Source organism: Lysinibacillus sp. NPDC056220, assembly GCF_049315265.1.
GTDB lineage: Bacteria > Bacillota > Bacilli > Bacillales_A > Planococcaceae > Lysinibacillus > Lysinibacillus pinottii.
In genome coordinates this window covers 922747-1014395 of record NZ_JBMOXD010000002.1, presented here as the reverse complement: position 1 = coordinate 1014395, position 91649 = coordinate 922747, and the positions used below count along the sequence as shown (strand labels likewise).

At 34.6% G+C, this 91649-nt stretch carries 106 protein-coding genes, 6 pseudogenes and 1 riboswitch; of the genes and pseudogenes, 35 read left to right on the top strand and 77 right to left on the bottom strand.

Going from position 1 to position 91649, the window contains the following annotated elements:
* Positions 1–369: 369 nt before the first annotated feature.
* A complete protein-coding gene (locus ACOZBY_RS10090) occupies positions 370–741 on the bottom strand; it encodes a winged helix-turn-helix transcriptional regulator (RefSeq protein ID WP_422762168.1) in 372 nt (123 codons plus the stop codon).
* A 126-nt stretch (positions 742–867) separates the two neighbouring features.
* Here ACOZBY_RS10090 and ACOZBY_RS10085 point away from each other — a divergent pair.
* Positions 868–1494: pseudogene (locus tag ACOZBY_RS10085) on the top strand (nitroreductase family protein).
* A 614-nt stretch (positions 1495–2108) separates the two neighbouring features.
* On the opposite strand, the gene ACOZBY_RS10080 reads toward ACOZBY_RS10085, so the two are convergent.
* The 8 genes from ACOZBY_RS10080 to ACOZBY_RS10045 all read right to left on the bottom strand — a co-directional run bounded on the left by ACOZBY_RS10080 (position 2109) and on the right by ACOZBY_RS10045 (position 10375).
* Complete coding sequence (locus ACOZBY_RS10080; protein WP_422762166.1) at positions 2109–2978, bottom strand: GNAT family N-acetyltransferase; 870 nt, start codon at positions 2976–2978, stop codon at positions 2109–2111.
* Between the two features lie 254 nt (positions 2979–3232).
* Complete coding sequence (locus tag ACOZBY_RS10075; RefSeq protein WP_031416080.1) at positions 3233–4438, bottom strand: EAL domain-containing protein; 1206 nt, start codon at positions 4436–4438, stop codon at positions 3233–3235.
* Between the two features lie 469 nt (positions 4439–4907).
* Positions 4908–6011 carry a hypothetical protein gene (locus ACOZBY_RS10070; RefSeq protein WP_036216431.1) on the bottom strand — a complete coding sequence of 368 codons (1104 nt, stop codon included), beginning with the start codon at positions 6009–6011 and terminating at the stop codon, positions 4908–4910.
* A gap of 14 nt (positions 6012–6025) precedes the next feature.
* Positions 6026–7357 carry an SPFH domain-containing protein gene (locus tag ACOZBY_RS10065; protein ID WP_031416084.1) on the bottom strand — a complete coding sequence of 444 codons (1332 nt, stop codon included), beginning with the start codon at positions 7355–7357 and terminating at the stop codon, positions 6026–6028.
* A gap of 146 nt (positions 7358–7503) precedes the next feature.
* On the bottom strand, positions 7504–7878 hold the full coding sequence (locus ACOZBY_RS10060) for a DUF423 domain-containing protein (RefSeq protein WP_012294707.1): 375 nt from the start codon (positions 7876–7878) through the stop codon (positions 7504–7506).
* 12 nt (positions 7879–7890) lie between these two features.
* Positions 7891–8316: an acyl-CoA thioesterase gene (locus ACOZBY_RS10055; RefSeq protein WP_031416085.1), complete on the bottom strand. Its 426-nt coding sequence runs from the start codon at positions 8314–8316 to the stop codon at positions 7891–7893.
* 492 nt (positions 8317–8808) lie between these two features.
* Positions 8809–9705, bottom strand: a complete 897-nt coding sequence (locus ACOZBY_RS10050; RefSeq protein ID WP_422762164.1) for a hypothetical protein — start codon at positions 9703–9705, stop codon at positions 8809–8811.
* Positions 9706–10162: 457 nt separating this feature from the next.
* A complete protein-coding gene (locus tag ACOZBY_RS10045; protein WP_422762163.1) occupies positions 10163–10375 on the bottom strand; it encodes a YolD-like family protein in 213 nt (70 codons plus the stop codon).
* A 456-nt stretch (positions 10376–10831) separates the two neighbouring features.
* Here ACOZBY_RS10045 and ACOZBY_RS10040 point away from each other — a divergent pair, with 456 nt between their 5' ends.
* The gene (locus ACOZBY_RS10040) at positions 10832–11767 is read left to right on the top strand and encodes a hypothetical protein (RefSeq protein ID WP_422762161.1); all 936 of its coding nucleotides are present in this window, start codon (positions 10832–10834) and stop codon (positions 11765–11767) included.
* Between the two features lie 355 nt (positions 11768–12122).
* Here the strand turns inward: ACOZBY_RS10040 and ACOZBY_RS10035 are convergent.
* The 8 genes and pseudogenes from ACOZBY_RS10035 to ACOZBY_RS10000 all read right to left on the bottom strand — a co-directional run.
* A pseudogene (locus ACOZBY_RS10035) lies at positions 12123–12599 on the bottom strand (peptidoglycan recognition protein family protein); the annotation flags it as partial.
* Positions 12600–12613: 14 nt separating this feature from the next.
* Positions 12614–13003 (bottom strand): annotated as a pseudogene (locus tag ACOZBY_RS10030) (phage holin family protein); the annotation flags it as partial.
* Between the two features lie 226 nt (positions 13004–13229).
* On the bottom strand, positions 13230–13973 hold the full coding sequence (locus ACOZBY_RS10025; protein ID WP_422762160.1) for a YecA family protein: 744 nt from the start codon (positions 13971–13973) through the stop codon (positions 13230–13232).
* Positions 13974–14136: 163 nt separating this feature from the next.
* A complete protein-coding gene (locus ACOZBY_RS10020; protein ID WP_422762159.1) occupies positions 14137–14607 on the bottom strand; it encodes a Gp37-like protein in 471 nt (156 codons plus the stop codon).
* Between the two features lie 25 nt (positions 14608–14632).
* A complete protein-coding gene (locus tag ACOZBY_RS10015) occupies positions 14633–14830 on the bottom strand; it encodes a Gp37-like protein (RefSeq protein WP_422762157.1) in 198 nt (65 codons plus the stop codon).
* Entirely contained in the window at positions 14808–15290 is a 483-nt protein-coding gene (locus ACOZBY_RS10010; RefSeq protein ID WP_422762156.1) for a Gp37-like protein, read from the bottom strand. Before ACOZBY_RS10010 ends, ACOZBY_RS10015 begins: the two co-directional genes overlap by 23 nt.
* A 90-nt stretch (positions 15291–15380) precedes the next feature.
* Entirely contained in the window at positions 15381–15935 is a 555-nt protein-coding gene (locus ACOZBY_RS10005; protein ID WP_422762155.1) for a hypothetical protein, read from the bottom strand.
* A 72-nt stretch (positions 15936–16007) separates the two neighbouring features.
* Positions 16008–16202 carry a hypothetical protein gene (locus tag ACOZBY_RS10000; RefSeq protein ID WP_422762154.1) on the bottom strand — a complete coding sequence of 65 codons (195 nt, stop codon included), beginning with the start codon at positions 16200–16202 and terminating at the stop codon, positions 16008–16010.
* 160 nt (positions 16203–16362) lie between these two features.
* Between ACOZBY_RS10000 and ACOZBY_RS09995 the strand changes: the two genes are divergently transcribed.
* Together ACOZBY_RS09995 and ACOZBY_RS09990 are read left to right on the top strand one after the other, a co-directional pair.
* Positions 16363–17097: a YpjP family protein gene (locus ACOZBY_RS09995; protein WP_416277628.1), complete on the top strand. Its 735-nt coding sequence runs from the start codon at positions 16363–16365 to the stop codon at positions 17095–17097.
* Positions 17094–17630: a hypothetical protein gene (locus tag ACOZBY_RS09990; protein WP_099806208.1), complete on the top strand. Its 537-nt coding sequence runs from the start codon at positions 17094–17096 to the stop codon at positions 17628–17630. Before ACOZBY_RS09995 ends, ACOZBY_RS09990 begins: the two co-directional genes overlap by 4 nt.
* 98 nt (positions 17631–17728) lie before the next feature.
* Here ACOZBY_RS09990 and ACOZBY_RS09985 read toward each other — a convergent pair whose 3' ends face one another.
* The 5 genes from ACOZBY_RS09985 to ACOZBY_RS09965 form a co-directional block, all read right to left on the bottom strand.
* Positions 17729–17968, bottom strand: a complete 240-nt coding sequence (locus ACOZBY_RS09985) for a hypothetical protein (RefSeq protein WP_422762153.1) — start codon at positions 17966–17968, stop codon at positions 17729–17731.
* A 120-nt stretch (positions 17969–18088) separates the two neighbouring features.
* Positions 18089–18442: a DUF4355 domain-containing protein gene (locus tag ACOZBY_RS09980; protein ID WP_422762195.1), complete on the bottom strand. Its 354-nt coding sequence runs from the start codon at positions 18440–18442 to the stop codon at positions 18089–18091.
* 15 nt (positions 18443–18457) lie between these two features.
* Complete coding sequence (locus tag ACOZBY_RS09975; protein ID WP_257216294.1) at positions 18458–18715, bottom strand: hypothetical protein; 258 nt, start codon at positions 18713–18715, stop codon at positions 18458–18460.
* Between the two features lie 170 nt (positions 18716–18885).
* Positions 18886–19734: a hypothetical protein gene (locus ACOZBY_RS09970; RefSeq protein WP_031417203.1), complete on the bottom strand. Its 849-nt coding sequence runs from the start codon at positions 19732–19734 to the stop codon at positions 18886–18888.
* Between the two features lie 1362 nt (positions 19735–21096).
* On the bottom strand, positions 21097–22146 hold the full coding sequence (locus ACOZBY_RS09965; protein WP_422762152.1) for a patatin-like phospholipase family protein: 1050 nt from the start codon (positions 22144–22146) through the stop codon (positions 21097–21099).
* Positions 22147–22711: 565 nt separating this feature from the next.
* On the opposite strand from ACOZBY_RS09965, the gene ACOZBY_RS09960 reads away from it, so the two are divergent.
* Both ACOZBY_RS09960 and ACOZBY_RS09955 read left to right on the top strand, forming a co-directional pair.
* Positions 22712–23221 carry a DUF3231 family protein gene (locus tag ACOZBY_RS09960; RefSeq protein ID WP_422762150.1) on the top strand — a complete coding sequence of 170 codons (510 nt, stop codon included), beginning with the start codon at positions 22712–22714 and terminating at the stop codon, positions 23219–23221.
* A 262-nt stretch (positions 23222–23483) separates the two neighbouring features.
* Positions 23484–23738: a hypothetical protein gene (locus ACOZBY_RS09955; protein WP_422762149.1), complete on the top strand. Its 255-nt coding sequence runs from the start codon at positions 23484–23486 to the stop codon at positions 23736–23738.
* A 49-nt stretch (positions 23739–23787) separates the two neighbouring features.
* Here ACOZBY_RS09955 and ACOZBY_RS09950 read toward each other — a convergent pair.
* From ACOZBY_RS09950 to ACOZBY_RS09935, 4 genes and pseudogenes are all read right to left on the bottom strand, one after another.
* Positions 23788–23859 (bottom strand): annotated as a pseudogene (locus ACOZBY_RS09950) (hypothetical protein); the annotation flags it as partial.
* A gap of 12 nt (positions 23860–23871) precedes the next feature.
* On the bottom strand, positions 23872–24039 hold the full coding sequence (locus ACOZBY_RS09945; RefSeq protein ID WP_422762147.1) for a helix-turn-helix domain-containing protein: 168 nt from the start codon (positions 24037–24039) through the stop codon (positions 23872–23874).
* 218 nt (positions 24040–24257) lie between these two features.
* The gene (locus ACOZBY_RS09940; RefSeq protein ID WP_197224587.1) at positions 24258–24977 is read right to left on the bottom strand and encodes a hypothetical protein; all 720 of its coding nucleotides are present in this window, start codon (positions 24975–24977) and stop codon (positions 24258–24260) included.
* A 249-nt stretch (positions 24978–25226) separates the two neighbouring features.
* Entirely contained in the window at positions 25227–25448 is a 222-nt protein-coding gene (locus ACOZBY_RS09935) for a hypothetical protein (protein WP_036161846.1), read from the bottom strand.
* A gap of 663 nt (positions 25449–26111) precedes the next feature.
* Here ACOZBY_RS09935 and ACOZBY_RS09930 point away from each other — a divergent pair.
* Positions 26112–26492 carry a hypothetical protein gene (locus tag ACOZBY_RS09930; RefSeq protein ID WP_422762146.1) on the top strand — a complete coding sequence of 127 codons (381 nt, stop codon included), beginning with the start codon at positions 26112–26114 and terminating at the stop codon, positions 26490–26492.
* Positions 26493–26628: 136 nt separating this feature from the next.
* Here the strand turns inward: ACOZBY_RS09930 and ACOZBY_RS09925 are convergent, their stop codons facing one another.
* Positions 26629–26910, bottom strand: coding sequence for a hypothetical protein (locus ACOZBY_RS09925; RefSeq protein WP_422762145.1), 282 nt, complete (start codon positions 26908–26910; stop codon positions 26629–26631).
* Positions 26911–27526: 616 nt separating this feature from the next.
* On the opposite strand from ACOZBY_RS09925, the gene ACOZBY_RS09920 reads away from it, so the two are divergent.
* Positions 27527–27949, top strand: coding sequence for a ferritin-like domain-containing protein (locus tag ACOZBY_RS09920; protein WP_031416121.1), 423 nt, complete (start codon positions 27527–27529; stop codon positions 27947–27949).
* Between the two features lie 528 nt (positions 27950–28477).
* The gene (locus tag ACOZBY_RS09915; protein ID WP_036216456.1) at positions 28478–28762 is read left to right on the top strand and encodes a hypothetical protein; all 285 of its coding nucleotides are present in this window, start codon (positions 28478–28480) and stop codon (positions 28760–28762) included.
* A 243-nt stretch (positions 28763–29005) separates the two neighbouring features.
* Here the strand turns inward: ACOZBY_RS09915 and ACOZBY_RS09910 are convergent, their stop codons facing one another.
* Entirely contained in the window at positions 29006–29860 is an 855-nt protein-coding gene (locus ACOZBY_RS09910) for a hypothetical protein (RefSeq protein ID WP_012294729.1), read from the bottom strand.
* Positions 29861–30509: 649 nt separating this feature from the next.
* Here ACOZBY_RS09910 and ACOZBY_RS09905 point away from each other — a divergent pair.
* Complete coding sequence (locus ACOZBY_RS09905) at positions 30510–30773, top strand: hypothetical protein (protein ID WP_012294730.1); 264 nt, start codon at positions 30510–30512, stop codon at positions 30771–30773.
* A gap of 196 nt (positions 30774–30969) precedes the next feature.
* Here ACOZBY_RS09905 and ACOZBY_RS09900 read toward each other — a convergent pair whose 3' ends face one another.
* Positions 30970–31251 carry a CPCC family cysteine-rich protein gene (locus ACOZBY_RS09900; protein ID WP_036216462.1) on the bottom strand — a complete coding sequence of 94 codons (282 nt, stop codon included), beginning with the start codon at positions 31249–31251 and terminating at the stop codon, positions 30970–30972.
* Positions 31252–31935: 684 nt separating this feature from the next.
* Here ACOZBY_RS09900 and ACOZBY_RS09895 point away from each other — a divergent pair.
* On the top strand, positions 31936–32475 hold the full coding sequence (locus ACOZBY_RS09895; protein WP_036216464.1) for a hypothetical protein: 540 nt from the start codon (positions 31936–31938) through the stop codon (positions 32473–32475).
* A gap of 250 nt (positions 32476–32725) precedes the next feature.
* Here the strand turns inward: ACOZBY_RS09895 and ACOZBY_RS09890 are convergent, their stop codons facing one another.
* The 7 genes from ACOZBY_RS09890 to ACOZBY_RS09860 form a co-directional block, all read right to left on the bottom strand.
* Positions 32726–33271 carry a GNAT family N-acetyltransferase gene (locus ACOZBY_RS09890; protein ID WP_012294735.1) on the bottom strand — a complete coding sequence of 182 codons (546 nt, stop codon included), beginning with the start codon at positions 33269–33271 and terminating at the stop codon, positions 32726–32728.
* A 92-nt stretch (positions 33272–33363) separates the two neighbouring features.
* Entirely contained in the window at positions 33364–33867 is a 504-nt protein-coding gene (locus ACOZBY_RS09885) for a GrpB family protein (RefSeq protein ID WP_036161851.1), read from the bottom strand.
* Positions 33868–33946: 79 nt separating this feature from the next.
* Positions 33947–34399 (bottom strand): GNAT family N-acetyltransferase, encoded by a 453-nt coding sequence (locus ACOZBY_RS09880; protein WP_012294737.1) that lies wholly within the window; start codon positions 34397–34399, stop codon positions 33947–33949.
* Between the two features lie 65 nt (positions 34400–34464).
* Complete coding sequence (locus tag ACOZBY_RS09875) at positions 34465–34962, bottom strand: GbsR/MarR family transcriptional regulator (RefSeq protein WP_139015336.1); 498 nt, start codon at positions 34960–34962, stop codon at positions 34465–34467.
* Positions 34963–35416: 454 nt separating this feature from the next.
* The gene (locus tag ACOZBY_RS09870; protein ID WP_012294739.1) at positions 35417–36301 is read right to left on the bottom strand and encodes a peptidase MA family metallohydrolase; all 885 of its coding nucleotides are present in this window, start codon (positions 36299–36301) and stop codon (positions 35417–35419) included.
* A 317-nt stretch (positions 36302–36618) separates the two neighbouring features.
* On the bottom strand, positions 36619–37413 hold the full coding sequence (locus ACOZBY_RS09865) for a cytochrome c oxidase assembly protein (RefSeq protein WP_422762140.1): 795 nt from the start codon (positions 37411–37413) through the stop codon (positions 36619–36621).
* Between the two features lie 13 nt (positions 37414–37426).
* Positions 37427–37891, bottom strand: a complete 465-nt coding sequence (locus ACOZBY_RS09860) for a DUF2243 domain-containing protein (RefSeq protein WP_012294741.1) — start codon at positions 37889–37891, stop codon at positions 37427–37429.
* 584 nt (positions 37892–38475) lie between these two features.
* Between ACOZBY_RS09860 and ACOZBY_RS09855 the strand changes: the two genes are divergently transcribed.
* Positions 38476–39828 carry a lytic polysaccharide monooxygenase gene (locus ACOZBY_RS09855; RefSeq protein WP_036162780.1) on the top strand — a complete coding sequence of 451 codons (1353 nt, stop codon included), beginning with the start codon at positions 38476–38478 and terminating at the stop codon, positions 39826–39828.
* A gap of 549 nt (positions 39829–40377) precedes the next feature.
* On the opposite strand, the gene ACOZBY_RS09850 is transcribed toward ACOZBY_RS09855, so the two are convergent.
* Positions 40378–40539 (bottom strand): hypothetical protein, encoded by a 162-nt coding sequence (locus tag ACOZBY_RS09850; protein ID WP_155273127.1) that lies wholly within the window; start codon positions 40537–40539, stop codon positions 40378–40380.
* Between the two features lie 323 nt (positions 40540–40862).
* Here ACOZBY_RS09850 and ACOZBY_RS09845 point away from each other — a divergent pair, with 323 nt between their 5' ends.
* Positions 40863–41408, top strand: a complete 546-nt coding sequence (locus ACOZBY_RS09845; RefSeq protein WP_422762138.1) for a DUF7010 family protein — start codon at positions 40863–40865, stop codon at positions 41406–41408.
* 269 nt (positions 41409–41677) lie between these two features.
* Here the strand turns inward: ACOZBY_RS09845 and ACOZBY_RS09840 are convergent, their stop codons facing one another.
* Positions 41678–42319, bottom strand: coding sequence for a DUF998 domain-containing protein (locus ACOZBY_RS09840; RefSeq protein ID WP_099806217.1), 642 nt, complete (start codon positions 42317–42319; stop codon positions 41678–41680).
* 230 nt (positions 42320–42549) lie between these two features.
* The gene (locus ACOZBY_RS09835; protein WP_036216491.1) at positions 42550–43464 is read right to left on the bottom strand and encodes an EamA family transporter; all 915 of its coding nucleotides are present in this window, start codon (positions 43462–43464) and stop codon (positions 42550–42552) included.
* Positions 43465–43912: 448 nt separating this feature from the next.
* Between ACOZBY_RS09835 and ACOZBY_RS09830 the strand changes: the two genes are divergently transcribed.
* Positions 43913–44848: an EamA family transporter gene (locus tag ACOZBY_RS09830; RefSeq protein WP_036162783.1), complete on the top strand. Its 936-nt coding sequence runs from the start codon at positions 43913–43915 to the stop codon at positions 44846–44848.
* Between the two features lie 166 nt (positions 44849–45014).
* Here the strand turns inward: ACOZBY_RS09830 and ACOZBY_RS09825 are convergent, their stop codons facing one another.
* The 9 genes from ACOZBY_RS09825 to ACOZBY_RS09785 form a co-directional block, all read right to left on the bottom strand.
* A complete protein-coding gene (locus ACOZBY_RS09825; RefSeq protein ID WP_243432542.1) occupies positions 45015–45401 on the bottom strand; it encodes a hypothetical protein in 387 nt (128 codons plus the stop codon).
* 93 nt (positions 45402–45494) lie between these two features.
* Positions 45495–45878 carry a hypothetical protein gene (locus ACOZBY_RS09820; protein ID WP_325881541.1) on the bottom strand — a complete coding sequence of 128 codons (384 nt, stop codon included), beginning with the start codon at positions 45876–45878 and terminating at the stop codon, positions 45495–45497.
* 229 nt (positions 45879–46107) lie between these two features.
* Entirely contained in the window at positions 46108–46692 is a 585-nt protein-coding gene (locus tag ACOZBY_RS09815; RefSeq protein WP_036161862.1) for a GNAT family N-acetyltransferase, read from the bottom strand.
* A gap of 159 nt (positions 46693–46851) precedes the next feature.
* Complete coding sequence (locus ACOZBY_RS09810) at positions 46852–47133, bottom strand: hypothetical protein (RefSeq protein ID WP_036167046.1); 282 nt, start codon at positions 47131–47133, stop codon at positions 46852–46854.
* Between the two features lie 135 nt (positions 47134–47268).
* Complete coding sequence (locus tag ACOZBY_RS09805) at positions 47269–47982, bottom strand: UDP-N-acetylmuramyl pentapeptide phosphotransferase (RefSeq protein ID WP_031417854.1); 714 nt, start codon at positions 47980–47982, stop codon at positions 47269–47271.
* Between the two features lie 47 nt (positions 47983–48029).
* Positions 48030–48302, bottom strand: coding sequence for a hypothetical protein (locus ACOZBY_RS09800; RefSeq protein WP_207889192.1), 273 nt, complete (start codon positions 48300–48302; stop codon positions 48030–48032).
* A 96-nt stretch (positions 48303–48398) separates the two neighbouring features.
* Positions 48399–48572, bottom strand: a complete 174-nt coding sequence (locus ACOZBY_RS09795; RefSeq protein WP_155273060.1) for a hypothetical protein — start codon at positions 48570–48572, stop codon at positions 48399–48401.
* Positions 48573–48847: 275 nt separating this feature from the next.
* Positions 48848–49021 (bottom strand): hypothetical protein, encoded by a 174-nt coding sequence (locus tag ACOZBY_RS09790; RefSeq protein WP_230584433.1) that lies wholly within the window; start codon positions 49019–49021, stop codon positions 48848–48850.
* A 307-nt stretch (positions 49022–49328) separates the two neighbouring features.
* Positions 49329–49808 (bottom strand): GNAT family N-acetyltransferase, encoded by a 480-nt coding sequence (locus ACOZBY_RS09785; RefSeq protein WP_031417856.1) that lies wholly within the window; start codon positions 49806–49808, stop codon positions 49329–49331.
* A gap of 414 nt (positions 49809–50222) precedes the next feature.
* Between ACOZBY_RS09785 and ACOZBY_RS09780 the strand changes: the two genes are divergently transcribed.
* Both ACOZBY_RS09780 and ACOZBY_RS09775 read left to right on the top strand, forming a co-directional pair.
* Entirely contained in the window at positions 50223–50867 is a 645-nt protein-coding gene (locus tag ACOZBY_RS09780; protein WP_012294757.1) for a pentapeptide repeat-containing protein, read from the top strand.
* Positions 50868–51044: 177 nt separating this feature from the next.
* Positions 51045–51215 (top strand): hypothetical protein, encoded by a 171-nt coding sequence (locus tag ACOZBY_RS09775; RefSeq protein WP_171821092.1) that lies wholly within the window; start codon positions 51045–51047, stop codon positions 51213–51215.
* Positions 51216–51321: 106 nt separating this feature from the next.
* On the opposite strand, the gene ACOZBY_RS09770 is transcribed toward ACOZBY_RS09775, so the two are convergent.
* Together ACOZBY_RS09770 and ACOZBY_RS09765 are read right to left on the bottom strand one after the other, a co-directional pair.
* Positions 51322–52149, bottom strand: a complete 828-nt coding sequence (locus ACOZBY_RS09770) for a DNA alkylation repair protein (protein WP_325881542.1) — start codon at positions 52147–52149, stop codon at positions 51322–51324.
* Positions 52150–52312: 163 nt separating this feature from the next.
* Positions 52313–53194, bottom strand: coding sequence for a cation diffusion facilitator family transporter (locus ACOZBY_RS09765; protein WP_031417858.1), 882 nt, complete (start codon positions 53192–53194; stop codon positions 52313–52315).
* A 282-nt stretch (positions 53195–53476) separates the two neighbouring features.
* Here ACOZBY_RS09765 and ACOZBY_RS09760 point away from each other — a divergent pair, with 282 nt between their 5' ends.
* Together ACOZBY_RS09760 and ACOZBY_RS09755 are read left to right on the top strand one after the other, a co-directional pair.
* On the top strand, positions 53477–53629 hold the full coding sequence (locus ACOZBY_RS09760; protein ID WP_012294761.1) for a hypothetical protein: 153 nt from the start codon (positions 53477–53479) through the stop codon (positions 53627–53629).
* Positions 53630–54258: 629 nt separating this feature from the next.
* Complete coding sequence (locus tag ACOZBY_RS09755; protein ID WP_080695207.1) at positions 54259–54366, top strand: YjcZ family sporulation protein; 108 nt, start codon at positions 54259–54261, stop codon at positions 54364–54366.
* Between the two features lie 441 nt (positions 54367–54807).
* On the opposite strand, the gene ACOZBY_RS09750 is transcribed toward ACOZBY_RS09755, so the two are convergent.
* From ACOZBY_RS09750 to ACOZBY_RS09725, 6 genes are all read right to left on the bottom strand, one after another.
* Positions 54808–55530 carry an SDR family NAD(P)-dependent oxidoreductase gene (locus ACOZBY_RS09750; protein ID WP_422762132.1) on the bottom strand — a complete coding sequence of 241 codons (723 nt, stop codon included), beginning with the start codon at positions 55528–55530 and terminating at the stop codon, positions 54808–54810.
* 239 nt (positions 55531–55769) lie between these two features.
* A complete protein-coding gene (locus ACOZBY_RS09745) occupies positions 55770–55928 on the bottom strand; it encodes a hypothetical protein (protein WP_008177317.1) in 159 nt (52 codons plus the stop codon).
* Positions 55929–56132: 204 nt separating this feature from the next.
* The gene (locus tag ACOZBY_RS09740; protein ID WP_031417863.1) at positions 56133–56420 is read right to left on the bottom strand and encodes a hypothetical protein; all 288 of its coding nucleotides are present in this window, start codon (positions 56418–56420) and stop codon (positions 56133–56135) included.
* The gene (locus ACOZBY_RS09735) at positions 56402–57382 is read right to left on the bottom strand and encodes an anti sigma factor C-terminal domain-containing protein (protein ID WP_422762130.1); all 981 of its coding nucleotides are present in this window, start codon (positions 57380–57382) and stop codon (positions 56402–56404) included. Before ACOZBY_RS09735 ends, ACOZBY_RS09740 begins: the two co-directional genes overlap by 19 nt.
* A 2-nt stretch (positions 57383–57384) precedes the next feature.
* On the bottom strand, positions 57385–57861 hold the full coding sequence (locus tag ACOZBY_RS09730; RefSeq protein ID WP_031417864.1) for a sigma-70 family RNA polymerase sigma factor: 477 nt from the start codon (positions 57859–57861) through the stop codon (positions 57385–57387).
* Between the two features lie 321 nt (positions 57862–58182).
* A complete protein-coding gene (locus ACOZBY_RS09725) occupies positions 58183–59028 on the bottom strand; it encodes an MBL fold metallo-hydrolase (protein ID WP_031417865.1) in 846 nt (281 codons plus the stop codon).
* 475 nt (positions 59029–59503) lie between these two features.
* On the opposite strand from ACOZBY_RS09725, the gene ACOZBY_RS09720 reads away from it, so the two are divergent.
* The 3 genes and pseudogenes from ACOZBY_RS09720 (at position 59504) to ACOZBY_RS09710 (ending at position 60881) form a co-directional block, all read left to right on the top strand.
* Positions 59504–60013: a DUF3231 family protein gene (locus tag ACOZBY_RS09720; RefSeq protein ID WP_012294768.1), complete on the top strand. Its 510-nt coding sequence runs from the start codon at positions 59504–59506 to the stop codon at positions 60011–60013.
* A 50-nt stretch (positions 60014–60063) separates the two neighbouring features.
* Positions 60064–60485, top strand: a pseudogene (locus ACOZBY_RS09715) (hypothetical protein).
* Between the two features lie 192 nt (positions 60486–60677).
* Complete coding sequence (locus ACOZBY_RS09710; RefSeq protein ID WP_031417866.1) at positions 60678–60881, top strand: hypothetical protein; 204 nt, start codon at positions 60678–60680, stop codon at positions 60879–60881.
* A gap of 314 nt (positions 60882–61195) precedes the next feature.
* Here the strand turns inward: ACOZBY_RS09710 and ACOZBY_RS09705 are convergent, their stop codons facing one another.
* Positions 61196–61564 (bottom strand): DUF6713 family protein, encoded by a 369-nt coding sequence (locus tag ACOZBY_RS09705; protein WP_036215909.1) that lies wholly within the window; start codon positions 61562–61564, stop codon positions 61196–61198.
* 178 nt (positions 61565–61742) lie between these two features.
* Here ACOZBY_RS09705 and ACOZBY_RS09700 point away from each other — a divergent pair, with 178 nt between their 5' ends.
* Complete coding sequence (locus ACOZBY_RS09700) at positions 61743–61943, top strand: hypothetical protein (RefSeq protein ID WP_012294770.1); 201 nt, start codon at positions 61743–61745, stop codon at positions 61941–61943.
* Between the two features lie 245 nt (positions 61944–62188).
* Here the strand turns inward: ACOZBY_RS09700 and ACOZBY_RS09695 are convergent, their stop codons facing one another.
* Positions 62189–63271: a DNA alkylation repair protein gene (locus ACOZBY_RS09695; RefSeq protein ID WP_422762126.1), complete on the bottom strand. Its 1083-nt coding sequence runs from the start codon at positions 63269–63271 to the stop codon at positions 62189–62191.
* 12 nt (positions 63272–63283) lie between these two features.
* A complete protein-coding gene (locus ACOZBY_RS09690; RefSeq protein ID WP_281487097.1) occupies positions 63284–63619 on the bottom strand; it encodes a hypothetical protein in 336 nt (111 codons plus the stop codon).
* Positions 63620–63773: 154 nt separating this feature from the next.
* On the opposite strand from ACOZBY_RS09690, the gene ACOZBY_RS09685 reads away from it, so the two are divergent.
* Entirely contained in the window at positions 63774–64718 is a 945-nt protein-coding gene (locus tag ACOZBY_RS09685; protein ID WP_197223635.1) for a helix-turn-helix transcriptional regulator, read from the top strand.
* Positions 64719–65102: 384 nt separating this feature from the next.
* On the opposite strand, the gene ACOZBY_RS09680 is transcribed toward ACOZBY_RS09685, so the two are convergent.
* From ACOZBY_RS09680 to ACOZBY_RS09660, 5 genes are all read right to left on the bottom strand, one after another.
* A complete protein-coding gene (locus ACOZBY_RS09680) occupies positions 65103–65444 on the bottom strand; it encodes a hypothetical protein (protein WP_012294775.1) in 342 nt (113 codons plus the stop codon).
* Positions 65437–65775, bottom strand: coding sequence for a YolD-like family protein (locus ACOZBY_RS09675; RefSeq protein ID WP_197150204.1), 339 nt, complete (start codon positions 65773–65775; stop codon positions 65437–65439). Before ACOZBY_RS09675 ends, ACOZBY_RS09680 begins: the two co-directional genes overlap by 8 nt.
* A 10-nt stretch (positions 65776–65785) precedes the next feature.
* Positions 65786–67045 carry a DNA polymerase thumb domain-containing protein gene (locus ACOZBY_RS09670; RefSeq protein ID WP_200990429.1) on the bottom strand — a complete coding sequence of 420 codons (1260 nt, stop codon included), beginning with the start codon at positions 67043–67045 and terminating at the stop codon, positions 65786–65788.
* Positions 67042–67263, bottom strand: coding sequence for a transcriptional regulator (locus ACOZBY_RS09665; protein WP_197150202.1), 222 nt, complete (start codon positions 67261–67263; stop codon positions 67042–67044). The genes ACOZBY_RS09670 and ACOZBY_RS09665 overlap by 4 nt, the downstream gene beginning before the upstream one ends.
* Positions 67264–67809: 546 nt before the next feature.
* Entirely contained in the window at positions 67810–68247 is a 438-nt protein-coding gene (locus ACOZBY_RS09660; RefSeq protein ID WP_012294779.1) for a carboxymuconolactone decarboxylase family protein, read from the bottom strand.
* A 326-nt stretch (positions 68248–68573) separates the two neighbouring features.
* Here ACOZBY_RS09660 and ACOZBY_RS09655 point away from each other — a divergent pair, with 326 nt between their 5' ends.
* Positions 68574–69074, top strand: coding sequence for an Rrf2 family transcriptional regulator (locus ACOZBY_RS09655; RefSeq protein WP_031417873.1), 501 nt, complete (start codon positions 68574–68576; stop codon positions 69072–69074).
* A gap of 67 nt (positions 69075–69141) precedes the next feature.
* On the opposite strand, the gene ACOZBY_RS09650 is transcribed toward ACOZBY_RS09655, so the two are convergent.
* Positions 69142–69768, bottom strand: a complete 627-nt coding sequence (locus tag ACOZBY_RS09650) for a nitroreductase family protein (RefSeq protein WP_422762122.1) — start codon at positions 69766–69768, stop codon at positions 69142–69144.
* A gap of 25 nt (positions 69769–69793) precedes the next feature.
* A complete protein-coding gene (locus ACOZBY_RS09645) occupies positions 69794–70198 on the bottom strand; it encodes an Ohr family peroxiredoxin (RefSeq protein WP_031417875.1) in 405 nt (134 codons plus the stop codon).
* A 150-nt stretch (positions 70199–70348) separates the two neighbouring features.
* On the opposite strand from ACOZBY_RS09645, the gene ACOZBY_RS09640 reads away from it, so the two are divergent.
* From ACOZBY_RS09640 to ACOZBY_RS09625, 4 genes are all read left to right on the top strand, one after another.
* Positions 70349–70786 (top strand): MarR family winged helix-turn-helix transcriptional regulator, encoded by a 438-nt coding sequence (locus ACOZBY_RS09640; protein ID WP_036161909.1) that lies wholly within the window; start codon positions 70349–70351, stop codon positions 70784–70786.
* A 299-nt stretch (positions 70787–71085) separates the two neighbouring features.
* On the top strand, positions 71086–71904 hold the full coding sequence (locus ACOZBY_RS09635; RefSeq protein ID WP_422762120.1) for a MerR family transcriptional regulator: 819 nt from the start codon (positions 71086–71088) through the stop codon (positions 71902–71904).
* Positions 71905–71966: 62 nt separating this feature from the next.
* Positions 71967–72638 (top strand): DUF554 domain-containing protein, encoded by a 672-nt coding sequence (locus ACOZBY_RS09630; RefSeq protein ID WP_289448893.1) that lies wholly within the window; start codon positions 71967–71969, stop codon positions 72636–72638.
* A gap of 209 nt (positions 72639–72847) precedes the next feature.
* Positions 72848–74266 carry a VanZ family protein gene (locus tag ACOZBY_RS09625; RefSeq protein WP_422762117.1) on the top strand — a complete coding sequence of 473 codons (1419 nt, stop codon included), beginning with the start codon at positions 72848–72850 and terminating at the stop codon, positions 74264–74266.
* Between the two features lie 215 nt (positions 74267–74481).
* On the opposite strand, the gene ACOZBY_RS09620 is transcribed toward ACOZBY_RS09625, so the two are convergent.
* Together ACOZBY_RS09620 and ACOZBY_RS09615 are read right to left on the bottom strand one after the other, a co-directional pair.
* Positions 74482–75762 (bottom strand): Na+/H+ antiporter NhaC family protein, encoded by a 1281-nt coding sequence (locus tag ACOZBY_RS09620; protein WP_197150200.1) that lies wholly within the window; start codon positions 75760–75762, stop codon positions 74482–74484.
* A gap of 104 nt (positions 75763–75866) precedes the next feature.
* Positions 75867–75970, bottom strand: a riboswitch (SAM riboswitch).
* Positions 75971–76095: 125 nt separating this feature from the next.
* The gene (locus tag ACOZBY_RS09615) at positions 76096–76329 is read right to left on the bottom strand and encodes a DUF3953 domain-containing protein (RefSeq protein ID WP_422762115.1); all 234 of its coding nucleotides are present in this window, start codon (positions 76327–76329) and stop codon (positions 76096–76098) included.
* Between the two features lie 1559 nt (positions 76330–77888).
* Here ACOZBY_RS09615 and ACOZBY_RS09610 point away from each other — a divergent pair.
* Positions 77889–78270, top strand: a pseudogene (locus ACOZBY_RS09610) (SAM-dependent methyltransferase); the annotation flags it as partial.
* Between the two features lie 164 nt (positions 78271–78434).
* Here ACOZBY_RS09610 and ACOZBY_RS09605 read toward each other — a convergent pair.
* Positions 78435–78812, bottom strand: a complete 378-nt coding sequence (locus tag ACOZBY_RS09605; protein ID WP_036216645.1) for a VOC family protein — start codon at positions 78810–78812, stop codon at positions 78435–78437.
* A 164-nt stretch (positions 78813–78976) separates the two neighbouring features.
* Between ACOZBY_RS09605 and ACOZBY_RS09600 the strand changes: the two genes are divergently transcribed.
* Positions 78977–80170: a Ger(x)C family spore germination protein gene (locus ACOZBY_RS09600; protein ID WP_155273062.1), complete on the top strand. Its 1194-nt coding sequence runs from the start codon at positions 78977–78979 to the stop codon at positions 80168–80170.
* A 292-nt stretch (positions 80171–80462) separates the two neighbouring features.
* Here the strand turns inward: ACOZBY_RS09600 and ACOZBY_RS09595 are convergent, their stop codons facing one another.
* Both ACOZBY_RS09595 and ACOZBY_RS09590 read right to left on the bottom strand, forming a co-directional pair.
* On the bottom strand, positions 80463–81914 hold the full coding sequence (locus ACOZBY_RS09595) for a M56 family metallopeptidase (protein WP_422762113.1): 1452 nt from the start codon (positions 81912–81914) through the stop codon (positions 80463–80465).
* Positions 81911–82273 (bottom strand): BlaI/MecI/CopY family transcriptional regulator, encoded by a 363-nt coding sequence (locus ACOZBY_RS09590; RefSeq protein WP_012294791.1) that lies wholly within the window; start codon positions 82271–82273, stop codon positions 81911–81913. Before ACOZBY_RS09590 ends, ACOZBY_RS09595 begins: the two co-directional genes overlap by 4 nt.
* Before the next feature lie 307 nt (positions 82274–82580).
* On the opposite strand from ACOZBY_RS09590, the gene ACOZBY_RS09585 reads away from it, so the two are divergent.
* The 3 genes from ACOZBY_RS09585 to ACOZBY_RS09575 all read left to right on the top strand — a co-directional run bounded on the left by ACOZBY_RS09585 (position 82581) and on the right by ACOZBY_RS09575 (position 84625).
* Positions 82581–83447 (top strand): effector binding domain-containing protein, encoded by an 867-nt coding sequence (locus ACOZBY_RS09585; RefSeq protein ID WP_198696165.1) that lies wholly within the window; start codon positions 82581–82583, stop codon positions 83445–83447.
* 16 nt (positions 83448–83463) lie between these two features.
* Positions 83464–84045: a GNAT family N-acetyltransferase gene (locus ACOZBY_RS09580; RefSeq protein WP_012294793.1), complete on the top strand. Its 582-nt coding sequence runs from the start codon at positions 83464–83466 to the stop codon at positions 84043–84045.
* Between the two features lie 142 nt (positions 84046–84187).
* Positions 84188–84625 carry a hypothetical protein gene (locus ACOZBY_RS09575; RefSeq protein WP_036163927.1) on the top strand — a complete coding sequence of 146 codons (438 nt, stop codon included), beginning with the start codon at positions 84188–84190 and terminating at the stop codon, positions 84623–84625.
* A gap of 264 nt (positions 84626–84889) precedes the next feature.
* On the opposite strand, the gene ACOZBY_RS09570 is transcribed toward ACOZBY_RS09575, so the two are convergent.
* The gene (locus ACOZBY_RS09570) at positions 84890–85735 is read right to left on the bottom strand and encodes an alpha/beta fold hydrolase (protein ID WP_422762110.1); all 846 of its coding nucleotides are present in this window, start codon (positions 85733–85735) and stop codon (positions 84890–84892) included.
* Positions 85736–85926: 191 nt separating this feature from the next.
* Between ACOZBY_RS09570 and ACOZBY_RS09565 the strand changes: the two genes are divergently transcribed.
* Positions 85927–86361, top strand: a complete 435-nt coding sequence (locus ACOZBY_RS09565; RefSeq protein WP_036161921.1) for an SMI1/KNR4 family protein — start codon at positions 85927–85929, stop codon at positions 86359–86361.
* Positions 86362–86403: 42 nt separating this feature from the next.
* Entirely contained in the window at positions 86404–86889 is a 486-nt protein-coding gene (locus tag ACOZBY_RS09560; protein WP_012294797.1) for a tetratricopeptide repeat protein, read from the top strand.
* A 38-nt stretch (positions 86890–86927) separates the two neighbouring features.
* Here the strand turns inward: ACOZBY_RS09560 and ACOZBY_RS09555 are convergent, their stop codons facing one another.
* The 5 genes from ACOZBY_RS09555 to ACOZBY_RS09535 form a co-directional block, all read right to left on the bottom strand.
* Positions 86928–87140, bottom strand: a complete 213-nt coding sequence (locus ACOZBY_RS09555) for a DUF3955 domain-containing protein (RefSeq protein ID WP_036161924.1) — start codon at positions 87138–87140, stop codon at positions 86928–86930.
* 355 nt (positions 87141–87495) lie between these two features.
* Positions 87496–88539, bottom strand: a complete 1044-nt coding sequence (locus ACOZBY_RS09550; RefSeq protein ID WP_012294799.1) for a phosphotransferase family protein — start codon at positions 88537–88539, stop codon at positions 87496–87498.
* 12 nt (positions 88540–88551) lie between these two features.
* Positions 88552–89328, bottom strand: a complete 777-nt coding sequence (locus ACOZBY_RS09545; protein WP_099806242.1) for an SDR family oxidoreductase — start codon at positions 89326–89328, stop codon at positions 88552–88554.
* Positions 89325–90560, bottom strand: coding sequence for an acyl-CoA dehydrogenase family protein (locus ACOZBY_RS09540; protein WP_012294801.1), 1236 nt, complete (start codon positions 90558–90560; stop codon positions 89325–89327). Before ACOZBY_RS09540 ends, ACOZBY_RS09545 begins: the two co-directional genes overlap by 4 nt.
* Before the next feature lie 156 nt (positions 90561–90716).
* Entirely contained in the window at positions 90717–91610 is an 894-nt protein-coding gene (locus ACOZBY_RS09535; RefSeq protein WP_012294802.1) for a LysR family transcriptional regulator, read from the bottom strand.
* Between the last annotated feature and the right edge of the window lie 39 nt (positions 91611–91649).

The following is a 91649-nucleotide window of genomic DNA, read 5'->3' as shown; positions in this document are numbered from 1 at the left end:
ATTTAAAGAAACTAGCTACTTGGACGTGGCAGACAGCTTAAGAGAGCCTCTATGCTCGAAGAGTATGTTGGATACAGCAATGATTTACCAGATATTGAAAATGAAAGAGAAAGAAACATGACAAAAGCCATCGACAATAAACTTCTCGATGACTTTTGTCTACAGTCTGAGACCACTTTTCTAGGTGGTCTGTTTTCATTATTTTGCATTTTTTTAGTATTACATTTATGAAACGGGTCATGGCCTTTTTCTCAAGTATGAATTAGTAGTTTAGCGCTTAAAATAACTCAGTGCTCAATTAAATGAGCACCGGGTTATTTATTTGTAACTTCAGAAATTTCACCCTTTAAACGATACAATTTTTAGCAATTACGACTTTACTTCGTTTGCAATGAATGTATGACAATCAATTTTTTGATCTTTATCTATACCATTCATTAATGCATACTTATTCCCCCATTCACACATTGTGTTTAAAACTGGTACAAATGACCTACCTAAATCAGTCAAGCTGTACTCTACTTTTGGTGGCACTTCTTTAAATATTTCTCGTTGTACAAGCCCATCTCTTTCTAGTTGTTTCAATTGATCTGTTAAAACTTTTTGTGTAATTCCTGGTATGAATTCATAAAATTCTTTTGTTCTTACAGATTTTTGGCTCAAAAAAAAGAGGATTAAACACTTCCATTTTCCACCTGCAATATTCATAAAAATATTGATGCCAGTATTATATTTAACCATATGCTTTCTCTCCCTAAATAGGCACAAAAAAGTAGCTATACCACTTTTTTGTGCGTTATTTTCTTATTTATTATTGCTTACTATAATTAAAGCTGCAAGAAATAATAAAAATTATGGAGTGATATCATGAGTGTAAAAAATATTTTGGAAAAAAGACGTTCAGTTAGACATTATGATCCAAGTTATAAAATTAGTTCAGAAATTATAACTTCTTTAGTTGATACTGCAAGCAAATCCCCTAATGGGAATAATATCCAAGCTACACGTTACTTAATAATTGATGAACCTGACTTAAGAAATTTAATATTGCCTATAGCTTTTAATCAGCAACAAGTAATAGAAGCTTCAACTTTAATTGTTATGTTGGGAGATTATCAGGCATTCGATAAAGAAAATATTATTAGGATACATGAAGAAGGCTTTCAAGCAGGTTATTTTGACTAATCTCTAAGAGATTATCTAGCGCATGCTGCGATAAATTATTATAAAAATAAATCAACTGAAGATTTAAAGATAGAATTAACTAGAGATGTAAGTCTTGCCTCAATGTCATTAATCTTGTTAGCAAATGAAGCGGGCTTTGACACAATTACTATGTCAGGCTATGATTCTAAAAAGTTAAAAGACGCCTTAAATATTTCTGAAAGATATTTAGATGTTATGCTAATAGCGATTGGTAAAGGGACGAAGGCTGGTCACAAAACCGTAAGACACAATGTAAATGAGATAATTTATAAAAACGAAATAATATAGTGCTTTTTAAAGCCTAAATTAGATAGTCATGAAATAGGTTATCTTAAGTAAAACCACAAATAGACCAGGCGCTTTTGTGGAAAAAATGCCCAGGCTCAAGATTTATTGAGTGCCTGGGCCCTGTAATAACATTTTTCTTTCAATAATTGCAAGAAAATCAGTCAAAAATTACTTCTCCTGTTTTCTCTATCTTAATACGTGTAGGTTTATTTTCACCTGTTGCCATTTCAATTTTGAAAATCATTCAACACATCTTTAACTAGTGCAACATCATATTCTTCATAATTATCATCATCTAGTTCTAACCCGTTATCAGAATCGTAGAAAGTGTTAGCTTCACAAACACTAGTCTTTTCATCTTCCCACAGAATTTCTAATTTTGACTTTGATGTCCTATTATCATAATTCATTGCCAACTTCGGTTATTATAAGGTGCAGTTGGACAATCCAATACTATTTTATCCCATTATAAATAGTTAAATAATGATCCGTTTTGGAATCAAAGTAATCATCAATTTTTTCCTAAGTCCACACTTTCTTTATTTTTTTTACCATATTACCTTTTCCCCTTATATTAGTTCCAAACGTTACATGAACAAAGGATATTGATATCTCTAACCAAAAATTTGTGCAGCAATAGCAAACAACTCTTTATTCCTATATGGCATTTTAATAGAATTCTTTATCATTATTGGAGGATTACTAACTTTAATAAATCCACTTTTCTCCAAGAACAACATTAACTCGTCATTACTGGATGGCACATCAATCCTTATCTTCCCTTGATGATTAATAACTAACCCATCGATTATTAAAGCAGCTGTTTGTGAATTTGGTGCTACAATAGGTCCTATTAATAGATTCTCTGGACCTAATATAGATAATCCAAATCCAATAATCTTCCCATTTTGATTTTTAACAACTAAACATTGTTTTGATTGATTTATCCTATTAAGAAGCAATTCCCCCCTCTTATCTCCAAATGCAGCAGAATCTAATTCAATAATTTTATGAATTTCTTCCTCTTTGTATCTTTCTAAAGTAATTTGAGGATGATTAAACAAATTAGTTGGAATATAATTATCACTTAAATATTTATGTACAGAATCAACCGTACTAAAACCCAATCTTTCATATAAAGGTTTTCCATCCTCGGTTGAAATTAACATGATTGAGGTATTTTGAGAAACATTGTCTATACACTTCTGAGTGGCCTTCTTGCCTAAGCCTAAACCTCTATAATCTTCATTAACAATAACCATACCTATTGAAGCTAAATTAGTATCATAAGGTATAATTGCAGCACTAGAAACAATTTTCCCCACAGTATTTTTATGTCCGTATATTTTTCCAGATGCCATAACAGTTCTTACTTCATATTCATCATAATCCCAGCCAACTGATGTAGAAAGTTCTACTAAGCCTAAGACATCATATTTATCAAATTCCACTAATTTTAATTCTATTTTATTGTCAGTATACATGAAAAATCCCCCTATTTTATTTCTATTATTATCATAATTTACCATCTACCTTTATTCAATGAAACTACTCTATCGTTGCAGAAACAATACTTTTACATATAACTAAAAAGAAGCAACCTTTCGGCTACTTCATCATTTGACTCAAAATATTATTTCTAACTGGTAATGTACAAACTCTATTATGATAAACAATCATTTTGGGGTACAATCATAAGTTATACCCCACAAACCTTGCTATATAAGCATTTCTAGGCTTACCTAAAAATACTGTGCTCATAAAGATAGTCATAGGAAAGGTCAACAAACAAGTATTCATGTTCGTTGATGGCGATTGAAAAGGTTCTTGTAATTTCTCCTGTTTCAATATCACGATAAAGCTCAGAGATTTCCCCACTTTGATCGTTTCGCATTTTAATGATCGTTTGTAAGAAGTATGGGCGCCAGCTCCAATTTTTGTTGATGGCACGTGGCTGCAACTCCCAATTTCCATCTATTCGCATGACGTTAGGCGTTAATTGGAAACCATCCTCATTACAAATGTAAAGTCTAAAAGAATAGTTATCCAGTAATTCAGCTAAATGCTCTAATTGTGAGGCATTATCACTCGTTGGTTTCACACGGTGAACAATGGCCTCCAACTCTTCTCTTAATTTCTTTAGCTGCAAAAATTGCGCCTCTAGCATTTTCTTTTCAGACGTAATAAATTGCTGGCATTCTTTTTTAAATCGTTCCTTTAATACATCTTTATCGACAAGATTTCTAGCAGGGTTGGCTAAATAAGGACCTTGATAATAGCGTCCTCCGTTTTTCCAAGCAAATTGTAGCTGATAAACCGTTTCAATATCTTCGAATAAAAGATTGGCACCTATTTTATAAGCAAGACTGCCAATAGCAGAAATCATATCGGATTGAGCAGACCAAGAATCATAATTTAAATCACGTGTGTTGACTTTTAAAATATGGGGGGCCAATAATGCAATATGCTCTAAATGACTTTCAGCTCCGACCTCTTGGACAGCGATTTTTACCCCAAATGTCGTAAAATACCGCAGTGCATGGTGCAATTTATTAATATCGCCTAAAAATCGATGCTCAGATACGACAAACACGATTCTGTGTAAATCTTCTTCTCCAATATATTGTTGGATGATATTAAAATGACTCTCACCAAAATCCTGCATCAATAAATTAGGGTTACTTGGAATGTAAATATCAATATCAGATGCAATTTCATCAATTTGGGCGAGTGCTGCATGCAAAATTTTATGTTCCATATCTATTCGGTATTCTTCTGGAATGTCCTCATTATTGACAAAATCCTTTAAATTAATTTGCTGACCTTCAATTTGTAGATGTCCGGAAATTTCGTAGGCTATCACCGTATGCGCATCTGCGCTAAATATCGGCTGATAATACCCATGTATTTGATCTAAATTCGTTAACACTTCAATTGCGTCCATCTTCGAAACCTCCATTATGAATAACCTTTTATTTGTTATTCAAAAATAACAATATATAGTCTATAAATAGCTTAAAAAATGCTCTCTGACTGTATAATAAGTTGTTTATTGTAAAATCGCAACTTCACTTCTTAACATTTATAGCTTATCTAATAGAAATTTTCAGATCAACTTAGGTGTCATACTCATAATTTCCCATCATTTCCGACGACTTATTAACAGAAAAGGTTATTTTTTTACGCCATCTTGTCATGTTATGCTTTTGTTCTCATGAACATGTTATTGGTTCAAGGCTGTTCGCTCATTTTCCCTATTCATATTAATTTATGCTACGAGTGTCACTAGTGGTTGGGATAATAGATGATAATAATTCATAAAGTAGTCATTTACCCAGCACGGATGGACAATTTTATGAAAAAAGCAGTATTCCAAATGGTCAATTACGCCCCTGATGGAATACTGCTCGTCATTATTCAGACATGAAGAAATACCAAATGATCGCTATTACCATTAATGATAAGATAACAGCTATCGTTACACGAAGTGGTGATACAGGAGCATCCCCACCCACTCGACCCGTTTGCCCATTGACCATAAAGCGATAAATTTTCTCTTTATAACGGAAAGAGGATAACCAAATCGGTAACATTAAATATTTGTATGTAATATCATCATGATTGGTCGAAAAACGTAAATTCGATACTACATCCGCGCTATTTTCCCAACGAATTTTTGAAGTGATTTGCGCATGAAGATGATCATGGATATTCCTTTTGGCTTGATTCCAGCCATCCTGTAAGCCGATGCTATATCGTTCAGACAAAAAGCCAGATACATACTCTGGTTTATAAGCCTTATTGTTTAAAAGATTAAAAGGCTCGATTTTTCGCATCATATTCTGATCATAGCGAGTAGTTGCACTTATTAAATGATCGTCGATAAATTCCTGATAAAAGCCGCTTGTGGAATACCAATCTGTTTCCGTATGTGTTTTCCCATCTTTATCTGTAACGGTGCGATGTCGTCCATATCGGGCAGAATATCTGGAGCTTGTTTTCGTATCAAACGTCCAGTATGGAAGATAGACCCCTTTAAAGGCATCAGGCCTAGCACTATTTTTGGCGGCTTTCGGTGTAAACCATCTACCTTTTATCCACTTTTGAAAATGTTCCCCAGCTTGCTTATCCGTTACTTCAAAAGCACATACACCATTTGGTGCTAGTGTGTTTTCAGCACTCGCTTCCATGACCTGATGGGAACCACAGTAAGGACAACTGTCGGCCACTTGCAACGCATCGTATATCGTTTCCGCGGCACAGGCTTCACATATGACTGTTTTTTTCTCTACACCCCAATTGAAATTGCCACGTTCCTCGGCTGTTAAAAAGTCCATTTCTCGAGCAGCTTTTTCTTCCTCTTGCTCAGGAGTTGCAATTTCTGTCTCAAAGCCACAATATGGGCAAGCTAGCTTACCTGTGGCAGGATTAAATTCAATTGTTGCGCTGCATGATGGACATTCTGCATCAAAATCAAGCTTTACTTGTTTGACATTCTCAACTTCTTGCGTTGACATGAATCATCCTCTCCTTACTTCACGTCATTTTCATCAAACACATCGCCACATTCAGGGCAGAACTTAGGTGGATTTGCAGGATCTACTGGTGTCCATCCACATTTATCACATGCGTATAATAACGCTCCTGTAGGTTTTTTTGTCCCACATTCACTGCAGAACTTCCCTTTATTCACCGCTCCACATGCACATGACCAACCTTCTTCAACCGGTTTTGCCGTCCCACAATTCGAACAGAACTTCCCAGTATTTTCATGACCACATGTACATGTCCATGAATTATCTTCTTTTGCTGATTGATTTTGCCTATCCGCTTGAGCCATTTGTGCTTGCTTATTTTGTTCATTCATTTGATAAAGCTGACTAGCATTAATGCCACCTGCTTGTGCCGCCATGTTCATGCCCATAAATCCTGTCATTGCACCCGCCTCATTGTTGGCAGCTGCAATCATCGCTTCTGCCTGTGCCCCTGTTAAATGAGCCGCAGCCATTCCAGGGTCACGCATTACAGCACTGCGTTGAAGTTGCTTAATCATAGCCTCATCTTCTTCTGATGCTTTTAGTGTACTAATACCAAAAGACACAACAGCTAATCCGCGTGTTGCAAGCCATTTCTCCGATAATACTTTGTTAAGAGCCTCTGCTAATGCAGCAGTATGGGCAGGTATTTCACTATAGCGAACGCCGCTAGCAGAAATCTGTGCGAACGCCGGTTGTAGAGCTGTCATTAATTCTGACTTCAACTGGCTATCAATAGCAGCCCTTGTATATTCACGCTCTACATTGCCACAAACATTTGTATAGAATAGTAGTGGATCTATAATTTTATATGAATATTCGCCATGACAACGAATAGCAATATCAATATCTAAACCAATATTGCGATCAATCACACGGAAAGGGACAGGTGCAGGTGTTCCGTATTTATTCCCCACTATTTCTTTCTTATTAAAATAGTAAACTCGCTGATCTTTCGCAGGTTCTCCTCCAAATGTAAAACGTTTGCCAATTTGCTTAAAAGTCTCCATAATCCCCTGAGACAGGTCTGAGCCATACATGATTGAAGGTTCAGTTGACGTATCATAAACATACTCGCCTGATTCCGAAGAAAACTCTACGACTTTCCCCTGCTCAACGACCATCATACACTGCCCTTCGTTTATCGCAATAATAGAACCATTACTAATTATATTGTCATTCCCTTTATTGGACCCTCGTTTGGACGTGCGCTTCACACCTTTTGTCACAAGCACATCCGCCGATAATGCCTCACAATAGAAATATTCACGCCATTGATCCTCTAAAACGCCAGATAACGCGCCAATTCCCGCTTTTAATAAACCCATTTGATTTCCCACCTTCACATTGATATTTAGCTTATTTTATCATCTATAAACAATATGTAATACGCATAATCAGACAAATTGTTTCACTTTTCTTTATTCGCACATAAAAAAACGAGCAGCTCCTATGAGAACTGTCTCGTTTTCTTTTAAGAGAATGCCGCAATTGCTACAAGTACCCAAGCGATAATAAATAACATTCCACCTATGGGCGTAATCGCGCCTAGTTTTTTCACACCTGTCACGGCAAGGACATACAGGCTACCAGAAAAGAAAACAATCCCAGTAAACATTAGATATACCGCCCATGAAAGCAGACTAGAACTTCCTAGAAGCGTCTCATTTGAAAGAATACCTAAGCCGATAATCCCTAATGCATGGTACATCTGATATTGAACTGCTGTTTCCCAAATAGCTGCATAATGGGGGGATGCAAACTTATCCTTTAAAGCATGGGCCCCAAAAGCACCTAAAATAACACCAAGGCAGGCCAAAATCGCACCGAACGCTAAAAACATTTCCATTTAGGCTCTCTCCTATTTTGCCACAACGGCAATTTCTTTATATTTTGCATCCCAAGCAGGATCCACCTTACTTAAAGATACCGGACGCAATGTATCCTTACGTGCTAAAATATGTACAGACTGTGCAGTGGCCGCCACTGTACCATCCTCATGTAAAATTTCATAGCCATAGGTTGTTCGTAAGCGGTCATGCTTTTCTACCCAAGTACGAACCGTTGCCACCTGTCCGTAGTGCATCGCAGCCTTATAGGAAATCGATAAATCCATAACCGGTGATACATAACCATCTTCTTCTAACGCCGCATACTTAAAGCCCACATCACTTACAAGCTGCGTACGCCCAATCTCCATCCAAATGATATAGTTGGCATGATAGACAACACCCATTTGGTCTGTCTCTGCATATCGAATCTCAATCTGTTTTTCACTCACAAACATTTTCTTCACCTCGTCCTACATTATAGCGTAAAAGTATTGGTTTGGTGGGGTTTTTGCTCTATTGATTAGAAAAAGTTAATAAATTCATTTTTACAAAAATTAGAAATTAGAATCAGAATAATATTTGGTAATAAATGTTAGTTTCCGTTTTTACCCGTTGTACCCCACTCAATTGGGGTACACTGGGGTACAAAAATTTAAAAATAAAAGATACTGGGCAGGTGCTGGAAATCAAAAATGATACCTATTTTTTAAACGAGAAAAATTTGATGTAAATGATTAAAACCAGGCACTCATCCGAGCGCCTGGTTATTATATATTGCTTCTGGTACTTTATTTAAATGAGACAATTCTTAAAGAACCTTTACTCGTTTTTGATACTGTACCTTGCAATTTAAACTTGGTTTCTACCAAGTTATAAAAGATGCGGTTGCTAAGTATTTTGCTACAATCAAATAAAAACCGCAGGGCAGTGTGCCTTGCGGTTTATTATTACAGTTTGAATGGAAACATGTTTTTAACGTCTGATTTCCATTGATTATTTTGATTGAAGAAAATTCGACGTGTTGCTTTGTTAATTTTAATTGAATACTGTTGATTGTGATTATCTGTACATTCAAAGTGCTGTGATGACTCGAAGTTTTTTGTAAGTACACATGTCTTGAATCCATAAATGTTACAAAGCGTTTCTTGTACCTCAATTTGTATTTCACCCGCAAGATAGTTACATAAATTCTTTAAATTGTTACTATCAATACTTGATTGGTATCGGTATAGCCAGTCCAATAACTGTTTGTTAGTTAAACCTACGCTGTTATAGTATGGAATTTCGTACTGCCGATTGTAACCCATTAATTCCGCAGTAGGGATTGGACGCACTGAAAGTAACTCCCTAAAATGCTGCTCAGTGATAGGAAGAACTGATCCCCCACTCTTCAAAACTTCTAACATTCCTTTAAATGTAGAATCTAATTCTATTCGGTACTCATCAGATTCTGAGCTTCGATTGACCATCACCAGACAGTCTGAAAAACGAGTTTGACTAACTAACAAAATATCTTTACCATTGTCTAGCTTTTCTTTATAACTAGCTGGTGTTAAATGATACTGAGTCTTGTCGATTGAATGTTTTAACGTATTATCGTTTGCTAATTGATTAAATCGCATATCCATTGCCTCCTCTTTTAAGTAAATTCCTTTTTTTAATTCCGTTAGTTTTCCAGCTTTTTTAAGGCCAGAGATCCGAGGTTGCGCTACCCCAAGGTCTTCTGCTAATTCTTGTGAAGTTAGCGTGTTCTGCTCTATTAATAGCTTTAAAAATTCAACTTCTGATACGCCGAATTTTGCTGCGACTTCTTTTAAGTCGGAGAGCTTAACAATTAAGTTCATAATAATATCTCCTTTCTCTCAACTATTAATTTTATAATAGTTAATTAATTAATTAATGGTTGTCAACAATAAATAAAAAAATGACCAAGACACTTTTTTCAAGAAGTACTTAGTCATTTCTTCTTTTGCTTACTTATCAACCTGATTAGCATATCTTAGTACTACATCATCACCAGCAGTAGCAACCTGTACATCACTAAAATACTCGTCTATAGTCGTCCATCCGACGACTCGTATCTTTTGCTAAGACAATTGTCTTTTGAGGTCAAAATACTCCTGACGAAGTTCCTTTAATAATGAATCCATAAGAGGAAGAAAAACTTTCTTCTTTAAATTGCTCTACTTTTAAGTAATCAACCTGTAGCGACTTTATTGTTAGTTCTATTAACAAATATTTGTGTACCATCTTTCGTTGCTCTGGATTAATCATCCTCGTCAACCAATGCTGCTTCTTGTATTAGATCAAATGAAATTCGTTTAATCGCGTTAATTTAACCAATTTCCTCAATTTAAACGCTCGCTGTATAGTTTGCTCTATTTCCTCTAGTTCCCACTCGGTTAAATCACGCTTTTTATCATGGTATTGTTCTTTTTCCCATTCCTTCAACTGAACTAAGTGCTCAGGTAGCATTAATGATGTCCATTTCATATTTCCACGATCATGTAACATACAAATCACTCTCCATTATTAATCGATATCTGAAATTTTTAGGATATATAAGAAATGTACTTTGTGAATATTCATGTACTTATCTTTAATATGGATTAATTTAGTGTTTGCATCCATTTTTGTAACTGTCCCTGTTAGCGGATCTTCCTGTTTGTGAATAGTTAATGCTTTTGTTTTTTTGCCTTCTATTACATCTACTAATTTTTAGGTCATTTCTTCAAGGTCAAATTCATCTCGCTCTAGATGTTTGGGTTCTTTTTTCTTTGAAAGTGTTTTTGATTTTACCATTTAACTTCTCCTTAAAACAGAACGTTTGTTTGTGCATATTATAGAACTAACGTTCTTTTTAGCAACAAAAGATAAATACCATTTTTAATATTTTTTTTATTTTTTTACCATAAATAATATAATCAGTTAAGCAAAGGCTATTATTAAACTTTAAGGAGGTTTTATAATATGTCAGAAACATGCTCTAACTTAGTTAACGAATTGGGTATTTTTGGTGAAACCATCAAAAATACAATAGACAATAAAACTGAGGCAATAAAAAATGAAGCAATTGCTGAAGCAAATAAATTGAATGACGAAAACCCTCAAGGTAATACAGGTTTAACTTTTAACTTTGATGTTACTTGGACAGACAAGCCAATTAAGTTTCACCTACCAACAATTACTATTGTTGATAAACAAATTTCTTTAGATTTACCAACAGTAAAAATGGTTGATAAAGACATTAAGTTCAATTTGCCTGTGTGTAATATGGAAGATCAGGTGGTTGGGAGATATCCTGAGTTTCACGGTTTGAGAGTGGAATGGCATGATATAATTACCACAGTTCCTGTTTGTGAGAATAATGAACAACGTATTGTCATTGGGATACCTGAAATTTCAATGCAAAGGCAAGATATGATTATCGGAATACCAAATATTGAAATGCGAGAAGTTGAAATAGCTATTAAGTATCCAGAATTTAAGCTGGTTAATGTTGCAGTAGAAATGAAAGAGAAATCTGAAAAGTTAGAATCGGGTACTAAAGAAAAATTACGCTCCAGTTTTAATGAAATAAAGTCAAACCTACTTGAAGAATTTAGAGCTAAACATACTAGTTTATTTGACTGTTTAAGATCTGAACTACTTTCTAAAAAAAATGAAACTTTAGTTAGTATTGATGGAATAATCACAGGTCTGAATACCGCAACAGCTCAAATGAAAGAAAAAAATGTACCTTCGGATAATGATTCTTTAAAACAGACAGAAGCAACTTTACAGGATTTAGTTTCCAAAAGAAGTACTATTGATTCTCAATTTGAACAGAATCTAAATGAGCTAAATGCACAACAGCAAACTTCACTTGAGAAATTTGTACAACAGTTTGATTTAAATATTGAATGATTATTTAAATAATAGGTCCACTTTTAATTGTTAAAACGTATTATCTTTAAAGACTTATCTAAATGATAAAAGGCCTAAAAGTTATAATAACTTTTCTGGCCTTTATTTATTATTAGTTATGAATTACATTTTATCGTTGAGCAATAATGATTTTCAAACCTTCGAAATCACCTGTAGTTAGTTCACCTTTATCAAACAATTCTAACTAAGATTTACCGATTAAATTTTTATCTACTGCTTGTTGTAAGAAGTCTCGTACTGCAGATTTAGTTTCTTTGATTGTAAATAGCATTATATCATCATCCTTTACTATTTGTTGGCTTGGTTCCATAGCTTTATTAATACGGTTCAAAAAACTACCCCAACGATCTTCACTTAATATTCGATGAGGGCAATATTTACCGTTCCAGTCCTGATGTTTTTTCACTCTATCAATACTCCAACCATATTGCTTTAAGAGCTTTGCGATGTACTGAACAGCATTTTCTTCAGCCACTCCATAACGAACGCCACCATTTTTGCTGTAGCAAATCTCTACTCCAATAGAAATACGGTTGCCTTTTTTATGTGCATTAGAATCTGTACTACCTCCACCATCTCCACAATGCCAAGCGTTACGGTTAAAAGGAATTGCTTGAATAACCTCTTTATCATCCACGGCCACATGGTAAGACACCTGATTGTTATTGCCAATCATGTACGAAATTTCGTTTGCAGCAGGTGCGTCATTGGCTGTGTTGTGAACCGTGATGTATTGAGGCAGCATTGCGTATGGCGCCTTGTTTGAATATTTACTAGAGGATAAAAGAACTTGTTTGAACGTATATGTAATTTAGCTTTTTCCTCCTTGGCATTGAAGATTTCTAAAGCTTTTTTTACTGGTGCAGGCATGTCCACTCCAAGTTTAGCTGAGTTTTCCCCTAAACTAACCAATTCGTTTAAGATGAACATCAATACCACAGCATCAGGAATAATTTGCCCAATTGAAAAGCCTTGGTCTTGAAGTACTAAATAAATTAAATTAGCTACTACAATCCAAACCCACATCATGCCTTTTTTAATGATGCCTTGATAGCCACGTTTGCTACTGATAGTTCCCCAGTTAGCGGCCATACCTGATAGAAAATCGATTGCATTAAGAATTAAAAGTACCGTCATTAATAGCCCCCAACCGCCTACAAGCCACGACACTACTCCGCCTACTGTGCTAAGTAAAAATTTAAATGATTGTTCCATTTAACCACGTCCTTTGCCCTTTTTAGTGAAAATAAAAAGCCATGAGAGTAATCGAGATTCAGTACAATGTACCGTTGCCCATCTCAATTGGTCTCATAGCGCATAATAAAAGCCCATCACAAACACCGTGAAAGGCTGAAAACTTCATAATTTAATACGAAGCAGTGTAAAATGTTTAATTTAATTTTTATGGTCCATTCCATATTTATTTGTAGAATATTATAGTTTAATTCCCTTTTAATAATTCTGTTGCTTTTTTATCACATTCACTGATTAACTTAGTAAGTATATTCTCATTTTTCTTATCAGCACTAGCGTATATCAAAGTAAAATTTTCAGGAAGAAATAATTCTGTTCCTTCTATCAACGGCAGTTCCCTTGAGTTATATTTATCATGATTACCCAAATCATGGTCAGTAACTATACCTACAATTTTATCTGCTCCAATTTTCAATTCGAATAGGATATATTGAATTAACTCTACTAAAGCATGTTTTTCACCTGGTATATTGTTTTGATGGTAAAATACTTTTCCCATTCCATTAACATAATCTAAATTAGTTGCCACTTTCTGATAATAGATAACAGCGCAAGCAGACTTTACTTTTTCTCCATTATTATTTTCCAAGGGGGTATTAGTATCAATTATAAATAGAAAATCTAACGGCGCTAATGCTTTGAATGTGTCACTTGTTAGCTTATCTACTTCTTTTAAAGGGATATTTGAAGTGACCTTATCTTTATTGTTAGATATTAAATGGGTTAAAAGAGCACTTTGTGGAATAATTGTTTGTCCATCTTTTTGAAAACAAATATTTCCGTTACTATCTATTTGCAAAGCGTTGATAACTGTAGGCTCACCCATATCTACTGTAACAGTAGATACCCTATCATTTTTTTCTTTTCCCATACAACATTTTTTGTGTTTCTTCCCACTACCACAATAGCAAAGATGATTTTTACCAATCATTCCTAACGCTTCCTCTCATAAGTATTTTTACCCTAATTTCTTTATACGTATGATAATAGCAAAGGTTTCAATCAAAGTAAGAAGTGGGTTAAAGATTTAATAGCACAGAAGGCATCCCTCCCTTTTTCACAAGTCATAAAAATAACGCTAGCCTATGCTGCGTCTACTTCTTTAATTCATATTTGAATGCATCAATCTCTCGTCTCATCTTACTTATGAAGGTAGGCTTATCATTATCAAAAACTACCGCAACCTTTCGTTTGCCATATTCGCAAATCACTGTTGCTGCCGTAATTCTTGTATCCATAGTAACGCCCCAACCTTTATCATGGGCCGTCACCATATCGCCTACACTGTAATCTTTTTCGAATATCAAACGTGATGTAGTCAGTATCTGGCCACTTAAGTAAATTTCTGGAGAATGCTCTGATAGCTTTTCATTCCCACGCTTGTTTAAATCAGCTACAACCTTTTCTACTGGACGAAGGTTTCCCTCATCGTCTTCCTCTGATACATCTCTGGCGTCCACAAACATTTCATAACGGTCAGCACCTATAGCATCGCCAATGGAGAAAATTCTGCGCTCTATGCCCTCTCCCTGTCCTGCAACAACAGCGAAATTCTTATAATCCAAATCACTTTCTGTGTATTCGAGGGATTCAATTGTTTTCAAACTCAGTCGAGAAAATAGCTTGTGGCTGCCCCATTTGATTGGCTATTAAGTTCCTTACTTCTTTAACAACGAATACAAAACGTTTATTTTTCAGGTCAACCTCAATGTTCCAACCTAGTCCATGAAGCTCTGATAGTTCGGTGAGCTTTTCGCTTAATGAGTCATACCTTGAATTTTTCTTCAATCACAGGACCTTTATTTTGGTTAGCGCCTAGCACTAATCTTGGAAAGATACGAGCTGGATCACTTGGATTAATCATTTGCATGCTTACAAAATGACGCATTACTGTTTCAATATTGCCTGTCAAACTTTCATGTGTCTTGCCTGCTGCCGGATAGATAAGGCGCTGTGATGTGAAAGTTTTTAGAGACAAGGCTTTTATGCTCCAGTTCTCTGTTTGCTTGCCGGTTTCGTTCAGCTCAATTTCTCGATGCCTGATGATGTAAACTTGATCTAATCGATTGTAAGGGAAGATGATATTACCTTTAATCAATTTGTCAGCATGTTGTAGGTAACGATTGATTTGAAGCTCTAGCTCTCCAATACCTGACCATGAAATACCTATTTGAGCTGAAGAATATCGATCTACCTCTCCTAATAAATTAAATTCATCATCTATGATTCTTAGAGGGATATTTTGCATGTGTTCACCTTCTTTTGCATAATAAAAGCCCTCTACAAATGATTGAAGAAGACTGTATATTACTATTAAGCATGTTATATAGTAATTCTTTTAAATATTAATCTTGATCCGCCCACTAGTTCTTTCTTCATTAAAAGTTACTTCGAAACTATTTTTCATATAGAATTTTTCTAACTTCCCGAACTTATCTTTATCTACAGAAGATAAGTCACCGTATATATACCTTATACCTATTGATTTTAAATATTTTTTAGCATAATCCAATAAAATGCTTCCATTCCCTTCATTTTCATTAACAGCATTCATATCATCAATCTTACACTTACCAATATTATTCATTGAACTACGAGGGTGAATTGTTCCAAATAAACGCGGGACTGGGTGACGTCTGGTGAATGCGCTTTTTAAATATAAATCGAATGTGTCTTCGCTAATAGATAAACATACATAATATTCCACGTCTAGTTTGTTTTTTTCAACCCCAAGAATTGTATATTGTTTTAATAATCCTTTCAAAAAATTCAGTTCCTTCTCTTTATCCCTTAATTCCCTTATTTCCTTTCTTTGCACCATCTCTTTTTCTCGAACTTCTTGATATTGTTTCTTAAGCACTTTTAATTCGTTTTTCTGTCTATTAAAAAACATTTATTTCTCTCCCGACTAATTTTAATTATTATATCGGGTTATGAATAAATACATTTAAACATAAAAATAACGCTAGCTTATGCTGCGTTTACTTGGTTTCGTTATTTTGTTCAGTTGCTTTAATTTTTTCTGCTGTAATTGCCACGCTTCCATATCATCCTCAAGCGTCTGTTTTTTAAGATTAAACCAATAATCCCATTGTTGTTGAAACACGCTTGTAGGTACGTTAATAAGCGAATAAACGATACCACATAAATCTTCTTTCATACGTTCATCTATTAGATAAGAAGATAATTATCCAAAAAGAATATTGTAAATATTAGGAATTATCCTTCTTTAAGGAAATTATTGAAAAATATTAATTAAAATGAGATAATTTCCTTAATATTCCGGAATATTAATAAAATTGAAATACAAGGAGTCAAAAATGAAAAAAATATTTAACAAATTATCTATAATAATAATATTTACATTAATTCTTCAATTAACTTTACCTTTAACTAGCTCTGCCAACACTCAAAATGGGTTAGATTTAATTAGACAAGAAACAAGTTTAACAGAAGATGATATACAATTAAGTTTAGATATTATTTCTGAAAATAGCAGTTTATTTCTTGAAAATGCTGATATTACTGTCCTTAATTCATATGGTCTTGAAGATCAAAATATTGCATTACTAAAATATTTTTATGATATTAATTATCCATCGGTAACTTTAAATGCCTTTGCTGTTTCACAGAATGTAACTAACAATGATAACATTCAACCCCGTTTAGCAAATGTATTAATCAGAGTATTGATTAAAGATGCACTTAAAAAGAAAATGGGTGATAAAATAAAAAAAGAAATTGGTAAGGAAGTAAAAGATAAAATTGAGGATAAATGGATAGCTGCAGCTGAAAAAGAAATTGATAAACATGGCTATTCTAAATTCGTAGGACCAGAAGGTTCTGGGGCAAATGGAATTAGACAAGGCGACCATGTTTTTGAAATTTACGGAAAAAATGGTAATTCTATCATGAGAGGTCATGTAGGCCTTGAACAAAATAAAACTGTAACCAACTGGCACTACCACCTTAAATATGATGGTTTTGAATATCATCATGAACAAACACTTTTAAGACATAATAGCTTACCTGCATGGGGGACTCCGATTAAGTGAATGAACATGAAGAAGTTTTTATATTAAGCTACGGGTGTGATTTAGATCATAGTAATATTGATTATTTAGTAAAAGAACGGCTGTTACCTTTTTCTCATTGGACTAATAAGAAACGACCTAAGGAAACAGATATTTGTGTTAGATATGAGGTATTTGATATTAACCCAAAGAAACACAAACAGCTCTATTACGGCCACAAATTTTATATTAATAAAATGAGATTAGAGGCTTTCATGTATTCACTCTCTAAACTTAAAGGAAATCATGTTTATGTTCACCCTAAGGTTAGAGGGCATGTTAATGTTTATATTGATGACCTAGAGTATTCTGGCCGAGTATACCAAACATTAGTGAATGACCAAAAATTAATTTTTATAGACGAGGAATCTGAAAATAATTTCACTTTAAGAGAAAAGTTGCCCAAACTACAAAAAGATTTACACTGTCTTAAGATGCAAAGTAATATAACTTTCGAAGAGAGAGATCTGTTAGTTACTAATTGGATAAATCGCATAATTAACGAAATTAATTAAAAAAGCAATAAAATTGTTCAAAGTCTAAACTTTAAAAGTTTACTGTAAATTGGACACATTAAGCCCAGGCTCAAAATTGAGTACCTGGGCCTTTACAATTATTTTACTTCATAGAATTTTGTTATCTTGCTTTCGTTGTTATAAACGATCTTCAATCCTAGCAAATCTGCAAGCTCACGTACTTGTACATGCGTCCTACCATTTGTAATCACAGCAGGGATAGTCTTAGCATCATTAAGCATTACTTTTGCTTCTTGTGTCTCTTTTACTTCCTCTAAACCGTTCTTTATATGTAGTTTGAATTGTTGCTCTGTAATCCCCATACTCGCTAAATACAAATATGGATCTCTATGTGTCGTGCCTTTTAAATTGTCCGTAATCCAGCGGCGATACGATGAAATCCAACCATACGAGCCATGTTGTCGTAATTGTCAACAACCTGTAACATGGAACCTTGCTTAAAAGCTTTGTACATTAGGCGTCCACGACATAATGAGATCTATATCGTAAATCTTCATATGTTGTGCGACGTCTGTAAGTACTTCCAGCCATTCTAGTCCGTCGACTCGGTTGTTTCGCCCAATAGCTGCCCCTTCTCGTCCATAAGCATTTGGATTAGTAGTTGTCTTTTCTGCATCATCGCCTACAAAGAACCCTACTAATTTACTCGGTAAGCTCTTTTCGGTAGCAGTGGACAGTGCTGGATTCACTAGCTTTTCTCGTGCAGCTTCTTTTTGAGACTGTTCAAATTGTGCTTTTAAATCACATAACTGTTTTGCTTCCTCCAATTCAGGTGGATAGCGTTTAGAAATCTCTTCTTCCAGTTTCTATGGAAGTGTTTTAGTTTCATAGGTTTTGATTGCTTCTGTCACACGAGTGTCTGCAAAGGACTGTAAATAGCTCTTACCTTCCGCATTTTCGTTCAGGAAAGTTTGAACCGATTTAAGTGTCAATGTAGACTCTTGACCGTTTATGTCATCTCCTGATGGTGGGTTTTCCGTTGGGGGAGTTCCTTCGCCACCGTCTGCAAGCATTTGAATATCTAAAGGTAATAAAGTTTTAAGATTGAATAGATTGCGTGCCATGTTTTCCTCCTTGCCCAATTTAGTTACTCTCATGAATCCCTAAACTGTTGGAAAGTTTATTTGTTCTCGTTCTTTATAGCGTCTGCGAGAATAAAGACAAAATAAAAAACCACTCAAAATGAATGGCTTTTGTAGAATTTTTTTACCCCAAAAAACTATATGAAGTTAACCTATATATCAAAAATATCACTTCTTTGATATTCTACCTTAAGGACTTTACCAATTTGATTTTCTATTTTTATACTTAACCAACTGTTGATTAAATTTCTCAAATTGAAATCAAGCTCCTTTAGATCTATAGGATTTTTATTATAAACTTTTTCAGATTCTCCGTGACGCGAGAATATACCAGTCACCTCTGTTCCATCAGAACTTGCTGTAGTGTTTGCATAGTGAGTAAAATCTCCTAAGATAAAATAATCCAAATAAGGCAAAATCTCTTTTGATAAGGTAGTACGAATTTTTTTATATTCCTTTGCATTTCTCTGAATACTTAAATCAGCAAGAATAATTTCATAGATTTTATAGGCATTTACTAAAAGATATAAATTGTCTCTGTGATATAGATATAATAGGCCAATTACTCTTCTAACTTTTTGATTATGTTTAACCATAGTTAAACAGTTAGCTAGGTATGAGTTGCTTTCCAAATCCTCTATTTGTATATTTTCGAACGGATTTACAATCTGCTCATATTCGATAAGACTTCTGCCATATACCTCTTTTCCCCTACGTAAAGCAGTATATGAATCATCAAAATTAGTCAAATAATTATCCGCTTGCAGTAAGTAATCACCCGTTAAAAGTAAACACCCATTTATTAAACGAACAAAAGACAGTGCCTTGTAGTATGCTTTTTCATAATCTTCTTCTGGCAAGTCACTAAAATGAGGCGATATTAAATAGTATGTTTCATGTTCACTATTGTCTGTAAGATACATTATATCTATATCACTCGAGAACCTTTGTCTTGCTAAACTATATGTTTTATTGTTGTTTGTTAACCCCAGATGCCACATACAACCCTCTCCTTTATTGTTACATTAATGCTATATAAATTTTAGCATAAATACCCAATAATAAAATCACTTCCAAAAAAATTAACCACGAAGAAAGGATGCAGTTTAATCAACTCTTATGATGAAAATCAACATTTTAACTAATACGTTACTTGAGGATTTAAATTTTAAGCAATATCTCTTTGAAATTATCACTAATCAAAACTCAACATATTTAGAATCACCAAACGACTAGAAGCTTCTACCTTTCCATACCTACCCTCCTCCACTAAATTTCTTTTTCCAATCTTCATAACTCATAAATGGCACTACCGGCTTAACTTCTTTGTACGCCTTATTAAAAGCTTTCCTGTAAGTTAACCCTAAATCAGATATGTAAGCTTTAATACGAGCAGCTAAAAAATAAAGAACCAGGTAAGGGTCGTGTTGGCGCAGTTAAAGACCGACATCAAGTATATAATCCTAAAACAGACCAATGGGTAAAAGTAGATTCAGCTACTGGTAAGTTTATGGATGTAAAACAAGACGGTACGTCATTTAAAGGTGTAACTAAAAAATAAAGCAAATTCCGTTAAATAAACCTTTTCTCATTTATTTATTCAACGGATACTTCAAGAATCTTTAATTCCAACCACTCTTCGTTCTCTGTGCTTTTGCATTTGCTTTCTCATAACTTGAAAAATAGCCAAGAACTTCTCCTCCGTATTTTCCTACTTCTTCCATCCTAAGATGAAAGCTTAAATATTGCGGTAATCCTAAAGTCGAATTCTCACTTTTGACACCGTGGTAGAGCAACACACGTAAGATTTTATTCCGAATTTGATTTATTGTTCTTTAATACACTTAAAAGATATAACTGAATTAAAACCACATTTCTCATAGATACAATAAAGCCTTCTAAAATTAAATAACTCCAACCTGTAAAATAAAGTCATTTAGATATTAGGAAAAAGTAATAATTTATATCCATACCAATATTCGTCTTAAATATCGGTTCAATCACAGAAAGATGTAAAAATCCCCAAACTAGAAGCAATATATAGATAGAAATATTGTAAACATATGTTGATATGCATTTGATACATTTAATAAGGCGGATTCTAAAAAATTGTTGCCAAGCTTTCAAAACAAAATAAAACCAAAGTGAATCTACAAAAAGTAGGAAACAACTTTGGTTTTTTATTTTTATATTTCGTAAATCGAATATTTAACAAATGTCCCCTTTAGATGATAAAAAGAGACGCTTGTTAAACAATACACCCTTTAATCGAGTAATTGAGTAGTTTATATTAGCTACAGTTACTTTTTAAAAAAAGTCAAAATGGATCTTATCTAGCTGAACTGGGCTTTCAATCTTAGATTTCACTCTGAATAATTAGGAACATTAATCTCGAATTTCTCCAAGTAAGTTTTCGTACTATTATAAGCGTTAGCTATTATTTTCTCCATTTTCTCAGGTGAAATGTTCCAATCAGTTGTATTAACTCCGGTTACATCTAAAAAAATTGTTCTAGACATATCAATATCATTTAGATATGTATAGTTTTTAAATTCCCTTAGGGTTTTTATGAGGTGTTTTGTGAAATCATAGATGTTGTTAATTTCATTTACAACTGCTTCTTTTGTATGATAAAAAAGAATTTTATCTTCTGATTCTAATCGAAATCCAATAGTTTCAAGATTAGGTTTATATTCAGTTTCAGTAATATTGTTAATGACTAGTTCTGTCTTTTTCTCATTTGCCAATTTATAGCTTTTTGGAACTTCAACATCTTGTACAGACCATAATTCGGTGTCTTCAATAAAACCCTTTTCATCAAAAAGTCTAATTGGGTAGTTCATTAAAACTCCCCCATCAACATAATAATTTCTTTCTTCATCCGTTTTTGCTGTGAAATAGAGTGGTATTGACGTCGAAATTTCAACAGCATCAATTAAACGAGTTTTGGGTGTGAGTTCGTGGCAATAAATTTTGTAAGAATGTGTTGATAAATTAGTACCTACAAAGTACATATCCTTAAAATTTTTTTCTTTTTGAACTTGTTTTATATCTTCAAAGGTTGAATTAACATTACCAGTTGCAAATTCTATTGCATCCCCAATCCATTTTCTTACTACTTCACCTTTATTCCATCCATATTTGGTTAATAATCTGGCGACGTCAAGTACATCTAGCACCTCATTATCTTCTATGGTCTGAAGGTCTTTGCCTTTAATAAATTCTAGCATATCTTTAGATTTAATCCCTAATCCTACAATTAATGCTGTAATAGCTCCTGCCGATGTCCCACCTACTCTTTGAATACTACTGATTACCTCTGATTTTTCTAATGCTTCTAATGCCCCAATATAAGCAATCCCTTTAACCCCACCACCTTCAAAGACAATATTCTTAAATCTATTTTTCGACATACAATCACTCCTAAAATGTTTAGATAAGTGAAGTATGGTTTCATTCTAAAAATTAATACATGCAGAGTAGGTGCCTTAGGCCCCATCAACATTTGTTTAACTATACATTCTCTTATGCGTATAATCGTTGTACTTGATAGTTTCATGTGATTGCCAATAGCTCTCATGCTGTCTCCATCTAGTAGTCTATTATACTGGATCACTTGTACCTCCACTAGCCTTGTGGTGACGCTGCGGCTTTTTTAATGTATAAATAGTTAAAATTCGAACAAATTATAATGTGTAGTGGCGAACTACTTAAGGAGCTGCAGAGATTTCACTTGCTGTGGCTTTTTTATTTATAAAGCAACGCCTATCTTGGTCAGTATTGGATACATAAAATAATCCTAGGCATTGTAGCTCCTAACATTTTTTCATTCTTGATCACCTTCTTAAAAGAAAGTGGTCCTTTTTTATTTCACTTAATAACTCAATCCTTAAATATTTAATTAATAAGTGAATGTTTTTTCTTTTTTCACCCATACTAACCATGCTTTAGCCACAAATAAGAAAAGGATGTGTAAATATGGGTATTCTTGGTGGGAATCCACTAGATGAACCGTTACATTACGGTGAAGTATTTGCTGTTTGGACAAATTTAATCACAGATTATGGTATAATTTCTGGCTACCAAACGTTTTATAATCATGCTGGTGACGAAGATCTTAAAAAAATTATTGAAGATATAATTGAACTTTGTAGAGATGAAGTAAAGCAATTAGAAAAGATTCTAAAAACAAATGGAATTGCTTTACCCCCTGCTTCACCAGAAAGACCAGTAGCAAGAATGGAAGATATCCCTGCAGGCGCTAAATTTAATGATCCAGAAATTAGTGCTGCTCTTAGTGCAGATTTAGCTGCTGGGTTAGTTGCATGCAGTCAAGCAATGGGAACTTCTACTCGAGAAGATATCGCACTAATGTATGGCCAATTCCATACAGCAAAAGCTCAAATAGGTGCCAAACTACTTCGTCTTAATAAAAATAAAGGTTGGTTAGTTCCACCACCATTACATGTAGATTATCCTGAAAAATAATTTTTATTATATCTGACAAAACGTCTCCCCAGTATTAAACTGGGGCTTTTATTTTGTATAAGAAATTTTAATCTGCACACATTATTATTAAGTGTATCGCACGCACTTGCTGTGGCGCTGGTTGACCGTCACAGCCTCCCTCAGTTAGGATAATAGTGTTATCGGCAAAGATCAGTACCTTCATGAGTATTACATAATAATTCCTAGTGATAATAAAACCTCTTCTGAACAGACAACAGACTAATTTGAGGAGGTGAAATCCATGTCAAAAAATCGAAATAAGAACCAAACTGCTGACCAAATTAGACAAAAAATCCAGCAAGCTGAAGCTAACAAAAATCAAGCTTCTGGTCGTTTTTCAAATCAAAATTTTGTGAGATCAACGAACAACGTAGAATTCGGAACTGAGACTGATGCGAACCAAGTAAGACAACAAATTAAAATTGCTGAAACAGAGTACCTTCAAGGAGCTTCTGGCCCTAAAGCAAATTATGGTTTTGGAAATAACTTAAATTAATTTTTTCCGGCAGATTTAATCTGCCGGTTTTTGATTTAATCCTTCCAAATTACCATTCAATCGTCACCTCTGCCCTCGGATTATCCGAATACCACTTGCGAGCAACTAACTCTGTTACTTGGCTGTCATCACGCTATATAACCTTTTTTAACTCTTTTGAATAGAACTTACATGAAGTAGTTTCTTGTAATCCTTCACGTCCACCTGCCTCAAATTTCATTTTCCATCTATGAAAAGTTTGATTATCTATTGAAAACCTTTCACACAATTCATTGATAGAATAGTGACCTTCTTCGAACAATTGAAGGGATATATAGTTTCAACTCGAGTGGATGTTTGCTTCGCCCATAAAAAATACTCCCCTTAGATAAACAGATTTTATTTTTTTATCTGTCTACCTAATAGGGAGCATATCATGTAGCTGTCTTGGTTTTTGTTGTTCTGTAGCCGCATTTACAATTCTTTTCTATACTATTCAAAACTAATTTCAAATACAAAAAAGAGCACCAATTTGGCACTCTATAGACTCGTAAATCTTCTTTCGTTATGGGAGAGATTGTAATAATTTGAATTAAATAAGTTTGCATTAGGTTCTTTAGTGACTTCAAAAGATATATATTTTTGCCCACCATTCTTTTCATAAGCAAAAATTAAATACTTTTCTATGACAGTACTTGTTTTTTCTTTTTCTAGTCCTCCAATTATAGCACCTAACGAACCAAAAATATTATCCCCCGCTATAGCTCTTCCAGCATTACTTACCCAGCTTTTTTGAATCTCAACATCTGTTTTTATTAGAATATCGGTAACTTTATTTATATCTAACTCGATTGTGTCTTGACCCCTCTCAAAAATGACCTTATCTGTGCATCTGTAAACAAAGGTTTCAGCACCTTCAGCAATTGGTAAACCAGCTGTATGTTTTACTTTAATACATAAATCTGCATTGAATAGTTGTTGTCGAGCTCTTGAACCAAGTACTTTACTCTCTGCATCGAATTGTTCTCTCTTTCTATTAGCTTCTCTTTCTTTGCGTGCTTTTATAGCTTTAGCACTATATTTTCTTCTATAAAGTTGAATTAAAAATCCCTCAAATAGAGCAACTAGTACTAATAAAATAGCTAAAATTATAAAGTCCGCAGCTGTATTTCCTTGGGTGTTTAAAAATATACTAGACAAACCATACACGAAATATATTCCAACCAACGAAATGATTATTAGGTGAATAACTCTTTGCATCTAATCCCTCCTCATACACAAATATACATAATTTGGGGAGAATTCACCAGAGCTGTAATAATAGTTATCATAGCTAGTTTTATTTCTTTGATATTTCAGCCGACGGAAATTGGACAATGACATTTGAATAAGTAGATAAATTGTCGTTATCTTCTAAAAAGATAGAGTTAACATATGTTCATTAAAAATGCCCAGGCTCAAATTTATGAGTACCTGGGCTTTGATAATGATGATTTTCAATCCTGCCAATTACCATTTCTCATTATTTTTAAAATTTTTCAAATGGATGTACTCATCATTTTTCATTTTCTGCCAACTACTAATAGCATTCAAAATCAGCATAAAAATTACAAATAAAATAGAACCCACCATGTAATGACCTAAGAAAAAAATTACAAACGCCGCAACCAATAACGATATCATCAATAATATCGCTAAAATATGTATTTTATTATTCTTTTCTTCATTCATACACTCAACCTCCTATTAAATATCTTTTCTGTTATTTCAATACTTTATTGTGGTTTATTTTACCACATTGATAAATTTCGCATATAATTTTTCTTACTTAAATACAAAACAAATTTGATTACTTTAAAATAATAACGATACTAATCAAACTTTATTTTGCACTAAATTGCTTTCTCCAATCCTCTAAGCTTATGAATGGTACTGTTACACTCGGACTCGGCGGCTTTTTGATTTACTAGAATTACTTAATCTCTTAAAAAAATGGGCTGGCGTTGTATGGGATGCTTCGAACAAGTTTGTTCAGCACTGGCCGCTCGTAAGTATGTCTTTCCCTAATAGTTAGGTTTTTTATAAATACCAAGAGAGGAAACATTTTTCTGTCTCCAACCTCCCCTCCAGTTTACAAGAAAAGATTTTAAATACCTAATGTGTAACGAATGTAACATTTATACATCTATTACATTTGTACATGAACAAATTATAGTGTAGTCATGAATGCTATAATATTTGTATATCAGCAAACTGATGTTAAAAGCACTGAATGAATTTTCAAAAACCTCCAATTTTTAACTATATAAGGTATAATAACGTATAAAAAATACTAAATTAAACCTATTTCAAAGTGTTTAATTTAAAATATTTTGTAATTAAGGAGAATTATTGATGAAAATCCAAACCAATAATACATTAAATTATTTGAAAACTGAGGTAAATAAAAATATAAAAAATGAAAGCCTCTTAGATTTATTTGGAATTAAAAACAAAGATGAAGACGAAAATGAAAAAAATATCAAACCTAAATTCGAAACCAGATATGAAGATGGATATATACGTACATATCTTGTGAAATCGAATGGACAAAAATTAGTTAGAGTACTTGTTAAGGAGGTAAAACAAACCAAAGAAAACATGAAAGAGTCTATAGATATAGAGTATATGTTGATACAAGAGCTTGAAAAGGTATCTAATCCCCAAAAATATGAACAGAATACTTCTATTTTTGAAAAGGAAAAAAATATCTCTAAATATAAAACAGGTATTTGAGGACGAATAATATATACCATGATTAGTATTGATTATTAATTTGCGTGAAGGTTATAACTGATACCTAAATATAAATCTTATTAATTGCCACACTCTTTAATTGTGGCAATTAATTCGTAGGAGCCAAGGCCCCAATTCATGCAATCATCTTAACGATGCTATCCTTAATACGTTTATTGCTTGTTGCTGATAGAGCCATGTGTAGCCCTATCCATCGCTGGGACTTGCCGTCTAACATCCAGTTCAACACTTGGACCTCTCTATCACCAGCAACTCCTTCGTTTAAACTTTGAACCTCAAAAAGCTTCTTTTCATACTCAGTAACACGTTTCCTATTTTTCGAACGTCTAATTGCATCCTGCATAATTGGATCGCCTAAGCCGATTGCTGCCTTTGGTAGTGTTCTTTCTTTTAGCATAGGTTTGCCTTCAAGCTGAGTTATCATGACTTATCTGACAAGCCATCAAAGGGCATAAACCAATTCGAGCAGAAGCGTGAACACGCTACAGCCTTTCTATATGGGCACCCTTATACCCAATTGTTGTTAAATAGTCTTTTCAAGAAAGCCAATGAGTTATATGAGCAAATTATTGAATCGGCAAAGGCGCTTTCGATTTAGATTTCTTCGATTTTTACTAATATGAATGGTTCTCCCCCTCATTATTTGTTCATCTGTATGCTGTATCGTCTGTAACCCGATTGTGAGCTGTCACCTTTATGTAACGCAATACATAGAATACGGTTGTGGTAATTCATCACTATGTAAGTAAAGAGGTTATTGATTGAAATGACCAAAAATAATTCACTTTGGGTGATGGCCTATCTGCTGTTGCAGCAGGTTTAGCATCAAATGCTTTAAAAAAAACAAATAACCAAAATCCTCAAATCCAGTGATCAATCTAAGGTAGTAAAGGCTCTTCAAAAGCAAATAGACTATTTAATAAATGAATTAATGCAAGTTAAAAAGTCGATTACTAGAGCTTCTCCTAAACCTTAAAAGGTGACATTAAAATATAAAAAAGGAGGGTAAACCTTTGCAATACACTGTACAACCAACTTCAAACAATAGATTAATTCTCGACCTTAATAAAGCCATTAACGGCGAATATAATGCTATTCGATATTATGAACAATTGGCAAAGCTTGCTCCAAATGAGGAAGTTAAAAATCGTATACTAGAAATACAAAAAGATGAAATAAGACATTACCAAGGTTTTGTTTATACCTATACTTACCTTACAGCTCAACAACCAACTCTACAAATAAACGAAACATTGCCACAGAACTTTAAGAGTGGTATTTTAACGGCATTTAAAGATGAACAAGAAGCCGTGGAATTTTATCATCGTGTTGCTAGAGAATATAATATTCCTTATATTAGTAATCAATTCAGTTCCAATGCTTCAGATGAACAGAATCACGCAGTTTGGTTTTTATTCTTTATTAACCAATATTGATAATGAAATATTACCGACTAAATGGTCGGTTTTTTTATTGATTATCAGGAATTACTTACAACCGCCAATCAAGATAGTTCTGTCCCTTCAACTCAGAATGCTCTTGCCTGATGTGCTTGTCCCATTTTACTTTGTTTTCAAATAGTTTGGTTAAGGTTCATTTTTACGCCACTTCGCTAGCCATTTCATAAGCTGCATGTTCTTGAAACTTATTTTGCTTCTGTAATTCTCTAAGTGTTATGACATACAAATTTTTGAGTATTTGTGTATTTGACATATAAATGACTCACTAAAATGGTAAATCCGATTCATCAACCCAAATGGGTCCCTTGCTGTACACAAACGGATCTTCATATACCATTTTATAACTCAACTAGTTTTTTACCCCCATATTGCAGGAAATCTTCCCTTGATAAAAATGGTTATTATTATTTTAAAAGTTAAAATTATACATATATAAGCACCCTTTTATAGGAATTAATGATAAAATATAAAGTGTTAAATTATCATAATTGGAGTGGTGTTTCAATGGAAAAATTCCGTGTAAGAAAATGGGTTAAATTGCACCCTCAAAAAGAGATACTAATCACAAGTGAGCACTACAAAACATTTGGGGATATTGGATTCATAAAAATAATAATTATTGCTACATATAAAGGAAAAACCTTATCTTTTGACCCTCAACTTTTTGAAATTATGCCTTCACTTCCTTCTGTAGATACTGACACACTTTCTAAAATAGTAAAGGACTACGCACAATTAGTAAGAGAACAGTATTTAAATAATAAAAAAAAGCCATCTCATTATTTTTAATACAAACCAGTTAGTATCAAAAAATTAAAGGACACTCAATATGAGCGTCCCTTGAATAATTTATTTCTTTGTCATGCTCAATGAAGTAGCTTTCCACGAATCACCAGAAACGAATGTAACTGCACCTAAACCATTTACGTATGATGCCATTGCTACAATACTGTTTGAACATGCCTTATCTAATTTCAAAACCACTCTATCAAGAGTGGTTTTTAGTCATCCTCATAATATTTGGGTTAATGTCTAAATACGCATTAATGCACCATCTGGTTTTGGTAATTCTTGAGCTGATATCTGATTCATTTTACAAAAATGTTTGAAAAATTGTTGTGCCAGCTCCCGTTCATTTGAATCACTTTTCAACGAAACTATATCAAGCAAAATTTGTGCCATCCACAAATTTTCAAAATAACGATATTTACCTGTTTTCCATATTATTTTTTCAGGGGATTTTTCGTTTATATAATATTTCCAGAAAAGTAACTGATTCGATTCTTGTTCTGTAAGCTGAATTCTGTATAAGGAATGAGCTGGAATGTATCCATCTTCACAAATTTTACCAACAAAATCTTCTTTCACCATATAGACACCTAAAATACGTCTGTCTTTTTCAGGCATTTTGGGATCTATTGCTGTTAAGACGACAGCACTATTTGGGTGCAATCGGCTCGGCTTGTTTGGCTTTCCTATGTTATTACCACTTTTCAATATTCCTGAAAAAACTTTCCACTCTGAAAAAGCACTATTCTGTTCATTTGTGTCACACCAAAAAACCATTTGAGAGGATGGATGTAGTTTATGGTTTTTCATAAGTTTTTCATGTTCCAAGCGAAGTGCCAATTTTTTTCGTTGTTGTTTTTTTTCCTCCTCCTTTTTTAGTTCCTCTTCTTTTCGTTCTTTTTCCTTTTTTTGTATAATTTCTTCAAGTAATTTAGCATCACTTTTATCATGTAATATTAGATGGTTTCCAAATACATCCGGATAAACAAACTTTTTATTTTCCGATGCGAAATGGATTTCAATACTAGAATCGTTATGCTTCACTATACTACCTATACCAAAACGCTTGTGTGTAACTTTCTTATTGATTAGATTCATTATTTTAGTCCTCCTTAAGGAATAAAAAACTTAATTACAATTAGATAGTAAATTAATAAATTTATTTTCAACTAACTTCCTTAAAAGCTCACATAATTGTTTTGATTTTTTCTTTGGCTTATAAAAGGATATTAAAAAAACGTACCCAAACTCTATCAGCAAAAAGGACTTCAGAATTCAAAAATACGATTTTAAAAATAATTGTAACATTATTATAACATTTTTTTAGTAATTCCACAAATTTATTATTGACAACTCATTTTATCATAGGTTAAAATGAAAAATTATTCTCTGAAATAGTTTAGATTTTATCTATAACTGAAGAACTGTTAGTCAGAAAAAGCCCCGGCTCAAAATTAATTGAGTACCTGGGCTTTTAAAATTTCATCGTATACCTTTAGTAATTCACTATTTGAAAGCCACCAAAATATCTCGCTGAAATCAGGTGTATCTCTATCGCAATATTTTTAAAGCTTTTATCCGTTCGTGTCAAACATACTTCATGAGTCAAAAATAAATCTGATATTTGCATTATTAATGATATTAAATACTCTTCCATAAATTTGATGACTTATTTTATTTATATATACAATTCATGTCAAATTTCCTAAAATGGTAAATAGAAGATAGATAAATCGAGGTGGAATGTATGAATAATTGTCCTAATTGTTTAGCCAATACTCCTTTTAAAAAAGTATATCGAGATGGTTTAGTATTTGTGAAATGTGAGTATTGTAATACAATTTTTGAAGATAAAACAACAACGAAAAAAACGAGAGAAGTGTCAGAGAGAATACGTAACGAAATTCAAAATGATGTGCAAAATGAAAAATCTTCAGGTAAGGTTTTCGTAATTGTAATTGGACTTATGATCCTGATTTTCATTATAGATACTTTATCTAAATTAAATTAAATGATAGCAATTTGAAAAAGAATAAAAACCCAGATACACAAGTACCTGGGTTTTCTTATGGAACTATATGGATCAATTTTCCCATGGTGGGTATTACATGAAGCTCATTTTTCATAATAAATTGCATGTAGATCATCATTTATCGCTTCTGAATTTTGTGCAAGTTCTTCATCCGTCATATAACGGTAAATTTTTTCTATTTCAAAACTTGGAAATCTATACGTTTCCAATTAGGGTCTTTTTCGTCTTTTTCATTAGGTTTTCTTACAAATTCAATACATCTTTCTTCACAAGCTCCAAATACAATAAAATTTTTTTGTGCTTGCCTTAAGGATGGAATATTAGCTCCTCCTATACAATCAGGGTCAGAAAATTGAATTCCATCATCTTCCCAAAAACAAATTTCACAAATATCATAAGTTCCGGGTGGTTCTTCGCCTAATGTTCTATATCCACAACAAGGACAAGTATATTTCATATAATTTCTCCAATACTTTTATAAGTAAATAACATCATACTTCTTTTTACTTGGCCTACCCAAATACATTTTTTCACCAAATGGACTTTTGTTCTACTGATACAAGCCCTCTCAATCTTCTAAATATGAAATGGGATATGGAGAGTAAACTACTGTATCTCCATCTTCCTCGCTTTAAAATTATGATAAAATCTGCCCCATTACTAGTTCTCTAGAATTACATTATAGCTTATTTTCTCGGCTTTTTTAAGCCTACTCGTATAATGATTTACTAGGAAGTTATACAGCCTAATGGTTAAATTTATATTTTATACATAATACACAACAAATAACCAGTAACTCATTTGAGCTTCTGGTCTTTACTTTGCTACCTGTATTCGTTTCTTCATCTGCGCCTTTAGCACACTTTTCCTCAAAAATAATCACTTGATTCTCACCAGCTGTGACAACAATAATTTTTTTATTCTCAATTTGTCTCTATACAATTCATACTAAGTTTCCTAAAATAGTAATTAGAAGAAGAGATTGAGAGATGTATGTCGTTGAATAACTGTCCTAATAGTTTAGCCAGTAATGTTTAAGAACGTTTATAAAGAGGGTTTAGTGTTAATAAAATGAGAATATTGTCATACGATTGTTGAAGACACAACCCGAAAGAAGTGACAAAGGTAAGGAGAAGGATTTATGAAAAATTGCCCTAACTGTTTAGCTACAAATTCATATAAAAAATCTCACAAAGAATATAAAGATATATATGTATGTGAATATTGTGGTGCCGTTTCAGAAGATTATACGATTATAGAAAAAGAAACTCATTTTGAATATAATCACCCAGAAATAGTCAGAGAGTCAGCAAATAGAACTTATTATTATAGAGAGGTCACTCCACCAAAATGGCCTAAAAAAATCGCTTTAATTTTGATTAGTATAATTGGATTATTGATAGTTGGCCAATCGATAGAAATGATCTTCTCAGAGGAGGAAAAACCGACAAAACAAATTTCAACCATAACGCCTGAAATGTTTCGAAAGCTCAAAATTGGTATGAGTGAAGAAACCGTAAAAGAAATCGTAGGATACGGAGCTTTGCACACAGATGAAAATAAACTTAATTATAAAGGAAAGAACGGTGTAGAAGAAAATTCTATGGTAAGTTTAGAATTTAATAATGGCAAGCTAGAAGCTATTTATGAATTCGGATTGATTACAAAAAGGAAATATTAATATGATTATCCAGCAAATCATTTTTTACAATACATTATAGACCACGACGGTATTTAGCTGTCTTGGTCTTATACAGATCTACTTGCATGAAGATGTCTAATCACAATTATAAGCTATTATCTAACCCATATACTCATTTTAGAGAATATGGGTTACTTGTTTTTAAAAAAAATCAACGTTTTGTGCATCAAGTGTCAATCCGATTATTTTAGTTTTTGTTTACAACGTACATCATCTAAACTATATTTTATTAACTCATATCATTTTTCAGGATAGAGTACATAAATAAATCATCAAACTTACCACAAGTATATTCATAATGTCTTAACAAACCTTCTTTTATAAAGCCCTGTCTTTCTACTAGTTTTTGCGAAGATACATTTGCTGGTTCAATCAAAGCCTGTATTCTTTCTAATTGGAGATTTTGAAAGCCATACTTAACAACTGCTTCTAGAGCTTCACTTGCAATCCCTTGTCCCCAGTAAATTTTGCTTAATTCATATCCGACCTCAGCTCGATAATGTTTTGTAAGCATATTGAGAAAACCACAACTACCTATAACCGTGCCAGTATCTCTCATTGTTATTCCCCATCTTATTCCTGAAGCTTCTACATATATTGATTTATACCACCCAATTTCTTCTTCTACATCTTTTATGTTTTGACAAGGTGATATCCCCATAAATTTAACAACATCTTTATCCGATAAATATTTAAATACATCATTAGTATCTTCTGTAGTTATTTCTCTTAAAATTAATCTTTTTGTTTCAAGTATAGGGAAATTCCTTTCCATTTAACTTTCATCCTCTCTAATATGAAACAATAATTTCTTTCGTTACAGTAGTATTTAGGCTTTGGTCTTTAATCTGTAAGTAGTAGTGAATTTTATCTACCGTATTTTTTAAACTCGGGAGTTTCCATTAATCCTTGAAAAAATTCATCTTTTGCTTCTCTATATTCATCCATGGATTTACCTTCATACTCCTTCTTTAAATTATCATATTCTTCGCGATAATTTTTATTTGCCAATAAGACTTCTCTAAATTTCCATAGAAAATCAAAATCAGCATCAATAACAGTTAATTGCACCCCTAAAGGTGGACTAGTTGTATCATCTTTAAATGCTCTAAAAGTATCCGTTTTAATACTCTCCTCATTTATTTCATATAAATTTGAAAGAAGTTCCACAGCTTTCGCAAATTCATTAGCATAAACGCGTACCTGTATGTCTAGATCACCCTTAGTTATACTATTTGGAATTGCTGTGCTACCGACGTGCTGTATATCTACATCAGGTAAAAGCATTTTTATTTTATTTTTTTGTATCAAGAAAATTCTCTCAGCATTTTTATTAAATAGTTTACTATTATAAAAATTTACTTTTTCCATAATAATCCCCATTCTGTAATTGTTGTGCTTCCCTTATATTAAAGTTAACTCCAAAACACCTTTGGAGTTTAAACATTCTTTAATTAACTTTAACCTTCAAAAGAGGGAGGCTACGTTGAGGAAATACAGTAGATGGCGTAGAACCTATATTTTTTGCCCCCATTTTTAAATAAAAACCTTCTGCGTTGGGATCGCTATCTATTGTAAATTCGCTTAATTCTAACTCCTTAGCTTTATTTAATAAATGATTCCATATTATTTTCCCAAGCCCCTTACCAATATAGTCGGGGTCTAAGAATAGTGCATCTAATTTTTGTTCATTAATGGCAAAACTATAAAATGCAATTACTTTGTTATCATTTTCAATTAAATAAACGGTATTTTTTTCTAAATAGTCTTTTGTTACAGTTAAAGCATCTTTATCTTTACATTGTTGAATAAAATCTTCTGTATATCCCCAGTAAGCTTTTGATTTATAGGCTAAATTGCTTAATATAGTACTATCTGCAATCTGAGCTCTTCGAAAGAACATATAATTACCTCCTATTAATGTTTTTCTATAATGGCTATGGCTGATTGTTTTAAATGTCTTTTTTCCTAATTAGTACTGTTTCTTTTGGATCTCCATTCCTCTTCAATTCCCTCAATTCGCTGAAAAACAAGCTGATAAATCAAATGAAAATCCTGTATTCTTTTTTTAGCTATCAGGTAGTCATCCAAATGGTCTTCTTGAATTTCTGCCTCTCCTGGCCAGTTTTCTAATATATTTTCAGTACCTAATAAAAATTGCTTCATTTTCGCCAAAAGTGTTTCAGCCATAACTAGGCTATTATCCTCCGCTATATAGTAATAATCTTTTCGATCACTTATTTTCGACTTTTTCACAGATAACCCACTTGCTTCTAAATCACGAATTCGGATGCTGACTGCAGCTTTTGTGACTTCTAATTGATTGGCCATTTCTTGTAAACTTAAAGGTTTAGATGAAAACAATAAAAGAGTAAAAAGTCGTGCAGCTAATAAATTTCCTCCGTCCGCACTTAGTTTCACTAATTCATAACTAAATTGGTCTTGTAATTTTTGTAAAACCAACATTTTATCCCCTTTCGTTAATGTAGTTGTTAACGTTATTAACAATAATGTAATTATATATCGTTGTCAACTTATTCTCTTACTTAATTAGGCATCCCCCTCTCCATAGAACACTATTTTTATTTTTGTAAGCGATGATTTGTAAAAATAAAAAAAGCCCTGTACCAATTAAGGTTACACGGGCTAAATTTATAAATCGATGGCGACTTCCAAATGATATTGATGATTGTGTGAGTATTGGATTAAAGCATTTTAAGAGATTACCATACTGTATGGGTACCCTAGAGGTGATACATAAGGTCTTTCGCCTAGATTGACACTTGCTCACTATTTCCGTTAACACACAAGCAACATTATAAGCTGATTCAACCATTTCCACTGTTAGCATTATAGTTTAGACAGCTATTTTTTAGTAGGAATAGCTGTTTTTTTCTTTCTCTCATATAACAGAACGTCCTTAGTCATTTGTAGTATCTCTAGAAAAATACTTGGCATCAATTTGATTAATAAGTGAAGAAGTTAATTCAGAATAATTTCTCATTTTTATTTTTTCTTCTTTTGTTGGTTCTGGACTACGTTTAATAAAAGCTACCCATTCTTTCTCTATTTCACTAACATTCTTCCCGTATACTTCCTCTATTTTATTTGCTACATTTTTTTCGTTGTATATCTTTTCAAACTTTTCTAATCCATAAGTTTCAATTAAGTAATTAATAAATGAAGCTGAATGAATATAGCTCATCCTCATTAGGGTGAACCTTGTTTCACTTGTAATATCTGGTCGAAAATAAGAATCGTCTTGAGTTGGGTCTATTAAATTACTAATAGGTAATAATGTATTTGAATCGATAAAAGACTTCACAAACTGATTGGTATATGAGCTTTTTCCATACTTATCTTCCATGTAAGTAGCAAACCCTTCTTGCGTAAAATAGCCATTACTTGCATCAAAATTGTTGCCATAGCCTAGTATAGAATGTGTCAATTCATGAACAAGTGGATAGAAATTTGATTTAACACCATATAAATAGATTTCCGACCTCAGGCCCCAAGATAAGTCATTACCTGCATTAAGATATACTTTTATTCTCTCGGATGGAACATAATCCGTTTGAATTGAGTTTTGAATATCATGATAGGCAATTAGAAGTTCATCTTTTAATGATTCTACTTTGCTTTGTGAAATCTCGATATTTTTAATAATCTCAAAGGTTATTTTTCCATCTGGTGTCACCACGATATTATCATCATTTTTTTCTTGTTCTTTTGGAATGACTGCCTCCTGAGTACAGGCCGTTAGTAAGAGGACTAATATAAGATAGCAGCTTCTCAACTTAAACATTTTTACCTCCTGAAAAAAATAGTATTACCCATTTATACGAACTGAAAATACAGAAGTTTCAATTATTGGCATTTATTCGAACTTTAATATAAGGCAACTAGATTAATTACACTTGAGTTTCATTTTTACAAAGAATAAAATACAAAAATGCCCAGGCTCTCATATGATGAGTACCTGAGCTTTGTCTTTTACTATAAAATTTCAAGATGGAGCATCGTTATTCTCATAGCTCAATCTAATTGGGCTATGAGAAAATAGTTGGAAATCACTCGATTTCATACTCATCATGATTGTTTATAAGTGTATACGATGAGTTGTTAAGAAATAATAGGCTTTGCAAAAACAGGATTTCTTGTCTTTTTAAACCACTGATAAAATAGTATATAGACCAGTGCAATTTCAATTAAATCTCCACCGTAGTACATAATCATAGCACCTTGCTCTGCTTGTTCAGTAGCTACATGATTAGGGGGATTCGCATAAATATGTTTGGACAATATCGAATGAGCTGCTAAAGCTATCAATAAAACGATTGAACGAAAAACATAAGATAATCGATGTGGCGTTGGATCAATATAGATAAATGCACTAGTAAACAAATAACCTGCTAGAAAAATATGCATGTGAATCAGTATATATAAAATCGAGCTTTCGTGCATCATGCTAAAAAGCGGCGTAGTATAGAGAAGCCATAAACCACCTACATTCAGAATCGTTGCTATGATCGGGTTGGACACAAATTTAAAGTAAGAGTTACGGAGTATTCGTGAAATAAAACGGGCCTTTTTCACAGGAATAGTTCTTAAGAATAAGGTAATAGGTGCCGATAATGCTATAAGTAGTGGTGCTAGCATTCCAAGCAATAAATGACCCACCATATGGGCTGAAAAATTAACATGTGCAAGCTCTGCTAATGGACCCATTAATGTTAATATGGCACATACATGTCCAAGAATCCCACATAATGTACGAATATAAGGCCACTGTTTTTTATGTTGATTTGAGAGCTTGACTGCCACGATATAAGAAATCAAAGAAATGAAAAATGGGATAACTACTATTAGCTGTACAATGACAGAAAGATTTGGGATGTGAGTTTCATGTGATTGCAAACATGGTACCTCCTTATTGATTAGTTTTAAATAATAAGGCCATACCAATAATAATTAAAATAGCCGCTAGCACATTCCAAACTATATCATAGGGGACAATATCGACATCATATCGTATTTGATGTAGCCTCATGAATTTATGTTGAATGATACCATCGTATAGTTGAAATGTTCCTGAACCTAGAAAAATACCTCCAAGCCACCTTTTTAACCAAAACCCATGTTTTCGATGAAGATCTGCCAGTAAAAAAGCAGAGCCAATTGTGGCGAAAAAGCTAAAGGCATGAAACAATCCATCAGAGACTAATCCAATATTAGCCGTAGATTTATCATAGAAATGATGCCAATGTAATAATTGATGAAAAATTACTTCGTCTATAAATGCTACTGCACCAAAGCCGAATAATATGCCGGTCCACATATTACGTTTCCCATACTGAAAACGATTTTCGTGTGTATGATGGTTAACCTCATTCATTTTTGATATATCCAACCCATTCACCTCCATCTAGATTTTTATTAGTTTAACCATGAAACAAAAGAATCTAAACCATTTTATGTAATCAACTCCTTTGTTTATGGTGTGTAGAAAACCACCAAAAGGATTTGCATGCATGTGCAAGAGCAAAGCATCTTTAGGTTATTTTTTTCTTAGCTGCATTCTATCGCAACAGACATTTACCTACATAGTGTCTAAAAACATTGGATTCATCCCTTAACTCACCACTTACTGTTGCTTCGCGGTGAAACTTAGTTTGTCCTTTAAAAGACATCTCCAATAGCCCTTACACGCTTAATCAGTTGGATATTTTGGAATAATATCAATTAGTACGAAAATAGACAAATTTAAATATTTTATTAGAATTTATAGCTTTTTTTAATAGAAATTAGCTTTTGAAAATAACAATTTCCACTAAACCAGGTCTTTATATCTACATTTTTATAAAAATGTTTTTTTGCAAAATAAAACTATTGTATTATTTCTCCGTAGTTTGAATAATTATTAATCTATTGCTATCATACTAGTCGCAATACAAATTCAAATTAAGGAGACGATGGATGATGAACACTAAATTCTCAAAATTAAGCAAAAAAGGACTGAGTGCTGCCCTATTAGCAGCCGGAATCATAGGGATTTCGACAGCTCCAAATGCATATGCTCATGGATTTGTTGAAAAACCAGCTAGCCGAGCAGCGTTATGTACTCAAAATTATGGAGCACTTAACTTAATGTGTGGAAGCATCATGTATGAGCCTCAGAGTCTAGAGGCGCCTAAAGGATTTCCGCAAAGTGGACCTCTAGATGGAAAAATTGCATCTGCGGGTGGTCTTTTTGGTGGTATCCTTGATCAACAAACTGCAGATCGCTGGTATAAGAATACGATTACGGGAGGTCCCAATACTTTTACATGGAAATATACTGCGCCACATTTAACAAGCAAATGGCACTATTATATTACAAAACGTGATTGGAATCCTAACAAACCTTTAACCCGCGCTGACCTTGAGCCAATTGGTACTGTAGCACATAATGGCACTGCTGCATCGACTAATTTAACTCATACCATTAACGTGCCGACGGACCGTAATGGCTACCACGTTATTCTAGCCGTTTGGGATGTCGCAGACACTTCAAATGCATTCTATAATGTGATTGATATAAATTTGGTTAATAATGGTGGCAATGTGGATATGGAAGCCCCATCTCAACCAAATGGTTTACATACAACAAAAGTTACTTCTACTAGCGCCGAGCTAAAATGGAACCCTTCTACTGATAATGTAGGTGTAAAAGAATATCAAGTATTACGTGATGGCAAAGTAGTTGCCACTATCCCAGGAACGACATTTATAGATAAACATTTAAATTCCAATACAACCTATACTTACTCTGTAAAGGCTGTAGACGCAGCTGGGAATGTTTCTACAGTAAGTGAGTCTCTAGTTGTAAAAACATTGAATGCTGCTCCAGATACAGAATCCCCTACGCAACCAACTTCACTACATACAATGGGAATTACTTCTTCAAGTGTAGACTTAATGTGGGGTGCTTCAGAGGATAATGTAGCCGTTGACCATTATGTTATATATAGAGGGTCAACAAAAGAACAAATGTCTGCAGTTGGGACTTCCACAATCCCATCATTTATGGACATGAATCTTCAATCAAGCACTTCATATATGTATGCAGTAACTGCCGTAGATGCAGCTGGAAATGAGTCCATTAAAAGTTCTATTTTAACTGTAACGACTAAGGAGCAAGGTGCTTCTTATGAGCAATGGAGTCCATTTAAGGCGTACAAAAAAGGAGATAAGGTAGAGTATCAAGGTAAAAATTATGAAGCGGTTCAAAGCTATCAAGGATATGGAGATCCAAATTGGATAAACGCACTGTCTTTATGGAAAGAAATTTAATAAAAAGACAGTATTCTAGTAAGAGGATTCAGTATCTTTTTATTCCAAAAGAATGATTCAAGTAAAAGCAGCTTACTTACAAGCTGCTTTTACATTTGTAAAACATGCTACTATTCTTCGAGATTATACAACAGGTTAGTACAACAGATAATCTAAATGAAGAATCCGTTCGATGGTGGAAATAGAGTTTTCTCCACAACGTTATTATTATTTGATTTCACTTTTAGTTTAGACTATTTTTATAAGAAAAAGCCCCACCATCAGGTGAGGTTCAATCTTACTGCCCTTTAACTCGGTTGAATTTGCAAGGATATCATAGTCATTTTAATACTTGATTCAAATTGCAGAAGTAATGAGAGATTGAGAGTCACCATCAAAATGGCTAAACAAATGAGCTCCATCGTTAACTTTACTTAGACTATGAGTAAGATAAATATGTTCTCCTCATGTAACTGACTTAGTATTGTTCCACTTATAGAAGTTTTATCTAGTCCTACTAAAACGCTATTCTCGTCTCTTCTATCGCAAATCTTCCTAGATGGAAGGAAGTTACTGTCTCTTTTCAACAAATAATAAAATTAATGTGGCAAATGGACCTAATAAAAGAGAAAGTAAAAACCAATTTAACCCTGTTCTATTTTTCCCTTGTGCCAGGCCTGCATTAATTAACGCTAATGTACCCCAACCTACGAAATACTGATTATCCATCATCTGTCCCCCTATTTCATTAGACCACACTGACTGTTTGTGAATATTTTCCACAAATTTGATCATAACATATCCAAATGCCTCATACTGTAATTATTAACGTTTAGTTTTCAAAAGAGAGGGATGGAAGAATAACCGACGAATCATCAATGCCTGCTACTCCTTCAATTGAATGATTTTTTCCATTTCTTCCCCATTGCCATTTCCCTATATCTTCCGCCAAAACATCTGAAAAAGATACCATTTTTAGGATATTTACGGCAAATTTGATTATGAACTGTTATACTATATTATCCTCTCCCCATTTTATGAAAGGTGGTACGTTTATGAGTAAAACTCTTGTAAATTTGCAAAATGAACTTATAGCTGAAACACAAAAAGGATTCCCAATTCTACTTTCTGGCGTTATTGTCTTTTTAGTTTTCACCCTAATGTACTTTGTTCTTCCAATAGAAGCTGTCCGTTTAATTTGGATCTTTGGATTGGGCACTATTTTTCCTATTGGCATTTTCATTAGTAAAATTCTTGGTGTCAGTTTAAACTCTACAGACAATCCTTTAGGGTTTTTAGGAGGAATTGTCGCGGCTCCTCAAGCTTTTTATATACCTGTATTTATCATTGTGTATATGAAAATACCTGAATACCTTCCCTTCACAATTGGTTTACTTGCAGGCTCTCATTTTCTTCCATACATATGGATTTATAAAAGTAAAGCCTATTTATTCGTTACTTTAGGAACCTGTTTTTCTGCTCTCATCTTAGGTGGTTTCTTTGTTGATTATGCTTTCACTGTTGTCCCTTTAGCTATTTCGATTGTGTATGGAATTGGAGTTGTTTTAATCCAAAGAGAACTTAAAGTCAAACCTGTATAATTAATGGAAGATAGTATATAGGGTACATGCCGAAATTATGCTTGGCACTTTATCCACTAAAAATTTGTTGACTTTTTCCTTTTTATGTTTTATATTGACAATATCCATGTGCTGTTTAATCTCTAGTCAGATTAAGCAGCTTTTTTTATTGCTATGTACCTTTCTTACATCCTTCTCCCAGTGAAATGGTCATCATGAGTCGTCCTCTTCTTTGTGATGATCCTCTGTATGTTTACTTTTCCGTTTATATAAAAAATACCAGGCTCAAGTCAGTGAGTACCTGGTTTTATTTCTGATGAACCTAATAGAATAGTTAGTCCCATACCCCACACGAAAATTACACCATAAAAAAGCCTTTGTAATAAACCTGCAGGCAAAGGAAGGAAAAACAATAGACCAATAAGGATTAGTAAAACTATCAGTACAATTAAGTTTAAATAGGTCCAATGTTTACCTCTATCTAATGATTTTGCATATATCCCCAGCCCAATTAAAAAAGTAATCATGCCTATTTGAGCTAAAATCGAATGCCAAAATAAATGAACATTTGCCGGTATAATACCAGACACAATATTTCCTACTGCAAAAATAAGAATACATACTGTTCCTATTTTATTGATCAAATTCTTTTCTAAATATTGATATATATATATAACGCCAACTGAAAATGATAAACCATTTACGATAAACAATATATTCATCCAAAAATGATATGGCGAACAAATTTCATGCGGCGCGATTGTATACGTATACTTACCACATGTTGTCACTCCTAAATCACTCATAGCTTGTTGCATTATATTATAAGGTACAAGTGAAGTCATAATAAAAATCGGCTCTATCACGCAATATAAAATGGTAACTATCCAGCTTACTATTCCTATTTTTTTAGATAAATAGATAACATTCATCCCCCTTTTTTATAATTATATAGTTAATTCCAAAATAAATTACCAATTTATAACCAAAAATGAGGATAAAATATAGTTATCATAGCTGTCTAGACTACAATTATTAAAACAACTCTTCCTTCTTGACTCATAAAAAAGCCTCCATTCAAAGATGAAAGCTTCTATGATAGATAGGCAAACCAAGCTTTATAAAATGTCTAGATTGATCGGTGATCCCCGTAGATAGCATTCTAAAATTCTGTGGCTTCATTACTAAAACGGGCTAGCTGCCTCTCTTTTCGTACATTTAGCATTTGAGGGATGAAAATACCTAGTAAAATACAGACAATTCCCAGCCATTGCAAAAGAGACACGACCTCATGAACAAGCGTAATTGAAGCGATCACGGCTGTTGGTAGCTCGACAGCTCCTAAAATGGTTCCTAAACCCGTCCCTACTTTTGGGATACCAATAGAAAAACAAATAACTGGTATAACGACACCAAAGAAACCTAGGATTAGCGCATATTTCCATAATCCAGCCTGCAATGTACCATCCATCAAGTATGTTGGGGGGAACATTATGCAAACAAAGAGTGTTGCACTCGTTGTCATCAGAAAGCTTTTTGAATAGATCGGTACTTCGGTAGAAACACGGCCACTAGCAAATATATAGAAGGAAAAAGTTATCGCTGCTAGTAGTCCAAAGAGTATTCCTTTCAAAGATAATTGTTGTCCTAACCCTTCAAACACACCCCCAGCGAGCATCGTTCCTACAAATAAGATAATGATCGACAAAACCTTTTCGCGACTTGGGAAACTTTTATTAATAATCGCTTCAATGAGAACACCCATCCATGTGAATTGAAATAACAGCACAATCGCAATAGATGCCGGAAGTTCTTTTACAGAAAAGCCGTAAAAAATACTCGTTAAACTCATCGTTGTCCCAACCGCTAATAGTGATACTATATTTTTCAAGGATACTTTATAACGAGAAAAAGTAAGAACGAGTATTAAAAGTCCAAACCAACCGAATACATATTGTCCCCCTAAAAGTTGAGGAAAAGTATAGCCATTTGAAAATCCAACTTTCAGAATGGATGATAGGACCCCATAGCTACAGGCCCCTAATAAAACCACTAAAGAAAACTTCAACTTGTTCAAAAAATCCCTCCAAAAAATAAAAAATCTCGTCGCCTATAAATAGACAACGAGCGAATGAAACAGAGTGAACACTCTACAAAATTCCGCCACTCACGAACCTGTGAGTGTTTGCTTATAAAATTAGCACAATTGTATAAAAAAATTGGGGAAGTGTCAATGCTATTCATTTTTTCTTGATAGCAAATACATTTCTCCATTTTGAAAAATATTTAGCCACAACCATAAGCCAAAGCCTTGATACATATGATTTTGGTATTTTTACCTTTTCTAAAATATTACTTTCCTCCACAGAAAAACTCTTTTTCACCAGCAATTATTATAAAAAAAAAGATTGTAAAATAGCAATCTGTCATTTATATTGGAGATTATGATTTTTTTTCTAAATCTCAAAATCATAGCTAAATTTCTATTTATATAAACGTTTTAGGAGGGAAGTGGATAAATGAAGATGTATCTTTATCCCCTACTAGTTATTATCGCAGCTAGTAGTTTTGGTATCGTTTCAACTATTATAAAACTGGCCATGCGTAGTGGGTTTTCTGTCTCTGAGGCCGTGACAAGTCAGTTTTTTATAGGCTTTTGTATAGCGGTATGTATCTTCTTAGTTACAAACAGAGCCAAAATGAGCTTTAAAGGTGTTAAAATCCTTATATTCGCAGGTATTTTAACAGGATTAACAAACATTTTATATGGTCATTCTTTAAACTTTTTGCCCGCTTCGTTGGCAGTTGTACTACTGTTTCAATTTACATGGATCGGTATGTTGATATCTTGTATTACAAAACGACAATTCCCAAGTAGAATTGAATTAATCTCTTTACTCATATTGGTAGCTGGAACCATTCCAGCTGCTGGCATCATTGATGTTGATTTATCCCAAATCCCTATGCAGGGATGGTTATGGGGGCTAGCAGCTGCTCTTTGTTATTCCTTATTTTTATATGTGAACGGAAAAGCTACTGCCAATATGTCCACGTCCAACCGTTTAGTATTTGTTTCTTTCTTTGCCTTTATGATTACGGCTGTTTTTCAATCCCCAGAAATTATTTGGAATGGTACTTTGTTTAATGAAGGACTGTGGGTTTACGGATTGGCGTTGGGATTATTTGGTATGATTATACCCGTATTCTTATTCACTATTGCCGTTCCTAAAGTTGGTTTAGGAATGTCATCCATTTTAAGTGCGGTTGAATTACCCATAGCAGTGATGGTATCCGTTATCTTATTAAGCGAAACGGTTACAACTTTGCAAATTGCAGGTATCGTAACAATCATTATTGGTATTTGTTTACCAACTATATTAGATAAAGATAGCTTGTTAAGAAATAACGAAACAACATACAAAAAATCAAGCAAGGAAATAGCTAAAGGATCTTCTATTTAAAAATCCTTTCAGACTGTAGGCAAACTCAATGAATTTTGAGTTTATCTACAGTCTTTTTTCTTTTACCATACAGTAAAGCCGTTGATTACCACTACGTGCAGACGCTTTCCCAGAGTGAGGTCACCCTTTGTTCTAATCAACTTCTACGTCAAGAGCTACTTTGAAATTAGTCCTGGTTGAAATGTAGCAAATGCTTTAAAGGAATTTTCTCAAAAATATCATCATTTATTTTACCCGTATAAAACGTAAGGTGGATATCACAATGAGCTAATGCAACATAATCCGTTAATTGTTTAGCAAACTGATCGATTAACTCTATATGTTCACTTTTTACTTGTTTTTCGGAGTATACCTTCACAGTGATTAGATTCTCTCTTAAATCCTCTTCAAATACCCTTGCATTAGGGGGCAAGTTCAGATCCCTTATTTCAGAAGCACGGTTTTCATCTACTATAAACAATCTATATATATCTTTATCAAACCAGATATCCCAGACTTCCATATCTTTAAATCTTAATTTTCTCTCAAAATAATCAATCATAAAACCCTTCATTTATATTCACCCTTGCTCCATATGAATAATTGATAGTATTCATATAATCTCCCCTTTTTCCTCAAAAATTCTTGAATGTTTTTTGTAGATACTCTAATTGCGATTTGATTGGTTTAGTTGTAATCTTTTTAACAAATAATCAAAGATTACAAATATAGTTATATAAATACTTCCCATTAAAGAAACTAGATAAATAGTATCTTTAAAAGTATTAACATTAAAATTAATTAAACTAAATAATAGTGAAAAAATTAATGCACATAGTAAATGCTTCAAATACATGAATATAGCATTTTTATTTTTACTGTATTTTTCAATTAAAATTGATATGGTAACAGCTATAAGCATAGCTGGTGCAGTAAATGCAGTGCCATAAATACCATATGAAATGCTGTATGTATAACCAATAAATAATGGAATAATAAAAGTACCTATAATTAATGTAATTACAGCTGAAATTATTTTATTTTGTAACATCTTTTCACAATCCTCTTATTTCTTAATGACCATGCGTCTTATAGATTTTTGTTAATCATTTCCTCCCCTCTTCTTTTATATTAAAGCATAAAAAACAAATTTTGGTAATCAATAACCTCAAATATTAAAGATAATAAATGCTTCATTATTCCCTTTCACCTCATAAATTCATACTAACGTTTTGACTAGTTGATACCCACTATTAAGAAAAGAAAAAAGCCACTGCTCATTACAAGCGTGACTCCTCATTTAGCGCGATATATTCACTTTTCAACATTGAAAAGAGGACAAGATCAACATATTTCCCTTTTTCAAATTCATGTTGTCTTAAAACACCCTCTTGGCAAAACTTTAATTTTTCCAGCAATCTGATGGATGCTTTATTTTCAGGTTCAACTTTCGCTTCTATTTTATTTATTGCCATCGACGTAAAAGCAAAATGAATAATTTTGCCTAAAGTCTCTTGCATGATACCCTGCCCCCAATAAACAGGGTTCAAATCATAACCCATTTCTATACGGTTATGTTCTTTTTCATAATTCAAATAGCCACATGTTCCAATCACTTTTTTCGTTTTGGCTTCTTCGATTACCCATCTTAAACCAATTTGTTCTTTAAAAATTTTCTCATACCAATTAATTTCAACCATTGCGTCATCAGGCGATTCAAATAAATTTAATGGAAGATACTTAACCACATTTTCATTAGCATAAAGCTCAAAAATATCATTACCATCATCTACTGTGCCTTTTCTTAGAATAAAGCGTTCTGTTTCTAATACGGGGAAATCTTTAAATTCGAACCCACTTTTCATCATAACTCTCCTTTTCACTATAGAGTAATATAATTGAATAGTTCCATATTCTATTTAGGCAATTATTAAAATTATGGATGATTATTTCCTTTTTAGAGTTTTTTGTTCTTACAATATTAAAAAGCCACATCTATTGGATGTGACTAGGTAATGGATTATTTATAATAAATTTCGTGATTTAACATTGTTACCAGATACTATTAACTTTTTATTTTCTTCGTCAAATAATAGAGTGAATCTAAATTCGTTCATTATACTTCCTGTATACTCACTAAGTCTTAATGTAGGACTGACCCAAAACACAACTTCATTTCCATCCATTTTCCAGCCTTTTTCAAAGCCTTTGTGCTTTTCTTCAAGTCTTTCTTCGATAGATTGTCCGTTATTACTAATCGTATTTTTTACTACATCAATAAAATTAGTTTGTGCCTTCATATACATTTACCTCACCCCCACTCACACTCACAATAGCGCTTATGGTATTATATGGTTGCAAATACAAAATTAAAACAGTTAAGAACTTATATTCTGTAAAAAAAGCAACCACTCAACTATTAGTGAGGCTGAGCGTTGCTTCTAAATAATACGAAATTTACGTGAAGATTGCATGATAACCAACATAATGGTTATGCCAACAACGGGATACCATAATAGATGAGTAGGTACGATGAATATAAATACACCAAATATTACAGCTGTTAAAGTACTAATGATAATTGCTTGGACACTCGTAAACTTATCTTGAATAAAATAATATAAAGTGAATGGTAGTGCTAACGTAAATATCGGAATATAAATGGCTACAATAAATAATTTAATGAGCGATATTGAAAGTACAGCTATGATAAAACCTATTGATGTGGTAAGCGATTTTCCTATAAATAGGTTACCTGAGACATAACTATAAAGCAGAATAAGTAGAATCGCTAAACAGCTAGAAATCCCGATTATTAAAATAAATGAATGCCCCATAATGAAGGCTGCCATGGAGAAGCACACTAAAGAGACCAATGGCAATAGTAGTATGAAAGATTTTTGTCCTGTTTCAATATTCATAACATTTGTAAAGCCTACAAGAAATAATAAAGAAAAAGGAATCGCCAAATACCCTAATTCGATGTGGTTACTTAGATGAATATAATTCACCTCAAGACCACCAACCATTATCAAGACAAGTGAAGCACAAATTTGACTTATTAATCCCCAAATGCTTGATAGCTTAAAAGCCTGAGTAAGCTTATCGGCAATCATAATAACTGCGATGCCAATTAATAGAGCTATATATAACAACTTTTCCCCTCCTGAAATTCATTTTAAAAATTCGTACCTAGTTCTTCTTAAGTAACTTTATTAATGGTTATTTCCTCTTCGTTGGGAGGTGTATGGCTTTCGAAATACCAAATAAATAGACCGTCTAATTGATACTTTTCTACTTCACTTGGTGGCGGTATGACGGCTAAATCTAGTATAGTAGCATATCTTTCGCCGATTTTAATAAGTTGTTCGTCACCATTCCTAATGAGACCATAGATTAGACTATCGCTATGTCCTTTTAAATGATCCAATTTTTCATAGCCTCTCTCCTTGTCCATTGGGTCCCAAGTAAGCATCCCAGCATTCCATCCAAAGAGCCCTTTTTCAACATAAGCAGCCCCTATATTATTCGTATTTTTTATAAAAAAGAAGAGTGCCTTATCCTTTAGCTGTTAGCTTTGGATTAACACTAAATCACTATCCTTTGACCATAACGCTTCATGAGGTTCAGAGTAGGATTCTGATTTCGCTATCATCACCCAAACAAAGGCAATGAGGACAAATGAGATGATTAATAGCTCTAAAACACGCTTTAGACTTTTGGAAAAATTGTTTCCTGATTTCATCTAATGAATCCGATTTAAATCAATTTGATTTTTAATCAAATACGTTTGGAATTGCACATCTTCCTCAGTATAGTTGTCTGGGTTATGTCAAATTAAATTAAATTCAATTCAATTGAAGCTATAGTAGGCCTGTTGTTTCTTGGGAGAGGAGTAACAGCCGAAGTAACTTCCGAATCCTCTGAAATTTTAATAAAGGCATTTTTATAACTTACCGAATAAATCCTCCTTTATATTACCAAAATTGCAAATGGTATCAAAATAAAATTTAAAAGACCTTAATAAAGCTTCGAAACACTCTTACAGTATTCTTCTAACTCTCTCCGTGTATATAATGATGTGATAGGATATTCGCTTGAAGTTTCTATCGAATAGGTTAAATGAACGACTGCGTATTTATTCATCTTTTCAATCCAAAAAATCACATCATCATTATCTTCTCTTCTAGCCACCGCAATTGCCTCTTTCCCATAAAGAATATGTTGTTGTGAAATTTCTTTAACTCTTCATTTAATGATTCTGACATACCTCTTGAAATCTGCCACCACGGATCGTTCATAAAATGATTGACACTTTCTCGCATCTTAAATCATTACCTCTGCTTATTAAATTTCATCTAGCCATCATTAAAAAGAAGTAGCTGCTTGGCTACTTCATCATTGTTTTCAATTTACTGTTTCTGCTACCGAACGTCGTCGTACTGCCGTACATGGCCGTTCCCATACATAAAAGTAGGTCGTTATGTATTTGTGGGGTGTATTATTTTATTAATTGTCTCATAATAATTTCTTCGCCAATCCGTCCTATTAATCGCTCATTCGTATCTTCAAATCCTACCTTTAAATATAACTTTTGTGCTGGTATATTATCTTTATCTACAACTAAGACAAGCTCATCACAATGAGGGAATTCTGATTGAACAAACTCAACTAGTAATGTCATTCCCTGTTTTGCGTAACCTTTTCCTTGTTCAGCATGATTAATTGAAAGTGCCGATAATAACAAAGCGTTCGAATTATTAGAGTACTTCTTTACTCTTTCATTTGAATTCAATAGAAAAAAACCAACAGGTGTATGATCACTTAAAATTACAATACGATATTGTCCTTCATTGATTTCCTCAAAATTGCTTGGAAGCGCAGAGAATTGTTTTTGTTCCTCTGTAAGGACAAAAGTGTTTAACTCTTCTTTATATTCACTTATGAAATGCTTTAGTTCAACCCTGTTCAATTTCTCCATATGACCATTCCCCCAATCACTATTTCTATACTTTACCATTTAATGTGGTTTTGGTCATTTATTTATTTGAAATTTCTAAATAAATGATACCGATGCCCTCCATTAATGAACTGTTTGGGATCCTACTCATTGATTTTCAGTACCACTGAAAGCTAAGTGGAACATCAAATAGGTATTCGTCATATGCTATAGAATGTTCTTCTACTGAAGACACTGAGTCCGTAACAAATGGTTTTATGTATGCTGGCTATAGGTAAGCCTTTGCCTCTTTCCCTACTCCCGAATATCATTGGAATGAACACTTTTATTATAGAAAATTAGATTTGCACACACTTTAACTTAATAAGAAAGACTTTTTATTTTAGTTCTTATTCTATAAGATAGATGCTAACTACTTTCGAAGGGTGTGCTTATATGTCTTATAATTTCCAAATTACATCACCAAAAATACCTACTGATTTAGAAAAAGCTAATTTTCAAGCTATTTATGACGAGGAGGAACCTTATTTATCAAATTGCATGATCGCAGATACAGTCATTGATAAGGAGGTTGTTGAAAGATTAATCGTAGCTAAGGTTATTTTTAAAAATGTCACATTCATCAATTCTTCTTTTAAAAAAATGGATGTAACGGATGTCATTTTCGAAAACTGTGATTTATCTAACTTAAACTTAAAGGAAAGCCTTATACATAGAGTGGTTTTTAAAAATTGTAAATTATTAGGTGTGAATTTTTCCGAAGCTAATCTTGGAAATGTTTCTTTTGAAAATTGTATGGCAACCTTAAGCAATTTTCCTGAGGCTCGTTTAAAACAAGTATTATTCCATAACACCAACCTACAAGGAGCGAATTATTTTGATTCCTTACTAAAGAAAGTGGCATTTCAAGAATGTGATATTAATGAGGTTGATTTTACTGAAACTTCGTTAAAGGGGATTGATATTAGTACGTGTACCTTTAAAAGACTTCAAGTATCTCTCGAAAGTTTGAATGGGTGTGAAGTATCTTCTGAACAAGCTATCGGGTTTGCTTCACTGCTCGGATTAACGGTTAAATGATACGACCAAGCAATGATTAATACACTACTCAAAACAGCCAATTATAAATAATCATTTACGTTACAGGTAGCCATTGAAGTTTATTTCTTTTTGGCTACTTTTTGTTTTATGAAAAAAAAGCGTTTCTATTATACAGCCTTTTGTTATAAGGTAATCCGACTATTAGGAGGTGTCATAATGACCCTAAAGATTGTTAAAACACTTTTATCTATTATGATGGTGTTCATGTATTATTTGGGCTTTTGGACAGAAACCCTCACAATAAAAATTGTTATCTTCTTTCTTATGCTCGTCTTTATTTTCGAGGCAGGAATGGAAACAGGGAAGAAACAAAATAACAGCATTTAAAAAGGCTTCACTCGTTTTCCTTCCCTTCCCACCTACTTTAATTCATTTAAATATCAAGAACCTTTAGCTCTTGCATATGCTAGATTGACGTTTTTATCTTTTTTAATTAATTGCCCTTCATAATTGTTCTTTTCGCTTTCTTTATAATTTTTGATGTTTCTTTTGTTTCAGATTCTTTACTCCATTTTTCACAAAGCATTATGACAAAATCAGGTTGGGTTTTACTGGCATCATTTAACCAATTCCCTACAGAATCTTGTACATACTTTGATGGATCAGATTTCAGTTGGTTTAGAATAGGAAGGGCTTTACTAGGATTCTGTTTTAAAACTTCGATATGCTTGGCCCAAACACCACGAGGACGAATGACTTCAATAGAAAATCTTCGTATATTTTCATCCTCTTCTTTTGCCCATTCTGTTAAGAATTCTATACTATCATCAAGTTGTTGCGCTATTTCCTCTCTAATCGACATCCAAGAAATTTCTCGAACCCCAAAATGACGGTCCCCAGCGAATGGATAAATATATGCTAATTTTTCTTCCAAAGAGGAGCTTTCATTTTTATTCATAAATGCTGCCCAACAGCGAACACTATCAGAAGGATGCGTTGCAAATTTTTTAATAATATCTTCTTTTGTTCGTTCGTTTTCTTCGTTTATTGCTGTATTTAATAGTTCACCAGTTAAACGAATAGCCTTCATTCCCGATTCAGCATTCTGTTTTAACATTTCTTCTACTATACCTTCTAATTTATGAGATAATCCTATCTTAGGTAGGACATGTTTCACTAAAGAAATATGATTGACCCCCAACCATTCAGTTAAATTAACACTTTCTATTTCTCCTTCATTCAACAACATTAATACCTCTTCAGGGATTTCACTAACTTTTCTAGCCCCTTTTCTGTTTACTATATCTATATGAATTGGCATGAAGATATCCTCCTACTATAATTATTTTCCAAAGTAAGTTTATTATACTAATAATTTCTAATTAATTTAAACAAACTTATACATTTCCTTGAAAGAAATGGCTTAAATATGGACAAATATAAAAAAAGATTAGGACTCAAATTCATTGAGTGCCTAATCTTTTTTATATTTTCTCCTCATTGGGTTCCACATGCACATGAACTTCATATACTCCCTGCTCATGAATCATCTTATCTTCAACATGACAAGCTACATCATGAGCCTCTGTAATATCTAAATGTGCATCGACTAGAATGACAACATCAATCACTTCGTTGTTGCCATAATTTCTACCTCTAATTTCTTTAATTCCAATAACTCCGTCTAACTTTAAAATAATATTTTTGTAGTTTTGAAGTATGTTTTCATCAAATCCGTCAGAAAGTTCATGAGAAGCTTCTTTGAAAATATCCCAAGCTGTTTTACAAATTAAAAAACCTACAATAATAGCTGTTACTGTATCTAACCATGGCATATGTAATTGTGATCCAAATATACCTACTGCTGTCCCAATACTTACCCAGGCATCTGACAAGTTGTCTTTGGCAGCAGCCATAACGGCTTTACTATTTATCTTTTCAGCCAATTTTTTGTTATAACGATATACAAAATACATGACCAATGCCGATCCAAGACCTACATAGGCTGCGAAAATGTCAGGTGATTCTTTTCCACCTTGAAAAATGGAAGTACATGCACCAAATAATACTTGAATACCTACTGCCATCATAATAAAGGAAGCTACCATAGAAGCAATTGTTTCACTTTTCCAATGACCATATCGATGATCATGATCTGCAGGTTTTTGTGAAAGCTTAAGGCCTATAAGTACTGCAATCGAGGCAATAATATCAGTCGTATTATTGAGACCATCCGCCTTTAAGGCTTCTGAACCACTCATGTAACCAATTCCCACTTTTACAACAGACAAAATTATATAAGCAATAATACTTATAATGGCACCACGTTCACCTAATTTAAGATTATTGTATTTTTCTTCTTCCAATTCATTACCTCCCACTAACGTTCTGTTTTATCATAACAGCCCCACCCCGAGTGGGTCTACAGCAACCTTTTTGCCTAAGCGTACATTAGTGGAAGGGATATAAAAGAGTTGCTTACAGGAAAAATTCGTTTCCTAAAGAAGCAGTCTTCGGCCACTCCAACATTTATTTCAATATATTATTTTCACCCTCATGAATTTCCTATTGATGCCTTCTAGGTGGGCTTAAACGCTGTCGTTTTTCATGTGCTATTTTCACATATACTGTAATTTTGAGGTGATTAGATGGGGACAAAAAAATTAGTCGGCAAGGCTCGTGAAATAAATTCTTTTGCAACTGGTCAACTACCTGCGGAAAATAATCAACTGTATGATAATGTCAGACCTACAGGCTCTTTTATTGCTTCAGCCTCCCCTCTTATTTTGTCATTTTTTTAAGGAGAATTCTGATGTGCGTATTAGCGATGTAAATAAACCGAAATGAGGTATTATTCCATTCGAAATGCTAAGCTTCGAGCACCATTCCAAGCATGGAAATTTTCACTACACATGGGGGACGAGCTGCTTGGTCCATTCTAGGTTCTCGACTTTCACGCTGTTCCTACAGAAGTCTCCGCTATTCGTTCCCAATGAACTTTTTGGGGAATGAAATAGATGGACAAGGCACCTTTAAAAACATAGCTCCTCAAATCCTGTTAGGACGAAAACAAGAGACAATCATTGATTTTCCCTCTTCTATTTGGGGGCGTTCTTGAAATGAATATGCTAACATCACAAAAGCCACCAAGAGGGTTCTTCTTCACGATACCTTTGGTTTACAGTAGATAGAGGTGTCTGTAATTCTTTATGTCATATTCGTTCTATCAAAAGTAAGTCGGGCATTTTACATAAGCTTTCAAGTAAGCATTTGGTTACTTTTTATTTGAATAGCAAAATCAACCATTTCCTATAATTTAGTTCGTCGCAATAATTTTTCTTTCATTAGAGCTCTATAGGTTTGGATAAATACCTTTAAACTTCCTATAACGATACATACTATACATATAGAGAGAAAGGAGGGATACTTTATGAGTTATTACGGAGGCAATAACGGCGGCGGTTACGGTTCAACATTCGTTCTAGTTGTTGTTCTATTTATTCTATTAATTATTGTCGGCGCTTCAGTTTTATATTAATCTCTCATTACTCGTTTGTCCTATATAGGAACAAAGTAAAATGATAGATAGCCATTTTAGAGCCATTTTTTCCATCCCAAATCACTAGACTAAAAATCTATTACCTTCCCCAACCATAACAATATTTTCAAATTTCCTTGTGAACCTCTATTCATGAACAATTAGAGAGGGGGAGTAATGCGGTCTGCTAGATTAAGGGATGGTTATGGCTCTAAATCATCATTTGTTTTAATGCAAGCTCAAGTTCATGTCTAAATATTAAAGGCATCCAACACTTCTCTGATGATATTGTTCGCCTCTAATGTTCATAACTACTAATATCACTTATTCTATAAAGGGTCACTATCCTCTGTGACCCTTTTTAATTCCCGCCGTTATAGCTCATGTAGCTGCTAACATTATACTCTAATAGGACGAGATCCCTAGAATAATATGGAACCATTAAGCATTTAAATCTGTTATGGCAGGGATATTAATTTCCTTTACACATGAAGCGGGTGATAAATTAACCACACATTGCACAATAGCTACAATATCTTGGACAGGGATACGTGTACCTTCATATAATTGGATGGCCTTATCAGCGCCTGCCTCATAAGGGACTTCTGCTGCTAGCTCCCCAGGATTAATGCAAGTGACAGAAATTCTGTCTTCTCTTAAATGTTCACGTAAAGCATTTGTAATGCCTCGTAAGCCGAATTTAGATGTGACAAATGAAACTTGTGCATTGTTTGTATGGTCTAATCCAGCCGTTGAACCCATCAAAATTACCTTTCCATTTTTCGCTTGTCTTAAATTTGGTAAAAGTGCCTGAATATATGTAATAGTAGATGTGAGATTGATATTGATTAAGTTTGAAATATCTTCGACTTCATCTTTATCAAATGTATAATCATCCTCAAATCCACGTTTTTCCCAAACCCCAACATTATAAATTAATACATCTATAGCAATATCCTTTAATTGTTCTTTTAATGACGGTATGTGTTGTTGGCTAGACAAATCAATAGAAAGCCATTGACGATTTACGCCATCATTGATATCTAAGCTTTTAGGTCGTGTACGTGAAACTACCCATACAGTATCCCCCTTCACGGGTAAGCCTTTTACAAAAGCGTCGCCTAACCCCTGACTTGCTCCAAATACAATAATATTTTTACTCATTTTTACCACCCTTTCCATATCAGCATTAATTAGTAGATTATAGTAACTTTTACATTAAGTCCATTATGAGCTAGACCTAGGTCATCATCATTAAAAACAATATGTATGAAATATGAACAAGCACATAGTCTAGGAGCCGCTATTTATAATGGCTTGGCAAATAAAGCTTAAAAATGTAAAAAACCAGGTACTCCGCAGAGCGCCTGGCTTCCTTGTATTAGATTGAGATTTAAACATAGTTATTGGGGTAATTCAGAGGATTTTTCAAACTCAAGTATATACCCATCTATTTTTGCTTTTTCTAATACTTCTATATATTCTTCTTTTCTTTCATCTAGTCTAGAATCTTGTGTGTTTTGATAACCCGGATATAGATTGTAATCTACTGGTTTACCCATAAGTCCACCTCTTATTCTCTATTTTTTTACTCATTATAGAATATATTGATATTTTCTGACAATTGTTTTCGCTATTTTTGATTACAAAGACTGACATGACATCCTAACCGTCGCCTTATAAAAAACTAGTATCTATACTTTATTACCTATACATAGTATGTTCTAAAAGACTCACAAACCATAGGTATGGCCTACTTGCTTGTCTTAAGGAAATGGGGTAATTAACCAGCCAACAAAGAATAGAACCGTCATAAACAAAATAAGATAGCCACCAATAAAGATTCCCCACTTGCCTAGAGAACGACTGGGTCTCGAAAGGATCGCAATGAACCCAAAAACGATTGTCAAGGTAATGAAATTCTTACTAGTAAATGGAGCACCATAGCCAATGATAATCCAACTATTAACCATGATAAGCGTCCATAGGCCAATGCTAATGCTAGCCCAGCCAAAAACATTGAAAATAGTCTGCTTTAACGTACCCAATTCCATAATTTAACCTCCCCTAGTTTCATATGCTTAATCATGGTTAAACTTTGTAGCTGTTCAACCTCAGCTTTGGGTCCTGTAACGACAACCCCATATGTTTTCATATCATGCTGTTTTAAATAATAGATTCTCTCTTTTAGGTCCAGATTTTTATGAGCGGAAACAGCAGTAGCCGTCTCCTCATAATCAACTAGAAAATTTAATATGGATAAAAACGTTTGTTCATGAGAAGTAGCACCTTTAAATGGGGACCAATTTGTTTGATCTGGTTGTACAGGATAGCCAATAGGCGATACAACATTCCCATTTGCACTTAGCATGGTGTCTTCTACTCCTGTATAAATCGCTGCCCAGGTGACATCTACATTTGGCATTTGCTGAATAACTTGATCTACTGTATATAAATCATTGAAAGAAAGATACGCTTCTACAACGGTTTCATTAGGTAATCCTTTTAATTTCCTTTGCTCCTCAATTGTGTTAAATTCTCCTCGATTATTAGGATGTACTAGCCATTGATTCGTTTCAGTTGGATATTTTGGATACGATTTTTCCAGTTTTGAAGTAATCTTCTTTCCCACTAAATTATTTAACATAAAGCGTGTATCATAATGCTTCACGGGATAGACCTCGTCACCGATCTGCTTGTATTGCTCAAATGATAATCCCATCGAAAAGAGCGAAAATTCCATATCAAATTCAAGTTCCTCCAATGTCGTATTCGGTTCCGTTACATAAAGTGTCTGACTTGTCACATCCATTAAGTTTGTAGACTTTGTACCAAAGGCATAGTACAAAAAAGTGAGCATATAACAAGTGGGGACGATTAAAAGGGCAATCGTCAGCGTTGTTACAATCAGCTTCCACTTAGATGACGCAATGGCTTTTTTTATCACATTTGTTGAAGGTGCATCTCCTTTCTCACTATTCTTTGCTTGCTGTAATAATTGTTGATAAGAATCCACCTTTATTCCTCCCTTTTAATGAGTACGCGCATTTTTTTGCGACCTCGCGCTAAATGACTTTTCACCGTATTCACGTTTAATTGCAAAATGTTTGCAGCTTGCTCATTTGTACAGTCATGTACATCACATAACAAAATAATTTGCTTTTCGATTGGTTTAATTTGTTCAAGTAGGTTGATTAATTTTAAATAAGCATCTTGTTCAACGATGATTTGCTCTGGTGTATTGAAATGCATTTGATCAATTTTGTCGGAAGTTACATACCGCTTCTCTTTTCGTGTACTGTCGATATATGTATAGTAAGCTACTTTAAAAAGCCAAGGTTTGATGTCTTGAATTTCTTGACCAAGAAGGGTAATATGCGCTTTTGTAAATGTGTCCTGAAGCAAATCCTCCGCTGCACTATGATTTTTCGTAAGTGAATATAAATAGCGATATATATCATTCATATAGGTGATATATATTGTTTCAAGTTCCATCTCTTCCCACCTTTCAACCTATCCTCGTATAAAGGTCACAAAAGGTTGCAAATAATTTAAAATTATTTTAAATGTTTACTTCAAAAAAGTGGTAATACAATAAAAAACGGCAAAAATCCAAACATAATAAATGGATTTTGCCGTTTTATCTATTTTAGTTATCAGTCCGTTTACTTAAAAACACCATTAATCCATGTTCCTGATAGTCCAATTCTCTGTATAGTAAAACTGTACCTCATACACTTCTTCAGCATTCATAAAAGACATAATTCATGCTGACCTATTTAAATGTGCAAGAAAATGCTACGTTATTCAAAAATATTAATTAAGATATTTACCTTGTTTTGGGAGAGCAATTTGTTCAAAATGATCTACAAGTTTTTTTAGTTCCCTTGCCAATTCTTTACCTTCCATTGGTAATCCATGACCTGTAATCGCCACAGAAGGTTTTAAAGCTTCTAATTTTTCAACAGATTTTCGAGCGGCTTGCCAATTCGTTGTTAGATATCTAGGGGGACCACTAATTTCCTTTGTCTGTGTAATAACTTTATAAAGAGATTCTTGTTTGACAGTCACAAATGCATCTCCAACAATAAGTACTTTATCCTTTTCACGATATAATGATATATGACCTGACGTATGCCCTGGGGTGTGAATCCATTGAAAATCTGGCATAAATGGGACACTACCATCTGATGGGATTGCTTGAATGTTTTCCCCTAAATTAATGGCTTCGTTTGGAAAAATAGGAGACATTTTTGCCACCAATCCGCTACTTACAGCAGGGTCAGCTACTGGATAGTCCTGTGTTCCAGTTAAATAGGGTATTTCCAAAGCATGAGCGTAGACAGGGATATTCCATCGTTTTATTAGTTCGATAATCCCTCCCACATGATCAAAATGACCATGTGTCAGAATAATCGCTTTAGGCTGAGCATTGGAGCCAAAGCGTTCCTCAACTACCGATATTATCTCCTCTGCACTTTTGGGCATTCCTGCATCAATGAGTACAAATTCTTTTGTATTTGGGTCACCATAAAGCACAATATTTACGATTTGAATAGTATATTGATATAAATCAGGCACTACTTCTATACCAACACCACTCCCAATAGAAGTTGCCGGAATAAATTTATAGTCTTCACCATACATTAAATCTTTGTCCATATTAACTCCTCTTTCTTTAGAGATAATGCCACAAACCTAGGTTTGTGGCATTATCTCTTATTTCTTTTGCTCTTTTTCTTTTTTATTTCGAGTTTTTTAGGATTCAATTCCCATCCAATTTCTCCTTGCTCTAATTCATTCTTTTCCTTTTCTTTTGTCAATTTATTCACTTCAATAAGTTTTAACTTATCCTTCTAGTGATGTTCTATACTTTTAACTTTATTTTTCCCGATAAAAATATAACGTATAATTTGACAATAAACAGCCAATATAAAACCTGCGTAGTGTCTCACTACTTAAAGAGCTGCAGTGATTCGATCGCTGTGGCTTCTTTCTGTGCTAGCCGTTAATACAATAAATGTTCTAACAACTATTAATACCTCAAATAATTTTTTTAAAAGGGTATTTCATTTCTTTTTTCACTCATACTACCTTTGGTTAAATAAAGGTGAAAACCAGAAAAGGAAGTGAAAGTATGGGTATTCTTGGTGGAAATCCAAAAGATGAACCATTGCATTACGGTGAAGTTTTTAGTGTTTGGTCAAATTTAATTGCTGATTATGGTATGATTTCAGGCTATCAAACGTTTTATAATCACGCTGGGGATGAAGATCTTAAAAAAATTATTGAAGATATCATCGAAACATGTAGGGATGAAGTAAAGCAATTAGAAAAAATTCTAAAAACGAATGGTGTTGCTTTACCACCTGCTTCACCTGAACGACCTGTAGCAAGAATGGAAGATATCCCTGCTGGTGCTAAATTTAATGATCCAGAAATTAGTGCTGCACTGTCAGTAGACCTAGCGGCTGGATTAGTTGCATGTAGTCAGGCAATGGGCACTTCCACTCGAGAGGATATTGCTTTAATGTATGGCCAGTTCCATACTGCAAAAGCTCTTATCGGTGCTAAACTACTGCGTCTTAACAAAAATAAAGGTTGGCTTGTACCACCACCATTACATGTGAATTATCCTGAAAAATAAACCTTATTTCCCCTAATCGAGGCATGTAAATTATTTACAAAGAAGAATTAATGAACCTCATTAAACCTGATAAACCGGATCAACAAGCAGCACGTGTATTGCAAGAAATATTAGATGGTCGTTAAGGTAAAATGAGAATCATGATGCAATTCACAGCTCTAATTTCAGGGGCAAAGAAACACAATATGGTGATTTACTTCGTGGCGTTTTCCATGTAGAACAAAGGTATGGACCAAGCTCCTTCAGAGAAGCGGTTAGACATGTATACCCATACCATGATATTGGGTGCACAATCATCTTTAGCTGTCGATGCTCTCTTGGGTGTATGCCAATATCCTAAGTGTAGAAAGTTTGTTGAAATGGGCTATCCTAATGCTCCATTTAACTTTGTGTTAGACTCAACACTGCAGGATTCCCAGTACCAGTTATGCCAAATGCACATAGTTCTGGCCTTAAAGATACGCATCATTAATTTATACACAATCTAAGCTGTAGCGTGCGACGACGTTACAGCTGTTTCTTTATGTATAAGTAACCATAAATGACACACACTATAATGAAGTGTATCGCACGCACTGATTATGGCTGTGGCGCTAGTTGACCGTCACAGCCTCCTTATAAGTGATGAGTTACACCATTATAACTTACATAAGAGGTGTTTCAGTTGACCACATTAGGAAAATTACTGTATTTTGCTTTCCTTGTAACCCTGTTTTTAATTACAATGATTTGGGATTATTTCAAAAACGATAATTGGGCATTGTTCGAAAATTTATTCTTTTCCTTTTGGGTAGCAAGTTTTATATTCATGGCATTGCTACTTAGAAGTAAAAAAGTAGAAACGGAAAAAGCTAAAAATAGAAGCTGATTGGAAAAAATATCTAATCAGCTTCTAGCTCCAGGCGTTGGAAGCTAGCTTCAGTATGAAGTTGAAATTGTTCCTAATCAAAATGGCGAAGTATATAGCGCTTATGGACGCATAGCTTCAGGAACTATCAGAACAGTTTGTAAATTCGGAATTAACACAGATTTTCTAAATGTTAGTTCATGCCGAAAAGCCTTATACTTCCGTATAGGGCTTTTCATTATTAGCTTTGTACCAGCTAGCTTCAGCATATTCTACTTGCTCCATGTATCCTCATGGGTAAAAAAGGTAATCCATAGTACCTTATACGATTATATCTAAACATTTATTAAAAAGAATAAGTGGATTGTCGCAAGAAATCCCATGGGATAAATGATAGCTCTTGAAAACGTATTTTTAAATTCGTTTCGAGGATGTCTTTCAAATAATAAGTGTAGGATTGTATGTATGATAAAGAATATATCAAGAACCCAAAAAGTTATTGTTTGATATGGACTGAATAGTAGGGAAAGAATAATGACATAAAGAAAAAGATGTATAACTATGAATACTTGATAAGCCTTTGAATCTTTCATATCTTTTAATACGATAAATAATCGCCACTCTGAGCGCCTTATCGCATCCATTTCATGCAAAAGAAATATAGAAAGGTTTAATAAAAAAAGGATTAGCAATAAATCAGGCATATAAAACCTCCTCCATCTTTATATACCCTATATTACTACAAAATTATTTTTCAAATTCCGAGTAAATCCTCCGAAATATGTCGATATCAAGTCGCGAATAATGTTGGAATGTAAGCTTGCATGTCACATTCTCCTTTTTATGATACAATTTACATATATTACATAAAGAGGTGATAGCGTGGAAGATAAAAAGGTGGTTTGCAAGTCCTGTGGTCATGATTCTTTTACGATTGGACAAGTTGGTGGCGATTTTAATCAAGGAAATATTAGACCTATTGATTCTGTCTTTTCAGTTGGGTCCCCGTTTATTGTTACCTTTTGTAAAGACTGCGGAGAAGTAGCCTCTATTAAAGTGGAAAAACCACAATATTTTAAATAACCTCTAGTTAAATGGGTCACTCCCTCCGTTTCAGTGACCCCTAAGCGTTTTATAGTTTTCTTCTATGAAATAAGCGACCTATCACGTGTGGTCTACTTAGATTCTGCTTTTGCTATTGATCGATTCCATCTAGTCACTTGATAGCCCTTTTAAGTAGCACACTGGCTAATGTTGCCCCCCTTGATCCTAAGCCACTTATTGTTACATTGTTCATCTTCTGTTCCCCATTTTTCAGTATGGTTACTTTAGTGTTCCACGCAAAATTCGGTTGTAGCGAGCTCTTTTCCATTTATAATTACGGCTAGCTTATGTTGGCCTGGGTAATGCTTGCGGGTTGTCAAGTCTTTAAAATGGTGACGCCGTGTATATTGGTGACCCTCTTTTTCGAAGATACGTTCCGTTATTTTAAATAGTTTTCTTGAAGTCGCTCCATTCGCTTTGACAAAATCTATCCCATATTCGATTCGGAGCTTCTGTGGTGTAGTAGAATTTGTCTGAACAGTAAATGCAAAATCAAGGGTTTGTCCAATCGACAACCTTTCTTTTCCTAGTGTTAACTCATGGACGGTTACGTCTGGAAAGCTGTCAAAGCCGAACAAGAAAAGTACCTCAGCATCTCCTTTTCGCAATAAACCACGACATCCATGCTTAATAATCCAATCGGTGATTGAACTTTCTCCGTGCCACTCACGCGCAAGCCGTTTCACTAGTTCGGGATGATCCTTGGAAATATCATTCAAATTATTAGCGACACTTTTCTGTACATAGACAGATGGATCCTGTTTGAGCAGGTTCAATATCGGTAAGATTGGTGACGGATCCAATTTGTAAATTTCCAATGCAGATGCCCAAGGTAGCCTAGGGCGACACCCCTCACTAGCTAATCGCCTGATATGAGGATTTGGATGACTCGCCCACTCTAACATTTGATCTATCATCTTTTGTGGGTCTTTTACAATAAAAGGCCGAACAGCAAACTCTGAGCTAGAAAATTCCGTAAACACCTCTAATCCATGAATGGAGGCTTGCCAATCATCTAGTCCATTTACTTCGACAAAATCAGGCAAAAATAAATATTCCACTCCCTTACATTTAGGTGCCATTTGTATCAATATAGATAATGCCTGACGATAGGATGTCGGTAAAGTTGTCCGTAAAGAAGTACTAATATGCCTAATACGTTGTTTGAATTTTTTCGTTTCCCATTCGTCGTCATAAATTAAATTCATGAACTTATGTGAATCAAAGGCAGGGTATTCATCCTGTAATATATTTATGAATTGATGAAAGAAATCGGTTGTATATTTACCCTCAAATGTGTCAGCCATGTCCATTCCCCTTTAGTTATAGTTCAATTCGTTTAAATTAGCCGGAACTAGAAGTCTTTGTGTAATCTCCCGTGAATCAATCATAGAGACAAAAATTTGAAATGCTGACATAGACTTCAGCTTCTCCATAGCACTTCGAGCACTATCCATATCACCCCAATATATGATGTCCGTCCATTGATTTTCATTGAATGTATGTAGCAAAGTGCGGCCCTTAAATCCTGATATTTCAAGCTTTAGTAACTCCGTAAGTGCCGCAGCCGCCTGAGAAAAACGATGCTTGTCAATCCCCTCCTTCAGTTCAAATAAAACAACTTCCATTACATAGTTTTGTTTTTCTAGTTCCATTTTTTATCTCCTTTCGGCTTTTGATGATGAGGTCCATGTGTATCCTGTCATGATGTCAAAGCTTTATAAACATTGACTTCGAGTTTTACTATACGGGATAATGGTGACAACTATTGTCACTATTAATTTAGTTTTTTAGGAGGAGGAGCTTTCCATGCACAAGGCTCAAAGACTTATTCAGCTCATGATGAAGGTCAATGAACGTAAAAAGTTTACTATTCAGGAGATGGCTGAAGAATGTGGTGTTTCACGCCGAACAATGATTCGTGATTTAATGGAACTGAGTGAACTAGGTGTCCCGCTTTATTCCGAAGCTGGGCCTAATGGTGGTTACCGTGTTTTGCGTGAAAAAGTGCTACCACCTATCAGCTTTACCGAACACGAGGCAATTGCTTTGTTCTTTGCTTGCCAATCATTACATAATTACAAAGCTCTCCCCTTCAAAAATGAAGTAAATACTGCATTAGATAAATTTTTCTACTATTTATCAAGTGAGCTAAAGCAAAAGATTGAAAGTATGCAGCAACGTCTTCTTTTCTGGGTACCTCCTCATGAATTAGAGGTGCCCTTTTTAAAGGAATTATTGGATGCTGCACTTCAACAACAGGTCGTCACAATCTTGTATGAATCCGCTACTACTAAAAATAGAACGATTCAACCTCTTGGAATCTATACGATGAACGGGTTATGGTACTGTCAGGCTTATTGTTTCCTAGCAGAGGATTACCGAGTATTTCGAATAGATCGGGTGAAAGATTTTTCTTTTGCTGAAGATCAAAGTTTGAAATTAGATATGACGAATGAGCACATCAAGTCGTGGATTATACCAGCGCACGAAGAAAATATGTTCAATCTTGAGGTAGATTTAACCCCAGAAGGAGTAAGACGTTGTCAATCCGAACTATGGTTATCCCAATGGATAGAGCTTCGTGAGAACGGACATGGGAAGATACTCGCAACAGTGAACTCTTCCTTTACACCGTGGTTAGTCCATTTTTTTCTAGGCTTAGGCATGGAGGCTAATGTAAAACATCCTCCAATAGTACGAGAACAAATTAAAAGCAAATTACAGGAACTTATGAAGCAATACAATGAATGAAGAATAAAAACCAGGTTCTCAGAGCACCTGGTTTATCTTTGTTTGCCACAGCTTCAAATATTCATGTTCATTTTTCTACTTATCCCCCTCATTCCTATATGTTTATAAAATGCAATTGCATTGGTATTGAACTCCCAAACATTTGTTCTTAGCGATAAAAATATGACTGTTTTGATTGTCAGGCAAATCTTGAAAATAAGATTTAGGCATAACCGATTCAATACTTTTAAAAACAGCTAGCTCTTCCTTAACATGTTCCTCGTGCCCCTCACTCACAAGACTATTCACAGCATAATAATCCCTATTAGTAGCTGTATAAATAGAATCATCCCCCAAAATATCCCTTTTGATATATGGTAACCTAGGGCTCATTTCAAAAACCAATCATTTATCGAGATAACGGATGACGAGCTTTTCCACCTGTGTTTTCAATGCCTGATTAGCATAGCGGAGGACTACATCATTACCTGCCGTTGCAATTTGTACATCGCTAAAATATTCATCTACACGATGCCAGCCTACCACTCGTATATGTTGCTGGCTAAGCTGTCTTTTGAGATTAAAATAGTCTTGGCGCAAATCTTTTAATAATGCATCCATTAAGGGTACAAACACGATTTTCATTTTAAATTGTTCAGCAAATCGATAATCATGCTGTACTGACTTTACAGCTAATTCCAATAATAAATACTGGTGTACTAGCTGGCGTTGTTCAGCTTTAATCATAATAATCAGCTTCTAGTTGAGCTGATTGAATAAGATGGATAGGAACACGTTTTATTGTCAGTAGTGTTTCAAGTAACAGTTCGTTTGTCGATAGATTGATGGTATGAATGATTCCCGTCCAATGCATTACTTTTCCATCGCTCCAAACATTTAATTGAACGTCTTGCTGCTGCTGATAGGCTGTATCAATGGTTTGCTGTAACTCTTCCAGTTCCCATTCTGTCAGCTCTCTCGGTTGCGTTGTATAGACTTCTTTACATTCCCTTAGTAGGTCCAAATGCTCTGGCATCATCATAGACGCCCATTTTATATTACCTCTGTCTTTTATCATCCAATCACTCCTATGCCAAATGGCCGCCAACTAAGCGATCACGTTTGATGGCTGTCCCTGCCCCAGTAAATGAAACCGCTCGTAACAGCGCTGTTGCTCCAAACCTGTTGCGTATAGCATCCATCGTAGGTCCAATGAGCTGCCGTTGGGGCTTTCTTTCATCAAATAAATCCAACTGGATACTATGCTCCCTCTCAAGATTGGATATCCTTACCGTTAGCTGCCTTGCTGGTTCTCCCGCAAAGTACTCATCCAGCAATTCTATGCACGTTTTATACATAACAAGTGTTTCATTTGTTGGTGTATCAATCGTTTTAGATCGATGAAACCCTTTGGTCATCGCATTTCGGCTATATGAAAGACCCAGGCTGATTGTACGCCCAACAAAACCTGCATCTCTCGCTCGCTTCATGACATCTTCACACATTTCTAACAGCACTATCGATATTTCTTTTCGTGTATGATAATCTCTCATTAACATTTGACCCTTTCCAAAGCTTAATGCTCCATTAGTAATTAACGGTTCCCCTAGCTTTGATAAATCGATTCCCCATGCATGGTGATATAGCTGATTGCCCATAACACCAAATCGCTCTTCTAAGTCATTCAAATCTGCATTGGCTAATCCACCAACTGTTTGAATCCCCATCTTATTTAGGTTGGCTTCCATTTGTTTGCCAATTCCCCACATTTCAGATAAGGGTCTTACTGGCCAAAGCTTTTTGGGAATATCATCATATGTCCATTGAGCAAAACCAGTTTTCTTCGCTTCAAGGTCCAATGCCAATTTAGCCATTAGCATATTGGGACCTAAGCCTACAGCACTTGGTACATTATATTGATCCAGAATCGCAGCCTGTATTTCTCGAGCTGCCTGTTCAGGTGATCCCCAAAGCTTTTCAGTACCCGTTAAATCAACAAAGCTTTCGTCTACACTGTAAACATGTATGGCATCCACAGGAACATAATTAGCAATGAGCTTAGTAATGGTCATGGACATCTGTATAAAAAAGGACATTTTAGGTTCAAATAATTGGATATCTGGATGCTTCGGAATTTCGTAACGCCTACTGCCGGTCTTGATTTTATATTTTTCCTTCATCAATGGTGATGCAGCAAGGACTACACTGCCGGGTTGGTCGAAATTAGCTACTACAGCGACAGGCGTTTCTAAAATATCGATTCCATGTAGCATGGCGATACAGCTAGCATAAAAGCACTTCATATCGATACACATAATAGGTCTATTCGGCATTTCTTCATAGTTCATACAACCTCACGCTCTTTTCGGAAAACAGGAGTAACAGCGAGAATATTTTGGATGATAAAGGAACGCTTTGCTTGCCTCGTAAAACAAAATGCTTGAAATGAATCGCCAACAATTTTAATGACTCTTACACGTCTTTTTGTGACGGAGCCATTTTTGGCTATATACATAATGTCCACTAATTGATTGCGTTGCATAGCTTTAATCAGTTGCTCTCTCATCGTAGTTTCCTCCACTATCTCTCAAAATTTTTAAAATTGGCTAATCACTTTAATTTAATGTAACTTTAGTTTCCATTCCTACAACTGTGCGTACTGGTAACGGCTTCAGGGAACCTGACTTTATCCCATTTTACGAATAGATTTCTCTGCACTTATCCTATGTAAGAACATCTGTTTGTATACATATTAGAACAAACGTTTGCTTTTTGACAAGATTAAATTTTTGGAAACAAAAAAAAGGAAAAAATAAATAGATTCAAGTTTTCACATATATGTTAACTTGTACGACGGTACAGGATTATTAAGGTGAAAGTATTAATAAAATTGCAGAGAAATGTGGATATATAATAGAAGTTTGTCGTAGTGAGGTTACATTGGAAATAAAAAGGGAATCATATTTACTCAGTCCAAACGTGGAACATGATTTCCCCCATTTCATTAGATAATTCGATTAAGCTGATTTCCGATTAGAAATAAAAAAAGCAGAAATGCTGCTTTATCAACATTTCTACCTACTCCAGATTCATTTAGAACCAATTTTTTATATTACTCGGCGAAGTTGCCCATAGCAATCGAGATTCTATTCCAGCTGTTGATTTGGTTAATGAGAATTACTAAATCGACATATTCCTTCTCTGTATAATAATTACGAACTCGTTTATATACATCATCAGGTACACGCATTTCAGACACTAAAGTAATGTGTTCAGTTAATTCTAAAGCGACCTTTTCTTCTTCTGAATAGAATGTGCACTCTCTCCAAGCACTTATACAGTATAGACGTTGTTCAGTTTCCCCCATTTTTTTGGCATCAGCCGTGTGCATGTTAATACAGAACGCACAACCATTAATTTGTGAAGCACGAATTTTAATGAGCTCACGAAGTTTTCTATCAATACTATTCTTTTTCGTGTATTTCTCCATTTCCATCATTATCTTCATTGCATCAGGTGCAATGTCATAATAATCGATACGTTGTTTCATGTTACACTCCTCCGATTCAATTAAATTCCTTGATTTTGATGATAATTTAGTAAATTTCATGCATATTCAACCATGCCATCCTTGAGCAGGAAGAATTTGAAAACCACTTGTTTCGATTAAATTTACTCACTATACGGTCTCCCCACAAGAAATCAAGGATGACAATAATCGCCGATTAACTTAATCGTTGATTATCATTGTCTTTAATATAAGCCTGTTTTTAATTTTTGTCAAACTGATTTAATTTAGATGAAGTATTTTTAAGATATGATAATATACAAGATACATGTAAGTTTTTCTAAAGGGATTAGAAGTAGGTGATATGAATGAAATATAGCGTCATGGTAGAGTATGCATTACACAGTCTTGTCTATTTAATAGATGTGCCACCAGAGGAAAGTATCGGAATCAAGGATCTATCCGAATTTCAAGGACTATCCGAAACATATTTATCAAAAGTATTAGGTAAGCTATCTAAAGCAGGTATTGTCAGTTCAGTATCTGGTGTTAAAGGAGGATATAGGCTTAGTAAGAGGCCTGAAGATATTTCTTTTTGGGATGTTGTAAAGGCTGTAGAGGGTGAAAGTCCCATATTTCAATGTAAGAACATTAAAGCGAATTTTGCAAACAAAACTGGAAATTGTGATTCCTGTCCGTCAGCCACATCTGATTGCACCATTAATATAGTAATGTTAGAAGCTGAAGAACAGATGCGGAACTATTTACGAGGGAAAACAATTGCATGGTTAGAAGAAGAGCTTAATCGCACCTTGCCTAGTGAACGCATAGCAATGGCAAAGGAATTCTTCCACAAGAAAAATAGGTAACTCCCAAAAGTACAAATACCGAAACAAAGCACAGCCTCTTAGTGACTGTGCTTTGTTTTATTATTCATTATCGATTAAATCTTACAAGACGTTCAATTGGAAGACGTGAAGAACCATAAGCAGGTGCCGCCGCTTCACCAATTGCTAATAATAAAATAGGTATTTCATTTGCAGGTAATTCCATGTATTCCGCAAATTTAGCTTTATCAAATCCGCCCATTGGAACTGTATCAAAACCCATTTCTTTCGCCAATAGCATAATTTGCATGGACACTAAGCCAGCGTCAAAGTGGACGATATTTTCTAATGTTTTAGGCGAAGCTGAACTATACATTGTGAATGCGTCCTGTGCCAGTTTTTTGGCAATCTCTTCTGGCATATAACCTAACTCCACATTTTTTGCATAGATTTCCTCAGCATTTACATACATCTCAATATCGCCAATGACAGCAATAATAGAAGAGGCAGTTTCGATTTGCTCTTGATTGAATGAAAAGAAATTAATATTTTTTTGTATTTCCTTATCATCAATAACAATAAATCGCCATGGTTGCATATTGCTTGAAGAAGGAGCTGAAGTAGCGTCTTGTAGTAGCTGCATGATTGTTTCACGAGATATTTTAGTATTCGCATTGTATTTACGAACAGATTTACGTGCCTGCATAACTTGTTTTACTGTTGTAGTTGATAACATATGATTTCCCTCTTTTTCAAAAAATTTAAACTGCTTTAATTGTTACATTGATATTGCCCATTGTCGCTTTTGAATAAGGACATACAGTATGTGTTAGCTCTAATAATTGCTGTGCCTCTTCCAACTCTACCCCTTCAATATGACCTTCGATGTCCACAGCAAGTACATAATCAAAAGTAGCTTGCTCCATTAACTTAACGGTTACTTGAATCGTTGAGGCATGTTTAAGCTTTTTTTGGCGTTTAATTAAATCTAACGCACTATTAAAGCAGGCACTATAACCCGCAGCAAATAATTGTTCTGGATTTGTCACATTGTCTAATTTTGAACCTGGGGGTGCAATTTTTAAAGATAGTGATTGATCCTCTGCATAGGATGTACCACTACGCCCACCCTCATTAATCATAGTAGTTGAGTATAATTCTTTCATCATCAAAACTCCTTTTCTATATCCAATATTTTAAATTGTAAACAATTTAATTTTTACAAATTGAATTGTACACAATTTAATTGCGTTTGACAAGTAGGAATTTTATTTTTAATATAAATGTTAATAGAAGAACATGAAGAGGGGATTTTTATGCCTAATCATTTAGATAATCAACTATGCTTTCTTTTGTATGCCACATCAAAGGAAATCATTCGACACTATACATCATTATTAAAGCCATATGATTTAACATATACGGGTTATATTACCATTTTAGCATTGGAGGAAAACGAACAAATAACAGTGAAAGAATTAGGACAGCGTTTATTTTTAGATTCAGGTACATTAACACCATTACTAAAAAAATTAGAAGCAAAGGGATACATTTGTCGTGAACGTTCCAAAGATGATGAACGACAAATGCAAATCTATTTAACAGAGGAAGGTAATAAGGTTCGTCGAAAGCTACCTGAGGTATCACGTCAGGTCATGAAGCAATCTAATATTTCAGAACAGCAATTTATTCAATTGAAAAATGTTCTACAAGACATCATACACAATGATTGGGCCTTGAAAGACAAAAATTAAGCAAAGATCGTATCACCTAAAAATTTTGATTCATGCTAGTGGTAATAATTTTATACAGTCAACAGATAGAACCGTCATTGGACATTCCTTTCTTCCAACGACGGTTCTTTTCAATGGGCAATTTGTTAAACACATTCACTTATCTCCCCTCCCTTGATCCCGCAGTTCGTATCCTAGGATTTGGTCCAAACAAACTCACCAGCATATGGATGCTCTGATGAAATACTAAATTTTATTGGGTTCATGGACAAAATCAAGTACTATAATGATAATAGGACGTTTTTTAAAGGAAGTTTTAAATGAAGAATAGATTTTCAATTGGAGAAATGGCAAAGCTACATAAAACCACCATAAAAACCCTTAGATATTATGATGAAATTGATTTATTAAAGCCTATGTACACAGATAAAAACAACGGTTATAGATACTATTCAACAGAACAATTTGAGCAATTAAATACTATACATTATTTAAAGGAATTAGGTTTTTCATTAAAGGAAATTAAAGGACATTTGGATCACCGAGATATCGACGACTTTTTGCATCTCTTAGAGGAACAGAAACGATTAACCGAGGAAAAAATCCAAGAACTAGAACGAATTAAACGAAGGTTCCAAGATCGAATTAAGGATATTAAATTAGCACAAGAGATAAAGGCATTGGGAGTCCCTTTCATCATGGAAAAACAAGAGAGAAGAATCGTACGATTAATGGAAAAAATCAGTTCTGAACCACAATTGGAAGTTTCTCTGAGACAGTTAGAGAATTTGTCCAATATGAATTCTTCTATATTTATTGGAGGCGTTGGCCTAACCGTAAGTAGTTGCCATCTATTGGATAACCAGTTTCATGAATACAACTCTATATTTATTGTAGTCGAGGAAGAGGATCGGCAAAGTCCTTTATTGACCACGCTACCCGCAGGAAAATATGCCTGTATTTATTTTAATGGCAATCATAGTCATTCTCCTGTACATTATAAATCCTTACTGAATTTTATTAAAGCTCACGGTTTCCAAGTAATCGGAGATTCTATTGAAAGAACAATAATTGACCATTACATTTCAGGAAGTAAAGAAGATTACTTGACAGAAATACAAATACCAATAAAATGTTGACCCTCCCCTTACAGGAGGGTTTATTTTTTTACGTAAGAACAATTTTTAAAGGAGAATGAAAAATGTTAGGAACGATATTTAATACAATGATGATTATAGTCGGAAGCATCGTTGGAAGTATTTTCAAAAACGGGATAAAGGATGAATACCATCAAATCCTCATGCAGGCCATGGGATTAGCAGCGATGGGAATAGGTATAAATGCACTAGTTCAACATTTACCTGCCAGTAAATATCCGGTACTCTTTATTGTCAGTCTAGCTATAGGCGGATTATTAGGTCAAAAACTTAATTTAGAATCAAAATTTAATACGTTAGTAAATAAATACTCTAAGGGGAATTTAGCTGAAGGATTATCGACGGCGATTTTATTATTTTGTATTGGATCATTATCTATATTAGGTCCAATAGAGGCTGCATTAAAGAAAGATTATACCTATCTGCTTACGAACGGTATATTGGATGGAATTACTTCGATTGTTTTGGCCACTACATTCGGTATTGGGATAGCTATTTCAGGTATTGTATTATTTCTATGGCAAGGCTCCATTTACTTAATAGCTAGTTTAATGGAGAATTCCATCAATACTGACCTTCTAAATGAATTGACGATTATAGGAGGTATATTGATATTAGCGTCTGGTTTAAGTATTTTAGGTATAAAAAAATGTAATACCTTAAATCTTTTGCCATCATTAATAATCCCTATTATTGTGTTTTTGTTTATACATTAAAAAGCCATCCAAAAACCTTATGTCTAATTTGCTCAGGCACAAAACAATTGCGTGCTTGGGCTTTTCCGCTTTTCTTAAGAAATCTTCATAAATATTCTCTCTAATTATTAATAATTTCCATTTACACTATAAAAGTCGACATTACTAAGAATTCTCTCACCTGAGATGTAGCATTTGAAAATTATTATTTGATAAAGGAGTATCACACCTTGGGAATTGCAGAAATCATGAGCAATATTAAAATTTTGATGTTGCCAGTCATCCTAATTATTGGCTTTGAGTTTTTACTAATTGCACTTTATTACTTTTATTATCAAAGGCGACGAACAGATCGCCATAAACAAATCCCTGTAAAGAAGCTTCTTCTTGGCGCAATGTTTATCGGATATATTGTGTTTGTTTTAGAGCTAACAGTTATTGGTCGTGGCACTTCACATTACATGCAGATGAACCTACAACCATTCAGCGGTTATATAGACGCGTGGAAAAAATACTCTTTACGTGATCTCCAAAATTGTCTATTTAATATATTAATGTTTGTGCCATTAGGAATGTTCTTGCCTTTACTTATGGCTAAATGTAAAGAGTTTAAGTGGCTACTTCTAGTAGTGGTGGGGGCAACAGCCTCTATTGAAACATATCAAACACTTTCAGGAGCAGGGATTTTTGAGCTTGATGATTTAATCAATAACTCACTTGGGGGTATTATTGGCTATCAATTATACAAACTTGCAGTTTCTATTTCCAATCACAAAAAGGTCAAGGTGAAAAGTCTGATTGGAAACCTTGCTATCCCCCTATTGATGGGCTTAATTTTTATCGTTATGAGCATTGTCTACGCCCAACAAGAGTTTGGTCATTTAGCAATAAACGCTTATACAAAATCAAAAATGTCAGATGTTCATGTATCCACTTCATTGGAATTAAGCGCAGCATCAATTGTTGCTCCTGTCTTTAAGAAAAACGTTAAAAATGATGACGTAAAAGACCTGTTACAACAGAAATTAGGATTATTAGAGGTGAATACATCTAATAACCAGGACAATGACGAGACTTTATTGGAAGATAAAAATGAGGTCCCCTATACATTGATTACAAATGATTCCGAGGGCCAATGGTGGTTAACCGAAAATAATTATACCCCAGAGCAAACTTCAGCTGTAGGGCAAGAAGATAAGGCGAAATCATTGATGGATGAACTTGCTTTACTACCTCAAGATGCAGAATTTGCTGTACAGGAGAATGGTGAATTTGAATGGACATTACCAGACCGCACCGATGTACATAAAGATTACTGGACTGGGGATGTTAGTCTTGGTCTTAAACCGGATGGTCACGTGTATTCATTAACCTACAGCCTTCATGAAAATCAATTTATACGAGAGGTAAACATACTATCTCCTACAGAGGTATATGAACGGATCAAGGAAGGCGATTTTCCTCAAATAAAGTATAATGCGCTCGTTCAGGAGGAAGACCTTATTATAAAAAAAGGAGACCATATAGAGATTGATTCAATTGAGCTTTCGTATATGTATGATACAAAAGGTTTCTATCAGCCCATATACAATGTTGCAGGAAAGTTCAACGGCAACGATTGGTTTACTTTAATTCAGGCAAGAAAGTAATAGCTCATTCCGAATATTTGGCTCCAATTAACGGACAACCGGGCTTTCCATTGTAATGGGCTCCGTATTGGAATGAATTATCCCCTAAAAAATTGACTGCTTCCTAAGAGTGGAGCATGTTAGGTTTGGTAGTATATTACTCAAATATTAAAAATGACAAAAGTCATCGAGAGTGAACTTCTCGATGACTTTTGTCTACAGTCTGAAAGAAAAGTTTAGGCCTTCTTTTCTTTCGGGTACCCAATGAGAATAGCTATCATACCACAAATACCAATAAGAATAGGATAGAACGAGTATGGTAAGATACTCACTGGCGATATTTTGGCAACGCTTGCGGCTACTAGGAATTGAGCTCCGTATGGGAGAAGACCTTGAACCGTACAGGAGAAAATATCTAAAATACTTGCGGACTTTTTCGGCTCAATCTCATACTGATCAGCAATATTTTTGGCAAGCGGCCCAGCAATTAAAATAGCAATTGTATTATTGGCTGTAGATAAATTAGTTAGGCCCACAAGACCAGCTATACCTAATTCAGCGCCCTTCTGCGATTTAATCCTGCGTGTTACAAGGCGGAGCAAAAAGTCAATTCCTCCATTAAATTTAATAACCTCCACCATTCCAGCTATTAATATAGCTAGAAAGGCGATTTCAAACATACCTTCCATTCCTTCGCCAATTTTTTGTATAAGGCTCATTAGGTGATAGCTGCCATCTGCTAAGCCAACTGCACCGGCGAGGACAATCCCTAATGCAAGAACGAGGAAAACATTCATTCCCGATAACGCTAAAATAATCACTAAAACATAGGGAACAATTTTTACCCAATTATAGCTTAAATGCTCTACTTGAGCTGTTCCACCGGATGTCATAAACCCTAAAATAATGCTCGTAACCATAGCTGCCGGCAATACAATCCAAAAATTGACCTTAAATTTGTCCTTCATTTGCGCTCCTTGTGAACGAACGGCAGTAATAGTAGTATCTGAAATAAAAGATAAATTATCACCAAACATTGAACCGCCTATAACCGCTGCTATCACTAAAGCAATAGATAGCTCAGTCTGATCGCTTATCCCAACTCCTATGGGCGCCAGTGCAACAATTGTCCCCACTGACGTACCCATGGATAGAGAGATAAAACAGGCAATGATGAATAAACCTACAACAAGCAAGTTTTGAGGAATAATTGATAATGCAAAGTTAACAGTGGAATCTACGGCCCCCATCCCCTTGGCTACCTCTGAAAATGCCCCTGCTAATAGAAAAATAATAACCATCAGCATGACATTTAAATTTCCAGCACCTTGGCAAAAAATATCAACCTTCCGTGAAAACGATTCTTTTCGATTCATCGCTAGAGCCACAGCTCCCGAAATGCTAATAGCTACAATAACAGGGAAGGCATAAAAATCACCCGTCATAACCCCTGAACCAATAAATAAAATTATAAAAACAACAAATGGGATTAGCGCCCATGGATTCTCTCTCCTCATTGTTTACCTCCCAAAAATTAAAAATCAGCCCTATTTTTGTTTTTTCACCATAAAAAAGGCCTCATCTTGAAATAACAAGAAGAGGCCTTATAGTTAAAACGCTCCTCTTATCTATCAAGGACATTGCTTGCTGGATTTGGCACAGTAACTTAATAGTTCCGCTGCCGAGATTTCATCGGGCCAGTCCCTCCATCTCTCTTGATAAGAAGAAAAATATTATATTATATTTTTGACACAATATTAAAATACTAAAATAAAACATCCATAATTGCAACATGTTTTTAATTAGAAAAATTTTCTTGGCACTATCTTTAAGGTCCAGAATTCAACTTTTTAGATTAATATGAAGCTTTGTATAGACACATACACCGAAAATATAAATACGCCAACTAGAAAACAACCATATAATTTTCTCTCTCTCCCAAACTCTTTAATTCCTAATATTAACATAAATAAACCTAGGAAAAGGATCATTAAGAAATTTAGGCGGTATTCATATGTAATAAGTCCATAAATGGAAAGCGTGATGCCTATCGTTGATAAAATAATTTGTACTGTTTTTAACAAAACGATTCCTCCCTTTTTGCTTAAACAAATACTGTCAGTTATCTAACTTTTTTTGAATAAATAAATTCTATGATAGGTGATATGACCAATGTAAACCCAACGACTAAGAACAAAGGATAATTTTTCATGTCATTTAAATTGGAGACACCCTCTGAAGCAAAAAAAATTAGACAAGCTAAAATCATTAAAACATACTATCCAATTTTAGCATTGTGTGCTTCAATATGCTTATCCAGTTCATCTTTATCTTCTTTAATATCGCTATGGTTACCCGAAGAAGAATAAGGAAATAAAGCTAATTATAATAGAACCTCCATCAATTATTCCGAAACGAATCCATCTGTAGAGGGTAAAACTAACAATGTACAAACATATACAATGACTAAAAGACCGATTAATTTTTTCGATTGATGCATCCTTTGTCTAACCTCTATAGTGACAACTATTACCATTTAAAAATTGATTTATAATTTTAAAAAATCCAACAATACCCATTTAAACAATAATTTGTAAAATTCGGTTCGCTCAAAAAATCTATCCCTTTATGGCAAAACGGGCCATGGGAATTTCAGCTCTCGCCTCTTTTTCACAACTAATGACATTCGATTAACAAAAAATAACTTGTTGGAAGTATGGCTACGTTTGTAAGATAAGGCTAGCTTGCCTCATAAATTAATGTTCTTGAAATCTCAGATAAAAACAAAAAACCAGATGCTCCTCATAGAAGAGCGCCTGGTTTTATTGTGAAAGTGAATCTTACTAATTTACTTAGTTTTGATTCGTATTAATACTACGCTAAGTTAAGGCGTTGAACAAGTTAAAATATTTTCCAATCTAATTTTTGGGGGAATTCTTGTTTTTTCGAGCATAGGATTTACTCATTGCTATGTAATTTTCTAAAGTTCATGATTTTCATAAAAGTAGAAAGCCAACAAAAAAGACTAGATGCCTACATAATTATGTAAGTTCTAGCCTTTTAAGTGAAAGTGAATCTTACTAATAATATTGCTTAGCTTTAGATTCAATTATGAATACGAAAAAACAGCTAAAAAGTTTCACTATTTGTCCTATTTTTTCGTATAAAATAGGATTGTCTGCACAAAAAGACCAGGAAATCACGGAATAAGTGAATCCTGGCCTTTTTGTGAAAAGTGAATGTTACTAGCTTGCTTTAGTTTTTGTATTCTACTAGTAAGGTAGACGGTTGACGTTGCGATAAGTTACATAAAATTTAAAAATATTTTTTAAGCTTTTACTTGAATAGCAAAATCCCGCTGCCCCACCTAGTAATAACGGAAAGTTATACCTCCCTTTTGACATTGTATAGCTGCCTTTTCCAGTGTCTTTGAATGGAGATGGTTGCTGTAAAAAGAGGTATGAAATTTCCCATTTGCAGTTGTAGCACATATATCATTCACCAGAAGTCTACGGTGCATTTCCACTTCCTCGGGATTGCTCCTTGCTGAGAATCTTTTCTTTTACATGAATCAACTTCATCCGACGACTTTGCAGAATGAAGTGGGTGCCAATTAAGACTCACAATTACGAGAAAAGTGACTCTTTTGAAACAAGGCTTTCAGTATAAAAAAACATTTTTTAGTCACTTAGGTGTCTCCTATTACTTAACGAAAGAACAACTGGCTAGCTTAATAGACCATCTTTTTGCCCTAGTTATAGTAGGCAGTTCACTTGTCTTGGACTATGGTGATGAATCGTTATTTAGGAAAAAGGTATCTCTAACAGAGTAGAGAATATGGTGAAGATGGCGGCAGCTGGTGGTGAACCAATGAACTCATGCTATGAGGAAATGAAGAAGACACTAGATCAATCAGGGCTACTCATCTATCTCTATCTGCAATTCAACAGCTTTATTTTCAACATCAAACTGATTATCTATCCGCTTTTGAAACAATCCATTATCTTCACATTGTTAAAAAGTAAAGTATAATCAAATCATTTTTAAAACAATTCTTAATTTTCTATCTATTTCCCAGGCAATTAACTATTTCGATATAATATTTATGTATATGATAGTAGTGTAAAGCTAATTAGCCTTACACCTCCTAGATTTGTTACTAGGGTCACTGTTATAAACAGTGACCCGCTTATGATTGGCAACCCCCTAAAGGATTTCCATCTAGATCATAGAAGGTGAAAAATTTTATTTGTCCTTCTCCTCCGATAGGATTTACTTCCACTTGTTGCTCTACTAGTGATTGGTAGGTATCTTCAATAGTTGAAGATAGGAAATTGAAGTATTTCCCTACCCCAAAATGATTATCTGGAAAATGTAATGGTTGATGATTCTCCGTTTTGACTAAACATACGACCGTAACAGATTGTTCCCCTATTTTCATGACCGCTGCGTCTTCTTCTATATTTAAAAGCTTAAACCCAAGCTTTTCCTCATACCATTTAACTGATAATTGAGGGTCCTTTATCGGGATAAAAATGGCCTCTACTCCATTTAATAATGATCGCATCCCTTTTTTCCTCCTATTTAAAATGATGTATATACTTTTTTCTATTAATAGACGCTTTTGTCCTCTAAAAAAATTTCCCCCGTACTCCTCTTCTTGTTTATTTTCCCTATTATTTGCTTATCCTAATTAGTATCGGAAATGTCTTAGCCCTTTTCCTAGAGGAGGTGCCAATCATTAAACACACGGTGTCATTCTTTCTCCTACTTCTAACCGTTTTGTTGTTAACTGGATGTTGGAATAAGCGAGAGTTAAATGAATTAGCTATTGTCACTGCTGTTGGGGTCGATAAAACAGACGAATTTATAGAGCTATCCATTCAAATCGTTAACCCAAGTCAAATAGCGACGAAGAATTCAACAAGCTTTCAAGTCCCTGTTGTTACCTATCACGCAAAAGGGAAAACCTTATTCGAAGCTATTCGGAAATTAACAACGCAGACGCCAAGGAAACCCTATTATGCACATACTCAAGTTATTATTATTGGTGAAGAAATGGCTGAATATGGTATGAATAGTATTTTAGATTTATTTCAAAGGGACCCTGAGGGAAGAAGTGATTTTAATATTATTGTTGCCCATGAATCAACAGCGCAAGATATTTTAAGTATATTAACACCGTTAGAAGATATTCCTGCCAGTAAATTGTTAAAATCCTTAAAGGACTCTGAAGATGCATTGGGAACAACTGAATCAGTGATTTTAGACGATTTAATCAATTCTTTAGGGAGTATTGATCATAGTGCTGTTCTGCCCTCCATTCAAATACATGGAGATGCAGATGCAGGAAAGAGTAGCTCCAACATCGAAAAAATGGATAGTCCTGCTAATTTACAATACGGTGGACTTGCTGTTTTTAAAAACTATAAGCTTATAGGCTTCTTATCAGAGGAAGAAAGCAGAGGCTATAATTTCTTACACAACCATATAAAAGGTACCGTTCAAAAAGTCCCTTGTTCGGAAAAGGGGAAAATATCAGCGGAAGTTTTAAATTCTTCTACAAAAGTTACTGGCAGCTTTAAAAATGATAAACCCTCCATCCATGTACAGGTTGAACTTGAACAAAATATAGCGGAAATAAGTTGTCCATTGGATCTAACAAAGCCAGAAACTATTGATACTCTTAATAAAGAAACAAGCAAGTTAGTTCAAGCGAATTTAGAACAAACATTTCACACTATTCAAAAAACCTATCAGGTTGATATTTTAAAGTTTAGTGAGGTACTACATCGCGAAGACCATCAGGCATGGAAACGTATTAAAAAAGATTGGGCCACGCTTTACCCCAATCTCCCCGTGCATATTGAGGTAAAGGTGAAAACAAAAGGCATTGGTACAGCTAGAAAGCTAAAAGTAGGCTAGAGAATAAAAAATGACCAGCCTCTCCTTGAGAGTGCTGGTCATTACTAATTAGCGTATAGCTTCAAATGTAATGGATGAAGAATTTTCATCAGGCTGCTGATGAAATGTGTAATCACTTTGGGCGTTATTTTGCACTATAAATAAAATATAAAAAGTCCAATTTCTCATTATTTAAATTGAGAAATTGAACTTTTATAGTTACTTCAAAATAGCGTCTATTAAAGGAAAAACATTTTCGCTATGTGTGATCCATTAAAGTATCCCCGCAAGGCCAAGTTAGGATGAAAAACATTTAAGGGGTGTTATTGGTTTCGCTAAATGAAAGGCTTTCTAAACGATCAATCAATTGTCGGAGACCTGTTTCATCAGTGGCATAATGCCTGACATCCTCTCCCAATAGTTTGTCCGCCTGTTCTCTTGTAAACGTAAAGGTATTAACCATTCCATCGTTTTGGTGTGGGCTGTCAACAATCGAATAGGTTATAATATCGACGTTATCAATTATACTTAAGAGGAGAATGGAATTACGATAATAAATTTCATTATTTATTTCCCCCTTATCTATCCCGGGAACAGAATCATTCATTATATAATTGACAGTTACCTCATAAGGCTGAGCTGTTGTTTGAAGTGCCATCCCGTTCCATTCAAGACCTGTCGGTTCGGGCATTCCACTGAGAAGACCGCCTACCTTACTAGCGTTACCTACATAAAGAGTTTTGTTCTCCATTAGCTTTTCTAAATTATATCCAGAATATAATGACTGCAAGGGTCCCTGCTGCAAAGGCTTGGGATTGGCTGTACATCCTACAACTAAAGTTGCAATAACGAGTATATAAGCTGCAATCATCCTTTTAGAAGGTTGGCGGTAAGTAAGAATGTTTTGAATTCTTGCCTTCACATTGCTCTCTCCAAAAGCAATTGGACTACCGGTTAGTCCCCCCTTTTTACTAACAGAAAGTGTAAGCAATGAGGTTGAATAGCTTCCTTTAATCTGATGCCCCATTTTGTTAACAACACTTTCATCGCAGGACATCTCCATATCTTTACTCATAAGAGCATAAGATAACCACATTAGCGGATTAAACCAATGAATGATGAGGAGCATAAATGCAAAAGGTTTTATCAGATAATCACGTCTCATAATATGAATCTTCTCGTGTAGTAAAATGTAAGACAGCTCATGATCACTCATGCCGATTGGGATATATATTTTCGGTTTCAGGAAACCGCAAACAAAGGGTGTGTCAATCTGATCTGTCTCATATATATTATCCTTGACAAGTGTTGCCGTTCGGACCTTAACTAATATTTTCAAATACGACAGAATGCTAAAAAGCAAAAGAATGACTATACCTGTAATCCAAATTAAACTTCCAATCCACACGATGATTTGCATGGGGTTTGCGCTTGCCATCGGGGTAGCCACTGGATAGGATGAGTTTATAAAATAGCTTATCTCCTTAATTCCAATATCCACAACTGGATTTTTTTGCATCCCGATTTCTTGGGGTACAAATTCCATGAAACCTGTGCCAGTTTTCTTTTGGAAATCTACAAGACCTAATACACTTAAACTTGAGGTAAAACTAACAGGGGTGATCAGTCGGATGGCTACGGCTACCCATAGAATATAAGAAAATATTTTAGGAGCTCTTGTCAAAAGAAATCTCACCAAGATAACCGCAAGTGCAACAAAGCTTGCGGTAATGCTCATATTAAGGATTACTAGAAACAGGTTCATGATTTAGCTGCCTCCTCAATAATCCGTTTCAACTCTTCGGCTTCCTCATTAGAAATGCCCTTTCCACCTAGAAAAGCAGTTAGAAACTGCGGTAAGGATCCATTGAAGGACTTTTCAACAACCATCTGACTTTCGTATTTCTGTGCGTCCTCTTTTTTAACAATGGATGTGACCGTTGCTTCCTCATTTTTAAGGACTCCCCGTTTACATAACTTTCTTAAAACAGTATAAGTCGTTGATTTCTTCCAGCCAAGTACTGCTTGGCTTAGCTTTACAAGATCAGTAGAATTAATAGGTTCGTTATCCCAAATCAGGCATGTAAATTTATATTCGGCATCGAACAATTTATACGGCTCCATTCTGACCACCACCCTCCTGTTAAGTTTATTGAGATAAACCTCTCGTTGATTAGTTTATCGTAATAAACCCATATTGTCTATAAACTGAAGAGTTTAACTTTACTCCTTTTTATAATACGGAATTTTTATACCATGTAACGAAACTCATTGTAATGATGAAGGCTTTAATTGACAGTGGCACACCCATTAAAGATGTGCAAAATAACTCCTAAAGAAACATAGGTCCACTATAATGTAAAAATTAGCACAAATTATCAAGAAATATTTCCCTTTAAATAGTACGATGAGAATGAGAAAGGATGATCGTATGGATTATTTTGAAAGAATTCAAAACGCTATAGAATATATAGAGGATAACCTACAAGAAAAAATGTCGATCACAAATATTTCTTCGCAATCGTATTTTTCAGCCTTCCATTTTCAGCGACTGTTTCAGGCGATAACTGGATTTTCTGTACAGCAATATATTCGCAATAGAAGGCTTTCAGAAGCGGCCGTTCTATTAATAACAACCTCCCAATCTATACTCGAAATAGCGATTAGCTTTGAATACGGTTCTCAAGAAGCATTTACACGAGCATTTGTTCAGTACTTTGGGATAACACCGACTAAGTACAGAAAGAATACCTATTCTATTCCATTGCAAAATAAAATAAACTTTTTAGATTATAAAATAGATGGTGAACTTCCAATGCAAAAACCTACAATCGTACATTTAGGAAAAAAGTTAATCACCGGCTATGTCTATCCAACATCCTTACAAGATGAGAGGTATTATGAAGAAATCCCAGGCTTTTATCATGATTTTGGTCGTCAACAATATTATGACTGTATTGCACAAAAAGTGGCCCCTAATGTGGCATATGGAATCTCTACAAGCTTTCACGAGGATGGTCAGTTTTCCTTTATTGTTGGTGAGGAAGTCCAAGCATTTGAGGAGCGTGTTCAGCAAGGATTTACCCATTTAGAATTACCCGCTGGTCAATATGCAGAATTTATCTTGAATAGTAGTGCAGAAGGTATTCAGAATACAAGACGTTACATTTACGGGGTATGGTTGCCGAATTCCAATTATGATAGAGATATGGGTCCTGATTTTGAAATAACAGATGTCATGCAATCTATCTATCCATATAATCTGAAAATGAAAATTTACATTCCAATTAAAGGCTAAGAAAGGAGCCAAAAAAATGATGATTGAAAAGGTTTTTACTCAATTCCCTTTGCTACATACGACTAGTCTAACATTAAAGAAAATAGAAGCGTCTCATGTGGAAGATTTGTTTGCCATCTATGATAATAATAAGGTTTTCGAGTTTTGTGGTATTATTCCAAAACACAACCTTCAAACCGTTCAAAAAATGATTGGGCATTTCGAAAGAGACTTTAAGAAGAAAAGTAGAATAAAATGGGGTATTTTTGAAGCGTCCCATAGTAATAAATTAGTGGGTATTATTGAAGCTATGGACTTTAATCAGAAAGTAAATATGGTGACAATTGGATATTACTTAGCAGAAGATTTTTGGGGAAAAGGCATTGCTACGAAGGCAGTTGAAATGGTCGTGAATTATCTTATAGAGGAGGTTCAGGTGAATCGAATTCAAGCTGAAGTCATGCCATTAAATGAACCTTCGAAAAAAGTACTACTAAAGAATGGCTTTATCAATGAAGGTTTATTACGACAAGCAACATTATGGTCTGGCAAAGGCGTTGTTGATCTAGAAATATATGGACTACTGAAAGAAGATTATGTAAGTCATTCAAAAAACTAGACTCTATTTAGGAGTCTAGTTTTTTCTTTTAAATGACAGTTAGATGGACATATTACCAGCTCAAGATAGCTCTTTTACATAGATTAGAAATAGAAGATTGGCGCAGGAATTAACATTCAAACCATAAAGGAGCGTTTCAAGAATGGATGAAAATCGATATTTAACAAGATTGGATAGAGATTTAGATAATTATCATAAATTTTCTAAATGCTATTGTGAATCGAAGAACTATTGCACAGGTCACTATTACGGCATAGATGAAATGGCTGAAGATGATTCTTATCGCATCAAGTATTATAATAGTTCTCAAGACAGAAAAAAACAGTTGGAAAACCACATAAGAAGCAAGGATAAAAAACATTGTGAAGGCTGTGTTTGTAGTCAATTAGAACGTTTGGACCCAGGGACATTAGTAGATATCTATCTTTCTGATGGCCATTGTTTTTGTGGTATTTACTTTCTCTATCTCGATCCACATAGCTGCTGTGCGTATTTCCTTCAAATCGATGACACCGCTAAACCGGTAATTATTGACTGCCAGCAAGTGAATGCCCTAAGCAAAACTAATACAGGTAGCTAATGCATGGGCTCTTCCCTTTTGGAAGCAGCCTTTTTGTCTGATGATTCGTCATGAGTTTTCCCTACTTGTATTCGATAGTCATCCCGGACGAGAGTACGTCTACAACGAATAGTCAAAATCACCTACCTAACCAGAGGGAATAGGCGACGAAAACTCAAACAAGATTTTTGAAAGATTTTCATCGTTAATGGCTCCCTCTTTCTACATAAGAAAGAGCAGTATGATAACATATAAATGTTACCCACTGCTCTAAGTTTTAAAAAATTACCCTTCGTTTATCCAATTAATGAGCTGTTTATCAAAAAACTCGGGCTCTTCAAACATAGGGTTATGACCACTTTTTTCAAATATAACTTTCTTTACTTGAGAAGTATCATCTATCGCGTCCCATAGTGAAACAGGGGCAACTAAAAAATCATACATCCCTAGTCCGACAAAAACGGGTTTACTAAATGATCGAGTTAGGTGTAAAAGATCCTGCTCAGCAAAGGCTTTTCCCCAAAGATAATCGATCACTTCCATATTGGTATAAACGCCTTCCCACATGGCAGTAGCATTGTACGAATAATCATAGAAACTATGTGCACCCATACGAATACACATATGAACAAAACGTCGTTCCGGTTCCTTCTTTATATCTTGCGCTAAGAAAGCAATCTCCCGTTCAAATTGTTTTTTTCGCACAATACTGGCAGTGGCTTCAAAATAGGACAGACTTTGCTGTTGTCTTTCTTGGCTATTCGTTGTAGCTGTATTTAATAGAATCACCTTCCGAACATGTTGAGGGTATGTGTTGGCATACGCCATCGCCATAAATGCATGACCTGAGTGCCCTAAAATAATGAAATGCTCTAACTTTAACAATTGTCGGGCTTGTTCAATATCGTCGACTATTTTCTCCAAGGTATAATCTTCTTGTTTTAAACGACGAGGAGGCTTCACAAATCCACGATGATCTAAAAAAATAAGCTGAAAATGCTGGGAAAGGTTTTCTGAGAACAGTCGTGGATAATATACACTGCTCCCTACGACTAAAATAGGCTCACCCTGCCCTTTTATATAATAATGTAATTCAAATCCATCACAAATAATCTTTTGTTCACTTTTCATTTTTTTTCCTCTTTTCTTATTAATCTATCACTCCCTTTCCTCTTTGCATTCCCGTGTCTTTTCCATCGAACGCTCCAGCATTCTATTCACCTCATGTATTTTTCTTTCACACAAACAATACCATTACTACTGGTTTCTAGCAAATTATTGATTATATAATGAAGGAAGCATCTACTAAAGGGTGGGAGGAAATGAAAGAAAGTCTATTAGAACGTTTGAAGGTATTTCTACTCAATATGGAACACCACACATTATTAGGCGAACCAGCTAGTGAAGAGGAAATTATCTGTGCTCAACAGATGCTCAGTGTACAATTCCATAAGGATTACGTGCAGTTCATTAAAATGTTTGGGGGAGCCTATGCAGGATTAGCAATTCATGCTTTTTCTAATGGTTCCAGTATAGGAAATGAAACAGTCATCGATTTAACGCTGGCATTTCGTCAACAATTCAGTGATGTCCTTTCTCCAAATAGCCTGGACACTAGCTATGTCATTTCAATGGATGGTGGAGGGAATCCCATTTTTATGGACTCATCTGGAAAGTTTTTCTTTTGTGATCATGGTACAATCCTATTATTAGCTGATTCTTTCGAGCAGCTGATCGAAGAAAATTTTTTTGAATGATAACCTATTTAATGCAATACATTACAAACAAGGGGATTAATAATGGATAAACAATTAGAGCAAGTACTAACATTGAGAGAGAATGGCCAGCTGAAGGAAGCCAACCAATTAATGGTGAAGTTGGTCAATGAAAAACCTGAAAATGCTTATTACCAATTTCAATGTGCCTGGACCTACGATTCTTTAGGACAAGAAAAAGAAGCTGTTCCCCACTATGAAAAAGCCATTCAATTAGGATTAGAACCGGATATTCTATTGGATGCCTATCTAGGTTTAGGTAGCACGTATCGGACATTGGGGCTGTACGAACAAGCAAAACGGACATTGGAACAAGCGATCCACGAATTTCCTGAAGCAGAGCATGTCAAGGTTTTTTATGCTATGACACTTTATAATCTTGGTGAACATGCAAAATCTATGGAAACATTATTAAATACTTTAGTCATCACAACCAACCATCAAGGTATTATAGATTACAAAAAAGCTATTCATTATTACAGCAACAAGCTCGATCAAACATGGTCTTAACAAAAAAACAGGCTTCTATGAAAAGCCTGTTTTTAGCGTTATTTTGCGACATTTTGTGTTTTTAATGTTGAAAAAAAGATCAGTGTTAGTATGCCACTAAAGAAAAATAAATAGCTCAACGGGATTAAAAAGAAGTTCTTCTCCACAATTACTCCGTTTGCCAGTACCTCATCGCCAATAATTCCTTTTATCAATAAGCATAAAACACCTACCATCACAGGAATGGTAGCTAAAAAATATTTCTTCATCATGTCTTCCTCCAAATAATTTAATTATTGTATGTGATTGTTATCAAACATATTTTTTGATTTGCTATAGTTATAATACTTATTATCACATCTTAAGTCAATATTTTTTTATCGAAAAACAATAAATTGTTATTGTTTTTATTCCCTACTCATTCTTTCGCAAAAAGATAGAATATATGATAAAATAAGAACATACATTCCACCTCTCTTAAATTATTTTTACGTGTGTACGTTTTGTTAGTTGAGTAATTTTTGTGCGAGCGATACTTACTAACAATATTCTAATGTCGGATAATCTGTTACAAGGTTTTTAAAAAAACAGCTACTCCTATAAAAAAAGTAACTGTTTTTCCAACGATTAAATAGAAGCCGAAGCTTGTTGTATTAAGGCAGCGACCATTTTATCCATTTGAGCGAAGCGATCATCCTGTGTTTGCCCTTTGGCATAGCGATAATAGATTTGCTGACAAATGACGGCTAATTTGAAATAAGCGAATGTACAATAATACTGAATGTCTGAAATATCTCTCCCACTTTTTTCAGCATAACGTTCCATAAATTGCTGACGAGAATAAAATCCTGGCAAAACCGTAACGGGTGGGTCGCCTAGTGCATGTAATAGCATTTTTGGATCATCCGCTTGCATCCAATAACTCATCGCGACACCTACATCAGCTAGTGGATCCCCTACTGTGGTCATTTCCCAATCAAATAAACCAATCATGTCGGAATAGTCCTCAGAGAACATAGCATTATTCAATTTATAGTCATAATGAATAATGGTTGCCTCCTTATTAAGAGGAATATGTTTTTTTAACCAGTCTGTCAAAGCTTTTACTTCAGCATACTCTGCTGTTTTAGCTTTTTCATAGCGCTCGATCCAACCATGTACCTGTCGTTCCATAAATCCGTCAGGCTTCACCATATCTTTTAGCGGCGTGTCTTCATATGGAATTGCATGAAGTGCTACTAATGAGTCAACCATCTTTTCAGACAGCTGACGGGCTAGTTCCTCAGTCGGTTTTATTCCTTTTGGAAAATAGGTGTCGAGGACGATACCTTTTTTGCGCTCCATTAAAAAAAAATCGCTACCAATGATGTCTCGGTCCTCAATATAAACATAAGGTTTTGGAACCGCAGGTAAAAATGGATGCAATGCCGATAAAATGGTAAATTCCCGCTGCATATCGTGGGCCTTCTTAGCAACTGGGCCAAGTGGCGGTCTACGAAGGACCACTTCAAAATCAGCTATTTTCAAGCAATATGTTAAATTGGAATGACCAGCACTAAATTGTGAAATTTCCAATTGACCCTGTGGTAGTTCAGAAAAATGGCTTTCTAAAAAAGCGTGCAATTTGACTGCATCTAGTCGTTCACTTGACCTTACTTGCATTGTATCCATCTTATCCCTCCCTTAAATAATGGCACTCATGCCCCCATCAACAACAACGACGTCCCCTGTCACATAATCTGATGCCGCTGATGCTAGAAATAACGCCACACCCTTTAAATCATTTTCGGAGCCAAGTCTTTTTAAAGGTGTAGCACCCATCAAATAATCTTGACCTCGTTCAATTAATACATTGGACATTTTGGTTGGAAAAAAACCCGGTGCAATGGCATTGACATGTACACCATAAGGTCCCCATTTGACAGCTAAATCCTTCGTTAATGTTATAACAGCACCTTTGCTTGCATTATAGGCAACGGTATCCATAAACGCAGGTAGAGTACCACCAAGCCCTGCGATGGAAGCAATATTAATAATTTTCCCGCTTTTCTGCTCTACCATCCTTTTGCCTACTGCTTGGCTCATTAGAAATGTTCCATTCACATTGACATCAAATACTTTTTGCCAGGCTTCATAAGGCATATCGATAGCAGGAGTTCCCCATGAGGCACCACTGTTATTGACTAAAATATCAATTTTACCGAACGTAGTCATCGTTTGCGCCACAACATTTGCAATATCCTCTGGTTTTGTCACATCACAGGCTAACGCTAATGTTTGAACCCCTAACTTTTCAAGAGCTGTCGCAACCTCCTCACAGGCTTCCACTTTTCGCGAGCATAAGACAACATTGGCTCCAGCCTCTGCAAAGCCTTGGGCAATTTGCGCACCGAGTCCTCGTCCCCCTCCTGTCACAATGGCTGTTTTCCCCTGTAAGCTAAATAATTCCAATACAGTCATTTCACCAGCTCCTTATGTTTATTCGCATGCTTTTTTAACTCTAGTTTGGCAACTGTATTACGATGTACTTCATCTGGTCCATCTGCTAATCGTAATGTTCGAGAGTTTGCCCACTGTGCAGCAAGTGTTGTATCAGGCCCTACACCAGCAGCTCCAAATGCTTGAATCGCTCTGTCTATAACTCTCAATGCCATATTCGGTGCAACAACCTTAATCATGGCAATTTCTGCTTTTGCCTCTTTATTGCCCACCGTGTCCATCATATAAGCAGCCTTTAAAGTCAAAAGTCTTGCTTGCTCAATATCAATACGGGACTCAGCAATTCGTTCACGCATCACTCCTTGATCTGCTAGAGGTCTGTGAAATGCATGACGCTCCTGTACACGAACACACATTTCCTCTAATGCCCGTTCCGCTGCGCCAATAAGACGCATGCAATGATGAATTCTTCCTGGGCCTAAGCGACCTTGAGCAATGGCAAAACCTTTTCCCTCTCCCCATAAAATATGGTCTATGGGTACGCGTACATTCGTAAAGGTAACCTCTCCATGTCCCTCTGGTGCATGATCATAGCCAAAAGCCGTTAACATGCGCTCCACTTTTACTCCTGGCGTATCCATTGGTACTAGAATCATAGATTGTTGCTCATGAATAGGGGCTGTTGAATCTTTATGTTTACCCATAAAAATAGCTACTTTACAGCGTGGGTCACCAGCACCTGTTGTCCACCATTTATGACCATTTAAAATATATTCATCACCATCTCGTTCAATACTTGCCTCAATATTCGTGGCATCACTCGATGCAACTGCAGGTTCAGTCATCGCAAAGCAGGATCGGATTTCCCCATGTAATAACGGTTCAAGCCACTGCTTTTTTTGTTGTGTGGAACCATAGCGAACAAGTACTTCCATATTACCTGTATCTGGTGCATTACAATTAAACACTTCTGGTGCCAATAGTGAACGTCCCATAATTTCACATAATGGAGCGTACTCTAGATTGGTTAAACCCGCTCCGTATTCACTATCTGGTAAAAATAAATTCCATAAACCTGCCTCCTGCGCTTTCTGCTTTAGCTCATCCATAATGGGTGGAATCGCTCCCCAACGATCCTCCATCGCCTCGATTTGTGCAGCATAAACGGCCTCATTCGGATAGATGTATTGCTCCATAAAATTCGTCAGCTTGTCCTGTAACTTCACAACTTTTTCACTATAGGAAAAATTCATTGGAAGAAACCCCCTTTGCTTGAACTCCGAAAAAATGAATGATTGTTCATTTTATTCTTACATTAAATGTTATCGCTATTTTTCTAGTAAATCAATTCCATTTCATGAATTTTCTAATTAAAAGGAAAATTTCATGTATATAGCAATTGGATTAGTTTACATTGTTTTCGTTTCAAAAAATTGCAGTACATCTTTCAGTAATTGACGGATAGCAAATGGTAAATGGCGATTTTTTAAGTACACCAAATAAACATTCCGACATAGATTCGCTCCTTCAATTTCCTTTTTAACAATGGTTTTAGCTGTCGGGCCTTGTAAATAGTTTTCTGGTAAGATGGTTATCCCTAAATTTTCTCTGACAAGAGATACAGCCGTTTCAAAGCGTTCAATTTCAAATTGAATATCAATGCTCTTCCCTGCTTGTTCAAAAGTATTTAAAATATCACGTCTTGTTTGAAATCCTTCTGTACTTATAATAAAAGGCTCTGCACTAATATCTGAAATCGATAAAGTCTCTTTCTTCGCTAATGGATGATGTAGGGGTAAAACAGCTACTAAACGCTCCTCATATAAGGTCTTAACTTCAAGCTCAGGATCATCCATCAGCTGATTGGTAATAATTAAATGCGTTTTATAGCTTTTCAAGGATTTTTTCACACGCTTACTGCCTAAAATATCCACTAAATGGATCATCATTTGCGGATAGTCTTTTTTATAGTTGGCAATTACTTTAGGAAGCCAATGCTTGATTGATTCCATCACACCAATCGTAATTTCACTCGTGCCATGTACAACGACTTCATCCATTTCTTTTTTTAGCACTTCCATATTTTTCACAATAACTTTTGCACGTTCAAATAGCACCTCACCAGCTTCCGTCAACTGCAGATTTCTAGTATTTCTGTCTAATAAGGGGGAGCCAATCTCATGTTCTAATTTTTTGATGGCATTACTTAAGGAAGGCTGCGAAATATGCAGTCTTTCTGCGGCTTTCGAGAAATTCATATGCTCTGAAACAGCGATAAAATATTGTAGTTGTTTAATATCCAATACGGTGATCCTCCCTCATTTATAGTTTAAAGCTATAGA

Coding starts and splice junctions, on each gene's coding strand:
- ACOZBY_RS10090 (WP_422762168.1), bottom strand. CDS start 741: ATGGTTAAATATAATACTGGCATCAATATTTTTATGAATATTGCAGGT.
- ACOZBY_RS10080 (WP_422762166.1), bottom strand. CDS start 2,978: ATGTATACTGACAATAAAATAGAATTAAAATTAGTGGAATTTGATAAA.
- ACOZBY_RS10075 (WP_031416080.1), bottom strand. CDS start 4,438: ATGGACGCAATTGAAGTGTTAACGAATTTAGATCAAATACATGGGTAT.
- ACOZBY_RS10070 (WP_036216431.1), bottom strand. CDS start 6,011: ATGTCAACGCAAGAAGTTGAGAATGTCAAACAAGTAAAGCTTGATTTT.
- ACOZBY_RS10065 (WP_031416084.1), bottom strand. CDS start 7,357: ATGGGTTTATTAAAAGCGGGAATTGGCGCGTTATCTGGCGTTTTAGAG.
- ACOZBY_RS10060 (WP_012294707.1), bottom strand. CDS start 7,878: ATGGAAATGTTTTTAGCGTTCGGTGCGATTTTGGCCTGCCTTGGTGTT.
- ACOZBY_RS10055 (WP_031416085.1), bottom strand. CDS start 8,316: ATGTTTGTGAGTGAAAAACAGATTGAGATTCGATATGCAGAGACAGAC.
- ACOZBY_RS10050 (WP_422762164.1), bottom strand. CDS start 9,705: ATGAACTTAATTGTTAAGCTCTCCGACTTAAAAGAAGTCGCAGCAAAA.
- ACOZBY_RS10045 (WP_422762163.1), bottom strand. CDS start 10,375: ATGTTACATGATCGTGGAAATATGAAATGGACATCATTAATGCTACCT.
- ACOZBY_RS10040 (WP_422762161.1), top strand. CDS start 10,832: ATGTCAGAAACATGCTCTAACTTAGTTAACGAATTGGGTATTTTTGGT.
- ACOZBY_RS10025 (WP_422762160.1), bottom strand. CDS start 13,973: ATGATTGGTAAAAATCATCTTTGCTATTGTGGTAGTGGGAAGAAACAC.
- ACOZBY_RS10010 (WP_422762156.1), bottom strand. CDS start 15,290: ATGCAAAATATCCCTCTAAGAATCATAGATGATGAATTTAATTTATTA.
- ACOZBY_RS10005 (WP_422762155.1), bottom strand. CDS start 15,935: ATGTTTTTTAATAGACAGAAAAACGAATTAAAAGTGCTTAAGAAACAA.
- ACOZBY_RS10000 (WP_422762154.1), bottom strand. CDS start 16,202: ATGAAAGAAGATTTATGTGGTATCGTTTATTCGCTTATTAACGTACCT.
- ACOZBY_RS09995 (WP_416277628.1), top strand. CDS start 16,363: ATGAAAAAAATATTTAACAAATTATCTATAATAATAATATTTACATTA.
- ACOZBY_RS09975 (WP_257216294.1), bottom strand. CDS start 18,715: ATGGCACGCAATCTATTCAATCTTAAAACTTTATTACCTTTAGATATT.
- ACOZBY_RS09970 (WP_031417203.1), bottom strand. CDS start 19,734: ATGTGGCATCTGGGGTTAACAAACAACAATAAAACATATAGTTTAGCA.
- ACOZBY_RS09965 (WP_422762152.1), bottom strand. CDS start 22,146: ATGTCGAAAAATAGATTTAAGAATATTGTCTTTGAAGGTGGTGGGGTT.
- ACOZBY_RS09960 (WP_422762150.1), top strand. CDS start 22,712: ATGGGTATTCTTGGTGGGAATCCACTAGATGAACCGTTACATTACGGT.
- ACOZBY_RS09955 (WP_422762149.1), top strand. CDS start 23,484: ATGTCAAAAAATCGAAATAAGAACCAAACTGCTGACCAAATTAGACAA.
- ACOZBY_RS09940 (WP_197224587.1), bottom strand. CDS start 24,977: ATGCAAAGAGTTATTCACCTAATAATCATTTCGTTGGTTGGAATATAT.
- ACOZBY_RS09935 (WP_036161846.1), bottom strand. CDS start 25,448: ATGAATGAAGAAAAGAATAATAAAATACATATTTTAGCGATATTATTG.
- ACOZBY_RS09930 (WP_422762146.1), top strand. CDS start 26,112: ATGAAAATCCAAACCAATAATACATTAAATTATTTGAAAACTGAGGTA.
- ACOZBY_RS09925 (WP_422762145.1), bottom strand. CDS start 26,910: ATGCTAAAAGAAAGAACACTACCAAAGGCAGCAATCGGCTTAGGCGAT.
- ACOZBY_RS09915 (WP_036216456.1), top strand. CDS start 28,478: ATGGAAAAATTCCGTGTAAGAAAATGGGTTAAATTGCACCCTCAAAAA.
- ACOZBY_RS09910 (WP_012294729.1), bottom strand. CDS start 29,860: ATGAATCTAATCAATAAGAAAGTTACACACAAGCGTTTTGGTATAGGT.
- ACOZBY_RS09905 (WP_012294730.1), top strand. CDS start 30,510: ATGAATAATTGTCCTAATTGTTTAGCCAATACTCCTTTTAAAAAAGTA.
- ACOZBY_RS09900 (WP_036216462.1), bottom strand. CDS start 31,251: ATGAAATATACTTGTCCTTGTTGTGGATATAGAACATTAGGCGAAGAA.
- ACOZBY_RS09895 (WP_036216464.1), top strand. CDS start 31,936: ATGAAAAATTGCCCTAACTGTTTAGCTACAAATTCATATAAAAAATCT.
- ACOZBY_RS09890 (WP_012294735.1), bottom strand. CDS start 33,271: ATGGAAAGGAATTTCCCTATACTTGAAACAAAAAGATTAATTTTAAGA.
- ACOZBY_RS09885 (WP_036161851.1), bottom strand. CDS start 33,867: ATGGAAAAAGTAAATTTTTATAATAGTAAACTATTTAATAAAAATGCT.
- ACOZBY_RS09880 (WP_012294737.1), bottom strand. CDS start 34,399: ATGTTCTTTCGAAGAGCTCAGATTGCAGATAGTACTATATTAAGCAAT.
- ACOZBY_RS09875 (WP_139015336.1), bottom strand. CDS start 34,962: ATGTTGGTTTTACAAAAATTACAAGACCAATTTAGTTATGAATTAGTG.
- ACOZBY_RS09870 (WP_012294739.1), bottom strand. CDS start 36,301: ATGTTTAAGTTGAGAAGCTGCTATCTTATATTAGTCCTCTTACTAACG.
- ACOZBY_RS09860 (WP_012294741.1), bottom strand. CDS start 37,891: ATGAATGAGGTTAACCATCATACACACGAAAATCGTTTTCAGTATGGG.
- ACOZBY_RS09855 (WP_036162780.1), top strand. CDS start 38,476: ATGAACACTAAATTCTCAAAATTAAGCAAAAAAGGACTGAGTGCTGCC.
- ACOZBY_RS09850 (WP_155273127.1), bottom strand. CDS start 40,539: ATGATGGATAATCAGTATTTCGTAGGTTGGGGTACATTAGCGTTAATT.
- ACOZBY_RS09845 (WP_422762138.1), top strand. CDS start 40,863: ATGAGTAAAACTCTTGTAAATTTGCAAAATGAACTTATAGCTGAAACA.
- ACOZBY_RS09840 (WP_099806217.1), bottom strand. CDS start 42,319: ATGAATGTTATCTATTTATCTAAAAAAATAGGAATAGTAAGCTGGATA.
- ACOZBY_RS09830 (WP_036162783.1), top strand. CDS start 43,913: ATGTATCTTTATCCCCTACTAGTTATTATCGCAGCTAGTAGTTTTGGT.
- ACOZBY_RS09825 (WP_243432542.1), bottom strand. CDS start 45,401: ATGAAGGGTTTTATGATTGATTATTTTGAGAGAAAATTAAGATTTAAA.
- ACOZBY_RS09820 (WP_325881541.1), bottom strand. CDS start 45,878: ATGTTACAAAATAAAATAATTTCAGCTGTAATTACATTAATTATAGGT.
- ACOZBY_RS09815 (WP_036161862.1), bottom strand. CDS start 46,692: ATGAAAAGTGGGTTCGAATTTAAAGATTTCCCCGTATTAGAAACAGAA.
- ACOZBY_RS09810 (WP_036167046.1), bottom strand. CDS start 47,133: ATGTATATGAAGGCACAAACTAATTTTATTGATGTAGTAAAAAATACG.
- ACOZBY_RS09800 (WP_207889192.1), bottom strand. CDS start 48,302: ATGCTTACTTGGGACCCAATGGACAAGGAGAGAGGCTATGAAAAATTG.
- ACOZBY_RS09795 (WP_155273060.1), bottom strand. CDS start 48,572: ATGAAATCAGGAAACAATTTTTCCAAAAGTCTAAAGCGTGTTTTAGAG.
- ACOZBY_RS09785 (WP_031417856.1), bottom strand. CDS start 49,808: ATGGAGAAATTGAACAGGGTTGAACTAAAGCATTTCATAAGTGAATAT.
- ACOZBY_RS09780 (WP_012294757.1), top strand. CDS start 50,223: ATGTCTTATAATTTCCAAATTACATCACCAAAAATACCTACTGATTTA.
- ACOZBY_RS09775 (WP_171821092.1), top strand. CDS start 51,045: ATGACCCTAAAGATTGTTAAAACACTTTTATCTATTATGATGGTGTTC.
- ACOZBY_RS09770 (WP_325881542.1), bottom strand. CDS start 52,149: ATGCCAATTCATATAGATATAGTAAACAGAAAAGGGGCTAGAAAAGTT.
- ACOZBY_RS09760 (WP_012294761.1), top strand. CDS start 53,477: ATGGGGACAAAAAAATTAGTCGGCAAGGCTCGTGAAATAAATTCTTTT.
- ACOZBY_RS09755 (WP_080695207.1), top strand. CDS start 54,259: ATGAGTTATTACGGAGGCAATAACGGCGGCGGTTACGGTTCAACATTC.
- ACOZBY_RS09750 (WP_422762132.1), bottom strand. CDS start 55,530: ATGAGTAAAAATATTATTGTATTTGGAGCAAGTCAGGGGTTAGGCGAC.
- ACOZBY_RS09745 (WP_008177317.1), bottom strand. CDS start 55,928: ATGGGTAAACCAGTAGATTACAATCTATATCCGGGTTATCAAAACACA.
- ACOZBY_RS09740 (WP_031417863.1), bottom strand. CDS start 56,420: ATGGAATTGGGTACGTTAAAGCAGACTATTTTCAATGTTTTTGGCTGG.
- ACOZBY_RS09730 (WP_031417864.1), bottom strand. CDS start 57,861: ATGGAACTTGAAACAATATATATCACCTATATGAATGATATATATCGC.
- ACOZBY_RS09725 (WP_031417865.1), bottom strand. CDS start 59,028: ATGGACAAAGATTTAATGTATGGTGAAGACTATAAATTTATTCCGGCA.
- ACOZBY_RS09720 (WP_012294768.1), top strand. CDS start 59,504: ATGGGTATTCTTGGTGGAAATCCAAAAGATGAACCATTGCATTACGGT.
- ACOZBY_RS09705 (WP_036215909.1), bottom strand. CDS start 61,564: ATGCCTGATTTATTGCTAATCCTTTTTTTATTAAACCTTTCTATATTT.
- ACOZBY_RS09695 (WP_422762126.1), bottom strand. CDS start 63,271: ATGGCTGACACATTTGAGGGTAAATATACAACCGATTTCTTTCATCAA.
- ACOZBY_RS09690 (WP_281487097.1), bottom strand. CDS start 63,619: ATGGAACTAGAAAAACAAAACTATGTAATGGAAGTTGTTTTATTTGAA.
- ACOZBY_RS09685 (WP_197223635.1), top strand. CDS start 63,774: ATGCACAAGGCTCAAAGACTTATTCAGCTCATGATGAAGGTCAATGAA.
- ACOZBY_RS09680 (WP_012294775.1), bottom strand. CDS start 65,444: ATGATTAAAGCTGAACAACGCCAGCTAGTACACCAGTATTTATTATTG.
- ACOZBY_RS09675 (WP_197150204.1), bottom strand. CDS start 65,775: ATGATAAAAGACAGAGGTAATATAAAATGGGCGTCTATGATGATGCCA.
- ACOZBY_RS09670 (WP_200990429.1), bottom strand. CDS start 67,045: ATGAACTATGAAGAAATGCCGAATAGACCTATTATGTGTATCGATATG.
- ACOZBY_RS09665 (WP_197150202.1), bottom strand. CDS start 67,263: ATGAGAGAGCAACTGATTAAAGCTATGCAACGCAATCAATTAGTGGAC.
- ACOZBY_RS09660 (WP_012294779.1), bottom strand. CDS start 68,247: ATGAAACAACGTATCGATTATTATGACATTGCACCTGATGCAATGAAG.
- ACOZBY_RS09655 (WP_031417873.1), top strand. CDS start 68,574: ATGAAATATAGCGTCATGGTAGAGTATGCATTACACAGTCTTGTCTAT.
- ACOZBY_RS09650 (WP_422762122.1), bottom strand. CDS start 69,768: ATGTTATCAACTACAACAGTAAAACAAGTTATGCAGGCACGTAAATCT.
- ACOZBY_RS09645 (WP_031417875.1), bottom strand. CDS start 70,198: ATGAAAGAATTATACTCAACTACTATGATTAATGAGGGTGGGCGTAGT.
- ACOZBY_RS09640 (WP_036161909.1), top strand. CDS start 70,349: ATGCCTAATCATTTAGATAATCAACTATGCTTTCTTTTGTATGCCACA.
- ACOZBY_RS09635 (WP_422762120.1), top strand. CDS start 71,086: ATGAAGAATAGATTTTCAATTGGAGAAATGGCAAAGCTACATAAAACC.
- ACOZBY_RS09630 (WP_289448893.1), top strand. CDS start 71,967: ATGTTAGGAACGATATTTAATACAATGATGATTATAGTCGGAAGCATC.
- ACOZBY_RS09620 (WP_197150200.1), bottom strand. CDS start 75,762: ATGAGGAGAGAGAATCCATGGGCGCTAATCCCATTTGTTGTTTTTATA.
- ACOZBY_RS09605 (WP_036216645.1), bottom strand. CDS start 78,812: ATGCGATCATTATTAAATGGAGTAGAGGCCATTTTTATCCCGATAAAG.
- ACOZBY_RS09595 (WP_422762113.1), bottom strand. CDS start 81,914: ATGAACCTGTTTCTAGTAATCCTTAATATGAGCATTACCGCAAGCTTT.
- ACOZBY_RS09590 (WP_012294791.1), bottom strand. CDS start 82,273: ATGGAGCCGTATAAATTGTTCGATGCCGAATATAAATTTACATGCCTG.
- ACOZBY_RS09585 (WP_198696165.1), top strand. CDS start 82,581: ATGGATTATTTTGAAAGAATTCAAAACGCTATAGAATATATAGAGGAT.
- ACOZBY_RS09580 (WP_012294793.1), top strand. CDS start 83,464: ATGATGATTGAAAAGGTTTTTACTCAATTCCCTTTGCTACATACGACT.
- ACOZBY_RS09575 (WP_036163927.1), top strand. CDS start 84,188: ATGGATGAAAATCGATATTTAACAAGATTGGATAGAGATTTAGATAAT.
- ACOZBY_RS09570 (WP_422762110.1), bottom strand. CDS start 85,735: ATGAAAAGTGAACAAAAGATTATTTGTGATGGATTTGAATTACATTAT.
- ACOZBY_RS09565 (WP_036161921.1), top strand. CDS start 85,927: ATGAAAGAAAGTCTATTAGAACGTTTGAAGGTATTTCTACTCAATATG.
- ACOZBY_RS09560 (WP_012294797.1), top strand. CDS start 86,404: ATGGATAAACAATTAGAGCAAGTACTAACATTGAGAGAGAATGGCCAG.
- ACOZBY_RS09555 (WP_036161924.1), bottom strand. CDS start 87,140: ATGATGAAGAAATATTTTTTAGCTACCATTCCTGTGATGGTAGGTGTT.
- ACOZBY_RS09550 (WP_012294799.1), bottom strand. CDS start 88,539: ATGGATACAATGCAAGTAAGGTCAAGTGAACGACTAGATGCAGTCAAA.
- ACOZBY_RS09545 (WP_099806242.1), bottom strand. CDS start 89,328: ATGACTGTATTGGAATTATTTAGCTTACAGGGGAAAACAGCCATTGTG.
- ACOZBY_RS09540 (WP_012294801.1), bottom strand. CDS start 90,560: ATGAATTTTTCCTATAGTGAAAAAGTTGTGAAGTTACAGGACAAGCTG.